Below are 115,343 nucleotides of genomic sequence, written 5' to 3' on the forward strand. Positions count from 1 at the left end.
TGGTGTCTTTGCTGGCAAATATGTCGTCGGAATGCATAAATCCGATCACATCGCCGGTGGCCATGCGGATGCCCTTGTTCAGGGCATCGTATATGCCCTTGTCGGGTTCGCTGACAAATTTTGCAATGCGGTCGCCAAACGACCGGACAATCTCAACGGTATTGTCTTTCGACTTTCCATCCACGATAATGTATTCAATATCAGGATAAGTCTGCGAAAGCACCGAACTGATGGCATCGGCAATGGAATGCCCGCTGTTGTAGCAAATGGTAATAATGGAAACTTTCATGGCTGTTAGTCTTCGATGATTCGTTGTTTGATCTTTTGAGCCGGATTGCCCTGATAGATGGCATATGGTTCAAGATTGCGGTTGGCCACAGAATTCACGGCCAGGACGCTATGGCTTCCGCAGGTGACCCCCGGGCCAACAATGGCAAAAGCGCCCACCCAGCTGCCGTCTTCGAGGGTGATGGGCAAGGTCATCAGCTCGAAGGTTACTTTTTTGAAGTTGTGGTTACCACAAAGCAGCATTGCGCCCTGCGATATGCAGCAGTGGTTGCCGATGCTGACAGGCGCCAGGTTGTCTATCCAAACCCGCTCGCCTATCCAGCTGTGGTTGCCAATCTGAAGCATCCAGGGGTATTTGATATTAACCGCCGGTTTAATCACCACTCCCCTGCCTACCTTGGCACCAAACAGACGCAATATCAGCACTTTAAGACCACTGGAGGGATTAAGTGGATTGATAAAAAACAGCACGTTGACAAAATACCACAGGATACGTTTGAGCCAGTTTCCCGGATAGTATCCACCGGGGGTGTAGCGCGACAGGTCGGTTGTCTTGTTCATGGCATCAGCAATTTAACGTTTTGATCCACAATAGTGTTATCTGAAAGAAAGTGGACAGCCTTTTGGAGTGCTCCTTCCGACCAGGCATCATAGGCAGACTGATCCATTCCTGCCAGGTTTTCGAGCACCCTAACAAATTCATTTTGTTGCTCGAGCGGAAGATCCCAACCGCATTGCATTTGCTGAAGATTGCGCCAGGGGGTGTTCTGGCTGATGAGCACAGGCGTTGCTGCCATAAAGCTTTCGAGTATGGTGTGGCCAAAATTTTCGCCAGTGGTGGGCAAAAACATGGCATGATACTGTTTCAGGGTATCGAGCACTTTGTCGCCCTGCAGGCTACCTTTGTAGTTAATAGTTACATTTTCAGGCGCATGAGTGATAAGTTGGGTGCATTTTTCCCAATACTCCTTGTCGTACACCGGCCCATACAAATCATAGGTGATTTGCCCGGAGCGACATTTATTGAGGCATTCGATGGCATAGGCCGTGTTTTTTTCGGGCGAGATGCGGGCTATGCTACATATCTTCAATTCGCCGGGCTTTTTCGGACGGGGTTCCCAGGCATTGGTATTCACTTTCATAGGAAGCTCTTCGGCAATCACCACCCTGGCATTTTGCCCCATGGCCTGCCGGATGTCGTCGGCTTCGGCCTGATTTGCAGCGTGAAACACCACATTCCGATAATAACCCAAAGCCCTGAAAAGCTTCAGAAAGGTGGTTTTTTTGGCAGATTTCACGGCCAGGGCATGCCTGCCCAGCATGCCATGTGCGCTCAGCACGATTTTTTTTGCGCCTTTGCGCCTTACCAGATGAATGGGAAGGATGGAAAAGTAGGGCGAATACACCCCATGGATGTAGGCCACTTCATAATCCGTCTGGTTCACAAGCTGTTTTAATGTACCATAATTGATTTTGTCGGCCGACAAATAAAACACCTCGGCGTTCGGGGCTACTTTGTTCCATTGGTTGGAGATCACATTGTCGTATGGCTCCTCGTGCTGATAGTCCACATTGCGGGTGATGATGTAAAAGTAGAAATGTCCTTCGAGGTGGCTCACCTGGTTCGAAAAGGCCTTAAGCACACCTCCTGCCCTGTAGCCGGGCCAGTACCAGTCGATAAACGAAATCACCCTGATCATAGGCTATGAGTTTAGCATTTGTTCGTACAATTGGGCGTAACGGGCGGCAATGGCAGCCGGCGTGAAACGCTTCACATTTTCAAGTCCTTTTTCGACCAGTTGCCCGCGCAGAGCCTCATCGCTGATGATGCGGCTTATGGCTTCGCGGATTTGCCCGGTCCGGGTCGGGTCAACAATCAGGGCGCCCTCGCCGGCAACTTCGGGCATGCTGGTGCAATTGCTGGTAACAACCGGCCTGCCGGTGGCCTGTGCTTCGATGATGGGCATGCCGAATCCTTCGTAGAGCGACACAAACGACACCAGATCGCAGGCCTGATAAAGCTCCACCACTTTGTCGTAGCTGAGGTTGAAATAATTGGTGTATTCCACATTGTATTGCTGCAACAGCTGCAGCTGGTGGTCGCGCAGATGGCCGAGTATGGTCAGGTGCACAGGCATGCCGGCAATGGCTTCGATGAGCCGCTCCAGATTCTTATTGTGCGCGGTGCCAATGTGCAAAATATTGGGCCTGACCGTATTGAAAGGTTTAGGCTTGTATTGGATGGCCGGCGAAACGCAGTTGTGAATCACCACCACCTTATCGGGACTGATGCGCACCTCTTTCAGCAGCACCTCTTTGGTAAAGCCCGAAATCACCGTGATGTATCTCACGCGTAGGGCAGGCAGGTAGAACCAGAACAGCCAGACCACAAAACGGCTTACACCTTTCAGGCGGCGGAGCACTTCGAGGTCGTGAATGGTGAGCACGGTGCGGCGCTTGCGCATGAAAAATGCCACAAAATGTATGTCGCCGGTGATATGGTTGATATCGGATTGGTGGGGAATTACTTCAAAACAACTCAGCAACCGGTCTTTCCAGCCTTTGCTGTAGCGTTTGAGGTAGTAATTGCGAAATACGATGTGGCCGGGAAGTGCCGACTGAATAAACCCAAACAACTCTTCGATGCTGAAGTAGTCGGCAAATGGCTTCCTGAAAAAGTAGGTAACATTGATCTTCATACAGCCCTGGTTATTACATTTCGAGTTTGAGCACACGCGTCATCCCCCAGAAAATCCCAAACGCCACCATGGCTGCTTTGGTAAAGTGGTTGAGTACAGTGGCCAGGTCGGTTTCGGCCTTGATCACCTGGAAAAACAGCAGGGGCAGCCACAACAGCAAGGTGGGATATTTTTTTGAGAGTGCAATGATTTGTGTGATGACCAGATTGTAGAACACCCCAATAAAGAACAGAAAGATGATGCCGCCGGTGGTTCCGTAGTTGGCGTAGCCTTCGCCGACCAGCGAAATGTCCATGCTGGTGGTTTCGGGCAGTTCGGTACCGGTAAAGCGTTCGAAGTTGAACCGCCCGCCAGCCATCACCTTGTTGGGTGCCAGAAAACGCGGCAGCAGCGATGCCTCCAGGGCCATGCGAACTGTTTGACCCTTGACGAATGGATAGTTTTCGGGCATGTGATTGAGTATGCGGGCAATAATCCATCCCTGATTGAGCCTCGCCCCCATGTTTTGCAGCATCTCTGTCTCGAACAGCATGGAGGGGTTTTCCAGCCGCGACGAAATCACATCCTTGTAGATCTCAGCATTGCTCTTGGTCTTTTCCGAATACCAGGTGGCCATTCGGTATTCCTGCTTGGTGGATTGCAGCAGCAACACCAGCAACAAACCCACACTGATCACCGAGAGCTTTCCCCACATGGGAATCTTCACCACAAACGAAACGATGATGAGCGAATAAAGCATCCACAGTACAAGCTCGCCAAACATACCCATGAGCACCGCCTGATAAATGACTGAACCCATGACCGCTGCAAAGGCCGGCCACTTGATTTTCGACCTCGTCAGCAGGATGATGTACACCCCGACAAATTGCAGACCAGAGAGCAAAAACAGCATGAACGACAGGCTTTTAGGCAGAAACTTTGAGGCAAATCCCGCCACCAGCCCAATGCCGGCAAGCAAAAAACCGAGATATTTCCGTGGTTCGAGAAACTCGCGCACTTTGTCAATATCTTCTTTATTGATGATGCGCTCATCGCTGAACGGGAAATACAGGCCAATGAGCATGGCGATACAGGCCGGCACCACATAGTGCATATAGGTGGCTTCGTCCACCGCCATATAATACAGCTCGTCGTAGGGCAAAACATTGTAAGCCAGCACAGGGCCGACAATCCACTGAAGCAGCGCCATGAAGGCTATCAGGTCGCGGATTTCGATGCGCTGGCCAAGGTCTTGCACAAACTTTACAATCACGCCGAAAGAGATGGCCAACCCAATGGCCGAGACAAAATACAGGTCGGTAAACAGCTCGAAATAGGCAAAGGTGACAATGCCAAAGGTAACCAGTCCGAGTGTTCTCCGCGTCCAGAGCATATTGTTGATTGTCAGATATTTTTCTCAATACTTTCGGCTATGGCCTCGAAGCTCCAACCGGCTATGATGCGTTTGCTTTCGTGGCCGAATGCAGTTGCAAGTTCAGGCTTGCTGACAAATTGTTGCAAAGCCGAAGCCAGTTGGTGCACATTGCCGGCTTCGAAGGTAAAGCCATTTTTTCCGTTTGTGATCAGATCGGCCGAAGCCCCGCACTTTGTGCTGCCAACGACTGCCCTGCCACAGGCCATAGCTTCGTTGAGCACCAATCCCCAGGTCTCGCCTGGTCCACTGGATGGCAGCACAAGCACCTCGCCCATCCTGTACACCGCCGGCATGGCACTTTGGTTCTGAAAATCCATGAAATGCACCCTGGGCAGTTTTCCGGCCCGCTGCTTAAGTTCGTTTTCGAGCATACCGTTGCCAACAAATAGCAGATGCCATTTTGCCGGATTGACCTGCGTAAACGCATCCAGCAGCAAGAGCGGATCTTTTTTTGGCTCGAGCTTACCCACAAACAAAAACACGCCTTCATCCGGAGCAATACGGATGTTTCCCCTCATATCCAGCGCTTTACGGGAATAACTCCCGTCAGGGTCGTCGAAACGCCGGTTATCGATGGCGTGCGGTGCAAAGAACAGTTCGGACGGCCGGAAACCATGTTTGAGAAAATACGCTTTGTTGTTCTGCCCCACATAAAAAGCGCCGTCGCAATAGCTGTACACCCAGCGCAGAAACAGCCTGCGGGCCATGGTCTTTAGTCCGGGTGCCTCGTCGAGCAAAGTCGAGTCGCCCCTGAAGTACACCGGCACCTTGCCCTTGAAGTAACGCATTGCACCCAGGTGAGCTTTGTAGTTCCAACCGTAAACGAGCAATGCGTCGGGTTTCCACTGGTGGATACGCTCGTTGAGCGCAGGGCAGTCAATTCCTTTGAAACTGCCGGGACCGGGTTGTGCAGCGACATTTTCAACAAACTCGTACTCATAACCATCGAGCAAGGGGATGTCCCATTGAATGGCCCTTCCGAAATCTTTGTCGAACAGCCCTTCCCTGCTCTGGCTCCAGGTGTAAAACACTTTGGGCTGCACCACGCCCCTTGCCGCCAGCAAAGCAAACATGGGGGCATTATACTGGATAGGATGCGAGGATATGATAGCTAACTTTTTCATCTTCATTGGCCCACAATTTGGTTGAAAAACTCCACCTGTCTGCGTGTGGCCTCCCTGGCCGTATAGGGCTCAAAAGCGTCCCAGTCGGTGTCGGGCTGGTAGGGCAACCGGCTGATCATTTCCTTCCATTGTGCGAGCACTTTATCGGCAAGCTGGCCAGTATCTTCCTCGTTGTCGAAAGGCACCACCTCGCCGGCCCTGGTGTTGCGAAGCACTTCCACAACGCTGCTCTGCCGGTTGAAAACTGCCAGCATCGGCTTGTTTGCCAAAATGTAAGGATAGAGCTTTGAAGCGGTATATTGGGTGTCGGTCGAACCGGGCACCACCAGCATCTGGGCTTCCGAAAGTGTTTTGAGCGCCACAAAATAGGGCAGCCTGTCGGTGATTTCCGTCACCTGTCCGGCCACACCCATGGCCTCGGCAACAGGCAGAATTGTCTTTTGGCCCAGTCCCTCAGCCGCATAGGAAGTTCCCACAAAATACATGCGTATGCGTCCAAATAATTCAGGTTGTTGTTCAAGTCCTTTTTTCAGTGCTCCAAAAATTCCTTTCAGGGCAAACGCCATGTCGTGCCCGCCACGTCCGATATAAACACAATGTATGTTTCCGTCGTCCTTGTCGAATAGTCTGTTATGGAGTTCAGCCTGCTTAAGCACCTCAAAATCAATGGGGGCAGCCCCAAACGGAATCACACTGAACATCTCAGGTTTGAGCCGGGCATAGCGCTCCATCAGCATCTTCGGATAGGCGGGCGAGACCGAGATGATGCCATCAACCCGCTTCATGGTGAAAGCCTCAAGGTATTTATCCATGCGGTAAGCAAAGAAAAACTTAGGCGGGCGTTCGTGTTTTGGTTTGTCGAGGTAAAAATCATTGCGCCAGGGGTCCTGAATATCGAGGATAAAAGGCAGTCCGAATTTGCGTTTCCAGATGCGTCCAAGCACCATCACCGGAAACTGTGTGGTGGTGAAGTAAACAAGATCGAACTTCCGTTTGCGGATCAGCCTGCTGCAGAAGCTGTTGTATTGGAGCAAGGAGCGATAGCCGAGGTTGCCCAGGCCAAACTTACGGGTAGTCTGGGGCCTGAATGCGTTGATGTAATACACCTCGGCATCGGCGGGTAAGGTGTTGACCAGCAAAGGATCCTGACCCATTTCCACAAACTCCGGCTTTACGGCCACCACGGTAGCCTTCCAACCAAACTGCTCGAAATAACCCAGACTCTGCCGGATGCGGTGCATATCGGCCGCATTGACAGGAGGAAAATTTGGCGAAATAACCAGAACGTGTTTCATATTTGCAGGCATCGTGTCAATTAATCGAATTCTTTAATGCATTAATAATTGTTCCACCCATCCGAGCAGCCTGGCGCCCTCCACTTCCCAGCAAAACTTTTCCTTTGCAAGGCTGAGGGCAGTTTCACGCCGGGCTTTGAGCTTTTCGGGCTGTTTAAGCCAGTCGAGGAGCACTGCCACAAAACTCCCGTGGTCTTTGCCTTTGAACAGGTCCACGGCGTCTCTGGCCTGAGCCGCAACTTCCTTCTGCCCGGCCGTATCGCTGGCCAGCACAGGTATTCCGGCCAGCAGATACTGCAATATTTTGTTCGTTATCGTCAGGTTGCGGCTTGGCGGATTGTATTCTTCGGTGGCCAGGCCAATATCGTGCTCTGCAATACGCGACAGCAGTTCGCGGTGCGGCACAAGCCCATGAAAATGAATAACATGACCCTTCCCGGGCTTTAGCATACCCAACAGGGTCTGGTCGTACCCGCCGAAGATGTTGCCGCGCAAATGGAGCTGCACCGGAACATCGATCATGTTCAGGCATTCTACAATAAACTCCAGGCCGCGGCCAGGGCCAATGGTCTGCGAATACCAGTGCAGCGAGGGGGTCCGAAAGTCGTTGCGGTCCAGAAATCTGCCGTCCATCCATTCGCGTTCGGCAAGGGGGAACACATTGAGAAGTACCTGTGGTTTAGGGGCTTGCGCAAACTCCGCCATAGCTTCGGCCATGGCGTGGGAGGTGGTGTAGCACAGATGCGCATTGCGCAATGCGAAACGCTCAGCATTTTCGAGGAGCCGGAGCGGACGAGTGCGGTTGGCTTCGGGCAACAGGTCGTGCGAATACCAATCCTCAAAGTCGAAGCCTACCCTCCTGCCCTTGCGCAGCAATACGGTGCCGATGATGGTCGAGGCTTCCTGGTGACACAGGTAAAGATCGGCTTGTGTTTTCAGGGCAGCCCTGAGGTTGCGGCCATAGTCGTAACCCAGGGCATACGGATTTTGCCATCCTAAACGGGCGACAGCCTCACCGGCCAGACGGCGTTGCAGCCTGGCATACAGGCGGTAAGCCTTTTGGGAGGTTTCTGGCATCACGTCCACCACCCCGTTGAGTTTTACCGAGGGGTGGAGCAATTGGCGGTCCTCGGCCAGCAAACCGGCATAGGTAAATGTAGTCAGGATGCTAACGTCAAATCCATTGTCAGCCAGCAGATTGGCTTCTTTTACGACCCTGGGATTGCGGCAGAGATGGCTTTGGGTGAGTATGCAAATTCGCCTGCTCATGTCAACTGCTCCTATTCAAAAGTTTATGCACAGTCATACGAAACCGCTTGGCGGCCTTCCAGCCAAGGGTATTTTTCACAATTTCCACCAGCCTTCCACCCATCACAGGCAGGCTCACCCTGCCTGGATATTGCCGGATGACTTCTTCGCAGCGGGCCACGATATCCGGATTGTTGGGATAGGCATTGATGGCTATTTCGAGATATAGTGTTGCCAGCGCACGCAGGCTGGCCTCGCTTTGGGTGTGCTTTCGCAGATAGGAGGCTTTGAGATCGAGGGCCATCATGGCGCTCAAAAGGTTTTCACGCTTGTTGTATTTGGCCGAGATATTGCCACCGGCCACAAAGCGCCGGTAATAGTTAACGCCACCTGTAACGCGTATGCCTTTGGAAGCCAGCACCGCCCGGGCAAAATATTCCCCATCCTGATCGAGCAGCAACTGCTCATTCCACGGACCGATGGCATCGGTGATGCTGCGTGGCGTAAGCCAGCTGCTGGTTTGCACCATCCAGCGCTCGCCATAGCCACCGTAGAGACGCACAAGGAAATCCACAGGGTCGTCGGTGTCGAAAATCCAACGGCTCTCCTCGCGTGGGGCCATCTTGCGGTAGTCCTCGCCATGCATGAAATGCACGTTGGCCGAAACAGCCAGGTAGCCGGGGTTTTGCTCCAGCACCAGCACCTGCTTTTCGAGCTTGTCGGCACTGATCAGGTCGTCGGCATCCAGAAACTGGATGTATTTACCTCGCGAAAGGCTCAGTCCTTTGTTGCGCGCCACGCATGCTCCGCTGTTTTTCTGAACGATGACCTTCAGACGGTCGCTTTCGTAGGTGCGTGCAATGGCCACCGTGTCGTCGGTCGAGCCGTCATCCACCACAAAAGCCTCCCAATTGGGCCAGGTTTGCGACACCACCGAATCGAGACACTCGCGTATGTAAGGCGCAGCATTGTAGGCCGGCACCACAACGGACACCAGGGGTTTATCGGTAGCTGTTGACATCAGACCTTGAGGTGTTTTTTGCGAAATGCTTCAAATTTTTCTTTGGGGATATAACCGTGGTATTTGTGTTTGTAATCGAGGCGCACCAGCTTGTCGGGATCGAGCTTTTTGATCAGCCTGGCAGGATTGCCGGCAATCACGCAATTGCCTTCCGGAAAACTTTTGGTAACCACCGAACCTGCACCGACTATTGTAAAGTCGCCAAGCGTAACTCCGGGCAGGATCACCGAGTTCATGCCAATCCAGCAATAGCTCCCGATGTGGGTCTCGCTCGCGAACTGTTTCATGTGCTCGTATATTTCATGCCCGCCGCTCAGCACGCCCACATTCTGCCCCAGGAAAGTGTAGTCGCCAAAGGTGAGCTTGCCCGAACCCTGAATATAGCATCCGGGGATATAACCGGGGTTTGTGCCCACACCCACCAGGATATTGTGGGCTCCTTTGATGCGGCTGGTAAAATGCACCGGCCAGTAAGCTTCGCGGTTGTAGCCCAGCACCTTTTGCTTGAACCACATATTGAAGGTGTACCGGTCGTTTTGGTCCTGCGTATGCCTGATAAAGTTGAAATAAGGCAAACGGGTGATCAACCACACAAAAATCTTCAGCGGGTTGTGCACCACATCCATGATCTTTTCGCGGGTGATATTCATGGCTGTCAACTATTTAGGTTTGTTCAACACGCGTTTGAAGATCTCCGGCCAACTCATGCCGCTTTCCTTTTTGAGTTCGCGCATGATTTTTGGGGAATGGTTTTTACCCACGCCCAGGATATACCTTGCCTGGTTCCATTTCACCTTGTCGAGCGCTTTTCTACGGTCCGATTCGTTGAGCGGGCACTCGGGTTTGTTAAGCATTTCCTCAGCGCACATGAGGTACTTGAACGGTATGCTCAGGTTGGTGCGATTGTGCTGCATTTCCTGCTCCTCGTGCACCCTGTACCACACAATACCCTGTTGCATAAGCACCACAGGATAGCGGGCTGCCAGTACATGCCACATCTCGAAGTCGCCCAGGTAGCGCCGGCCGCTGAACCTGCCCACTGCTTCAAAGGCATCTTTGCGGATGATGGCCGAAAGCGGAGCCTTGTGAAAAAGCTGCTTATCGAAATAGTGCCTCCGGTAGGCCTCCTCGGGCGAAAGCACAAAGGGATACAGGCGTGCCGGATCCTGCGGCAACGAACATAAACCGAAACCGGCTTCGGGAAACTGCTCCATATTCCGCACCAGGATTTCCAGACCGTGGGGATAAATCATATCGTCAGCATCCACATACTTCAGGTATTTTCCCTTGGCCAGACTGGCTGCCTTGTTCCGATTGGGATAATCGCCCAGGTTCTTTTCGTTGAGCACCGAAATCACCCGCGGATCTTTGGCAGCATACGATTGTGCAATTTCGAGGCTTCGGTCCTTCGACTGGTCGTCGACCACGATGAGCTCAAAGTTGGGGTAGGTGGAGGCCAACACACTCTCGATGGCCTGTGCCAGGTATTTCTCCCGGTTGTAGGTGGTCATCAGCACACTTACCAATGGTTGGTCAGAGGCACTCATATCTTTCATGATTTTTATTTATGATTTTTTTGCCTGTACACCCTGCGGAGGAAACCCCACATATTTTTTCTGAGAAGCCTCCACGCCGTTTATTCCCCTCAACCGGGCATTGTACCAGAAAATCAGGGCCGCAGCCCATGCCGCCCTGAGCAAGGTGAGATTGTAGCGCATCCAACGCAGCTTTTCGGCCAGGCTCAGCTCGTTCATGCGTGCCAGACGTACAATGATGCGCAATGCCTTGGTGAACGGGTTGGAAGGAAACTTGATGTAGTTGTAGAACTTATAGTTCTGATAAAGAATAATATAGCTGCGCTTGAAATAGAACTTGTAATCCTGATGGTGGTAATGATACACCCTGGCCCTGTAATCATAAACAATCTTGTAGCCGGCCAGCAGGGCATCTTTGGCCCATAGGGTATCTTCGGAAAACATCAGTTTGCGGAACGGAACCTTGAGCTTGGTTTCGCGGCGATACATGGCCACCACATCATCCCAGTTGCAGTATTTGTGTTGTTCGTGGCCGGGCATTCGGGCAAATTCTTCGGGATTGGCAAAATGATAGCTGAAGGGTGTAGCCTCAGAGGCCGGCCTGAACCATTGCAGCGGATTTTTGCCGCGCTCATGGGGCACAATCTGCTGACCACATACCCCTGCAACCAAGGGATCGTCGAAATGCGAAATCATCAGCTCCAGCACCTTGTCATCGGCCGGACTGGCATCCTGCACTGTCATGAACACAAATTCGCCCCGGGCAAGCTGCACGCCCAGATTGCGGGTCTCGCCATGGTTAAAGGTCTTCGGATCAATAGGATGCACTTTTACAGGATACTTAGCCAGCAGCTCCAGCGTGCCATCGGTCGAACCGGAGTCGATGACAATAATTTCCATGCGATCGGCTACCGTCTGACGCAACAAACCGTTGAGGCAACGCTCCAGGGTGTCGATGCCGTTACGGACCGGTATGATTACCGAAACCAGAATTTTTCCTGACTCCATGTTCAGTTCTTTTGTTGGTTTGTGTAGGTATAATGACCGATAGTTGAATAAGTGCGCCAGGCCGAGGTCAATTTTCTTCCGAAACTGTCTATTGCTCCGACACGCGTAAGCCTCAACAGGGTGAGCAATGCCAGCAGCACGGCTGCAATCGTAAACCTCACACCAAAAATGCGCCGGCGCAAGCCAAATGCCAGCGCTTTGCGGGCAATATCCCAATTATGAACTTTGATGGCGCCAAATACCACATTGGCTCCAAGTTGCTGCAGTTTTTTACGCAAACCTGGATTGGCAGCGCCTTGCACTGCGAGGGCGCCCGCATGCGTGCGGAACACATGCAGTCGTGCCCGGAGTTTTGGTGGTGTGCTGATCTCGCTTTGGCTCACGCTGCCACTCACATGCCGACGGTAGTAGGCATCCGGTAGCGACTGTGCATGTTGATAGTTCAGCCCGGCAATCAGCGCCTTCAAATGAAAATCAACGTCCTGCCAGCATGCCAGACCTTCGGTGAAGCCGCCTATGCGTTGCACAGCCTCCCGTTTCCAGATCGGACCTGTTGTCTGCCAAACGGCATCCAGCCGCAGAAAGCGCTCAATATCAGGCTCCTGATCCGAGGGAAGGTTCCAGTAATGCGACGCATTGGCCGGGTCGTCCTGAAATACAAGCATGGGAAACACCATGAAATCCAGCTCAGGATGGGCAAGCATTCCGGCAACCCTCTGTGCAAGGCAATGCGGGGCAAGCAAATCGTCGGAGTCGAGAAAAATCACATAGGCTCCGCCGGCTGCTTCAAGCCCGAGGTTCCTGCAGGTAGGCGCGCCCTGAGGCTCCCTGTTCCGGACAATAAACCTGATGCGGCTGTCCCTGGCCTGATATGCAAGTGCAACTTCGGCACTGTTATCGGTGGACCCATCGTCCACAACCAGGGCTTCCCAATGTGGATAGGTCTGCGCAATCAGACTCTCGAGGGTCTGACCCAAAAATGAGGCCCTGTTGTAGTTTGGGACAACCACCGATACCATGGGTTGTTGCGACATAGGCTATTCACTTTGGGATCGTTCTGATTATTTTCTGAAGATACGTTTAATTTTGACACCGGCCTGCACCAGCCTGTCGCCCAGAAGCGGGAAGAGCAGCAGTTTGTATGTAGCGGGCACTTTCCAGCCATCGCGCAGGATTTCGGCCGCTATACGACGCACCTGGGGATAATCGCCCGCATTGAGCATCAGTCCGTAAATATACCGCAGGTCGTCGCGCAATCGCTTACCGTTTGCCGGGGCCGGCTGCGCAGCCGAAGGATCGGGGGGCGGAGGCGGAGGTTCAACAGGTTCGCCACGCATGATGGGATCGGATCCAATGCTTCGGCGCTGCTGTGAGTATTCAACCAGCAAACGCCTGAAATGGGCAATCTTGTGTGCATGCCGGTGGGTGGCACTCGATGGGTGAATGCGAATCAGGTAGGTACAATTGTTTAAGACAGCTATCTTATATTTTTCCAATAGCCTGATCCACAGATCATTATCTTCCGAAACAATGAATTGCGTGCGGTAAGCACCAAGTTCCATCACCTCTTTTCGACGATAACAGGCTGTGCCATGCACCACCGGACTTGCCTTGTCGAGCGGGAAATCGTCAAAACTCAGATCCACATAAGGCCTTCCGGCAAAAAATTTATTTGGCGGCACCCTGTATTTCCAGGCCACTTTCCCACTTACGGTCATAAAGGCACTCTGGTTGCAAACCATCACATATTCAGGGTGTTGCTCCAGGAAATCTACCTGAATCTGCAAGCTTTCCGGAGTTGAAATGTCGTCGGCATCATGCCGGCGCACATATTTTCCCCTGGCCCTGGCCAAACCGTTGTTGATCGACTTTGCCACCCCCTGATTTTGCTGCGCAATGCACACTATCCGGGGGTCGTCGTAGCTGTCGATGATGGCCTGGGTATTGTCAGTCGAACCATCGTTGACGATGATCAGCTCAAAGTCCTTAAACGTCTGATTGAGCACACTCTCGATGGCCGGCCGCAGGTAATCCTGGCCGTTGTAAACCGGCATCAGCACACTTACCGTAAGTTGATTTTCCATCGTAGCACCGAATTAAAGGGTCTTCCAATTGGAGCGGAGGGCTACCTTGGCGCGCGCATCAAACGGAAAAGGACGCTTGATGAAGTCGTCGCCCTGCTTGATGTTGAAACGCAGACAGTTTTCGATGTAATCGAAAGTACCGTAGCGGTTGCCAAGCCAGAGCGAAATGTAATAGGTCCCGGGCGCAAAATTGACGTTGTGCACCACAACTTCTACCGTACGTTTGTCGCCCTTAGCAAGGTCGCGGATTTCGAACAGATCGTCAGCCCCGGTAACGTGACCGATGAATTCGTTGGCATCGTTGCGTATGTCGAGGGTCATATCGCTGTAATCCACCTGCTCGTTGGCCTGCACTGTGGCCCGGAGCTTGAACCCATGCCCCAGGAAAAATTCGTCGGTACTCCGGCCGTTTTCGTCAAAGAGCGCATAATCCTGAAATTGCACCAGCCGTGTGCCACTGCGTTTCAGGCTGCCGAGGTCAATCGAGGCTTTTTTATAAGCAGAGGTGATGTCGTGAATCGGGCCTTCCATCACCAGCTGCCCGGCCTGCAACAGGATGCCGCGGGTGCACAATTGCTCCACTGCCGTGAGGTTGTGACTAACGAACAAAACGGTGCGACCGGAGCGGGAAACGGACTGCATTTTTCCGATGGCCTTTTTCTGAAACTCCGCATCGCCCACTGCCAACACCTCGTCCACAATCAGAATTTCAGGCTCGAGGTGGGCGGCTACGGCAAAGGCCAGGCGCACATACATTCCTGAGGAATAGCGCTTTACGGGAGTATCTACATATTTTGCCACGCCCGAAAACTCAACAATTTCCTCAAACTTCGAGTCGATCTCCTTTTTGGTCATGCCCAGGATAGAGCCATTGAGGTAGATATTTTCGCGACCGGTGAGCTCCGGATGAAAGCCGGTGCCCACCTCGAGCAGGCTTGCCACCCTGCCCCGCACTTTTATCTCGCCCATAGTCGGCGCCGTTACCCTGGAAAGGAGTTTTAACAAGGTGGACTTTCCTGCCCCGTTTTTCCCTACCACACCGAGCACCTCCCCGTCCATCAGCTCAAAGCTGATGTCCTGCAATGCCCACACATAATCGCCTTCGCGCTTGCTCAGGGTGTTCGAAACACCCACCTTGCGGGTGGGGTCTTCCTTACCCATCATCCTGGCAAACAACCTGTTCAGGTCGTGACTCAGGGTTCCTGTGCCCACCACACCCAGGCGGTATTGCTTATATACGTGTTCGAATTTGATGACTACGTCCGACATAATTTTTGCATTTAAAGGTTTGCTTGTTGCATTTCGTCAAACCGTATCCATAAAGGTGCGCTCAACTTTGTTGAAGATGATGATACCCAGGGCCAGCACTGCCACCATGAACACGAAACTGTAGGCCAGATTCAGGTAATTCACCTCGCCAACGCCAATCAGGGCAGTCTTGAACGTTTCCACCACTGCGGTCATCGGGTTGGCAAGCACATATGGCTTGTATTTTTCGGGTATCTCCGAAAGAGGATATATAATAGGTGTGGCATACATCCACAAGGTTACACCAAAAGTGATAAGGTGCACCAGGTCGCGGTATTTTGTTGTAAGTGAGGTAATGATGATGCCAAAACCAAGTCCGAGACCGGCAATGATGACCACAAGCACGGGAATCAGGAGCACCTCCCATCCCGGACGGATATCGGCTCCGGTTATGCTGAAGTAAATCATGAATCCGATCAGGAACAGAAACTGGATAAAAAAGCTCACCAGATTCGAGATCACGATGCTGAGTGGCATGGCCAGCCTGGGGAAATACACCTTACCAAAGATGCTGGCATTTTTGATAAAGGTCTGGCTGGTATCATTCAGGCAGGTGGCAAAATAGTTCCAACCGACAAGGCCGGCCATATAGAACAAAATTTTTGGTACACCATCGGTGGGTATGCCGGCGATGTTGCCAAAAACCACCACAAACATCAAGGTGGTGAACAGGGGCTGGATGAGAAACCAAAGCGGCCCCAGGATGGTCTGTTTGTACTTGGCCACAAAGTCGCGCCTGACCAGCTGTGCAATCAGGTCGCGATACTGCCAGAGCTCTTTCAGGTTCACTTCGAGCATGCTTCGCTTTGGTCGCAGAATCATGGTCCAGTAGCCTGCGCTGTTCTGGTTGTTGGTGTTGCCGTTCATAAACGTCGTGTTTTTGGTTTATTGTCACGCGTAGTGCGCCAGAAAATCACGGTATGCATCTTTGATGCCCTCTTCGAGACTAATGGCCGGCCTGAAGCCGAGCTCAGTAAGCCTGCTCACATCGAGCAGTTTACGTGGTGTACCGTCGGGCTTGCTGGTATCGTTGACAAGCTTGCCCTCAAAGCCTACAATGGTTTTGATCAGTTCGGCCAGTTCGCCAATGCTGATGTCGGTTCCGGTGCCCACGTTAACATGCAGGTTGCCGGTGTAGTTGTGCATCAGAAACACACAGGCTGCGGCAAGGTCGTCCACATGCATAAACTCGCGCCTCGGTTTGCCGGTGCCCCAGATGACCACTTCGCTGTGGTTGTTCACCTTGGCCTCGTGAAACTTGCGGATCAGCGCCGGCAGCACATGCGAGTTTTGCAAATCGTAATTGTCGGCAGGCCCGTAAAGATTGGTAGGCATGGCCGAAATAAAATTGGTGCCGTATTGCAGGTTGTAGTTTTCGCACATCTTCAGCCCGGCAATCTTGGCCACTGCGTAGGGCTCATTGGTGTATTCGAGCGGCCCCGTAAGCAAATACTCCTCCTTAATGGGCTGTGGCGCCATCTTGGGATAAATGCAGCTGCTGCCGAGAAACAACAGCTTTTTCACCCCGAACTGGTAGGCGTTGTGGATGATGTTGTTCTGTATTTGCAGGTTCTCGTAGAGGAAGTCCGCACGATAGATATTGTTGGATAGGATTCCTCCCACTTTTGCGGCCGCATCGAAAACATAATCCGGCTTTACTTTGTAATAGAACTCCTTAACCTGCTGTTGATCAAGCAGATCTACTTTGTGATATTCCACCCCCTGGGTGTAGCGTGGCAGGCGGTTGCGGAAAGTGCCGACAATGTTGCTGTAGCCTTCACTTTTGAGTTTTCGCACTATGGCACTGCCCACCATGCCGGTCGAACCGGCCACGAATATTTTGTCGGTTTTATTCATAGTAGTTCTTGATTTCAAATCCGCCATCTTTGAGATACCTGTCCTTTTGCATGAGCTTGAGGTCCGACTGCACCATGTCCTTCACCAGTGCCGGTAGGTCATAGGTAGGTTCCCAACCCAATTTTGCTTTGGCTTTCGACGGGTCGCCGATAAGCAGATCCACCTCGGTAGGCCTGAAATAACGGGGATCGACACGCACAACCACGGTGCCGGGTTTCACCTGATGGCGCGGATCGTTGCAGCGCACAACCTTTCCTACTTCGTTCACGCCTTCGCCTTCAAATTCAATCTCAATCCCGGTTTCGGCAAAAGCCATACGCACAAATTCGCGCACTTCGGTGGTCACGCCGGTGGCAATCACATAGTCATCGGGTTCGGGCTGCTGCAGAATCAGGTACATGGCAATGATATAATCCTTGGCATGCCCCCAGTCGCGTTTGGCCGACAAGTTGCCCAGGTAGAGGCAATCCTGCAGGCCCATCGCTATCTTGGCCACCGCACGTGTGATTTTGCGTGTTACAAAAGTCTCGCCACGGACAGGCGACTCGTGGTTGAACAAAATTCCGTTGCAGGCATACATATTGTAGGCCTCACGATAGTTGACCATGATCCAGTAGGCATAGAGCTTGGCTACGGCATAGGGCGAACGGGGATAGAAAGGCGTTTTTTCGGTTTGGGGTACCTCCTGCACAAGTCCGTAAAGCTCGGACGTTGAAGCCTGATAGATACGGGTCTTTTCGGTCATGCCCAACAACCTTACTGCCTCGAGCAAACGCAATGCACCCAGCGCATCGGCATTGCCGGTATATTCAGGTGTGTCGAAACTCACCTTAACATGCGACATGGCGGCCAGATTGTAGATCTCATCCGGCTGGGTTTCCTGCACAATGCGGATCAGATTGGTCGAATCGGTCATGTCGCCATAGTGCAGGATAAAGTTCCGGCCCGGAATTGCAGGGTCCTGATAAAGGTGATCAATGCGGTCGGTATTAAACATAGAGGCCCTGCGCTTAATGCCATGGACGATATAACCCTTTTTCAGCAGATATTCCGACAAATAAGCTCCGTCCTGACCGGTAACGCCTGTAATAAGTGCAACTTTGCTCATAATGGTTGATATTTTATTGGTTAAATTTTTCTAAGGAAATCAATTACGATTCGTCTGACTTTTCTCCAGAGCAGGTAAACACGCGAGAATGGCGCCGAATCTTCGCCATAGGCCGCAAACTCCCGCTCGTTGAGCCGGATATTCGAGTCGTTATAAACTATCATCATTCGCTTCATGCCATTGGCTTGCGCATCGTTGATGGCCTCCACAAATTCTTTCTTGCGGGTATGGTTATGACGCACCACAAACAAGGTGGCATCCGAGTATTTGTTCAACAGAACCGCATCGCCAAACAATCCTATGGCAGGGGTGTCGATGACGATGTATTGATATTGTTTTCGCAGTTGCTTGAACATGCTCAGTGCATGCTCCGATTCAATAATTTCGTCAGGATTGGGTGGAATGGGGCCTGCGAGCAGGACGTCCAGATTTTTGGTCTGAGTGCGTTGGATCAGCTGTTCCAAAGGTATCTGATGCACAAGGTGCATGGTGATTCCGAGCGAAGGATCGAGCTCCATTTCCTCTGCCAGATTCGGCCGGCGGAAATCGAAGGTCACCAGAACGGTTCGCTTGCCCGTATTGGCGCAGGCCGAAGCAAGGTTCAGCGCCACAAAAGTGCGACCATCTTCCAACGCAGCCGAGGTAACCAAAACCACCTGTTCACCCTTGTCGGGATCAAGCCCAAGCTTGATGCGAAGGATTCGGAACTGTTCCGCAATGTAGGATGTAGGCGATTTGAGCACAGGCGCAATTACCTTGTGTGTATTGTGCGAAACCTGTCCGGCTATGGGCACGTCCGTATTGGCCATCACATCCTCCACAGCCATCATGCGGTTGTTCAGAAAGACCAGCAAAAACAGGAAGACCGCCGGCAAAAGCAAAGCCCAGATGAGGGCGTTCATGATGGCCGACTTCGGACTCTTGCTAATGTTCTGGATACCTTTGACACCGGCTGCGTCAACAATTTCGTGATCCGGCACAGTGGCAGCCCTTTGCAACTCAACTTCCGACTTGCGCTTACGAAGGAAATCCACAAGATTGAGCAATATCTTATACCTCCGCTCCAGGGTGAGGTACTCCCGTTCTATGACGGGCAATGCCTGAAACTCTTTGTTGAGCTCGAACAACCGCTCTTCGGTTTCGCGCAAACGCCGCTCTCCGTTTTCAATCAAGGTCCGCAGGCCCTCAAGCAGCGACTTTTTCTTCTCTTCAATTTGCTTGTCCAAATAAGCTATGTAAGGGTTGTCGGGAGTAGAATTCGCTAACAATGCGTCCCTTTCGCGTATCAAGATGGATGTTTCGCCAATCAGGGCATTGTACAGTGGCATATTGTAACCCATGGAGGCAGGCATCAGGATGTCGTCGTAGTTCTGGCGGTTGGCCACATAATCGTACAAATAGCGGTAATAGGCATTGTCGATGCGCTGGTTCTTGGCGTCTTTTGTTTCTGTATCAAGGTTTTTGAGCAGTGTACCAATCTTTTCCTGCACAAACATGAACTGGTATTGCCGGCGATAGGCTTCAATTTCCTGCTCTATCTCCCACATCTCCTGTTCCAACTGATTGAGCTGCTGTTCGATAAAATTGATGGTATTGGTCAATATCTTGTTTTTCCGCTCCACATTGCTGATCAGAAACTCCTCCACAAGTTTGTTGAGGTAATCGCGCACCTTGTCTTTATTGGCACCGGAAGAAGAGATCACCAGCATCGAGGGGCCACGCTCCGACCGCACATTTGTCTTCGACAAAAACTGGCGTGCAAGCCCGTTGAGATCGTGAAGCACGAATCCATAATCCTTGCCGATATGCTCTTTCGGCTCCACACCTGGTTTCCAGCGAACTACAAAAGCGTGCCCCTTGCCTTCGACCAGCTCACCCACTTTGCGATTCGAAGGATTTTTGAAAGGACCATATGCTTCTGACCACAGCTGATATTCGCCCGGCGAGGTAAACCGGATGTAAATCTTCTTATACATCGACGACCAACGCGTGGTATCGTGCTCCACTACAAAAGGACTTTCTTTATAGATCTCAGTGTCCACATACTTTCCTTTGCTGTAGTAGCTCACCAAAAAATCGAGCTTGCTCACAATGCGCCGGATCTGGCCATACGATTTTAATAAAGCGATCTGATTGTCAATAAGTTTTGAATTAAGAAATCCCGGTGCTGCCGAGATGGACCCTCGCTCCTGCAATGCCGAACCGGCACCCTTGTCTTCAACCAGCACCGAAACCTCCATGCTGTAGTTGACTTCGATATAGTTGTTCTGCTCCCTGGCATAAAGTAAGGCAATGACAATAGCCACAGCAAACAGGTACCAGTTTTTCAGGTATTTCTGAAAAACCCTGCCCAGGTCAATTTCGCGCTTTACCGAGTTGACAGTTTTGGCCATCTTAGTTTGCTAAAAGATTGATTTGCTGTATCAGAAGTATGACCGTAATGGTTGTGCTGAGCAGCGTGGAGATGAGTTGAAACGAGAAAGTGGGGCCTAGCCCGAGGATTTTGCTGCGCATGGGTTCCACATAAATGACATCGTTGGGCAACACATAAAACATCCTGTCGCCTATGAGTTTGCCACTGGTCACGTCCACCTGATAGACCACAGGCTTTCCGTCCACTTTTCTATACACCTTAATATTATTGCGCTTGGCATGTTCGGTGAGCCCCCCGGCCAGGGTGAGTGCTTCGTAAATGGTTATCCTGTTTTTAGTCATGTTGTAGATACCTTCCTTGCGCACCTCACCGAGCACATTGATGTAGTTGTTGATGAGCTTCAGCTCGATCCGGATACGCTCTCCGAGTATTTTTTGGGCTGCCTGCCTCACCTGCTCCTGTGCCTGACGAACCGTCATATTGGCCACGTAAATCTTTCCGATGTAAGGAAAAAGAATATACCCCTCATCATCCACATAATAACCAATCAAGGCCTGGTTGAACTGGTTCAGGAAGTTGATTCCCCCCATGGGCTCCATAAACTGCGAGAGCTCCTTCTCTATTGCCATTACCGAAACATAGAGGTAATCGTTGGGCTGAATCAGGTATTCCCTCAATAAATTCGGGTCTTCGGCAAAACGCCGTGCATAGCTGCTATCGTTGATTTCGTCGTATTGCATCAGCAGGAGTTTCTTCTGTGGGATACACGAAACTGCAAACAGCCCAAAGACAATGACGGCTGTTGTGAGCGTTGCAGATGACAACAACTTCCGGAACCCCTCTCTGGTCATGATCGTTTTGTTTTACGCAAATGTAGTTTATCGCAAAGTGTTTTCAAAACTCAATTCCTGCCACTTAGCCAAAATATTTTTCAGCAATTGCAAGCGGTCAACCGGTTTTTGCATGATGCAAGAGAATTCTTCCTCCAGTTTTCGGGGCAATTCATCTGTTTGCATGGCAGTCTGGACAATAAAAATTGTCCGTGCCAGCAGTGGAAATCGCCTGATCATCTCGGTCCGAAGGCGCTGTCCGTCCCATGGGGGTGGTAGGGTAAAATCCATGAGCACCACGTGTATCGGGCTTGTGGCCAGTGTGAACTCAAGGATGTTGAGTGCCTCGTTGCCGGAGTAGGCTACATACACCTCCGATGCTGCTGAAAGATAATCTTCGAGAATCCTAGCATTGATTCTGTCGTCCTCAACTATCAATACACTTAATTTCAACTCCCTGAACTGCTGCTCGATAGTTCGTATGGCAGCTTCGAGGCTATCGCCGCCCAGGGGTTCGAGCTGAAGCCGCCCGATGATTTTTCCGGGCTTTACGAGTTCAAAGTCCCATTGCAACCCGGCCTGTCGGGATAAGCTGAACAAGCGTGCAAAATTTTTGTCGAACATCCCGAGCTCATTCATCAACACCTGGTCGTTGGTTGCGCCGGGTTTCCTGATACGCTCGATCAGGCTGGCCGATAGTTCCAGGCCGATGTTGTCCACATTGATAATTACAGCTTTCTGATCGGGCGATCTGGACACACTTACCAGCACCTGTGCTCCGCGGCAATAGCGCAATGCTTTGCCCAGAAGCCAGTTAAGCGCATCACTCAAGATTGCCTGGTCGGTCAACACATGCACCATTCGCTCACCTTCAAGGGCAATACCAAGGCCTGTCTCGAGCGAGAGCTGGCGCTGGCCTGCAACGGCATTACTCAGCACATCGGCCAGATTCACAGCCTCAATCTTGTACTGAACCGACTGCACGCCTTCAGCACCTTCGCTGCGTATTACCTTGTTTTTCAGCTTCTCAAGCGCCCTGATGGCATCTTCAATGCGTTGCCGGTTCGATGCATCTATGCCCGACCCGGCATCCTCCTTCATGAGCCGCAGCATACCATACAAAGCGCTGAGCTGTGTGCGTATTTCAATGAGCTCATCTTGGCTGTATGCTGGAAGCTCGCTGGGCGAAACAGACCGCAGCGGAAGCGTTGCCTCTGCCTCAAAGGCCTCGACTGACGGTCTGGCTGCTTCTGCTTCGATGGGCCGCTTTTCCTGTTCGGCTTCGATCCCGAAAGTGACAAGAAACTTTTGCCCTTCGATCTCTTTGAAACTCACCTGCACCGGCAATAACCAACCCTGAGCGTTGAGCAACAAAAACCCCTCGTCAAACTCCCGCAGCACCTTACTTTCCAGGGGGTGTTCGCTGCCCTGTTTCCTCAACAAGATGCTGCGCAGCGGATTGCCATGCAGCTCATCCTCGGCAAATTGCGCCAGCGACACAAAAGCCTGATTCACAATAAGTATATCACCATCCATATCAGCCAGCAGGCATGGCTCACGCTTCAGATCGATCAGCGTGCGATAATAGGGCTTGTTGCTGAAGCTCTTCTGCTGACGTTTGTCGCGTCCCCCAAAATACGGCTGCGTTGGCATGGTGTATGATAGCTTCGCTTTATGATTTTGAACCTCGATTCATGGCAAACCTGAAAACTTCGGCCATGCGTTTACCAAAAACTTCCGGACTGAGCTCCTCATCGAAGAACTGCCTGCTACTGAAGGAAAGCGGCAGGTATTCAGTCTCGTAGTTTTTAAATATCCTCGCGGCAAGCGCAGCAAAAGCCACACCAGGACTGTCGAGCGGCAGACAGTATCCATTTCTGCCTTCCTGCACCACAGTGCTCACACCACCGGTTTGGGTGCTCAGCGATGGCAGGCCAAATGCAGAAGCTTCGGCAAAAACCACACCATAGCACTCGGCCCTGGTGGGCAGAATGAGAAAGTGATGGTCATAAAACAACGAGATAAACTGTTGATATTGAACCTCATCATTTTTATCGAGATAAGGAATGACCCTCATTTTGGGATGTTCAAAACCCTCAGGAGGCACACAGCCAACCACAGTCATCTCCGCATCAACACCCATACCGATCATGGCTTTCAACGCATCAAAAGCAATGTAGCCTCCTTTGCGGTACCACTCTACCCCCAGGAAAAGCAACCTGCAAACATTTCTATCCTTGGCCCGGATGGCTTCCATTACCACCTCACTTTCAGGAATCTGATCAAACTCCATGTTCGGACCAAAAGGAACAACGAACACTTTTTCGGGCGAAATGCCGTAATCCTCTATAGCCGATCTGGCGGCCCACTGCGAGGCCATGACCACAGCAGCCGATTTGCGCAAAACCATCCGCTCAATGAGATTACCCTCCCACACAGAAATGTCCATAAAGTCCCTGAACCATTCATAATAACCATAGAGACTTTTAAATGTGGTATCGCTCAGGTAAACTATGGGCAATTTTGATCTGACAAGCGCTATCTCGGTCGAACCACGCGGTGCAAACACGACGTCAGCCTGCAATCTGCTGAGTTTCCGGTTGAAAATCAACATGTATCGGAAGGCCAGATACAGGCTGTGGTCGAGATTGTAAGGCTTCGGGAAAAATCGTGCAATGCGGTTGTAAATCCCCCTCAGAACCTTCCGGCGTTTGACCGGCCCCATCAAAACCACATCCCCCACATATTTTTGAAGAATCATCACCATGTGGTATGTGATCCCCGACAACTTACGCTTGTCCATGGGATCAAACGAAGTCAGCACAGCAATTCTGATCCGGCGTCCGGCTTCCTGTGGTTGGGTCATCAGTCCGATCAAATAGATGTCATGTTTTGAAAGCCTAAAATTATTGCATTATTCAAATCCGTCTCCCGAATATTTCAATCATCAGCATTTGTTACCATTTTGTAAAGCGCAGTGCATTGTTTTACCCGGCAACTTATTTTTTTGTTGCATGTAAAAAAACCAAATTTGCTTCATATTTTTACAAAAATTTCTGTCAATACGCAATGCGTAAGACGTATTGACGTATCTAACAGCGAGTTGTATGATTATGGGCTATTTTACAATCCTTTCCGTTTTCGACCAATTCGTTGATTTCAACGTGTTTTCGGTAACAGTCTCTGTATTGGGGAGCTTTGTGGGCGCCATGCTGATTACCATGGTTGCCATACCTGTAATCATCAAACTCAGTGCACGCTACAACCTGATGGACAAGCCCAACCAGCGGAAAATGCACAAAAATCCCATTCCTACCCTCGGTGGTGCTGGCTTTTTCCTTGGCTTCATCCTGATCAGCCTGTTCTGGATTATTTTCAAAGGCCACACCAGCGACCTGGTGCTTTTTGCCTCCATGCTGGTTTTGTTCGTCATGGGTATTTTCGACGACCTGAAGGATCTGAGCGCAAAATTCAAGTTCATGGTGCAAAGCCTTGTGGCGCTGCTCATTGCATTCTTCGGGTATAAAATTGAGTCGCTCAACGGTATTTTTGGCATCTACCAGATGCATCCGGTGATTCAGTACGCATTCACAGTATTTTTGGTTGTAGGGCTGGTCAATGCCTTTAACCTGATTGACGGGATTGACGGACTGGCCGGTGGCCTGGCATTTATCAACTCAATGGCCATGGGCACCATCCTGCTGTTTCAGGATAATGTGTTGTACAGCCTGATGGCATACACATTCGCCGGAGCTTTGCTCGGGTTTCTGGTCTTCAACTTCAATCCCGCCAAAATCTTCATGGGCGACACAGGTTCGCTCATTGTAGGCTTCCTGATGGCACTGTTCGGCATTGTGGTCATCAAAGGCGGATATACCCTGGCTGCCGAAGCCCCTGCAAAAACTGCCAGCTTTACCGTGGTTATTGTCGGAATCATGCTGTTGCCGGTTTACGATACCCTGCGCGTGTTCACCGAGCGCATCCTCAAAAAGAAATCACCCTTCAGCCCCGACAAAACGCACGTGCACCATCTGCTCATCGAAACCGGAGCCGACCACAAAAAAGCCGCAATCATCCTCTACAGCGCCAACATAGCCATCATCGTGCTGGCCTTTATCTTCCGCTACTACCCTCCTACCTTCTCCATTCCGTTTCTGTTTATTATCGGAGCTATTTTCAGCGAAAGCATCAACATCAAGCGGCTGCTGATCGAGCTTCGCCGCGGCAAACAAGCCGCCAAAGCCATCGAGGACATCACCGATAAAAACCAACTGCTCGACAGGGAGCTATAAACGCTAAATGCCATGGAAATCAAAGAAATCATCTACCTCGTTGAAGACAACAAAGCGTTCGGACTGCTCACCCAGAAAAAACTTGAAAAAGAATTCGGCTGCCAGGTAAAACATTTCGGAACGGGCGAAGAAATGCTCGAATTTCTCGACAACAACCCGGATCAACAACCAGGCATCATCATCCTCGACTATTACCTGAACAGCATGGTCGAAACTGCCAGAAATGGCGAAGAAATCCTCGAAGAGCTCAAGCTGCGCAAAAAAAATAACAAAATACCCCGCAAACTACCCATCATTATGCTCACAGCAGCCAACGAACTCAAAATGGCTGTCAACCTGTTGCAAGCCGGAGCTGTAGATTACATCCTGAAAGATGACGTATTCATCGAAAACCTGAGCAAAACCATACACAACATCCGCAACCTCCGCAACTACGAAGCCGAAATCGAATCGCACAAAGCCAAAGCCAAAGCCTACCGCAAGCGGATCATCATTATGGGTACGGTCATCGTGGTGCTGCTCGTATCGCTGGTTGTATTTATCCTAACGAAATAAGTTAGATCTTCAGGTAACGGTCAACCGAAAACTTTCCCGAACCGGTGACAATCAGCGTGATGTAACTTAGCAGATACATCAGCGCCAGTTCTTTGCGTGCAAACGGATCGCCTGCATGCACCATAAACGCCGCCACCGCCATCGTAATTGCCAGTGGAATGGCTGCCAGACGGGTTCCCAGTCCCAGAAGAATGAGCAGACTGCAAACCACCTCGGCAAACACCGCAAGCAATAGCGAGGGAAGCGTCCCGATACCAAGTGGATCCGGAAAAACAATCTCCTGTCCGGGAAGCAATTTTGCCAGCTTGGGCAAACCATGTGTCAGCATCATCAGGGCAAGCGCCACCCGGAAAAATAAAAGCCACAGGCTCAAAAGCCCGTCATTCATCCTGACCGAAAATAATCCTCTGAGCATAGGTTCCAGGTTGAGTTTGTATTTAAGACCCCAAAATTCTGCTATTTTAGCCGACCACCAGCAAAAAACAATCGCAATGATACCAAAAGTTTCCACCCTTGGCGGCTATATCTTTGAATATCAGAAAAGTGTCACAAACCCAACGGGATTCTGGTCGAATATTGCCGACAGCTTCTACTGGCGCAAAAAATGGAACAACATTCTTGACTGGGACTTCAGGCGGGGCTATGTCAAATGGTTTGAGGGTGCAAAGCTGAACCTGACCGAAAACATTTTCGAACGCCAGCTCTTTTTCCGATCTTCCCAAACCGCCCTCATCTGGGAACCCAACGATCCCAACGAAGACTTCCGCAAAATCACCTACGGCGAGCTGTTCAGCCAGGTGGAACATTTTGCAGCCGTGTTGTCCGGGCTTGGAATCAAAAAAGGCGACCGGGTGGCCATTTACATGCCGATGGTTCCGGAACTGGTTGTAGCTATGCTGGCCTGTGCACGCATTGGCGCAGTGCACTCGGTAGTATTTGCCGGCTTTTCGGCACAATCGCTCTCGGAGCGCCTGATGGATGCAGGTGCCCGCATGCTCATCACCAGCGATGGCGGTTATCGCGGCAATAAAACCATTCCCATCAAAGCTATTGCCGACGAGGCCATGAACGCCTGCCGCTGCGTAACGACAGCCATAGTGCTCAGGCGCACAGGCGAAGATGTGCCCATGGCGGAAGGCCGCGACTTGTGGTGGCACGACCTCATGCAAAAGAACTATCCACCCGTGCCTGCTGCCGAAATGGATGCCGAAGACCCGCTATTTATCCTCTACACCAGTGGTTCAACGGGTAAGCCTAAAGGACTGGTACACACCACTGGCGGATACATGGTTTACACGGGCTATACCTTCCGAAATGTATTTCAATACGGCGATGGCGACATCTATTTCTGCTCAGCCGACATTGGCTGGATTACCGGCCATTCCTATCTCGTGTATGGTCCCCTGCTCAACGGCGCCACAGTGGTGATGTTCGAGGGAATACCTACCTGGCCTGATGCCGGTCGCTACTGGGAAATCATCGATAAACATCAGGTCAACCAATTTTACACGGCCCCCACTGCCATCCGCAGCCTCATGGCCCTTGGCCTGGAGTGGGTCGAAAATAAAAAACTCACAAGCCTCAAGGTGCTCGGCACAGTGGGCGAACCCATCAACGAAGCTGCCTGGCATTGGTATCACGACCATATCGGCAAAAACAAATGCCCTATTGTGGACACCTGGTGGCAAACCGAAACCGGAGGCATTATGATCAGCCCGCTGGCCGGCATCACCCCCACCAAACCCGGCTATGCCACCATGCCTCTGATGGGCGTTCAACCGGTGATCATGGATCAGGAAGGAAGACAGTTGCTGGGCAACAGTGTTGAAGGCAATCTTTGTATTGGTTACCCCTGGCCCGGTATGGCACGCACCATTTGGGGCGACCACGAGCGTTTCGTGCGCACCTATTTCAGCCATTACCCCGGACTCTATTTTACAGGCGATGGGGTGAAACGCGACGAAGATGGCTATTACCGCATCCTCGGCCGTGTGGACGATGTGATCAATGTTTCGGGTCACAGACTCGGAACTGCAGAAATAGAGAACGCCATCAACGAACACCCGCTTGTTGACGAATCGGCCGTAGTAGGTTTTCCACACCCCATCAAAGGACAAGGCATCTATGCCTTTGTGGTGTGCACACACTTCAGCACAGGCGGCGAAGAAGGTATCCGCAATTCGATCCGTATGGCGGTGAGCAATATGATCGGCCCATTTGCGAAACCAGATAAAATTCTCATCGTCAAAGGATTGCCAAAAACACGTTCAGGAAAAATCATGCGCCGCATCCTGCTGAAAATTGCCGAAGGCAAGACCACCGACTTTGGCGACACCACTACCCTGCTCGACCCGGAGATCGTGAATGAAATCGTGCAGCTGGCAGCCCGGAATGATGAATAATCCTGCCCAATCAAGCTACAACAAGTCACATCTCACTGCATATCAAAATGTTAACACATAACCAAGCAAACAGCGCTGATGCCTACTTCGACCTTGGCTGCGGTAGGTGTCCGCTGGGAGGCACCCCGAAATGCAAAGTAAACACCTGGCGCGAGCTGCTGCTATCCATACGCCAGCTGATGCGGCAGACCGGATTGAAGGAAGAACGCAAATGGGGCGTGCCTTGCTATACAGACAATGGCAAAAACATCGTCATCATCGGGGCATTTAAAAACTACTGCAGCATCGCGTTCTTCAAAGGTGCGCTCATGACCGACCCATATGGCTTGCTTCAAAAACCTGGCGAGAACAGCCAGGAAAGCCGCATCATTAAACTCACCAGCCCCGACCAACTGAACGAAAACGCCGGAAATATCCTTGAGCTTATAGCGCAAGCCATTGAAATAAAGCGAAAAGGCCTGAAATTCCCAAAAAACACCACCCTGCCTGCCATACCGGCCGAACTTCAGGAAAGCTTTGACCAGTGGCCCGGGTTCGAAATGGCTTTCCGCAATCTCAGCCCTGGTAAACAGCGCGAATACGTTTATTATTTCAATCAGGCCAGGCAACAATCCACCCGAATATCACGCATCGGGCGCAGCCGCAGCAAAATCATGTCGGGCAAAGGCCTCAACGAAAAATAAAAAAACCCGGACATTAGCCCGGGCCAAGCGTGTTTATGTCAGAAAAGCAAGAAGACGTAAAACAAAAAACCGATTGATCGTTAAAATTTTCGATTTAAGCTGAAATACCAAAGAAACCTGGCATTGGGAAAGGAGCATTCCTGCTCCTTTCAATGCCAGAAATTTGGGTTAGTGAGTTGAGGTTGCTATTTTTTCAATGAACTTTTCGATAATCTGAGTTTGCATCAGAGATAAAAATACAGCACGGCCACACCCTCAAAACAAAACGTTTTGTGGCATGGCATGGCCGTCATATGTCGAACACGGTTTTACCATAATGAACGCAGGCTGATCGACCAAAGCTTGTTGAACTGCCTGGCCAGCCTGTTTTGTGCTCCCAACCTGTTGTTCCAGATGGAAGGCTGGGAGGTATCGGGCTTGCGGAAACTCGACAAAGGCCAGCGCACCAGGTCAACCATTGGCTTGCGACGCTCTTTCCTTTTGAACAATCCGAACATGTCAGTGAGTATTTTTTGAATTTGTAAATGAGTTATTTAAGAGACATTGTCAATGCCTGTAATCCCTTTGTTGCCTGGGTACCCGGCCGGTTTATGCTGCATCAGGTATCGCAAAAACGGGAAAAGGACGTCAAACCATTAACAATATCAATTCCCAGATGCAAACGATTGCGCAAAGGTTGCAGCCCTGCTAAAGATTCACACGAATTCCGCTCTGATAAACAGGCCAGAGTTTTTTCGACGAACGGATGTTGAATGGTTGAGTGTGATTCAAATAAAAGATCTGCAATCCGCCTTCGCCATACAGGCTGATATATCTGTGCAGATTGAGGCCTGCTCCTAAAGATGTTGTGGTGGACAGCTGTATTCCGCTGATGTTTTCGTATAGCCTTTCGCGCCCTATGATATTGTCCTTCTGATATTTGTTAACAGTATTGATGGCAGCAACCCCTTTTTCAACCGTCACATGCTGGGCAGTGTAGAGATTGACCAGCCTGGTTTGCACAAATTCGTATCGCATTCCAACGGGAACGCCTAAATACAGCAGCGTCTGGTTGTATTCGAGATAAACGCCGTCGAGCGGGAAAGTACGGGTGTAGGTATTGAGTTTGGTGTAAACCAGTCCAGTCTCAAATGCCAGTTTTCGCGACAGGGGAAGCGAAACCCTGAAACCAAGAGAGAGCGGTGCTTCCAGGCGGCTTTCGTCAATGTCTTTCAAAAAGCGGGTATCAAAAACCATGCGACCCTGGAATGGGTCCGGGCCATACCGATAGTTCAGGATGTTGTTGAATAAGCCATTCTGACCAACGATGGAAGCCGGCGCAAAATTGTAGTTGAATGCCAGGGCTGTTTTGTTCCGTTCTCCGGAAACATAATCCACAAGCTCTGCAATGTTTTCTTCCTTCAGTTTTTCGAGCATCTCATCCAAAGCCATACGCACTGCCTCATCCGAAAGTGGCACCTGGGTCAGTGCTCCGACAGGGCTGGTATCTTCGGATCTGATGGACTCCGTATTTTCTTGTGGATCAACGACAGCTGCCAGTTCGGTTTTCCCTACTGACTGTAAATCAACGCTATGCTGGATATTTTCAGGGCGTTGCGGCGCTGTTTGTGTGGTATAAAGCTTTCCTGAATCTTTGGCCTGAGACAGCTCAATGGCATTATCGGAGGCAGTTGCTCCGGGCGCTTCAACGGCTGCTCCGGTATCGGAGGCTGAGACTTCAGCGGTTTGCGTTGCGGGTAGCGTGGTGCTTTCTTGCTTCTGGAGCACAAATGGCAGGCTGATGAGCAACAAAAGTGCAGCTGCAATGGCAGTTATCCTGTAGATGACCAATCTGCGACGTCTTTGCTGTGCAGCCTGTATGGCTTCCCAAACGCCTTTGGGAGGCTCGGGAGCCCAGTTGTTTAGTTTTTCGCGGAAAATTTCCGCTATTTTATCTTCCTTACTGTTCATCGCCTCTGTCTTTTTTTCCAAGCCGCTGCATCAGCCATTGTCTGGCCCGGGCATATTGCGACTTGGATGTTCCTTCGCTGATATTCAGCATATCACCAATTTCCTGATGGCTGTAGCCCTCGATGGCAAAAAGATTGAACACCGTCCGGAACCCCGGTGGCAGCGTCTGGATCAACGCCAGTAGCTCGCGCTCCGAATATTGATCCACCGGTGTAGCCTGCTGACTTGACATTCCTCTCAATGCTTCGAGCTCAGCTGTATTTTTTAACACGTCGTTTTTTCTCAACTTCTCCAGTGCGGTGTTTACCACGATCCGGCGAACCCAGCCCTCGAGCGAACCCTCGAACCGGTATTGCCCCAGGTGGTTGAAAACCCTGATAAATGCCTCCTGCAGATAGTCTTTGGCCGTATCTGCATCATTGGCATACCTCAGGCAAACCCCGTACATCCGGGGGGCAAAGGTGTCGTAGAAAAGCTTCTGGGCTTTGGCGTCACCTTTGAGGCAGTCTTTGATCAGTTGTTTTTCGTCCATCACACCGGTCAAAAACGCCCTTTCTCCCCGTCTAAGGCTTGTAGATGAAAAGGCATGGATTAAAGTTGCAGCTTATCTCAAATTTCTGCTTCAAAATTAGATGAAATTGAACCAAAAAACTACTTTATGCACGCTTAGACTTAAAATCGAAAAAGGTTGTCCGAAGCGCTTGCCGGACAACCTCTTTAAAACGCAAACCAAGGATAATTAGGGTCTTGGGCCAGCTTCGACGAGCTTGCGTCCTTCTTCGGTGTCGGTATATTTTTCAAAGTTGTTGATGAAGAGTTTGGCAAGCATATCGGCTTTGCGGTCGAACTCAGCAGGGTCGGCGTAGGTATTTTTTGTAAACAGGATGTTGGGGTCGATGCCTGGCAGTTCGGTGGGCACTGTTAGCCGGAAACGTGGTGTCACGCGGGTGGGTGCCTTTTCGATGCTGCCGTCGAGGATGGCATCGATGATGGCACGTGTCACTTTGATCGGGATACGCTTGCCGGTTCCGTTCCAGCCGGTATTTACGAGATAAGCTTTTGCTCCGGCGGCTTCCATGCGTTTCACCAACTCGATGGCATATTTTGTGGGATGCAAGGCCAGGAAAGCATTGCCAAAACATGCGGAGAAAGTCGGCTGTGGCTCGGTGACGCCACGCTCAGTGCCAGCCAGCTTGGCGGTGAATCCCGACAGGAAGTGATATTTTGTCTGTTCGCTGTTCAGTATGGCTACCGGAGGCAATACCCCGAAAGCATCGGCGGTGAGGAAGATAACCTTGGTGGCATGACCGCCCTTCGATACGGGTTTCACAATCCTTTCGATGTGATAGATGGGATAGGAAACACGCGTGTTCTCGGTTTTTGATGCATCCGAAAAATCGATAGACCCATCGGGGCGTACGACCACATTTTCGAGCAGCGCATCGCGACGTATGGCATGGTAAATATCCGGTTCGTTCTCCTCGCTCAGGTTGATGCACTTGGCATAGCATCCGCCTTCGAAATTGAACACCCCATCGTCATCCCATCCGTGTTCGTCGTCGCCAATGAGCCAGCGCTTGGGGTCGGTTGAAAGAGTGGTTTTGCCTGTGCCCGACAACCCGAAGAAAATGGCTACATCCCCTTTCTCACCCATGTTGGCCGAGCAGTGCATGGAAGCAATACCCTTGAGCGGGAGGTAGTAATTCATCATGGTGAAGATACCTTTCTTCATTTCGCCTCCATACCATGTGCCGCCTATGAGCTGCATGTGTTCGGTCAGGTTGAACACGACAAAATTTTCGCTGTTCATTCCCATTTCCTTCCAGCGGGGGTTGGTAGTTTTGCTGGCCGTAAGCACGACAAAATCAGGCTTATAGGTCTTGAGTTCTTCTTCGGTGGGCCGGATAAACATATTTTTGACAAAATGGGCCTGCCAGGCTACTTCCATCACAAACCTGACGCAAAGCCTGCTGTCGGGGTTGGCGCCGGCAAAGGTGTCCATCACATAGATATCTTTTCCTTCGAACTGGGCTGCCGAGATGGCTTTGAGATATTTCCAGTGTTCGGGATCGAGCGGGCGGTTGTCGTTTTTTCCCTGGGTGGACCACCAGACGGTATCTTTGGAAATATCATCATAGACGATGTATTTGTCTTTGGGCGACCTGCCGGTGAAAATACCTGTATCTACCGCAACAGCGCCGGTGTTGGTCACCACGCCTTTTTCGTAACCCTGAAGGGCCGGGTTGGTTTCGTGTTCGAATAAGGTGTCGTAATCGGGATTGTAATAAATCCTTCCAACGCTTTTAATGCCGTAGCCTGCCAGGTCGGCCCTGAGTTTTGGTTCGTCGAATTGCATAAGTTGCGTGTTTGGTGAGTTATTGATTTTTTCGTGACAGGCTGCAAAATTAAAAAAAGCAGTCCCTTCTAAAACGATTGCGGAAAAAATATACCCACCTGCAGATTGCTCAGCCTGCTTGAGGCTTATGACCCGGAAACATAAAAAACAAACAGCGCCGCCTTTCGGGCAGCGCTGTTTTTCAAATAGTTAAAGATTTATTTTCCGGACTATTTGGATTTTTTCTTATCCTTCTTGTCCTTTTTGGTTTTAGCATCTTTTTTGGCTTTCTGGGCCATTTTTTCGCGCACGGCAGCCTGGGCAGCTGCAAGACGGGCGATTGGCACACGGAAAGGTGAGCAGCTCACATAGTTGAGGCCGGCTTCGTGGCAGAATTCGACCGAGCTGGGTTCGCCACCATGTTCGCCGCAGATGCCCAGTTTGATGTCAGGACGGGTTTTGCGGCCCTTCTTCACAGCCATCTTCACCAGTTTGCCCACACCATCGCGGTCGAGCACTTCGAAGGGATCGTGCTTGAGGATGCCTTTTTTCTTGTAGATGTCGAGGAATTTGCCGGCATCGTCGCGCGAGTAGCCGAAGGTCATCTGGGTGAGGTCGTTGGTGCCAAAGCTGAAGAATTCGGCAGATTGGGCGATCTCATCGGCGGTTACGGCAGCGCGGGGCACCTCGATCATGGTTCCGACGAGGTATTCGATGCTGTCGCTACGCTCGGCAAACACAGCTTCAGCTGTTTTGCGGACGATGTTTTCCTGCATGCGCATTTCGGCCAGGGTGCCGGTGAGGGGGATCATGATCTCGGGCAGGGCTTGGATGCCGCGTGCTTTGAGGTTGAGAGCAGCCTCGATGATGGCACGGGTTTGCATCTCGGTGATTTCGGGATAGGTGTTGCCCAGGCGGCATCCACGGTGGCCGAGCATGGGGTTGAACTCATGGAGTTCTTCCACCTTGTGTTTGATTTGTTCCACGCTAAGGCCCATCACCTCGGCCATTTCTTTCTGGCCTTTTTCGTCGTGGGGCACAAATTCATGCAAGGGCGGGTCGAGCAGGCGCACAGTCACGGGCAGGCCTTCCATGGCTTCGAAGATGCCTTCGAAGTCTTCGCGCTGGATGGGAAGCAGCTTTTCGAGCGCTTTGCGGCGTCCGGCTTCGTCGCTGGCGAGAATCATCTCGCGCATGGCAACAATCTTGTTGCCGCCGAAGAACATATGCTCGGTGCGGCACAAGCCGATACCTTTGGCGCCGAAGTTGCGGGCTACACGTGCATCGTGCGGGGTGTCGGCATTGGTGCGTACGTACATGCGCGATTTTTTGTCGGCCAATTCCATCAGCTTGCCGAAATAACCGCTGAGTTCGGGTTCTTTGGTTTCGATGCGTCCTTCGTAAACTTCACCGGTTGAGCCATTGAGCGAAATGAAATCACCTTCCTTGAAGGTCTTGTCTCCCATGGTCACGGTGCGGTTCTTGTAGTCGATCTTGATGGTGCCGGCGCCCGAAACGCAGCATTTACCCATACCGCGGGCAACTACAGCAGCATGGCTGGTCATACCGCCGCGTGCGGTGAGGATGCCTTCGGCCACGTTCATGCCCTTGAGGTCTTCGGGTGATGTTTCGATGCGTACCAGTACGACTTTTTTGCCCTGTGCAGCCCAGGTTTCAGCCTCATCGGCGTGGAATACAATCTGTCCGGTGGCGGCACCAGGCGAAGCGGGCAGACCTTTGGCAAGCACCTTGGCTTTTGCAAGGGCAGCCTTGTCGAATACGGGGTGAAGCAGTTCGTCGAGACGGTTGGGCTCAACGCGGAGCAGGGCTTCGTTCTTGGTGATCATGCCTTCTTCGAGCATCTCGATAGCAATGCGCACCATGGCAGCGCCTGTGCGTTTACCGTTGCGGGTTTGCAGGATCCACAGCTTGCCTTCCTGAATTGTGAACTCGAGGTCCTGCATATCGCGGTAGTGGTTTTCGAGTTTCTGCTGCAGATCGTCGAGCTCCTTGTAAACTTCGGGCATCACCTCCTCAAGTGAGGGATACTTAGCTTTGCGCTCTTCTTCGCTGATGTTTTGCAAAGCAGCCCAACGACGCGAGCCTTCGAGGGTGATTTCCTGGGGTGTGCGGATACCGGCCACCACGTCTTCGCCCTGTGCATTGATCAGATACTCGCCGTTGAAGATGTTTTCGCCTGTAGACGAATCGCGGGTAAAGGCCACACCTGTACCAGAGTTTTCGCCCATGTTGCCAAACACCATTGCCTGAACGTTAACAGCAGTGCCCCACTCTTCGGGGATGTTGTTCAGCTGGCGGTAAACAATGGCACGTTCGTTCATCCAGCTGTTGAACACAGCTATGATAGCACCCCAGAGCTGTTCCCAGGGATCGGCAGGAAAATCCTTACCGGTAGCTTCTTTCACAGCTGTCTTGAAGCGGTGGACAAGTTCCTTGAGGTCGTCGGTGGTGAGCTCGGTGTCGAGTTTTACCCCTTTTTCTTCTTTGATGTGGTCGATGATTTCTTCAAAGGGATCGTGGTCTTCCTTCGATTTGGGTTTCATTCCCAGCACAACGTCGCCATACATCTGTACGAAACGGCGGTAGGAGTCCCATGCAAAGCGCTCGTTTCCGGTTTTGCGGGCGAGGCCTTCTACAGCCTGGTCGTTCAGACCGAGGTTGAGCACGGTGTCCATCATGCCGGGCATCGAAGCACGCGAACCGGAGCGTACCGACATGAGGCAGGGGTTGTTGGGATCAGCAAAGCTGGTGCCCATTACTTTTTCTACTTTGCGCATGGCCTCTTCCACCTGCTCCTTGATGAGCGAAACCACATAATCGCGGCCCTTCTGGTTGTAGAGGGTGCACACCTCGGTGGTAATGGTGAAGCCGGGAGGCACAGGCATGCCAATGAGGTTCATTTCGGCCAGATTGGCGCCCTTGCCACCCAAGAGGTTGCGCATTGAGGCGTCTCCATCGGCTTTGCGGTCGCCGAAGAAGTAAACATACTTTGTTTTAGCCATTGTAAATCGTTTAGATTATGTTGATAATGTGAAGATTATGCAGCGTTTGCATCTTCTTTTTAAGGAGTTGCAAAGATAAGAAACTGCCGCAAAGCAACAAGCCTGATTCAGACCATTTTACATCTGCCCGATTGCAAACGGTTGAGGCGGGCATCCTGATAATCCCCCGTTCTGCAAAAGGCTATGGTGTTTCATCATGGCCGTCAAGTCCGATAATATGTTGCAAACGGCCGTCGCACGACTATTTAAACGATTTCTAAATAATCCGGCAGCAAAGCGAATTGGCCACTGCCCTCTGGCAGGGTTGAAGAAAAATGAGCAACTTCGTTCCGTCGAAACCTTTTTCTTTATTAACCCTAACATCTATGACCAAAACCATTGGTATCAGGCACGAAGACAAATATCTGATGGAGCGTCGGGCTGCCATCACACCTCAGCATGTGAAAAAACTTGTTGCTCAGGGGATAAAAGTAATTGTGGAACATTCCGACAAACGGGTTTTTGCGGATACCGAATATGCCGAATCCGGGGCAACCGTTGCCAACGACCTCAGGGAGGCGGAGGTGATTGTTGGCGTGAAGGAAATACCGGCGCATCATTTTGAGCCGGGGAAGACTTATTTGTTTTTTTCGCACGTGGTCAAAGGGCAGCCTTACAACATGCCCATGCTGCACACCATGATGCAAAAAGGCTGCAACCTGATTGATTACGAAAAGATTGAGAATGAGGAAGGTAAGCGACTGATCTTTTTCGGACGGTTTGCCGGTCTGGCCGGAGCCATCAACAGCCTTTGGTCGCTTGGTCAGCGCCTGAAGTACAAGGGAATCCACACTCCTTTTGCTGCGCTGAAACAAACCTATCGTTATGCTTCCTTGAACGAAGCCAGGGCTGCGGTTTCGGCCGCCGGACTTGAAATTGCAAGGTACGGCATCCCCGAGGGCCTTGCGCCGCTTGTGATAGGCATCACCGGCGACGGCAACGTGGCCAAAGGCGCGCACGAAATCTTAAACCTTCTGCCCGGAATCGAGCTATCGCCTGAACAACTGCTGGCCACAAAAGCCGAAGACCTGCCGCGCAATGTGGTGGTGAAAGTCATCTTCCGCGAGCACGATCTTTCCCGTCCAAGACAAGCCGGCACAGCATTCGATCTGCAGCATTATTACCGCAACCCTCACCTCTACGAGAACCAGTTTGAGCAATATGTGCCTCACCTGAGCCTGCTCCTCAACTGCATGTACTGGGACAATCGCTACCCGCGCATTGTGACCAAAGATTTTCTTGAAAAACTCTTCAGCGCAGGCGAACCAAAGCTGCAGGTGATCGGCGACATCACCTGCGATCCGGATGGTTCGATCGAATGTACCCACAAAGGCACCCCGATCGACGACCCGGTGTTTGTGTACAATCCATTTACCAGAAAATATAGAATGGGTTTCGAGGGTAAAGGCTTGCTGATTATGGCCGTGGACATTCTGCCAAGCGAGCTGCCACGCGAAGCCTCGATGAGTTTTGGCGATGCGCTCCTGCCTTATCTTCCGGCGATTGCAAATGCAGATTTCGGCCAAGCCTTCGAAAAGCTCGAACTTCCGTCGCCTATCCGAAAAGCCCTGATTCTGCACCGGGGCAAACTGACTTCAGCCTATGCCTACCTTGAAGCTCACGTATCAAAGATTGTTGATAATCAATAATATTCAAACAAAGCAAAACACATTTTATGAAAAAAGTTCTCATTCTCGGTGCAGGCATGGTAGTCAAGCCGATTGTCACCTACCTGCTCGAAAAAGGATTTGAGGTCACCGTGGCCACCCGTACCAAATCAAAAGCTGAGGCCATGATCGGGGGGCACAAAAATGGACATGCCGTGGCCTGGGTGGTGGAAGATGAGCAGGGATTGTCGGATATGGTGGCAACCCACGACCTTACTGTGAGCCTGCTGCCCTGGATTCACCACATTACGGTGGCCAAACAATGCATCGCGCACAAGCGCAATATGGTGACAACCAGTTATGTAAAACCTGAGATGAAGGCGCTCGACGGCCAATGTCACGAAGCAGGCATCATCATCCTCAACGAACTCGGTCTCGACCCGGGTATCGACCACATGTCGGCCATGCGCATCATTGACCATGTGCACGGAAAAGGTGGCAAGATTGACGAGTTTTACTCCATCTGCGGAGCACTGCCGGCCCCTGAAGCCGCTGACAATCCTTTCCGATACAAATTCAGCTGGAGTCCCAAAGGCGTTGTCATGGCCGGAAACAACGACGGCAAATACCTGCGCCACGGCAAACTGGTCGAAATACCCACCAAAGACCTGTTCAAGAACCCATTCAAGGTTGATTTTCCGGGAGTTGGCCCGCTGGAAATCTACCCCAACCGCGACTCCCTGCCCTACATCGAACTTTACGGCATACCTGAAACCCAAACCATGTTTCGCGGCACTTTCCGCCATCCGGGCTGGTGCGAGAGCATCGATGCCATGAAAGCCCTAAAGCTCATCACCTACGACGAATACGATTTCAGCGGAATGACCTATGCCGGCATGGTGGCCATGCTGATGGGCGAATCCGATTCGACCAACATCCGGTCGAAAGCCGCCCACTATCTGGGCATTCCGGAAGACGCCCATGCCCTCGATGCCATTGCCTGGCTGGGACTGTTCGACGAAACACCCATGAACCGGCAAAAGACCAGCCCCTTTGAGATCACTTCCGACCTGATGATCGAAAAAATGGAACTTAAGCCCGAGGAGCGCGACATGGTGGTGATGCAACACATCTTCAAAGCTAGCTATCCCGACGGAAAGGAAGAGATTATCAAATCGTCCATGCTCGATTTCGGCACCCTGGCCACCGATACAGCTGTGGCCCGGACCGTGGCCTTGCCCGCAGCCATTGGCGTAGAAATGATCCTGAACGGAGAAATTACGGAAACAGGCGTGCATATCCCCGTTTTGCCTGGCATTTACAATCCCATCCTGAACCGTCTCGAGGACATGAATATCCGCATGGTGGAACAATACGGCCTTCCCCTGTCGGAGAACATTCAATAAACCGATTTTCAATACCTTTGATAATAACCGGCATACAAGCATATGCCGGTTTTTTTTGCTCCTGCCATCACGCGATCTTCATACCGGCATTCGCACCGGCTGCGTAATGCAGGCATTGGTTACTTTTGCAAAAAACAACATATGCCGTCTTTTTTCTCCATTTTGCTCATTATCCTCGTTGCATACCTGGTGTTCGGACGTTCGCGCCGGCAAATCAGGAGACCTTCGGCAGGATTTCGTTATGGCCGCTGGATTGGCGGCGGCATCGGATGGGCGCTCGGCGGCCCCATAGGCGCTTTGCTTGGATTTGCCATCGGAAGCCTGACCGAGGAAGCAAAACAAACCGACACCGGAGCGCCTGTAACCCGACCAGGCGATTTCAAGCTTAGCCTGATGGTGCTTACTGCTGTCATCATGAAGGCCGACAACAAGGTCAAAAAATCTGAACTCAACTTCGTCAAAGACTTTCTGGTCAGGCAGTTTGGAAAGGAACAAGCTGGAGAAATGCTTTTGCTGCTGCGCGAGCTCCTGAAAAAAGACATTGACGTGCAGGCTGTGGCAAATCAGATTGGCATGATGATGGATCCGGCGGCCAAACAGCAACTGCTTCATTATCTGTTTGGCATCAGTGCAGCCGACGGGGAACTCACCGGGCAAGAAAAGTCGCTGCTGCATCGCATTTCAAGATACATGGGTATTCCGGAACCTGATTTTCAGGCCATGCTTTCGATGTTTGCCGGAAAACTATACAATCCGTACGAGGTATTGGAAATTAGCCCGGATGCGTCTGACGAAGAGGTGAAAAAAGCTTACCGCAAAGCCGCCCTGAAGTATCACCCCGACCGTGTGGCCCACCTGGGTGAGGACATTAAAAAAGATGCCGAGGAAAAATTCAAAAAAATCGCTGAGGCCTACGAGAACATCAGAAAACAACGTGCTATGGCCTGATTCATATGCGATTGCTCAACTCTCAGGAAAGTAACCGAAATAAGGACAAATACACCCCTGTGTCATATCTCAAAATTCTGGCGGCTTGATCTTGTAAAACAGGTAGCGTAATTTCGCATCAGCATAAAACATTCATTATGAACGTCATCATTGCCACCGATTTCAGCGAGTTTTCCGACAACCTGTTGCCTTATGCCACACAACTGCTGCGCAACACAGGCGGGAAAGTCATCTTGTTTCATTCCTTTGGCGATTATGTGCTTCCGGGCGAACCAGGACTTCCGGGCATGATGGAGTCGGAGGCCTACCTGAACCGCGAGCTGATGGCCGAGCTGGAATCGCAGGCACGCTTGCAGATGGCACAGGTGGAAGCGAAGTTCAGCGATATGCTTAAAACTCTCGAAGCCCATAATATTGAAATTGAGACCGTTATAAAGGGTGGCGAACCCGACATGGGCCTGGGCGAACTGATTGCTGAGCGCCATATCGACCTTGTGCTTCTTGGCACCAGGGGCAAAGGAAGAAAAGGGTTTCTCGAAGGCAGCATGGCCAGGCGCATCATGGAAAGCATACCTACCCCACTGCTGATCATACCAGAAGGATACAGCTACCGCGAAAACAACAAAATCCTCTACGCCACCAGCCTGAACAAAAACGACGAAGCAGCCATCCGCCTGCTGCTCGAGCTGCTCGACCCCTACGACCCGGAGCTGCATGTAATTCATCTGCAATGGGATATCACAAAACAGGAACCGGTGCTGCGCATGGAAACGCTGCGGCAGACATTTATCAAAGAAGTTGAACTGGGCAAACTGAAGTTTCAGCTGATTCCGGCCCGAAATGCGCGCGAAGACCTGAAAACCTATTGTGCAGCACACGACATCAGCATGGCCTCGTTCATTGCCAACAAACGCTCGTGGCTGGACTATCTTTTCCGCGGAAAGGTGGGGAAGAACGATTTCTTCGCACTGAATATTCCCATGCTCACCTTTCGCTTCGATCCTGAGCTGCGTCCCTGAAGCCTATGCTTTATCGGGCAATTTCCCTGTACCATTCGTGAAGCAGCCTTCCGACCGCTTCCTTGCTGTTGGTCTCGACCACGCAATTGCGCAATTCAGCCGCATCGAACGAAGCAAGCATGTTGAGCATCCTGTCCATTGCCCAGACGAGCTTTTGTTCATCGCCCGGCGGAACCAGCATGCCATTTGAAGGGTTGATCAGCTCCGAAATCCCGCCGACGTCGGTGGCTACCACAGGCAGCCCGCAGGCCAGGGCTTCCGGAATGACCACCGGAAGGTTTTCGTAGTTGCTGAACAATACCAGAAAGTGACCCTGCGCCAGTTGCTCAGCCAGCTCCTGGCCCTCAATCAGACCTGTAAACCTCACATATTCAAGCATATCAAGCGAAAGTGCCTGCTGTTTGATGGCATCGAAATCCATGCCTTCGCCAATCAACACACACTCAAAATCAGTACGTTGCTGCCGGAGCGATTTGAGGGCGCGCAATAGCCCGGAGATATTTTTTGAGCGGTCTTCGAAACAACTTACATGAACGATTTGCCTGGGAAAGTCGCGTTTGCGCGCTGCGGGCTGAAAGCGTGCGGTGTCAACGACATTTGGCAGGATGCGTACGTCCTGGTTCGTCATTTTATGGGCCTGCATTGCCCGGGCCAGGTTTTGTGTTACGGTGGTCAGCATGGATGCCCTGCGCACAAGAAACCTCGTCAGGCCTTTGCGCACCAGCCCTTTGAATTCGTTGCGCGAGGGGATGTAGCGCGACCAATGCTCGGTGATGAGGTAAGGGATGCCGTAGCGGACTTTGTACCACCAGGCAATCAGCGCCAGGCGGGTAAGTACATGCACGTGAATGAGGTCGGGTACGCCATGTTTCCTGCGAACCAGCCTGATTCCCAAAAAGTTTGCCCTCAGAAACCGCCAGAGATTTAGCAGCCTGGAAAACGATTTTGGAAAATAGATGACAAAAGTTGTCAGTCCGGGTTCGTTGGTTTCGACAACTTCGTATCCCCGTGACCTTTTGTCATCAGCATGCACATAAACCACCGAAACCTGGCAAAAGCTGGATACCGCTTCGGCATGACGACGAATGAACAAGCCGGGCATTGGATCGTATCTATTTGGATACCAACGCGGCAGATAGAGTACATGCAGTTTCTGGCTGTTCATTCTTTTACACCCAACACCTGATTCACCTTACCGATAGCGTTCTGAAGGCGCTGATTTCCAGCCCCGCTGATCACCGCATAGGGCCAGTTGCGTGCTTCGAGCTCCGCCCGATACAAATTAAACAAAGCATCGCGCTTGTCCGGATGTTCGCGCAGCGGATCGGGCTGCCAGGGCAGGTCGATGTCGCAAAGCAGATAAAGATCGAACTCCTGACGGTCGGTAAGCTGCCGGATGCTTTCGGGGCATGTGCCAAAGACAAACTCACTCCAGATTTTGCACACAAGCAACTCAGTATCAGCAAAAAGCAAGGGCGAATCTTTGACCATGGCATTGCGGATGAGCTGGTCCTGACGCATGGCGATGTATTCAATGTCTTCGGGGGTGTACTTCCTGCCAAGGTTTTGCAGATAAGTGCGCGCAAATTCGGGCACCCAGAGGCAGCCGTAATACACTGCCAGCCTAGAGGCCAGCCACGATTTGCCGGTCGATTCCGGACCGGTCACAGCTACTTTAAGCATACACGGCCTCCTTTCGCCAGCGGATGAGTCCGAGCACCGCCAGGATTAAAAACACAAAAAACTGAAAACTTGTGAATACCAACTCTTTATGAAAATATAACGGGACAGAAACCACATCGCCAACAATCCAGTAGATCCAGTTTTCAACCTTTTTGAGCGCCATCAGCCACATGCCGGTGATAAAGATGGCAGTTGTGAAGGCATCCATGTAAGGTACTGTGCTGTCGGTATAGCGACGCAAGACATATTGCATGACAACAAAAGAAAAAGCAGTAGATACCAACGCAATGAGATTCAATTTTCTACTGGCCCAGCTCACCGGCAATTGCGGCCTTCCTTCCGACGGCTGCAACCACTTGTACCAACCATAGACACTCATAACAAAATACACCCAGTTGATGAACATATCGGCATACAGGCCAACCTTGTAAGTGATGTACACATAAATCAGCACGCTGATGATGCCTGTCGGAAACACCAGGATGTTGACCTTCATGCTGTAAAACACGCTCAGCAGGCCAAACACAACGGCAACCAGCTCGAGGGTACTGCTCTGAATAATGTTGTCGGCAAAGAGTTGCCAGAACTCACTCGGCGTCATAGCGAATATTACGGTCGCTGTTGACAATCTTGAGCACAAACACGGAGTGCGGCAACTCGAACGACCTTTTAATTTCGTTTTGCAAAGCTTGCATTACGGCATCGTACTCACCGAAAACCTGAGTGCTTAGTCCGTTTGTAACACACTGTATATCTGAGTATTGATTTAATCTTTCAATAAATTCACGAATCGGCGGGATGTACTCTTCCACCAGGGGGTAGTAGCTTATGTCGACCGAAATTTTCATCTGTATTAAAATTTGTGTAAAATTAGCTTTTCTTCGCGTTCTCCAATCTTTCAACCGCATGAAGCAATACAGGATAATCGTCACCGGCGCGGCTCTTGCCGCCCTGGCCGTGGCAGCCGGAGCTTTTGGCGCCCATGGACTTAAAGGGAAAATTTCACCTGCCGACCTGGCAAATTTCGAAACAGCAGTGAGGTACCAGCTGATCCATGCCCTGGCCATCATACTTCTTGGAGCTATCAGTAATCAATTGCAAAATAAGCTGGCAACCTGGTCATTCAGAGCGTTTTGGTTTGGGGTGATATGTTTCTCCGGCTCACTTTACCTGCTTTCCACCAAAACCCTCAGTTCGCTAGAATTGGCCTGGTTGTGGCCAGTTACGCCCCTGGGTGGTGTGAGCATGATTCTGGGCTGGATATTGTTGGCCTTGGCTGCATACAAATCATCAAATGCCTGATCAGGATCAAGGCCGGGTCTTCTTATTATAACTTATTCATATTTAATTTATTAAATCTTCAGGCGCAGAATACCTGTCGTGAAACCTTTTTTAAATAACCTTAAAAATTAGCTTTGTGGGGCATTTGTCAGCTCAGTTCACAAACAAAAAAATGAAAAGAAAATGAAAAGTAGGATACTCATCGTGCTGGCTGTTTTATCGGGACTGGCCAGCAGACTTGGGGCACAGGAACCTTTTACGCAATTGCCGCAAAATTTTGTACCGGTCTATCTTGGTTCGTCTGTTTGGGCTGACTACGATCGCGACGGGCACATGGACCTGTATGTCACAGGGTGGCGCAGCCAGGGCGGGAGCACTTCGGCGCCATCGTCGTATCTCTACCGCAACAATGGTGATGGCACGTTCAGCGAGGTAAGCACGTCCGTTGTACCCCTTGGTGCAAGTGCGGCTGCCTGGGGTGATTTTGACAACGATGGCTATCCTGACCTCGCCGTAGCCGGGAATACGGGCGCAAGTGCTTATGATGCAAGAATTTACCGCAACAATGGCAATGGAACATTCACAGATATCCAGGCCGGGCTGGCCCCACTCCTTACCCCTGCCCTTGCATGGGGCGACCTCAACAACGACGGCTTGCCCGACCTGATCGCATCCGGCACTGCGCAGGATGGATCCGCCTTTACCGGCATTTATTACAACAATGGCAACAATACCTTCAGCCTGGCAACGGCAAGCCTGCCACAACTTACGCAGTCAGCCGTAGCAATTGCCGATCTTAATCTGGATGGCCTGAACGACATCATCATTTGCGGACGACTTGGCACATCCAACTACATATCAAGGCTATACCTAAATCAGGGCAACGGCAGCTTCATTCAGGCCTTCAGCTTCGAGCCGGCACGCTATCCAGCCATCGACATTGCCGATGTGGACGGCGACGGCCTGCCGGATGTGGTGATCCAGGGTGGCAATAACACCGATGTGCTTCACACAAGTTTGTACAAGAACCAGGGTGGCGGCAACTTTCAGCTGATTCCCAATCCGTTTACCGGCGTTTATCAGGGTTGGGCAGCCTTTGGCGATTACAACAACGACGGCGCTCCCGACCTGGCCATCACAGGCTCCAATGTGCCCACAGGTGCAACACGTATTACAAAACTCTACAGCAACAACGGAAGTGGTATTTTCTCCGAGGTAACCGCTGCCGGGTTCCCCGGCCTGCGCCGCTCGATGGTGCAATGGGGAGACATGAACAACGACGGCAAGCTCGACCTGCTGATCACGGGCTACTTCAATGTAAGCGACTACATGACAAGGGTTTATGTCAATAACGCCCCGCTTGCCAACACCCCTCCGCTTCCACCCGCTGGTTTGACGAGCAACATCAGCGGAAACGAAGTTCAATTGACCTGGCTGGCGGCTTCCGACGCACAGACACCTGTTTCATCGCTCACCTATAACCTCAGGGTGGGCACCTCACCCGGGAGTGGCAATGTGGTTGCAGCCCACGCCTTGCCCAACGGCAAACTGACCATACCCCGAAACGGCAACCAGGGCCACAGGCTCAACAAGCTGCTTCAAAACCTGCCCGATGGCACCTATTACTGGTCGGTGCAGGCCGTTGACGCTGGATTTATGGGCTCTGAATTTGCTCAGGAACAGTCATTTACAATAGGAAGTCCAGCAGCTCACGAAGTCACCTTTGTTGTAACACACAATGGCCAGGCCATCGCGCAGGCCCTCGTCGAGACCCCTGCCGGCAATGCATTCACCAACAGCCTGGGGCATGCCACCCTCACCTTGCCTGCAGGCAACCATGCCTGGTTTGTGAACAAATCGCCATTCCGCCAGGCCTTCGGCTTTGTTCAGGTGAATGCACCAACCCAGATTGAGGTGAGCCTGCAAAACGAAATCCCTGTAAATCTGCCGTTTACCGAACTTTTCAATATTGGTCAACAACCGGCAGGCTGGCACAACCAAGTGGAAAACAACAACTTTGCCCGTTGGCATTTTAATGGCACTGTAGCCATGGCAGGCACAGCCAGTGCGGGGCCGGCCAATCCGGTACATACACACCTCACCAGTCCGGAGGTGCTTACAGAAGGCCTCATCGGCAACCTGAAGCTGAGCTTCAGCCACCGGTTGACCATCACCGGAAGTGGCGCAAAAGCCCGGGTGTATGTTTACCGCCAAACCCAGAGTCTGCCGGTGTGGGAGCAGATTGCTGAATACACGCAAGGCACAGGTGGCTCAGGAGGGTTCGTAAATGTGGATATTCCTATCCCGATAAATGCCGGTGCGAGCTCAGTGCGCCTGCGGTTTGAGCTTGAGGAAACCCAAACCTCCCCAGGTTTGTGGGAAATTGACCAGGTAGAATTGCTTTATCAGCCTGCAGGCACGCATGAGGTTCAGATTGTGGCGGTGCGTCCTGCTGCTAACCTTCAGGCACCCTGGTTCATGACAGGCAGTTTTTCGCCTGCGGCTACAGCCAAAAATATTGGCCTTCAGCCCATTGAAAACCTCAGCCTGGAGGTAAGATACAACGGCGCAATCGTTAGCCAGAGCGCAGCAGTGAATCTCGCACCGGGTCAAACAAACCTCCTTGAAGCAACACCTGCATTCAACCCTCCGGCAGCTCCCGGAACCTATGCACTTGATTACAGGACAGTTGCCCCCGGCCTCGACCTGAACAGCCCAAACAACCAGAGGACTTACCAATTGATCCTCACCGACAGCACCTATGCCCAGGACTACGGCACAACCGCTGCAGTGGTAGGTTTTGACACAGGGCTTGAAGCCGGGCATGTTTTTTCGGTGGAGGGCATTCGCATAGCTTCGCTGGTTGCCAACTCAATAGGTATCCACTGGTCGCCTTCGCAAGCAAGCGGCAGCTTTGGTTTTGCAATCTATGAGCTCGCGCCGGCTTCAAACAGCATCCAACAACTTGTTTATCAGTCGCCTGCAATAAACATATCGGCCTCCGATGCCGGACAGTACAGGATTTATCCCCTGTCCGGCGCCGTAATTCTCGATTTCAACACGAGGTATGCACTGCTGTTGCAATCCAACAGCACCGAACTCCAAGTCATGTCGGACGGCCAGAATGTGCAGGGTTACCATAAAAAGACGGGCAATGAGCTTGTGCAGGTTGCCACTCCGCAGCATGGTGCACCTTTGTTGCGACTGAATGTGCAACTGGTGGGAGGCATTCCATCCGGAAAAAAAGAAACTACGGTGGTTTATCCCAATCCCACCCGAGATGTGGTTAGGCTGCTCAATCCCGGCAACGACACCAGGGCGATGGTTTACACTGCCGACGGAAGGCTTGTAATGCAGACTTTATTGATACAGGACGGGGCTGAGATCAACCTTTCGCAGCTGAAGCCCGGGCTTTACCTGATTCGCCTGTCCGAAAGCGGACGGACGACAATTGTGGAGCGCATCCCCTGAGCGTCACTTGTTATCGTGATCCGGCGTTTTCCCCAAGGCGGCAAGTTCCAGCCGGCGCTTGTACATCTGAATGGTATTTTCGATGCCAAAGTAGAGGGCTTCGCTGATCAGCGCGTGCCCGATGGAAACTTCGAGCAAGCCCGGAATGTTGGCCGCAAAATACTGCACATTGTCCAGGTTGAGGTCGTGGCCGGCATTGAGTCCGATTCCCAGTTTGTTGGCTTCGCGGGCCGCCTCCACAAAAGGAGCAATGGCCTTTGCCGGATCAGCAGTGTAATGCCGGGCATACGACTCGGTGTACAACTCCACCCTGTCGGTGCCGGTTTCCAGGGCATGGCGCACCATTTCCGGATCGGGGTCAACGAAGATCGAAACCCTGATGCCGGCTTCGTGAAAGCGCTGGATGACCTCCTTCAGGAAGCTTTTATGCCGGATGGTATCCCAGCCGTGGTCGCTGGTCAATTGGCCGGGGTCGTCGGGCACGAGGGTTACCTGGTCGGCTTTGTTGTTGATTACCAACTGAATAAATTGCTCGGTAGGATTGCCTTCGATATTGAACTCTGTATGCACGATGGGGCGGAGCAATTCCACATCGCGAAAGGTGATGTGGCGCTGGTCGGGCCGGGGATGGACGGTGATGCCATCGGCGCCAAAACGTTGGCAGTCGATGGCAAACTGCTGCACGTCGGGCACATTACCTCCCCTGGCATTGCGCAGGGTAGCCACCTTATTGATATTTACACTCAGACGGGTCATTTCGGATTTTTGCGCAAAATTACGACTTTTGAAGCCCTGAATTTTTGTTATGAGGGCAGTGATACAACGTGTAGGAAGGGCCTCGGTGAGCATTGAAAACGAAGTGACCGGCCGGATTGCCAAAGGCATGCTCATCTTGCTAGGCATTGAAGAGTCTGATAATGAAGAGGATGTGGACTGGCTTTGTGGCAAACTCAGCCGTTTACGCATTTTTCCCGACGAAAACGGGGTGATGAATCTCGACATCCAGGCTGTGGGAGGAGCGTTTCTGGTGGTTTCGCAGTTCACACTGCACGCCAGCACCAAGAAGGGCAACCGACCAAGTTATATTCGTTCAGCCAGGCCGGAAACAGCCATTCCGCTATATGAGATGTTTGTAGAAAAGCTTGCGGACACATCCGGCTGTGCCGTGCAAACCGGACGCTTCGGGGCAATGATGCAGGTGGAACTGGTCAATGAGGGGCCGGTAACCATTATCATCGACACAAAAAACAAAGAGTGACCCGTCCAGGCCACTCTTAGAAAACTGTTTTTCTTTACGAGGTTTGCTACAAAGCGTGTTCTGGTATCTTGCCCGTTAGCGTTTTGAAAAAGTTAATCAAGGTTTGCACCTCTTCCTGGTTGAGCTGTTTGCCCAGTTGGGTGTAGGCCATGATGCGGATAGCTTCTTCCAGACTTTCCACACTTCCATCGTGGAAATAAGGCGCTGTCATTTCGATATTGCGCAGCGAAGGGGTTTTGAAGACATATTTTTCTGATTCGTTGCCTGTTACTGCTGCCCTTCCCGGATCGGGTTGCGAACCTGTGAATTCGTAATAGGGGCTGTGCACCAGGCCGAAGCGCTGCATCATATTGCCTCCGAGACCTGGTCCCACATGGCAGGCAATGCAGCCGGTTTCGATAAACATGCTCAGGCCTTGTTTTTGTTCATCCGTGAGGGCATCGAATGCTCCTTCGAGGAAAGCATCAAATGCTGCCGGTGTGGCCAGTGTGCCTTCGAATTCAGCAATGGCAATTGCAAAATTATCGAAGGTGATGGGGTCGTCCTTACCTGGAAAAGCTGCAGCAAACATTTCGACATATTCAGGCATGGAACGAAGGATACGGACCACATCTTCAGGGCTTTGCAATCCCATCTCGATGGGATTGAGCACCGGCCCCTTGGCCTGATCGGCCAGGTCGGGCGAACGGCCATCCCAAAACTGGGCTACATGAAACCAGGCATTGAAGGTGGTCGGGCTGTTGCGCGTTCCCAGGCTTCCATCGTGGCCGGGAGAAACCCGCTTGTTGTCCACACCATAGGTGGCAATGGGATGGCAGCTGTTGCAACTAAGCTGTCCGTTGGCTGAGAAAGCCGTTTCGTAATAAAGTTTCTTGCCCAGCTGCGCCAGCGGCGTATTGGGATCGTTGGCAGGTGGCAAAGTAGCAAAATAACGTCTGGCCGTTTCGAGCAACATCTGATCGGCCTCGCTCATTTTTTTGTCTTTCTGACCTCCGCCACAGGCCAAAAACATTGCAGCAGCTGCCAGAAATAACCACAGGTAAGCTTTCATATCATATTGTATTGGTTCGATGAGCGAATTTAGGGAAAACTTTCGGTGAAAACAACGGGCCTTTTGATTCCGAACGGCCATGCAATTGCATTAATTTCGTTCCGAGCTAAACACGCTATATGATTTCGGCCACAAAGATTCTGAACATCGCACAAATCCGTCAAGCCGATGCTTACACGATTGCGCATGAGCCCATCAGCTCGGTCGATCTGATGGAACGGGCAGCCGGAAACCTTTACAACGCACTCAAGCCCAGGCTTGGCCGTGAAAAACAGATACTCATTTTTTGCGGAACCGGAAACAACGGCGGAGACGGCCTTGTGCTTGCCCGAAAGATGCTCGAGGATGGTTTCCATGCCGAAACTTTCGTGCTGCGCATGGGCAACAACGAAAGCAACGATTTCACCATTAACCTGGAGCGTTTGCTTGCGCTTGGCGGCAAGGTGCAGGAGATCAGCAACAAGGCGCAGTTTCCTACGATTTCCAGCCACAGCATTGTGGTGGATGCGCTTTTTGGCTCGGGATTGAGCCGGCCGCTCGACGGGACGGCCGCCGAGCTGGTGCTTCATATCAATGAAAGCGAGGCAATTGTGATCAGCGTGGACATGCCCTCGGGGCTCTTTGCCGACAAGCCCATGCCCAAAGGCTTACAGGCTGTGGTGCAGGCCGATTACACTTTTACTTTCGAGCTGCCCAGGCTGGCCTTTTTGATGCCTGAAAATGAGTTTTTTGTTGGCAACTGGCAGGTTATACCCATCTGCCTGCACCCTGATTATCTGGCTCAGGCCGACACCCATTATTACTACCTTGAGGCCGGTGGGCTGGCCGGATTGCTCAAGGGGCGTCGAAGGCATGCCCACAAGGGCGATTTCGGGCACGCCCTGCTCATTGCCGGCTCGCGCGACAAGGGTGGGGCAGCCCTGCTGGCGGCCGGAGCCTGCCTGCGCAGTGGAACAGGACTGCTGCATGTGCACCTCCCCCAGGCCATTGCACCGGCCCTGCTGGCTAAGCTTCCCGAAGCAATGATCAGCCCCGAAGATGCAGACTGCTTTACGAGGCTGCCCGAGCTGTCGCCCTACCATGCCATAGGCGTGGGGCCGGGACTTGGAACAGCGCCAGAAACAGCCAATGCACTCAAATTGCTCATCCAGCAATCGCGGGTACCGCTGATTCTCGATGCCGACGCCCTGAACCTTCTGGCTGAGCATCCAACCTGGCTGGCTTTTTTGCCCAAAGGCAGCATACTCACACCTCACCCCGGCGAATTCAGGCGGCTTACCGGCAGCTGGACCGACAGTTTTGAGCGGCTCGAAATGCAACGTGCCATGTCGCTGAAGCACGGCCTCATCATCGTGCTCAAAGGAGCATACACCTGTGTGAGCATGCCCGACGGCCGATGTTTTTTCAACAGCAGCGGCAATCCAGGCATGGCAACGGCAGGCAGCGGCGATGTGCTTACCGGCGTGATCACCGGACTGGTTTCGCGAGGCTACTCCCCCCACGAAGCAGCATTGCTGGGCGTTTATCTGCACGGACTGGCAGGCGACCTGGCCGCAGAAACATTGGGTTTCGAAAGTCTTATTGCCAGCGATATCACGGCACACCTGGGCAAGGCTTTTGCAAAGTTGCAGGAAATCAGGTTTAATCAACCCTGACCTTTTCTTCGGTGAGGTCTTCCTCGAGCCTGAGGTTGTTGATGATAAACTGCTGACGGTCAGGGGTGTTTTTGCCCATGTAATAACTCAGGATCTCAGGAATGGAAAGGTCGCGGCGCAGAATCACCGGATCGAGGCGCATATTGGGACCAATGAAGAAACGGAACTCATCAGGCGAGATCTCGCCCAAGCCTTTAAAACGGGTGATCTCAACATTCTGGCCGAGTTTGCGCAGGGCCTGCTGTCGCTCCTCATCGGAATAACAGTAGATGGTTTCCTTTTTGTTGCGCACCCTGAACAAGGGAGTCTGCAGGATGTAGAGGTGTCCGGCACGCACCAGATCGGGGTAAAACTGAAGGAAGAAAGTGAGCAGCAACAGGCGGATGTGCATGCCATCCACATCGGCGTCGGTAGCAATCACAATGTTGTTGTACCGGAGGTTTTCCATCGACTCGTCCACATTGATGGCAGCCTGAAGCAGATTGAACTCTTCGTTTTCGTACACGATTTTTTTGCTCAATCCGTAGCAGTTCAGTGGTTTGCCTTTCAGGCTAAACACTGCCTGGGTTTGCACGTCGCGACTTTTGGTGATGCTGCCCGAAGCCGAATCGCCCTCGGTGATGAACAGGGTGGTTTCGAGGCGTTTTTCGTGATTGGAGTTATAGTGAATGCGGCAGTCGCGGAGTTTTTTGTTGTGCAGGCTCACTTTTTTCACACTCTCCCGGGCCAGTTTTTTGATGTTGGCCATGTCGCGGCGTTCCTTTTCGCTCTGCATGATCTTGCGTTGCAGGGCTTCGGCCGTTTCGGGGTTCATGTGGAGGTAATTGTCGAGGTGCTTGCTGATGATGTCGCCAATGAAGTTGCGGATCGACCGTCCGTTGGGCTCCATATACACCGATCCGAGCTTGGTTTTGGTCTGCGACTCAAACACGGGTTCCTGCACCTTGATGCTTATGGCCGCCACCAGCGAGTTGCGGATGTCGGCAGTGTCGTAATCTTTTTTGAAAAAATCGCGCACGGTTTTCACAAAGGCTTCGCGAAACGCATTCTGATGCGTGCCTCCCTGTGTGGTGTGCTGGCCGTTGACAAAGCTGTAGTATTCCTCGTTATAGGTATTGTTGCTGTGGGTGAAGGCGCATTCGAAATCGTCTTCCTTGATGTGGATAATGGGGTAAATCTTGTTGTCCGGCCCGGGCATATTGCGTTCCAGCAGGTCGAGCAAGCCGTTTTTTGCCAGAAACTTCTGCCCGTTGAAGTGGAGGGTGAGCCCATTGTTCAGAAAGGCATAGTTCCACAACATTTCCTCCACGTATTCAGGCAGATAGCGAAACTTTCCGAAGACTGATTCGTCCGGAATAAAGCTGATGATGGTGCCCGGCCGCTCGTCGCACGGCTCCAGGGGGAAATCGTGCACCAGTTCGCCGCGGTGATACTCCACCACCTTGGTCTGGCCATCGCGTATGCTTTGCGCACGAAACCACGACGACAAGGCGTTCACGGCTTTTGTACCCACGCCGTTGAGCCCCACCGACTTTTTAAAAGCGCCTGAGCCATACTTGGCGCCGGTATTGATGCGGCTCACACAGTCGATCACTTTGCCCAGGGGGATGCCGCGCCCGTAGTCGCGTACCGTAACCTTATTGTCGTTGATGGTAATTTCGATCGACTTGCCATGACCCATCATATACTCGTCAATGCTGTTGTCGATCACTTCCTTGAGCAACACATAAATGCCATCGTCGTGCGAGTTGCCATCGCCCAGTTTTCCGATATACATGCCGGGCCTCAGGCGGATATGTTCCTTCCAGTCAAGGGTTTGGATGCTGTCGTCGGTGTAGTTTTCCGTCATTGAAGCGCAAGGATTTTGTGCAAAGTTAGCATTTAGCTGTCAATGGGGCACGGGCCGGCAGGCGGGGCTCAGGCAAAGATAATTTTCTGGAAACTTGACTTTACAACCAATTTGGCACAACCTTTGTCCTTTAAAACCATCCAAAAGAGAAACACATGAGAACATTTACCCTCCTTTTAGCGGCCTTATTAATGGCCGGCACCGCCCTGGGCCAGCGTAAACCGGCCACAGAAAACAAGCCCCAACATTCGGTGTACCAACAACTCAAAAAAGATTTTGAGAGAAAGGCACCACAGGCAAAAGAGGCACGCACACCCGACATGATGCAGATCATCAGGCAGCGCGATCAATACCGGCTTCTGCAAGTGGTCAACCTGATGCACTGGGAAGGACAATACGACACCATGTCGCGCACTTCGTATTATTATGAAGGCTTCAGCCATCTGCCTGCCTACACCGTGGAAGAACACCACGACGGCAGCACATTTTTTCCGGGCACCAGAATCTATTACTACTTCGATGCACAGGATCGCGATACCATGTGGGTGTGGCAGAATTACGGCGGATTTCGCGACTGGGAAAACGCCATGCGCGAGACCTGGCGATATGACAGCTACGGCAACGAATACCTTTATCTGAACGACTTCTGGGACATCAGCAGCGCCCAATGGTTGTTGCAGTTTGCCAACCGTGCCTCGCACGAATACGACAGCGCCGGCAATGTGCTGAGCATTACCTATGCCGATTATTACAATGACCAATGGTTTCCGTTCAGCCGGACAATCTTCGAATACGACAACGATGGCAGGCATACGGCCACAGTGGAGCAGTCGTGGGAAGAAATCGACGGCAAATGGGTGAATATGTGGCGTGAGGGATACCAACTCAATGCCCAGAACGAATGGGAAGTGGTAAAATACTACAACTGGAACGATTTCGACCAGCAGTGGGAACTCGAGGGCAAAGCCACCGACATCACCTGGCTCGATTTCAGCCAGTTCAAATGGCTCACCGTAACCCTGCAGATATGGGACGGACAAGGCTGGGAAAACGACCAAAGGGGCGCCTGCACCTACAACGCCAACGAGCTGCTGCTCACCTCAACCTTCGAGATTTGGGATGGCCTGGCATGGGAAAACGATTTCAGGGAACGCTATGAATACGACCAATACAGCTTCAACACCCTGGAGGTCATGGAAACCTGGGAAAACGGGGAATGGATGATCTATAATGGCCAAAAAATCAATGTGGACTACGACGCCAATGCCAACCCTGTTGTTATGGTGGCAGAATTTTACGACTGGGGAATCGGCCTCTGGGTCATCAGCGGAAAAATGCTGCTCACCTGGGAGACAGTGACCTCTTTGCCTGAACCCCTCAGCCTTGGGATGAGCCTGTATCCCAATCCTGTAACCACACAAATCCACCTGAAGCTGAACGAAAACCTGGTGGACAAAGCACAATTTGCCATCTATAATACTTCTGCGCAACTCATGCAATCCGGCAGGTTGAACGGACTGGCAATTGATGTGGAGCAACTTCCGGCAGGCATCTATCTGCTTCGCCTGCAGCACGAAGGGCGCACCACGACACAAAAGTTCATCAAACGTTGATCGCATACAGGCCGGGCGCAAGCCCGGCTTTTTTGTTAGGATGCGCGACGAAAATGCGTTGGGCCGAAAATCCTACCTTTGCTGCATGAAGCGGTTCGCTTTGACTTTTACGGCACGAATAAAAAGTCTGATGAAACATGGGCTGGCGTTATGCCTGATCAGCCAGTATTTGTCAGCGGAGGCGCAAATGCCCCTGGTAAAGATTGATTCCACCCGCGCCACCTTTTTCAACCAGAGTTTCGACAGCCTGTTTCTGGGCAGGATTCACCCCATCGACACCAACCTGCTCAATTTCAGCCGGTTCGACTGGACAAGCACAGACGAGTTTGGTATGGCAACGCTGAGCAATACGGCCAATCCTGCCAGGCCGTTGTTTTTCAGTCCCGAACTATACTACGGATACCACCTTTATCCATCGGCATACAGGCTCTACCAACGCAGCGGCAGAGACATCCGTTTCATGCAGCCCCTGGCCCCGCTCACCGAGGTGAGTTACCTGATGGGCAGCAAACGCGAACAGCACCTGAGGGTCAACTTCAGCAGGCTGGTTGCTCCGCGCACTGTGGTCGGGCTTGACTACGGGCTGATCAACTCGCCTGGATACTACAAAAACCATTTTGCCGATCAGAGCAACTTTTACCTCAACGCAAGGCACCAGACCCGCAGCCTGCGCTACGGAGCAGCAGCATGGTACTTTCATAACAAGCTGATAAACAAGGAAAACGGAGGCATAGCCAACGACAGCATTTTCGAAAACCTGCTCGAAACCGACCGCAGGTTGTACAACGTGAATCTGCTGGATGCACAAAACAAGCTCAAGATGTCGGGCTTTGGGTTCGAGCACTATTTTATTCTGCTGCCCGCCCTGCTGCACCGCGATGCGGACAGCCTGCCGCGGAAACGCAGTTTTCAGCTGGGGAGGATCACCCACCGCTTCGAATATATCCGCAACCAGGGGGTGTACACGGAGCGTTCGCCGCTCGAAAAGTTTTACCAGCCCTACGACATCGTACTCGATTCGTCGCGCACCTACGACAGCACTTACCAATCTGCGTTTATCAACAGGCTGCAATGGAGCAGCCTGGGTTATCGCGTACACCAATCCCCTCCCCCCTTGCATGTGTATGCCGGCATCGAGCTGATGAATATCCTGCAAAGCGACTCCTCCTGGACGGCACGCTATTTTCAATTGAATCCGTACGGCGGGGTGCAGATCAACCTCCTCAACTCCCTGTTTATTGATGGCCGCATTAAGGTGGTGAGCGGCAATTACGCCGGAGGCGATCTTTATCTGGAAGGCGCTGTAAAACAATATTTTGGAACAGCAAACCGAAACCTTGGCAACCTGTATGGTCAGATTTTGCTGGCCAACCAATCGCCCTCCTGGTTTGTGCAACGATACCAATCGAACCACTTCCGCTGGGAAAACGATTTTTTAAACACCCGGCTGCTGAAGCTCGAGGGTGGCTATCATTTCAGGGGACTGGCCGCCGGCGCTGTGTATAACCTTCTGGACAGGCCGGTGTATTTTGGTACCGACAGCAGGCCAAAACAATACAGCGGCACAGCTAATGTGCTGCAATTCTACGGCAAATTTCACTTTAATCCCGGCAGGTTCGACCTCATCGGCCGCATGGCATGGCAATATGCCGACAACGACAGCGTGCTACGCATTCCGGCGCTTCTTGGCCGACTGCGCGCGCTCTATACCTTCGAAGCAATAAAAGATGTGGCTACCCTGCAGGTTGGTCTGGATGCCTGGTATCACTCCAGATATTATGCTGATGCATGGATGCCCGCCCTGCGTACCTTTCACCTGCAAAACAGGAAACAGGTAGGCAACTATCCTTATGTGGATGCCCATGTGGCCCTGAAACTTAAAAGAGCGAGAATCTATTTCCAGGCTACCAACCTGTTCAGCCTAACCGGCTACCATTATTACTACACCACCCCGGGCTACCCCATGCGCGACCAACGGTTTGTGTTGGGAGTCAACTGGAGATTCTATTATTAAATACAAAAAACGGGTGACGGGTGACGGGTGACGGGGAGGAGGAATTCAAAGATTCCTGATTCAAGGATTCAAAGATTCGAGGGGCGACGGATAACGAGTGATGGGTTCCGATTATTGGATTCTGATCACGGTTCACTGATTCACTATTCACTAACTCACTGTTCACCAATCACTAACTCACTGTTCACCAATCACTAACTCACTGTTCACTATTCACTATTCACTAACTCACTGTTCACTATTCACTATTCACTAACTCACTGTTCACTAACTCACTGTTCACTATTCACTAACTCACTGTTCACTATTCTCACCATCCCATCCACACACCAAGCCCTCCTACAAGCAAGGCAACTAAAAGGTTGACAATTTTGACGGCGGCAAACCCTTTGGGCGATTCGGCCAGCAATGGCAGGGTGCCATGTCCATCCTGCGCGATGCTGCTGGCAAGCAAGATACTGAAGGGCACTGCCCCCTGGGCAAAGAGCAGCACAAACACATAATGCGGCCCCGATTCGGGAATGATGCCGATGAGCAAAGCGATAAACAGCACCGTCCACACATTCTCCGAGATCCACATCCGGAGATCTACATACAAGTTCAGCACGTAGATGAACGCCAGCACTCCCAGGGTCCAGGCAAAGATTTTGAAGAAATGTTTTTTGATGATATGGTGCCAGAGATGTTCCTGCAGGAAATGTTCCCTTGCCGATAGCACGATAAACAGCAGGATAGTAAATAAACCAATGAGGCTCAGGCGGATCCAGTCGGCCTCCCCGCCATGGTCGTGGTCGTGCGCATGGGCATGGGCATGCGCATGATCATGCACCAGACCGGCATCGCCCATAAGCGTATTCAGGTGATGTGCCCCATCCACAACTCCGGTTGCCAGCATAAAGAGAATCCCAAGAATGCCGGCCAGCAACAATGCCCGGGTAAAAGTGATGTCTCTGAGATTTTGAATTGCATAGCGCGGGTGCACCGGATTGCATTCCTCTGCATGGCTGTGAAGGGGCAGCTCGGCATGGCTTCCCAGTCCGATATGTTTGTTCTTCACCGTGTAGTGAATGACGACGCCCGCCACCAGCGCGACGAAAAACAAGATCACATTCAGCTTGAGCGCAGTAGCAGGTATGACGGAAAACATCAGAAATGCCTCATCGCCCGAGGTGGCGATCATGGTGGCTACTATGGCCGGAAACATGACCACGCGATGCACATAGAGCGAGACCATGGTGTAGGAGCCCAGGCAACCGGGAATGACCCCCATGAGCGAACCCAACACAATCTGCATGAAGGGCTTCTGCTGAATCTTTTCCGACCACAAGCCCCGGGTTTGGATGTTCACATATTCGATCACCATCATCAACCCAAGGACAAACGTAGTGATGATGAGGGTTTGCTGCAACATCAGCTGAAATGCTTCCATATTCTTGCAATAATGTTGCAAATGTAAGTCAAATCTTTCTTGCCCGATCTGCAGGCCGAGAGAGACGCATCAGTTAGTGAATTGGAGCTGGCCGCAAAATTATTGGTCGTTTGGATGGTGTAAGAAAAGCTGATGATTAATTCGCACAAGCTGCATCGATAATCAACTTTGAATCGGCCAACAACCTGCGCCAGAGGTAAATTATTACCAAAAGGAATATGGCACAAGGCTGCAGAGGCTCGGAACTCGGAAGCTCATCATTCTGGTTTCATTATTCTGATCTTGCGCCAGTGCAACTTATATGTTTGTGAGGAGATCGCAAAAAGCGCATGACTCCGTGTGGCTCACTAACTATTTTGCGGTAACTGATCAATCGGCATTTGTTTCATCCGGATCGCGAACTCCACGAATTGCATAATAGATGCCTGCCAATGAGGTGATTGCAGTAATCAGATAAAAAATGAAACTAATGGCTACCGCAAGCTCCACATTCACTCCGAACCACTTTGCACCATAGAGAAAGGTCAGTTCCCTCGCCCCAGCCCCACCAATAGTGATCGGTATGATGGTGACAATGGATGAGACCAGAAACAGAAAAAAATACGGAAGAAGATCATTGGTTTGTGCAAGGCTAAGCAGAATGAAATAGACCGAAACCAGCTGAAACAGTTGTACGCCAAGCGAATAAACGTTCATCAGCAAGAAAACAGGCATGAGCTTGCGGAAAAAAACACGCATCATGATGCAGAATGCCAAAACCAGCAAAGGGATGGCAGCGACTGACCAGACTGCAAGTTCGTTGTGCCTGTTGAGCACGATCAGCAGGAGTAAGGCCAGCAATGCCAGCATAAACACCCCCGATAAACGGTCGAGCAGGATGGCCGTAAGGCTAATACGCGCCGCGGTATGGTAACGCCTGTTCAGGTAGAAAATCTTGTACCCGTCGCCGCCAATGCCCCCGGGCAGGAAAAGATTGTAAAACATCCCAAGCAGGTAGAGCCGGGCATTTTCGAGCTGACCGATCTGCAAGCCGGAATAGCTGAACAACAGCTGCAGACGCACGGCCGACAAGGCTTTCGACAAAACGAACATCAAGGTTGCAGCGAGCAGGGGCCAAATCCGCAGCCTGGCCAGCAGGGCACCAAGGCTCTCCAGATCCAGCTTCCGGAAAACTACATACAACGCCAGCACTGAGACGATGAGCTTGAGCAGGGCAACAAGCTGTTTTTTATACCTTTTCACCAGCCTGATAGATGTTTCTGATCTGGTAATGCGGCTTGTCCTGCGACTCATAATAGGTGCGCATCTGCAGTTCGATGATGATGCCGGTAGTAATGAGTTGAAAACCGGTGATCACCATCATCACGCCCAGAAAAAGCAAAGGTTTTCCCCCAATGTCTTCACCCATTAGCTTGATAGCCAGCAGATAAAGATTGATCAATGCACCAACGAGAAAGATGAGGCCACCCCATTTGCCGAAGAAATGCATGGGCCGCTGCAGGTAGCTGCGTTGAAAAACAAGAAGCAGCAAATCGCTGATTACCTTGAAGGTGCGCGACAACCCATACTTCGAACTGCCGTGAACACGCGGATGATGCCGCACCGGCACCTGGGTGATGCGCGCTCCCTCGAGGGCAGCCAGCACCGAAATAAACCTGTGCATCTCGCCGTAGATGCCAATCCCTTTGATAAGTTCCTTGCGAAATACCTTGAGGGCACAGCCGTTGTCCTTGATTCTGACGCCTGTGGCACGCATAATAATGCGATTGGCTATATAAGAAGGTATCTTACGGATAAAAAAATCATCTTTACGGTTTACCCTGATTCCGGCAACCAGGTCGAAATTACCCTGATCGGCAGCTTCGACCATGGCCGGGATGTCGGCAGGATCGTTCTGCAGGTCGCCGTCCATTGTAACGATAAAATCGCCCGAAGCCAGCCTGATGCCAGCATGAAGGGCTGCACTCTGGCCATAGTTTTTTCGAAATTCCACAAGCCTTACCCTTTGGTCCCTGATGCTCATCAGCTTGTGCAGGGTCTGGTCGGTCGAACCATCGTTCACAAAAATCAGCTCGAAATCCATCCCTCCGAGCGCCTCCACGACCTTGCGATAAAGCGGCAAGACATTGTCCTCTTCGTTGAACACCGTAACTACGACAGATATCTTTTTCATCTCCAGATTTAATCAGCTATAACCATGGCCTGCGGTAAGTTTTAGGGCATTTCTTGCGTACCATGCTGAATACCGCACAAAGGTAGAATCAAAATGCCAAATCATCCCACAAAACTGCGGAGCATGAAGCTGCAAAAGCTGCAAAGAGGTACCTTTGCCCACAGTAAACAAGTCAATCCGAATGCCACATATCCTGCTCACCGGCATGGCGGGTTTTATTGGCTTTCATCTGGCAAAACGTCTTGCAGATGAAGGCTTTGCCATCACCGGTATCGACAACCTCAATGCGTATTACGATCCTCGGCTGAAAGCGGGTCGCCTTGCCGAACTGGGATTTGACCATCAGGTATTTGATGAAGAAACAGCATACACTTCCGGACTTTTCCCGCACATGCGTTTCATCAAAGCCGATCTGAGCAACATAACATTCCTGGACCGGACTTTTGCCGAATCGCAATTCGACCTTGTGATTCATCTGGCCGCACAACCAGGCATCCGGGCCAGCATCAGCAAGCCTTATGCTTACCTGAAAGATAACCTCGAAGTTTTTTTGAACATCCTTGAAGCATGCCGCAACCATCCGGTCAGACATTTGATTTATGCGAGCAGCTCAAGTGTTTACGGATCGAACAGCAAGCTGCCCAATGCCGAAAGCGACAAAGTGGATCACCCTGTGAGCCTGTATGCTGCCACCAAGCGGGCCAACGAACTCATGGCGCACGCCTACAGTCATCTATACGGCATCCCCACATCCGGACTGCGTTTCTTCACGGTTTACGGCCCCTGGGGCAGACCCGACATGGCCTATTACCGATTTGCCAGCGCAATAACTGCAGGCGAGACCATCGAAGTGTACAACAATGGTCAACTTGAACGCGACTTCACCTATGTGGACGACATCACCGAGAGTTTGTGCAGGCTAATCGGCCATCCGCCCGTTCAAAATCCTCCGGCTGCCATCTATAACATCGGCAAAGGCTCGCCTGTGCCGCTGCTGAAGTTCATCGCCCTGCTCGAAAAACACCTTGGTAGAACTGCCCGGAAAGTATTGCTGCCCATGCAGCAAGGCGATGTGTACTCGACACACGCCGATTGCACAAAACTTGAAACAATGGTTGGTATTGTACCCGAAACGCCGCTCGACCAGGGACTTAAAGCATTTGTGGATTGGTTCTGTCAATATTATGCAGTAGTCGAAACCAGATGACAGCCATGATAACTGGAGCTTTGCGTGGTATGCACCCCCGGAAAGCATTGCTTTGGCTTATTGTACTGCTGGCTGTTCCGGCCTTTTTCATGTATCTTGGTTTGCAGCCGTTTATTCCGGACGAGGCTATCCGGGCGCTTGTCGCACAGGAGATGATCCACAGCGGCGATTACCTCACCCCCACCCTGGGCGGCGATATCTATCTGAAAAAGCCTCCGCTCTACAACTGGATCATCGCGCTGGCCTTTCAGCTCACAGGCAAGCAGAACGAGTTTGTGATGCGCCTGCCCATGCTGGTTTTTCTTTTCCTCTTCACATGCTCCATCTACAAACTGCTCGCCGGCGAGCGTGGACACAAACAAGCCCTGCTGGTCGCCCTGCTCTTCATGACCAACGGCAGAATTCTGTTTTATGAATCGCTTCATGGGCTGATCGATATTGCTTTTTCGTGGCTGGTTTACCTGTTTTTTATCCTGAGCTACAAGCTGATGCGCCGCGGTAAGTACCTGGAGATGTATTTGATCAGCTACGCACTCATGGCCATAGCCTACCTGATGAAAGGCCTGCCCAGCCTGGTGTTTGTCGCAATTACGCTGCTTGTGCTCCACGGCCTTTTTGGCAGGTTTAAATTGCTTTTCAGCTGGAAACACCTGTCAGGCGTGGCATTGATGGGTTTGATCCTGGGCAGCTACTACCTGGTTTATTTTTCCCGCAATCCGGTGGAGCCATCGGAGGTGTTCAAGGTCCTTCTGGGCGAAACCACACGCCGCACCGTCCTGCGTTTCGGCTGGCTGGCCACAGTGAAAAACCTGTTCGTCTTCCCCTTCAACATGACCTACCACTTCCTTCCGTGGAGCTTTCTGCTGGTGCTGATGTTTACCAAAGGTTCGCTTCAAACCATAAAAAATGACATCTTCCTGAAATACAACGCATTGATTATCATTTTCAATATCCTACCCTACTGGACTTCACCAGAGGTACATCCAAGATATATCCTGATGCTTGTGCCTCCGATGATGACCCTGCTTGTGGCGCGATATACCGAGCTGAAAGACCGGCATGCCCCTGTGGTACAATGGGTGGAATGGATGCTGGGTGGCGCACTGATCATCATCACGCTCGCCTCATGGACACCCATGCTGGTAGAGCCAACCAAAGATTTTGCACACATCGGCCTGATATCGGCCACCCTCTTTACTGCCCTGGCTGCACTCACCATAGCCTATTTCCGCACACCCGCCTACAGGCTGATGCTGCTTGTTGCGGCCCTACTTGTGCTGCGCATCGGGTTGAACCTTACCGTTTTACCGGCAAGAGCCTTGCTTTCGAAAAGCTTCGAAAGCCGTGAGCTCGCCCGCCAGGTGGGCGAACTCACCAAGGGACATCCGCTGCATGTATGGTGGAATCCCGACAAACCGCTCGATCCTTACTACGGCCGCAAACGTACTGCATACGCTTTCATGTTTTACGCCAACGAGGTGCGCGGCGACCGCATGCTGTTCAGCTCCGAAAAAAAACCTGACGCCTACTACCTGGCTCGAAAATCGGACTTTTCGCCCCGCGAAGCCTTTGTGGTGAAACGCCTCAGTCCTGCCGAAGAAGCCAAAGACTTGTTCCTGATCAAATTCTTTCCCGAAGTGGCAAAGTGATGTAACATACAATTTTACCTCACGGCAAGGATCAATCCCCTCCAAATGCGACCAGCCTGTCCAACCAAAGCATAAACTGCTTCAAAAAAAATCAGGTATTACGATTTTGGCAGAAGGGTAAGTTTTTCAGGCACCAGAAGCGTAATTCAGCCTTTTAACGTGAATGGTCTCACGATGCAAACCCTGTTGAAAATTCCATGCCGGATTGTTGAAAAAATTCGATTTAAAGCATGTAACGTTTTTATCTTATTGTTTATCAGCGTTTTGTAACAACATGACGGCTTGAAGTAAGGATTTGCAGACCTGATAAACCTTCGTGACAAGTCGGTAAAACCTCGTGACAAGTCGGTAAAACCTCGTGACGGGTCGGTAAAACCTCGTGACAGGTCGGTAAAACCTCGTGACGAGTCGGTAAAACCTCGTGACGAGTCGGTAAAACCTCGTGACGAGTCGGTAAAACCTCGTGACGAGTCGGTAAAACCTCGTGACAGGGCGGTAAAACTTCGTGACAGGGCGGTAAAGCTTTATGGAGGCTCTGGTTTTGAGTGGGCAGGCGAGGAGATGTGCATGAGGCACGGCAATTAAGCAGTAGTTATGTTTTATTTTCGTAACCCTTCGGCCATGAGCGTGTTGCTTGTTATTTAGGATTTTTTATCGGGAGTAGTTTGTACAGTTGGTTGGCCGGGTGGTCTGGAAGCACCTCGAGGGTATGGCTGAGCCAGCCAAAAGGTTCTACTTCATTGAGTTTGCATGTGGCTAACAAGGAATAAATCATGGCTGCGCGCTTTGCTCCCTCATGCGAGCCTGCAAACAGATAATTTTTTCGGCCAAAGGCTACAGGACGTATGGTGTTTTCAATCAGGTTGTTGTCCATTTGATATCGTCCGTCATCGAGGTATCTTATCAGTCTTGGCCAAAGGGTCAACATGTAAGTGATGGCCTGGCCAATGGCGCTTTTGGGCAAGACACAGGCATGTTGCTCACTGAGCCACCGATGCAACTGCTCAAGCACAGGTTGGGCCTGTTGTTGTCTGAGGATTTTTATCTCATCATGGTTCAGGTGATTCTCTTTTGCCATGCGCTCAATCTGGTATAGCTTGCCTATGAGCAACAGGGCAGTTTCAGCCCGTTGGCTGTCGTTATCCAATGCCTTTTCAAAATTGCGTCTGGCATGTGCCATGCAGGCAAGTTGCAAGATATGGCCTTTGAAAGCGAGCTTTGACTTTGACCGCTTTGCTTCCACTGCTCAACCAACAAAAACATTTTGGCTTTGCGCTCTTTACGAATCACATCCCAAAAATTTTATACGCAAATATCTGCAAACCAACCCCGTCCTAAAAATATGTTTATGGCCGAAGGGTTACAGTTATTCAGAATAAAGTAAATAATAATAACAATAGCTTTAATATTTTGAAATGTTACTTTTAACAGGTATTCAACGATATTCATACTTGGTTGGATTTTGAGCTATAAATTTAAAAATGTTTTAATCAAAGAGAACATACATTTTTGAGCTTATTAAGTCTCACCAACATTCCCCCACCAGTCCGCTTTATCCCTACCTTTGCAGTGCGAAACATGAAAGTATCCGACAACGAAATTCTGGCAGCTGCCGACATCATCCGCAAGGGCGGGCTGGTAGCTTTTCCGACCGAGACCGTATATGGCCTTGGCGCCAATGCATTGGATGCCAATGCAGTGGCCAGGATATTTGCGATCAAGGAACGGCCATCCTTCGATCCGCTTATTGTCCATATCGCCTCGGTTGACACTGTTGCGCATCTTATGCTGGGTTTTGATGAAAGGGTGAACCTGCTGGCGCGCGCTTTCTGGCCTGGGCCGCTGACCATTGTGGTACCAAAAAACAACAGCATTCCGGATATCGTGACGGCAGGGCTGCCCAATGTTGGTCTCAGGATGCCTGCCAACGATGTCGCGCTCAGGCTCATCGAAGCTGCAGGCTGTCCGGTAGCCGCTCCCAGCGCCAACAAATTTGGTCAGCTCAGCCCTACACAGGCCGGGCATGTCCGCAAGGCTTTTCCCGCTTTGAAGCATGTGCTCGACGGCGGGCCATGCAGGGTGGGGGTCGAATCAACGGTTGTTGCGCTCGATGCCCGGGGGTTCCTCATCCTGCGGCCGGGAGCCATCACCCGAGAGATGTTGCAAAAACATGTGCCTGCCTCACCTGCCACAGGGGTAAGTGTGCTGGAGGCGGCTTCGCCGGGCCATATGCCCTCGCATTACAGCCCGACCAAACCTCTCTTTATCGAAGGCATTCATCAGTTGCCGGCCGACACCTCCGGGGCGGCATATCTTTCGGCCGATGGAAGAATTCCGCAAGGCTATGCCCATGTCGAGATACTGTCGGCTAAAGGGAGCCTGAATGAGGTTGCTGTCAACCTTTTTGGCGCCTTGCACCGCATGGAAGAAGCTGAGGTTGAATTCATTGTAGCCCAGACTGTGGAACCGCGGGGTATCGGTCTGGCCATCATGGACAGGCTTCGGAAGGCGGCACACCGTTTCCACAAGGATTGATCAATAAAGCCCACTTTCACATCCTTTCTAAAACGTTTCTGTTAATGTTATTTTTTTCACATCTACTTCAGTTTTAAAGGTGGTTACCGCCTGATTTTTTGATATTTTTGGCACATAAAGATCAACAAGAGTTAATTTAATAACACCAAAGCCATGACAAAGCACGTAATGATCATTTTGGTTGGCATGCGCAACGATGCTGCCGAGAAAGTGCAGAAGATTCTGACAGGATGGGGATGTTTCATCAAGACCCGTCTCGGGCTGCATGAGGATGTGCTGGAAAATTGCACCCAGACCGGACTGATTTTCCTCGAACTGGTTGGCGAAAAAGAAAAACTTCAGGAGATGGAGCGCAAGCTCAACCTCATTCCATCGGTCGATGCCCAACTGATGACCCTGACCATTTCGGACAAAGATTAAGCCACAAAGTTCTTTGGTTGGGTGGTGCTTCAACCAAACAAACCGACGGTGAACCTTTAACTGGTTTGCGTGCAGCAATCCGCGCCAATCAGCCAGATCAGTGTCACCGTGTCCCGGCCTCAGACGGGATCAGCGTTCCCATGAGAATAGAACACAGATGACACAGATCGAACAGATGATCACAGATTAAAAACAGCGCCAATCAGCCAGATCAGTGTCACCGTGTCCCGGCCTCAGACGGGATCAGCGTTCCCATGAGAATAGAACACAGATGACACAGATCGAACAGATGATCACAGATTAAAAACAGCGCCAATCAGCCAGATAAGTGTCACCGTGTCCCGGCCTTAGACGGGATCAGCGTTCCAAATTTAAGGAAGTCACACTCTCCCAGTCGCCCAGTCGCCCCCTCGCCCCCTCGCCCAGTCGCCCCGTCTCCCCCTCGCCCCGTCTCCCCCTCGCCCCCTCGCCCAGTCGCCCTCTGCGAATCAATCCTTATCTTTGCCAAAAAAAGAATGAAGCAGGCCATAAGCTCCGATTTTAAACTGGGTATTCTTGGCGGAGGCCAGTTGGGCAAGATGCTTTGCCAGGCCACAAGCACCTGGGACATAGCCACATGGGTACTCGATCCCGATCCGGAGGCATCCGCAGCCGAAGTCTGCACACGTTTTATCAATGGCTCTTTCCGCGATTATGACACGGTGCTGAGTTTTGGGCGCCAGGTTGACCTGCTCACGATAGAAATCGAAGGTGTGAACATCGAAGCTGTGGAGCAGCTCGAGCGCGAAGGCATCCCCATGTATCCCGAGCCACGCTGCCTGCGGATCATCCGCGATAAGGGCCTGCAAAAGCTTTTTTACACCGAAAACCACCTGCCTACCGCCCCTTTCCGGTTGTTCGAAACGGCCGATGAGGTGCGCGCTGCAGTTGCTGACGGAAGCCTCAGCCTGCCATTTGTGCAGAAAACCAGGCTTGCGGGTTACGACGGGCAGGGCGTGAAGGTCGTTGCTACGCCATCCGACCTGGAGTCGTTGTTCGATGTTCCTTCGCTGGCTGAAGATTTTATTGAGAATGCGCTCGAGATTGCTGTGATTGTCTCGCGCAACAGAAGCGGTGAGCTGGCTGTTTATCCTGCGGTGGAGATGATTTTCAATCCTGTGGCCAATCTGGTGGAGTATTTGCTTTCGCCTGCCCGCATCGGCGAACAGCTCAGCCGTCAGGCCGCGGAGATTGCCGTCGAAACCGCCAAAGCTTTTGGAATAACCGGTTTGCTGGCTGTGGAAATGTTTGTGGACAGCGCAGGCCGCATTTTCATCAACGAAGTAGCACCCCGTCCGCACAACAGCGGGCACCACACCATCGAGAGTGCAATCACCTCACAATACGAGCAACACCTGCGGGCTATTCTGGGTTTGCATCCGGGTTCCACGCGCCTCACCTCGCCTGCCGTGATGGTCAATATCCTCGGTCAGCCGGGCTATGCAGGACCGGCCATTTACGACGGGCTCAACGAGGTGCTGGCCATCGAAGGCGTCAAACTGCACATCTACGGTAAGAAGACTACCCGTCCCTTCCGCAAAATGGGCCATGCCACCATCCTCGATCCCGATCTTGCTACCGCATTGTCCAAAGCCGGAACCGTGCTCAGGAGGCTGAGAGTAATTAGTTGAAATGCAATACTTTACTCCTCAATGGTGATCGAAAGAATCTTGTCGCCCTGTCGGATGCTGTCGATCACATCCACATTTTCGATCACCTTACCGAATACGGTATGTTTGCGGTCGAGGTGGGCTGTATTGCGCCGGTTGTGGCAGATAAAAAACTGTGAGCCACCGGTGTTTCGGCCGGCATGAGCCATCGAAAGCACCCCACGGTCGTGGTATTGTTTTTTTCCATCCGTTTCACAGGGAATGCGGTAACCCGGACCACCCGTTCCATCACCTCTGGGGCATCCCCCCTGCACTACGAAATCCGGAATCACCCTGTGAAAAGTCAGACCATCGTAAAAACCCGATTTGGCCAGCTTTACAAAGTTTGCCACCGTGCCTGGCGCATCATCCTCAAACAGTTCGATGACCATGGTGCCCTTGTCGGTTACCATTGTTGCTTTCATGCGTATGATATTGTTTTACAATGAATTATTTAACGAAACGAAGCGATTTATGCCACCGGACTTTGCCGCCAAACAGCGGCTTGTTTTTGTCGAGCGAGAGCCACACAAATACGGCTTTACCCACGATATGATCTTCGGGTACAAAGCCCCAGAAACGGGAGTCGGCCGAGTTGTGGCGATTGTCGCCCATCATCCAGTAATAGTTCTGGGCAAATGTGTATTGCGTAGTTTCCACGTCATCCACAAAGATTTTTTCGCCCTCGGTGCGGAGTTTGTGGCCTTCGTACGCCGTGATGATGCGCTCGTAAAGCGGCAGGGTGCTGGCATTGAGCGCCACAGTTTTTCCTTTTGAAGGTATCTCGAGCGGGCCAAAATTGTCCACGTTCCAGGGATAACGGGCATCGTGCGGGAAGATTTCCGGATTCCATTCGCCGGCTTCATCCGTGAGCATCTGCACCTGCTTTACATTCGGCAGCTGCTGCAGCTCTTTTGCCACGGCCGGTGTGGTCCAGAACACATATTCCCCGTTTTGCATGCCCAGCCTGCCCTCGGTGATGTCATATTTATCCAGCACGCGCTGGTTGATGGGACTGCCATCGGTGAGAATGCTGTACCTGAATTGCAATTGACCGGGCGTCGGGTTTGGCTGACCATTCACGAACAGCTCTGCGTTTCGTATTTCGATGACATCGCCTGGCATGCCCACACACCTTTTAATGTAATTCTCCCTTTTGTCAACCGGACGGCTGGTGATTTCGCCGAAGTTGCGTTTGTCGCTCCACACCCGTTCGCGGCCATATTGTCTCACAAGCTGATAATAGCTCACATTGCTCTGAAACTTCAGGCTCAGCGTATCGCCGTCGGGATAGTTGAACACCACGGCATCGTTGCGCTGCACCTGTCCGAGACCCGGGAATCGGTAGTAAGGCCAGCTGACCCATTCCACATACGATTTGGCTGTTTCGCTCCAGGGCAAGGTGTGGTGCACAAACGGAAACGCCAAAGGGGTATTGGGCAGGCGAGGCCCGTAGCTCAACTTGCTCACAAACAGAAAGTCGCCAACCAGCAGCGACTTTTCCATACTCGAGGTGGGAATGGTATAAGCTTCGAACAGGAACATGCGAATGATGCTGGCAGCAACCACGGCAAACACGATGGCATCGAGCCACTCGCGCACAGGCGTCTTTTTCGGACGCTCTGTGACGGCAGGGTCAAGATATGGGAGCTGTTGGGCTGCCACACGCGGCAGATAAACAAACGGCAGGGCTGCGGCTGCCAGATGCTGCAGAAAACCTTCCTTGCCAAAACACCGCACCAGCTCGATGAGCATGAGCCAATACACGAAAATATTCAGAAACGGAACCAGCATCAGGGCAAGCCACCACCAGGGCTTCTTGATGATTTTCAGCAGGATGAAGAGGTTGTAGTAGGGCACAGCCGACATCCAGCCCTTGTATCCGGCCTTTTCGTAAAGCTTCCAGCCAAACACATTAAATACTGTAAGCAGTGCCGGAACCAATAAAATAAAACTAATCATGCGGCGGAAATTTTGAGGGCGAAGTTAACAAAGTATTAAGGGTGTTCGGGCAGGGCGCTGTTAATTATTCATAACCAAAGCTGTAGCCTGATTCAATAGCCAAGCAGGTCTTCCATGGTAAAGATTCCGGTTTTGCCAAGCACAAATTCTGCTGCCAGCACTGCGCCCAACGCAAAGCCCTCCCGGCTGAAGGCCTCGTGCCTCAGCACAATCTGATCCGAAGCCGAGGTGGCTATCACCTCGTGAATACCTTTAACCTCACCTTCGCGTATGGCTTCCACCGGAAGGACGGAGGCTTGTGCATCGTTACCAAGCTGCCAGCTTTCAAGACCTTCTACCCTGGCAATCAGATCGTTGGCAAGCTGTACGGCTGTTCCGCTGGGGGCATCGAGTTTGTGCACATGATGCACTTCCCGAATGCGCAGTTTGTAGTCGGTGCCATTGACCAACCAGGCCAGCTGCCGGTTAAGCCTGAACACGATGTTCATTCCGATGGAAAAATTCGGGGCATGGAACAAGGTGCCGTTGTGCTCCATCACCAGCATTTTAACCTCATCGAGGTGCTGCTGCCAGCCTGTGGTGCCCACCACAACAGGCCATCCCATGGTGATACAGCGTCGTATGTTTTCCAAAGCAGCCTCAGGCGAACTGAAATCAATGCACACATCTGCACTGATGTCCGGAGGGATGTCGTGCCATTGGGAGGCATTGTCGATTACCAGCGCAATCTGATGTCCTCTGGAAAGGCATTGGTGTTCAACCATTTTGCCCATCTTTCCGTAGCCGGAGAGCACAATATTCATAGGCTTAGAATTTTAAACGTACACTGATGCCTGCAGGCAAGGCTGCCATTGGCGAAGCCGGCATTGTTGGGGCGAGCTGCATTCCCGGCCTGATCTGGAGGACAAGGTCTTCGCTGACGTCGTAGTAAAAAAAGTGTGCATCTACCGTGGCATCAATGATATTCAGTGCATACCACACGCCCAGGAGCAGAAAACTTACCTCCATATTGCGCCGGTAGTAGTCGCGTATGGTGATGATGTCGTTGGCCGGATACTTGATATACTTGTTGTCGGTGGGGTAGGTCTCGCCCTGCGAAACATAAGTAAACGCCTCGCGGGCCATGCGGTATTCGTTGCGGTTGAGGATGCCTGCATAGGTAAACGCCCCGATACCTGCATACACTATGGGCACTTTCCAGTATTTGCGGTTGTAAATCTGTCCCAGCCCGGGCAGCACGGCCGAATAGACGCTTGCCTTGTGCGGCGAATGCTGATTAGCCGAAGCAAGCGTGTCGTTTGCAGGCTTTTGCGCCCTGACGGGAACCAAAGCCAGCAAAAGAATAAGCAGCAGCCACGATGGTTTATTCATCCGAACCAAGTGCGTTCAGGAGGCCGAGCAGGTTTTCGAGCTGACCATCATTGTCAAACGCAATGGATAACGCACCTTTTCCTTTGGGATTGCGTTTGATTTCTATTTTGGCGCCTATCTTTCTTGAGAGTTCGGCTGCCTTGTCTTTGTACACAGCGGGAACAGCCTGCACGGGAGCTTTTGCTTTGTTGCCCTGCGGATTGCTCAGGTCGCGCACCATTTTCTCCACCTGGCGCACGTTGAGCTCTTTTTCGATGATTTGCTGAAGGATAAGCAGCTGTTTTACAGGGTCTTCGATATTGATCAATGCGCGGGCATGCCCCATGGTGATATGTCCGTCGCGGAGTGCAATCTGCACTTCGGGCGGCAGCTTGAGCAGCCGGAGGAAATTGGCAATGGTGGTACGGCCTTTACCTACCTTTTCGCTGAGTTGCTCCTGTGTGAGCTGGCATTCTTCCATGAGGCGCTGGTAGCTGATGGCCACCTCTATGGCGTTGAGGTTTTCGCGGTGGATGTTCTCGATGAGGGCCATCTCGAGCATCTGCTCATCGTTGGCAACCCTGATGAATACCGGTATGGTAGTCAGGCCGGCCAGTTTAGATGCACGCAAACGTCGTTCTCCGCTGATCAGCTGATACTTATCAAAACCCAGTTTGCGCACGGTCACCGGCTGGATCACTCCCTGAGCTTTGATGGAGGCGGCCAGTTCGCGCAGGGCCATATCGTCGAAATCGGTGCGCGGCTGAAAGGGATTGGTCTCGATTTTGTCAATATCAATCTCGGCCGTTGCACCTACCACATAGTTACCGGCGATATCTTCGGACGTGATGTCGGTTTCGGGGCTTTGCAGAATAGCCTCAAGTCCGCGGCCCAGCCCCCTTTTTTTTGTCTTGTCAGCGCTCACTTGCTTTCCTCCTCAGTTTTTGCGACCATTTTATTCTTTACGAGAATTTCTCTGGCAAGGTTCAGATAATTGATGGCGCCCGTGCTGGCGGCATCGTGCATGATGATGGTTTCGCCGTGGCTGGGCGCTTCGCTCAGGCGGGTGTTGCGGGCAACGATGGTGTCGAAAACAAGCTGCTGGAAGTGGGTTTTCACCTCCTCCACCACCTGACGCGAAAGCCTCAGGCGCGAGTCGAACATGGTCAGCAGTATGCCCTCGATGTCGAGCTGGGGGTTCAGGCGGGTTTGCACAATCTTGATGGTATTAAGCAGCTTGCCGAGTCCTTCGAGGGCAAAATATTCGCATTGCACGGGGATGATAACCGAGTCGGATGCGGTGAGGGCATTCACCGTGATCAACCCGAGCGAGGGCGAGCAGTCGATGAGCACAAAGTCGTAATCGTTTTTCACTTTGTCGATCACCTGCTTCATCATCTTCTCGCGGTTTGGCAGATTGATCATCTCAATCTCCGCGCCTACCAGGTCGATATGGGCAGGAAGCAGCATCAGGTTGGGCGTGGTTGTTTCGAGCGTTGCCACCGAAGGTTCCACCCCGTCCATGATGCATTCGTACACGCTGTTTTCGATTTCCTTTGGGTCGTAGCCCAATCCCGAAGTAGCGTTGGCCTGCGGGTCGGCATCCACAAGCAAGGTACGAAACTCAAGCACCGCGAAGCTGGCTGCCAGGTTGATGGCAGTGGTTGTTTTGCCTACCCCGCCCTTTTGGTTTGCTATGGCAATGGTTTTACCCATGATGTTGTACTTCAGCTTGTTAAAGTAATTTTGTCGCAAAATTCGTCCGGAGGCAAAGTTAGTGCTTTTGCACAAGCTCTGTCACGCTCCCGGCAAAAAGCCGGTGCGTTTGAAAACTAATCTGAAGTATATTTCGGGATGACAGTGGCGGATAGCCGACTTAAAGATCCTCAAATTCAATGTCGGCCTGGTCGATGCCGTAGTTTTCGGGCAGCTCTCCGGTTTCAATAAAATGTATGCTTTCCTGCAGACCTTTGATAAACTTTTCAAAGTCTTCCCGGTACAGAAAAATCTTGTGTTTCTCGTAAATAAACCGCCCCAGTTCGTTGCTAAACTTGCGCTTGCTTTCAGTGATGGTGATGTATTTGTCGTCGCCCCGCGTAACCTTGACGTCGAAGAAATAGGTTCGTTTTCCGGCTTTCACTGCACGCGAAAAAATTCCATCCCTGTTGTCGTGCCTGTATTCAGCGTCCATTTGCTTACTGTTTTCCTTAGCTCTGTTGCCGAAACAAAAGTAAAAAATCTTCCTTACGTCAGGCCAGCAGGTAAAAAATACCGGCCTTTTGTTTTGTTAAGTCTTTTCTTATTTCCGGTATTCCGGTTAGCTTGGCCATCTTATCTGGATTCATTCTAAAAATGCCTATTTTTGCAGCCTGAAATTGAACAAAAAGCATCATTATTTCCTTTTGATGACAAAAACATTCTTGTATGGCCACATTTGAAATTGTGATGCCCAAGATGGGCGAAAGTGTTATTGAAGCCACCATCACCAAATGGCTCAAACAACCCGGCGATATGGTGTCGGAAGACGACCCGATCGTTGAGATTGCCACCGACAAGGTGGACAGCGAGATCCCCTCGCCCGTCGAAGGCAAGCTGATCAAGCAATTATATAAGGAGGGTGACGTGGTTGCCGTTGGCCTGCCTATTGCGGTCATCTCGCTCGATGGCGAAGATGCTGTTGCAGGTGAAGATGCGCCGGCCGCTCCGCAGCCTGAGGCAATACCCGGCGCCGAACTCATTGCCGGAGGCACTGCAGCAGCCGATGTGCCTGCACCGGTGAGCACCCCCGGAAGATTTTATTCGCCCCTGGTCAAGAGCATTGCCAAAGCCGAAAACATCGGCCAGGAGGAGCTCGACCGCATTCCGGGATCGGGCAAGGACGGACGCGTGACCAAGGAAGACGTACTCAACTATCTCAAAAACAGGTCACAAGCTCCCCAGCCAGTGGCCGCCACACCCGCACCGGCACCTCAAGCTGCTTCCGCACCGGCCCCTGCCCCGGCAAAACCTGCCCAGAAGATCGAAGCTCCGAAGGTGGTCACCGAAGCCGGCGACCAGATTGTGGAAATGGACCGCATGCGCCGCATCATCGCCGACCACATGGTGATGTCGAAGCATGTGTCGCCACACGTTACCAGCTTTATCGATGTGGACGTGACCAATATCGTAAACTGGCGCAACAGGGTGAAGGACAGCTTCTTCAAACGCGAAGGCGAAAAAATCACCTACACCCCGATCTTCTTCGAAGCCGCAGCCAAAGCCCTGAAAGAATTTCCTCAGATCAACGCCTCGGTTGACGGTTACAACATCATCCTGCGCAAGAACATCAACATCGGCATGGCCACAGCCCTGCCCAACGGCAACCTGATTGTGCCGGTAATCAAAAATGTGGACGAAAAAAGCCTGCTCGGCATCACCAAATCGGTGAACGACCTGGCAAATCGCGCAAGGGCCAACAAGCTCCTGCCCGACGAAATTCAGGGCGGCACCTTTACCATCACCAATTTCGGCACCTTCGACAGCATCACGGGCACACCCATCATCAATCAGCCTCAGGTGGCAATCCTGGCTGTAGGTGCCATCCGCAAGCAACCCGCTGTGATCGAAACCGAATTCGGCGATGTGATTGCAATCCGCCACATCATGATCCTGGCGCTGGCTTACGACCACAGGATTGTGGATGGCGCTCTGGGCGGCATGTTCCTCAAAAAGATGAAACAGCTGCTCGAAGGGTTCAATCCCGAACGGGAAATCTAAGTCATTAAAAATCAATATCACAGGGTTAGCCCTTGGCTGACCCTGTTTTTTTTCAAACCGTCTGCATGAAGATCAACCTGAAGCGTCCCCTTGCCTTTTTCGACCTCGAAACCACCGGGCTCAACATCATCACCGACCGCATCATCGAAATCAGCATCCTGAAGGTGCACCCCGATGGCCAGGAGGAAATTAAGACCTGGAGGGTCAATCCCGGCGTGCCCATCCCTCCCTCCTCTACTGCTTTCCATGGCATCACCGACGAAGATGTGAAAGATCTCCCGGGTTTCGCTTCCATTGCTCACGATGTGGCACGTTTTCTCGAAGGTTGCGACCTGGCAGGGTACAATGCCATCAAATTCGATCTGCCCCTGCTGGTCGAAGAGTTTTTGCGCTACGACATCCCCTTCGATGTTTCCAACCGCCATCTTATTGACGTGCAGAACATTTTCATGAAAATGGAACCAAGAAACCTCAGGGGAGCCTACCGGTTTTACTGCCAGAAAGAACTCACCGATGCCCATTCGGCCGAGGCCGACACCCGTGCCACATTTGAAATACTCAAAGCACAACTCGCCCGATATCAGGACGCGGAATATACCGACCCTGCCGGCAAGACTTCCAGACCAGTAGAAAACGACGTGCGCAAACTGCATGAGTTTTCGGCACATCACCGCAATGCCGACCTCAACGGGCAGATTATTTACGACGCCCAAAACCGGGAAGTTTTTAACTTCGGCAAGCACAAAGGTAAACGCGTGGAGGACGTGTTTCGCGATGAGCCTTCGTATTACGACTGGATGATGAAGGGTGAGTTTCCGTTGTTTACAAAAAAACTGATCACAGCCATCCGCCTGCGCATGAAAGGCGGACAGGTGCGAATGACCAACAAAAAACAGGAATGATATGAAAATCATCTGCATCGGACGCAACTATGCCGAACACGCCCGCGAGCTGAACAACCCGCTCCCGGCCAAGCCTGTGTTTTTCATGAAACCCGACACAGCCCTGCTCCCGCCCCACAACCCATTTTTTCTGCCCGACTTCTCGAACGAGATTCACTACGAAACCGAACTCGTCCTGCGCATCTGCAAGCACGGTCGCAGCATCGAAAAGCAGTTCGCGTATAAATACTACGACGCCATCGGGGTTGGAATCGATTTCACTGCGCGCGACCTTCAGGCCGAATGCAAGCAAAAAGGCCTTCCCTGGGAAGTGGCCAAGGCTTTCGACTTTTCGGCTCCCGTGAGCCGCTTCCTGCCAAAGGAACAGTTTGCCGACCTGAGCAATATCCGTTTCGGCCTGAAAATCAATGGCGAATGGCGGCAACAAGGCAACAGCCGCGATATGATCTTCAGTTTCGACCACATCATATCCTACGTTTCGCAGTTTATCACCCTGCGCGAAGGCGACTACATCTTTACCGGCACACCCGAAGGCGTGGGGCAAACCCAGATCAACGACCGCTTTGAATTGTTCATTGAAGATCAGCTCATGCTGACATTCAATGTGAAATAATTCATAAACAGATATTTACGGCGATAGCCCGCTTTTTTTCAGGCTTTGCTGACAGCCAGCCTGAGCCAAACTCAGAGGGTAAAGCGGAAGGTGTTTTTTATTTCCAGGTCGTTAGGCTTCTTGCCGCCCACAGGTTGAGAGCGGTAGAAAAACTCTGCACTCATCACAAACAGCCAACGCTCGTTGAGCGGGGTGCTCATGCTCATGTTGAGCGAATAGCGGTAATTGCTGAAATCGTTCAGGGCCGGCTGGAAGTAGTTCACCATATTGAAACTGAGGTTTTTGCCCGGATCCCACAGCAGCGAGAGGTAGGAAGAGGAGCGCATGAGGCTCGAAGTTTGCCTGGGCCTGGTCGAATAACTCTCGTGTTCGAGAAATACCCCGGTTCCCAGAAACAGGCGCACCTTGGCACGCGACTTCCATGCGCTGTCGGCAAGGTTCACAGGGTTGAACCTGAACCCCCCTCCCAGCAGCGTGCGGCTGCGCAGCAGGATGAACTCGTCGAATTGTTGCTGCAGATAGCCCTCGGCCATCATGACGGCTTTGTCGTCGAGGTCGTGGATGGCGCGAAAATGCACAAAGCCTTTGTGTGCTGAGGTTTTGCCCGACGATGTGCGCAGGTTGTATTCCAGAATGGTAAAATAGTCGGTGCGCGGTCCGTTGTAGTCCATCCTGAACCTGTCGGTCAGTTCCAGATAATTGGTGTTTCCACTGGCAATGTTGAGGCCGAAGGCATTGGTAAACATGAAGCCTTCGCGGGTGTTGTCGCGGTAATACCTTTCAATATTCACCTGGCTCATGGCCGAAAACGACCACAAGACCAGCAAAAGAATGGCAATTCGCTTCATCGCATGTCAACTACATCGATGCCAGGATAATCGGCCGGATTGAAAGTGAAGAAGTTTCGCGGAAGGGTGGCATTGGGCGTCATGCGGCTGAGGTCGTAAATAAACTGGTTGCCGCCATTATCGAAGATCACAAGGCGCGACAGTTGCTCCGCGGCTTCGCGTACACCTACAATCACTTTGGGAAACTTGCTGCCGGCTTGAGCTTTCAATTCAATGGTTTTCAGTCCTTTGGCCTGATTATCTTTATCACTGCCAAAGGAAGCCTTATAATCCTTTGCATAGGTAGTGAGGAGGTTGGTTGGGCTCAATGCCTCGTCGCCCTGACCTGCATTGCTCACCATTACCTCATTGCTTTCGGGGAGGTAGGTCCAGACAGTCTTTCCATCGCTGACGATGGTTTGCCCGTCGATGAGCACTTTATAGGCATCCCCGTTGAGGAAGAGGGTACCGTTCTTTTTTTCGTTGATTCCCGCCCTGGTGTTGATCATCTGGTAGGTGAAATCGATCTTGAGGTTAGGGGTGTTGCGGGTTTTGTCGATCACAGCGTTAAGGAGCTGATCGGCGTTTTTTTGGGCCATTAGCTGCTGAACCTGGAAAATTGCCCCGAAAAGGAGCATGAAAAAGATCAAACGCTTCATTATTTTTCGTTGTTCGTACGACTGTAGTAATCCTTCAAAAACTGTTCCAAAGCCATCGTGCCGTTCACTTTTACTTCGCGAGCCTTCGATCCTTCGAACGGACCTACGATGCCGGCGGCTTCGAGCTGATCGATGATGCGGGCGGCGCGGTTGTAACCAAGCTTGAGTTTGCGCTGAAGCAGCGAGGTCGAACCCTGTTGGGTTTCGACGATGACGCGGGCAGCATCTTCAAAAAGCGGGTCACGTTCGCCCAAATCGAGCACTTCGCCCACTTCGTCCTGTTCATCCGCATATTCTGGCAGATGAAATGCATCGGGATAGCCTCGTTGCGATCCGATGTAATCGGTAAGACGCTCTACCTCAGGTGTATCAATAAAGGCGCATTGCAGGCGGATGAGGTCGCTGCCGGTGCTGAGCAGCATATCGCCCCGGCCTACAAGCTGGTCGGCGCCGCCGGTGTCGAGAATGGTGCGCGAGTCGGTGCGCGAGATCACCCTGAATGCAATCCGTGCAGGGAAGTTGGCCTTGATGGTACCTGTGATGATATTCACCGTAGGACGCTGGGTGGCGATGATAAGGTGGATACCCACCGCACGGGCCAGCTGCGCCAGCCGGGTGATCGGACCTTCAACTTCCTTGCCGGCAGTCATGATGAGGTCGGCAAACTCGTCAATAATCAGCACGATATACGGCAGAAAACGGTGTCCTTCGTTGGGGTTGAGTTTTCTCGACCGGAACTTCTCGTTGTATTCCTTGATGTTGCGCACCTGGGCATCCTTAAGCAGCTCGTAGCGGTTGTCCATCTCGATGGTGAGCGAGTTGAGGGTGCGCACCACCTTGCGGGTATCGGTGATGATGGCCTCTTCCGAATCGGGCAGTTTGGCCAGAAAATGCCGCTCGATACGGCTGTATAGGTTCAGCTCCACCTTTTTCGGGTCAACCATCACAAACTTAAGCTCCGACGGGTGCTTGGTGTAAAGCAGCGAAGTGATGATCGCATTGAGGCCCACCGATTTACCCTGACCGGTGGCCCCTGCCATGAGGATGTGGGGCATGCGGGTAAGGTCGGCCACAAAGCTCTCGTTGGCTATGGTTTTTCCCAGGCCGAACGGAAGCTCGTAATTGCCCGACCTGAAACGCTCTGATGCAATGATGCTGCGCATCGAAACGATTTCGGGTTTCATATTGGGCACCTCGATACCCACCGTGCCTTTGCCGGGGATGGGTGCAATGATGCGGATACCCAGGGCCGACAAGCTCAGCGCAATATCGTCTTCCAAACCCTTGATGCGGCTGATGCGGATGCCGGGCGCAGGAACAATCTCGTACAAGGTGACCGTTGGTCCGATGGTTGCCTTGATTTTTTCGATCCCGATGGAATAGTTTGCCAGGGTTTCGACAATGCGCTTTTTATTTGCTTCGAGTTCCGACCGCTCAACAGTGATGGTGCCGTCGCCGTATTCGAAGAGCAGCTCAATCGGGGGGAATTTATAATCGGGCAGGTCGAGACGGGGGTCGTACAAGGTATCCAGGGTCTGGCGTTCGATGGAACCTTTCTTGCGTTGATTTTCCTCAGGCTTATTGGCATTGGCCACCTCAAGGGGCAATTCGTCCACAGGTGCAGCAGCGGGTTTGTCAGCAACAACAGCTGCAACGGTCGGCTCAAGCTCAAGCTCTATGGGCTTGTTGGTCGGCCTGACAGACACCTCTTCAATTTTTGATTCTTCATCCTCCACGGCATATTCCACCGTGTTGTACAGGTCTCCCTTTTCGTCGGCAACACCGGTGCGGGCAGGTTGATCTTCCGGCTTTGGCTTTTTACCGAAAGTAATAGCAAAAGTCCAGATTATGAATACGATAAGAATGAACAGGATGACCATCATCAAGCCTGGTTTACCCAGAATTGCTGAAAGGTAGTCGCGGACAAAAAGGCCTGTGAGTCCGCCCAAAGTATTCAGAGGATGGTTGGGAAACAAGGTGGCCAGCAGCAGTGGCAGCCAGAGCAGGCTCATCACTGCATATTTCCAGATTCCCCAGCCACCCAGCAAGTTGCGTTTGAATACCAGCCTGTAGCCGATCAGAAAAGACAGAAAAGGCAGGAAAAAGGCACCCAGTCCGAACCCTTCTTTAACAAGGAGCTGACTCAGGAATGCCCCCAGGTTACCCATCCAGTTGTTGATTTGCAATCCCTTTTCGGTGAGCACCAGGCGCACGGGAAGGTCGCTGAAATAATCGTCGGTGAGTTCGCCAAACCAGTTGATGTAGAACGAAACGAAGGCAAGAGCCAGGTAGGCCGAGGCAAACAAAAAGAAGATGCCGGTGGCCTGTGTGGTACGCGGCCCCATGCGGAGGATGGGAAGCTTACGCTTAGGCTTCGGAGGTTTTGGCGTTGCGGCCTTTTTTTTGTTTTCAGGCACAGCAGCACCTGCCGGCGCTGTTGTGCTGCTGTCGGGTGCGGTTTGTTCTAATAGCTTGTTTACTGGCCTGGCCATGCCACGGTATGCTTTAGCGGGCAAAATTAAGCAATTCCGTTTGCCGGCGACTTATACCAGTGCAGGACAATGGGATAGTGCACTTTCAATTGTGATATCTTTGTGCCGATCAACAGCAAAAACCATGACAACACAGCCACATGCCCTGGTGGGAATAATTATGGGATCGGACAGCGACCTGCCTGTAATGCGCGAAGCTGCTATTCAGCTCGATGGGTTTGGTATTCCGTGGGAGATGCGCGTTGTTTCGGCACACCGCACACCCGAATGGATGGTGGAATATGCCAAAACTGCCGCCGGTCGTGGGCTGAAGGTTATCATAGCCGGTGCCGGGGGTGCTGCACACCTGCCGGGCATGGTTGCCAGCCTGACGCCGCTGCCCGTAATCGGCGTGCCGGTAAAATCGTCCAACTCCATCGAAGGCATCGACTCTTTGCTTTCCATTGTGCAGATGCCCAAAGGCATACCCGTGGCCACCGTGGCCATCAACGGCGCTGCCAATGCCGGATTGCTCGCAGCCAGAATACTGGCTTCGGCCGACTCGAGTATCCGACAGAAAATGGAAGAATTTATGAAGCGGCAAACCCAGGCTGTGCTGGAGAAAGCCGCCAACGAACTGAAGATCTGACCTTTAGATGGTTCGTTAAATGAAATCCGATGCCCTGCGCATCACTTCCCTGCCGAACGGGTATAGATGTTTTGCATATTGCGGTAACCCGGCCTGTCGAGGTACCAGTCGGGGTAGAGCTGCCCGCCCGATTGTGCCCAGTCGGCAAAACGCAGGTGGGTAAGCAGGATGTCGGCCTTTTCCACAGGATAATCGAAGGTCACGGGAATCTCAATGGCCCAGGGCAGGCTGCTTCCAGTTTTATAGTATTTTCCCGTGGCGCTGTTGCTGGCATCGTCGGAAGTTCCAAAATAGGCCGGATTGGCAAGTGCGGTAGGCGCATGATCGGGCAGGTGAACCTCCTTGCCCCTGTCGCCCCCAACGATGATAAACGGGTTGAATGGCGCCTGACCGAAAACAGCCTGCGGCTGCGATAAGGTCATGAACATGCTGAGGGTATCGGTAAGCAGATACGGTTGCTCAGGCACCGTGTTGATAAAGGTTTCCGAAGGATAAATGGTGTTGATGGCGTCCATGACAATCCACACCGTCTGGCTGCTGTGGCCGGCTTCGAAGCCTTTGGGATCGGTAGTGATGTAATTTGAGGCAATTGTACCGCCTGTTACAGAAGCCACATGTTCGGGCGCAATATCGAAAGCCACGGCAAAGCCGTTATCAAACCCGGCCCCGGCAGCCATCAGCCGGAACTTTCCTTCCACATCCACCAACTGGTTCTGTGCGTTGGTCACCATCCTGAAATTGGCAATCACAACCACATCGTTGAAGTCGAAATCGCCAAGCGAAGGCCAGAGGTCTTCGAAAGCAAAGGTGGTGAAAGTATTTTCGGCCGGATACCACGAAACGAATGCCCTCAGCGGATCGTTGGGAAAAGCATCCAGGTCGTCGGGCACACCATCGTTGTCGGTGTCGATGATGGCCACAGCGCCCAGTCCTTCGGGATTGCAGGCGGTGATGGGCAGGAAGTTTTGCTCGTTGCCCGGACTAACCACGGTAGCTCCATTGACAAAATGCTGGCTTACAGGCGTTCCCGGCAGGATATTCAACAAAGGTGTCGAAGCTTCGATGGCTCCCCTGACCTGCACGCCCGACATGGTGAACGAGGTGGTTGCCTTGATGGTATTGAGCTGCCCGTTGCCGTTGATGGTCCGGTAAAGCACAAACTGCGGGGTGGAAAGCATGCTGCCGTCGTTGAGATTGAATCCAGCACCTCCGTTTATCTGAATCATTACGGCACTGCTAAGGTAACCCGAGTTGAATGCAGTGGTGCCCGAATTCACCTCGGCCTTGCCTTGCACTACAATCTTGCAATTGTTGAATACCGTGCTCGACGAATTGATGTTGAACCTTCCGGCAACACTGATGCTTCCATTGTTGGTAAATACCCTGCCTGAGTTGATGTTCAGGTCGCCGGATTCGGCACTCAGTGTGGCGATACTCCCGTTGTTGGTGAACGTAGAATTGCCATTGATGCTCAGCCTGTTGGTTTGTATTTCGAACAAACCCTCATTGATGCAGGTGCTGCCGTTGAATTCACAAAAGGTGCCTGCAACGGCCGTTCCAAAGTTCTCGAACCTGGCTACATTGTTGAATTTGAGCCAGGTAGCTGAACTTATTGTGCCGTAGTTGGTGATGGTTGCACCGTTGCAATCAATTTTGGATTGGGTTGTAAAAGCGCCAAGGTTGACAAAAGGTTCCGACAGACTTTGAATTACAGCCTCCTGACTCACCTGGATAGTTCCATGGTTGAGCAATACCCCGGTTGTGGAAATATTGCCGTTGATATTCAGGGTGGCATTGGCATACACTTTCACGCTGTTGCTGTTGCCCCACATGGATATTGAACCCGTAGTAAGGCTGCCGGAGCCGGTAACAACGATATGGCAGTTGGTGCCCAGGGAAATATTCTGATTGATGTTGGCCGTGCCACAAACCTTGAGGGTGCCCCCACCGTTCCAGCTCTGAAAATTGACTGTCCCGTCGAATGTGCCTGTTACACAATATGTTTTGCCGTTACCGATATTTACCTGTCCACTGCCCGAGATCACTTCGTCGCACACATCGCAGCCCGGACCAGGGTCAGGTTCCGGGATTCCAACCGACTTGAGCTGACTGATTTTAGCCGGGGGAAACCTGTACACCAGTTGGTTGCCGCTGAGGGTAAGCTGCTGCATCATCTGCTCGCCGGTGCTGGTATGCAATACCAGAAAGAGCGACTGCAGGTGTGCAGGCACATTGAGCGTCTGCTCAAAATCCTGTTGTGAATTCAGGCTGCCCGAAACAAGCTGTACCCCGCCCGCAAAGGGATTGCCACTGTAAATGCTTATACGCGATTGCAGGGGGTAATATCCCGTTTGGGGAAGCCCGATTTTGACCGTTACCGGTTTGGTATTGGACCAGGTGAAGCCGGCCGGTACTTTCAAATCGCGGGTGGAACCGGTCTTCTTGACAAAATCCGCATCCTTGCGGCATCCCCAACTGAAAATCATCAGCATGGAAAGGAATGCCAGACCTAAGCTATGAGCGCGCATTGGATTAGTTTTTTAATTCGATATTCAAATTTCGTGCAAAACAATATCATATTGATATTCAGCACTATAATCAGAATCTAAGTGGTAAGTGAGTACAAAATTCAGCCTCGGTTTCCAATATTGGGATACGTGCTGAATAGCGGGCAGAAAATCAGCTGTTGGTGACCGGGATGCCCAGGGCTTTCTGCAACTGAGGCACAGCCATTTTTCCGGCTTCGTAGCCAATGTCGAAGATTTCCTGGGCTTTATCGAATTCGAAAGTGGTGTAGTTTCTTGCCTCCGGCGGGTCGATCAGCAGGTGGCAATCGGGAAGCTGATCACGCAAGGTGTTTTGCACAGCAATGAAAAGGCAGCGCTCGCCCACCTGTCGCATGGTTTTGAAACTGCCATTGCTCATCACAGTGTGGTTGGAATTGACACCAACGATCAACCTTCCCTTTTTCTTCAGGCACGAAATTGGAAGGTTCAGGGTGAGTCCGCCGTCCACGTACTGGTATTTTCCGATGCGGACGGGTTCGAAAATGATGGGAATGGACGAGGAGGCCATGACCGCCCGTGCAAGATTGCCCTTACGAATCAGCTCGTTTTGCCCGGTATTGAGGTTGGTCACCGAAACGATGAGCGGAATCAGCAACTTTTCGAAGCTGTTGTGCGGGATGAACTTGTGAAGCTGTTCTTCGAGCACTTTAAGGCTGCCTATCCCACCTTTGAGACCGAGCCATTGCGGAAACGAAAAAAAGTCGGGCAATTTGATGGCTTTGAGCATGTCGTCGGGCGACACTCCGGCACAATACAACGCGCCCACGATGCTGCCCATACTTGCTCCGGCCACTTCCAGCGGAACCAGGCCGGCCTCGTTGAACGCCTTGAGCACCCCGGCATGCACAATGCCACGGGCACCACCCCCACTGAGCGAAATGGCAAATGAACTGAATTGTTCTTCGTTTTGCTGCATAATAAAAAAAGCGACTACCCAAAGATAGCCGCTTTTATGCTTGGGTTGCACTTCGCCAGGTGTTATGCCTTGATCATGGTTAAAATCATTTTGAAGGCCTGCACCGCATGCAAGGCATGCGGCACATTGGCCGGCATGATGACACTTTGACCGGCACTGACTTCCAGGGGATTGCCTCCGATCGTGATCACAGCTTTCCCTTCGATCACCTGAACCAGCGCATCAAAGGGAGCGGTGTGTTCCGAAAGCCCCTGGCCCTGGTCGAAGGCAAACAGGCTGACATTGCCTTTTTCATTTTTCATCACCTGCCGACTTACCACTGCACCACTTTGATATTCAATGGAATCGACAAAGTCGAAAACCTTTGCGGTTTCGAAAAATTTTTGAGCTTGCATGCGAAGGATAGATATTTAGTTTTTGAAGAATACAGGTTTGTAGGTCAGCATAAGCCAGGCCCAGTTGGTAGTGTTTTCGTAGTTGCCGCCCCGAAGTTGCTGCAGCGTGGCCGTGCCGAACATATGCGAATAACCTGCCTGCAGATTGGCCTGATCGTTGATCTTGTAATTGAGGCTAAAGTCGATCTCGGTGCCCAGACCGGCAGGCATGGTTTCGCCTCCCGGACCTGGCTTGACCACATCGGCAGCAGCAGAGAACATATGCGCTGTGAGGGCAAGCACGGTTTTGCCATTTTTTCCTGAAAGACCGAGATAAAGGTCATTCAGGCCAACGCTGTTGAGGTGGTTACCCACATAGAAGAAGTTCATGAAACCATTGAATTTGTGGTTGGTGCCATAGAAGGGGTTGAAGCTCTTATTGGTGTATCCGGTAGGGTCGGCGGCCTTGTCCTTCATGCTTGTACCCGAAAGGTGCTCAAAACCAAGGGTACCGGTCAAGCGGCTGTTGAGCTTGTAGTCGGCTGCTGCCAGGAAGTTCATGGCCGAAAGCTCGCGTTCGGTCACATCTTTTCCGCCGGTGTAGTAAAAATTGCCCTGCAGGGACAGCTTCTTTTCACTATAAGTGAGTCTGGTGCCTGCAGTCTGGCTGAATACGGTTTTGTAGCGCTCTTTGCCGTTCTCGGTGTAGATCTTTTCCATACCGTTGTTCAGGAACAGGATGCTCATGCCGACTTTACCAAGTTTTCGGTTGTACCACATGAACTGCATGCTTTTGTAGCTTCCCGGCAGTGCATAACGGGTGCCGGCGAGCAGGTCGGCTGTTTGGTTAAACGCAAATCCGAGGTGCAGCTTGAAGTCTTTTTCATACTTAAACAATGCGAGGTCGTGTGCCCTGGCCTGCTGTGCCCATTCCACATTACCCAGAATGCGGGCATCGTCGTAGTTAAGCTCCTGTCGTCCGGCCTTGACCGAGAAACCATCGGCAAACATCCATTCGGCCCAGGCCTGATGCACCATCACCCTGTTGCCTGTAATTCCCAGCTGGGGCGTTTCGCCCCAGAAGCGTACTTCCTGCAAGCTCAGGCCGGCTTTAAAATGATCCGACTTGTGTTCCAGATTGAGCCGGCTGCGCTGCGATACCTGAAAAGCAGCCTTGGCCGTGTCGGCCATGAGGGTTTTGAATCCATGGCGGTATTCGGCTCTCGGCCTGAACTCGCCCGAAATGGTGGTTTGCGCCAGCATCCAGGCCGGCAACACAAATAAAACAATGGTAGCAATAACGTTTTGTTTCATGGTGTTTGGGTTTTTAGGTATAACGGTATTGATTTTCCTGTTTTTGAGCAAATATTATTTTCAAGGTGATTTCAACTCTTCAACTTACAGATAATCGGCCAGGGTGTTTCTGTTCAGGTGGTCGCGAAAGTCCTGGGTCATTTTGCGGGTAACGTTGTCCATGATGCAACGGTTGAACGGGCAGATATGCTTGTCGTGCGGACAGCTGGTTACCTCAATTTTACCTTCGATGGACTCATAAATTTCGAGCAGGGTAATGTCTTTGGGGTCGCGTTTCAGGGTAAATCCGCCGCTTGGGCCGCGCAGTGACTCAAGAAAACCGTCTTTCACCAGGCGCTGAAAGATTTTGGCCACATGGTGCTTCGAACTTTTGGTTACTTCAGCTATCTGGAGCACATTGGTCACACCCTCGTTTTTGGCCACGACAATCATCCCATGCAGTGCAATGGAGGCAGCTTCGGTTAGTGTTACAATCTTTGTCATCGCCTTTTTAGTAATTAAATACCAAAATTAGGCACTTTTTATGAAAGTCAAGCAACGGTACCCGTTTTTTTTATCGGATGATGAATTTTGACCTCAGGCCATCGCTCGTTGTGAGCAAAAAGACACCTTTACCGATGCCGGGAAAACTTACCTGGCCGGAAGACAGCTGTTTGGTGGCAATGAGGCGGCCTGTGAGGTCGTACAGGCTGATTCTTCGTGGTTTATCATCCGGCAAGGTAATTTCGACACCTTGCCCGGTTTGACGCAGGCCGACTGGTCTGGGGTTCAGGGCAAGCTGCTGACCGGTTGAGGTGACCAGCCCGTTGATGGTATATTGTTTGAAAAAGCGCCAGATTTCTTCGCTGGCGCTGAAGTCCATATTGGTGATGTTGATGTTGATCGGGGCACCGGGCCAGGAATGGCCGCCTCCGAGCACCTTATAATGAATGATGCTGGTGCCGTTCTGCCCCCCAGCGTAGGTATGCCTTTCGGCGGTGCAGCCATCGTTGGGATTGATGTCGGGCAAAGGATAGATCTCCGGTGTGGAGGATGTGCCATTGAAGCCCACCCAGAAGTTGAGCAGGTTTTGCACCGGGGCAAAGAAAAAGTTTCCGTTGTAGGGCACGGTGGCATCGGCAGTGCCATGAATCTGCATCACGGCAAGCGGGCGTTGGGGCTGACATGCTCCCAGGTTGATATTGGTCATGGTGCCGGTTACTGAGGCGATAGCTGCGATGCGATTGCCAAGTTGGCATGCCAGCTGGAAGCTCATAAATCCCCCATTGCTCATTCCGGTGGCATACACCCTGGCAGGGTCGATATTCAGGCTTGCGGAGAGGGTATCAATGAGTGAAGAGATGAAACCCACATCATCCACGTTGGAGGTGCCAAAGGTATTCCAGTGCAGGGTATTCGAGAAGTCGGGGGTGCCATTGGGATGCACAATCAGGAAACCGGCAGTGTCGGCAATGGGCTTAAAATTTGAGTAGAGCTCCTGCTCGATATTGTTCGAACCGTAACCGTGCAGGTTTATAATTAAAGGAGTCGGCACTGCAGCATTGTATGCAGGCGGAACATACACCCGGTAGGTACGTTGCAATCCGCCATGGACAAAACCTCCTGTAAGTGTTGTTTGCGATGAGGCTTTACCCGGGGTCAGGCAAATAAGCAGAAGAAGCAGCAGGTATGGTTTGAACAAAGGGAGCATGTTTTTTTTGGCAAATGTAATGATCCTTTGGCGCATGAGCTGTGCATCAGGGCCTTGTTTCAAAGAGCCGGGTGATGACCCTTTGACGGTATTTGAAGATGCCCTCCACTTTCTTTCTGACGAGGATTTTGTGTGCCAATGTACCGAGTGGTCCGAATGGCAGGGCATAGCTGACAATATCCGTCATCTCCACTCCCCCATCCACTTCTACAAAATGATGTTCGTGGTGCCACATTTTGTAGGGACCAATGCGCTGTTCGTCCACGAAAAATTTTTGTTCGGACACATGGGTGATTTCGGTAACCCACAACATTGGGAAACCAAACAGGGGTTTCACCCTGTAGGCAATAATTTGTCCGGGATACATTTTTCCTTCTCCCCCGACGAGGATATCGAAACCCATGTGTGATGGGGTAATTTGCTTAAGGTTTTTGGGCGAGCTGAAAAAGTCCCATACTGTCTTGAGGTCAGACTTGATGAATGTTTTTTCGGTAAGCTGGTAGATCATGTTGTTTTTTCTGGGAAACAAAATGATCGGACAAAAGTTGGGCTCCCGGATTTATAAAGCATGTTAAAAAATCAAATCAGGCTGAATGCAACGGTTTTCGGAGGCCGGCATGTAATTGCTGCAAGTTGAAGTGCTGGTGTGACAATGCAATTTCTATCTTTATGGCACAAATCTGTTAACCAACGCTTATGCACGCTAAAAAACCCCGACTCACCTTCTGGCAGATCTGGAACATGAGTTTTGGATTTATGGGTATTCAGATGGGCTTTGCGCTTCAGAATGCCAATGCCAGCCGCATTTTACAAACCTTTGGTGCCGATGTGGAGCATCTTTCCTGGTTTTGGCTGGTGGCTCCGCTCACCGGCATGATCGTACAGCCGATCATTGGTCATTACAGCGACCGCACCTGGAACCGTCTGGGCAGGCGGCGACCCTATTTTCTCACCGGAGCCATACTTGCCTCCATCGGATTGATATTGATGCCCAACTCACCCATGTTTGCAAGCGTGCTTCCGGCGCTTTGGGTTGGTGCAGGCATGCTGATGATCATGGATGCCAGTTTCAACATTGCCATGGAACCTTTCCGGGCGCTGGTGGCCGACAAGCTGCCATCCGAGCAGCGTACCCTGGGATTTTCGGTACAAACCCTGCTGATTGGTATTGGTGCCGTTGTTGGTTCGTGGCTGCCCTATATCATGACAAATTTGTTTGGCTTCAACGAACTGGCTGATGAAGGGCAGGTGCCATTCAGCCTTATTCTGTCATTTATTGTGGGTGCGGTGGTATTGCTTTCCACGATCATCTGGACTGTTAGTACTACCTCGGAATATCCACCGGAGGTGCAGGCTTCGTTTGACGACCATCATGAGGCAGGCCACGAATCTTCGGGGGGCTTTCTGGATATTTTCCGCGACTTTGCCCACATGCCACAGACCATGAGGCAGCTGGGTGTGGTACAATTTTTTTCCTGGTTTGCCCTGTTTTCGATGTGGGTGTTTACCACACCTGCCCTGGCTGAGCACGTCTGGGGACTTCCGGCCGAGGACAGGCACTCGGCAGCCTTCAACGAAGCTGCGGATTACGTGGGGGTTATTTTCGGGGTGTACAACCTGGTTGCTGCCCTGTTTGCCATGATGCTGCCTGTGATTGCAGCAAAGGTGGGACGCAGGATGACCCACAGCATTTGCCTTACCCTGGGAGGACTTGGATTGATATCGACCGTTTTGATCACCTCACCCGAGATGAAATGGTTGCTTAATCTGAGCATGGTGGGTGTTGGTATTGCCTGGGCTTCCATTCTGGCCATGCCCTATGCCATTCTTGCGGGCTCAATTCCCACCAACAAGATGGGGGTTTACATGGGTATCTTCAACTTTTTCATCACTTTCCCCCAGATTGTGAACGGTATTTTCGGCGGACCGATCGTGAAATATTTTTACAACGGACACGCCATTTATGCCCTTGTTACCGCAGGCATCATGATGATCCTCGGAGCAATCTCGGTGATTTTTGTAAAAGATGTGGACGACGTGGTAAAGCGCTGATTTTAAGCTAACAACGACTTATACCAAAGATGCGGGCGGAGTTTATTCGTCCGCATTTTTATTTTCCACCGGGCGAAGGACAAGGGCGGCCCGGTTGACGTTGTAGATCTTCATGCGTGGCTGCCCGTCTTCGCCCAGGTACGATGGGTAATGCAGGGAGGTATCCACGCGTCCGAGGCCACCAAAGGCAGGGTCGTCGGTGCTGATGACAATCTCGTAATCGCCGGTTTCGCGCAGCGCGATTTCGTAATCCGGGACAGCGGCAGTGGGGTGCCAGTTGAAAACGAAGATATGTCGGTTGCGTTCGAATACGATGGTTTTGTTTGCTTCGTCCGTCATGAGCTTCCACGGAGGCAGGGCAAGCATGATGTTTTCGTTTTTCACGAAATTGATCATAGCCCGGTCGAAATCGCCCAGCCAGTGATACTTCAGGTAGTCTTTATCGGCCAGCGACCATTGCCTGCGGGCATATTTATAGCTCCAGCGGTTGCCTTCGCGCGGAAAGTCGATCCACTCTGGATGACCAAACTCGTTCCCCATGAAATTGAGCCAGGCTTCGCCACCAAGGGTAATGGTAAACAGGCGGATCATTTTGTGCAGGGCGATGCCGCGGTCGATGATCAGACTCTGGGTTTCTTTGCTCATGAAGAAGTACATTTCCTTGTCCATGAGCCTGAACGCGATTGTTTTATCGCCCACCAGGGCCTGGTCGTGCGATTCGGCATAAGCCACTGTTTTGGTTGTAAACAGCCGGTTGGTCATGGTGTGAAACATTTCATCCATGTTCCACTGCTCGTCGCTGTAATCCTTGAGGTAACGGATCCAGAAATCAGGCAGTCCCATACCGAGCCGGTAGTCGAATCCAATTCCACCGTCGGCAATCGGGCTGCAAAGGCCGGGCATGCCGCTTACTTCCTCGGCTATGGACACGGCATCGGGATTGATCTGATGGATCAGCGTATTAGCCAGTTGCAGATAGGTAATGGCATCGTATTCCACCCCATCGTAGAAATAATGCTCGGGGCGGTCGAACTGCACCCCGTGTCCGTGATGGAAATAGATCATGGAGGTAACGCCGTCGAAGCGATAGCCGTCGAAGCGGAAATCGGTGAGCCAGTAACGCACATTGCTGAGGAGGAACTGCATCACCTCGTCTTTTCCGTAGTTGAACAGCTTGGAGTCCCACTGCGGATGGTCGCCGCGCGGGCCGGGGTGGGTGTATTGGTAATCGGTACCATCGAAGAGATTCAGCCCTTCGCGGGTGTTTTTCACTGTGTGTGAGTGCACCAGGTCCATGATGACCAGCAATCCGAGCTTATGGGCTTCATCCACAAGTTGTTTCAGCTCTTCGGGTGTGCCGAAACGTGAACTGGGCGCAAAAAAATTGCTGACATGGTAACCAAAGGAACCATAGTATGGGTGCTCGGCTATTGCCATCAGCTGAACGGCATTGTAGCCGGCTTTGACGATGCGGGGCAGAATGAATTTGCGGAATTCTTCGTAAGTGCCCACACCTTCTTTTTCCTGGGCCATACCCACATGGGCCTCGTAGATGAGCAGGGGTTCACCGGGCCGGAGCTTTGGTGCTTTGTGTTTAAACTTGTATGGCCTGGGCGGATTCCAGAGCTGACCACTGAAGTCTTTGGTAAACTCGTCCTGCACTACCCTCTTGATATACACCGGGATGCGCTCATGCTCGCCCAGCTGGCTCTGGACGATGACTTTAAGCAGACTCTCGTGGACGAACCTGCCGGCGTATGTCCGGTCGTCGAGAAAGATCTCCCAGATGCCGCGGCCGTTGTTCACCAGGGGATGACTGTATTTGTTCCATTGGTTGAAGTCGCCCATCAGAAACAAGGCCCGGGCATTGGGCGCCCACTCGCGATACCACCAGCCTTTGCGCACCTTGTCGTAGTTGAAGCCAAAGAGGCTGTCGGCCCGGGCAAAGGCATCGAGGCTGCCGTATATTCTGTTGATGTACTCCAGGCGGTTCTGATAACGTTCGTAGCGATGCGCAACAGCCTCGCTTACCGGCTCGAGCCATGGATCGTCGGCCACTAGTTTCATGGGGATAGGCGCCATAACGGTCAGTAATGTGGATGAAGCTCAAAGATAGCAAAGTTAGCCGGCGGAACGCTTACTTGGCATCCGGTTTCAATAAACGATCTGCCTTCGGTTTCTTCATCGGCTTGGCCTTTGCCCAACACAAGCTTCATCCTGAAACAGGGAAGTTGCGCCGCATCAAAACCCATGGCTTCGAAGGCATCGAAAGGAATATTGAGTTGCATGGTACGCGATTCCGATTTGTTGAAGTTGGCCACGATGACGAGCCTTTGGTGCGTTGAATATCGCAGAAAGGCATAAACGAATCTGGGATCGAAATTGGTGAACCAGGGGTTGGCCCACATCAGGTCGTAGAAGAGGCCTTCGCGCAGGGCTGGTAGCGTGAGGCGGGCTTGGAGGATTTCCTGATATGCCTGACGCAGAAGTTTCTGATCGTACGTGAGGAGCGCGCCGTCGCAGGCGCCCTGGTTGAACCATTGCTGGTGCTGCCGCATGGCACAGTAATCGAAAATAGAGGTACGGCCATCATCGCCTGAGAAGCCGGTGGCTCCGGCAGCTGTTTCGCCGCTTTCCTGACCGTTGTAGATCATAAAAGCACATGGATGCATGAATGCCGCAACAGCCAATGCCGGCAATGCCGACAATGGCCGGATGCCTGCCTGCCATGATGCCAGCCGCAGCTCGTCGTGGTTCTCAAGGAAACGAAGCATGCGGTGATTGAGCCCCTCGGTCTGGCGCCAGCACTGGCTCAGGTCTTTGGCCTCGTGGCCATGACACATGATGTTGATCAGTTTGTCGTAAAGCCCGACCTTGTCATAGAGAAAATCGAATCCCGCTCCGGCATAATCGTGATAACGGCCCGGCTGGTACACTTCGGCAACAAACAACAGACCGGGAAACTTGTCTTTCAGGTTGCTGATGGCCCATTTCCAGAAGGCCACAGGCACCATTTCGGCCATATCGGTTCTGAAACCGTCGATGCCTTTTTCTGCCCAGTATTGCAGGATTCCAAGCATCTTGTGCCAGGTATCGGGCACAGGATCAAAATGTTGCTCCAGAAAATGAAAATAATCCACCCCGTAGTTGAGCTTTACCGTTTCGAACCAATCGGTGATAGATGGCGTGGGGCTGAAACAATCGTTGCCTGTCACGCGGGCCGGTTGCTCCAGATACAGCTCCTCGGAATGATACATAGGATTTTCCCGTTTCGGAGGCACAAAGGTTTGTCCGACAAGGTAGTAGAAGTTATTCTGAGGATCGAAGCCCAGGTTTTTGTTGTCGTTTTCGCCAAGATCTGCGGTATCCGGGGGCCTTTGCAGCGACTTGTACTGACGTGCAACATGGTTGGGGATGAAATCGATCATCACTTTCAGTCCGGCATCATGGATGCGTTGCACCAGGGCTTCAAATTCCTGCATTCGCCGGGGCACATCGTCGGCCAGGTCAGGGTCAACATCGTAATAATCCATGATGGCATAGGGCGAACCTGCCCTTCCCTTCACCAGTGCAGGATGGCTGTCGGGGATGCCATAGCCGGAATAGCTTGTGAGTTTGGCATGGCGAATGATACCTGTGAGCCAGATGTGGGTGATGCCCAGTTCGCGTAGTGCCTCAATAGCCCTGCTGCTGATGTGGCTGAACCTGCCACAGCCATTCTCCCCGATTGTGCCATTGAAGCGTTGCTGGGCCGAGGTGTTGCCGAAAAGGCGCGGGAAAAGCTGGTAGATGTTGATCATCCTGATTGGTTAGGTCACAAAGATACGTGCTTTTAGCTACACTGGGGCAGCTGGCCGAGGGGCAGGCTGCGGTGGCCAAAGGCAAAAAGTCGTAATTTTGTGCGATAACGCAACACGCGCCAAATGCTTGCGCTCTTCAGAAAAGAAATCAGCAGCTTTCTCAGTTCTCTGACCGGATACCTGGTCATCGTTGTCTTTTTGTTGGTCAACGGTCTGTTTTTGTGGGTGTTTCCAACTGAGTTCAACATCCTGGATTTTGGTTATGCCAATCTGGATGGCCTGTTTATCATTGCACCTTTTGTGTTTTTATTTCTGGTGCCGGCCGTCACTATGCGATCGTTTGCCGAGGAGCGCAAATCGGGCACCATCGAAATGTTGCTTACCAAGCCGCTGACCGACCTGCAGATCATCATGGCCAAATATCTGGCTGCCGTGGCCCTGGTACTATTTTCGCTCTTGCCTACACTGGTTTATTATGTCACTGTTTATCAGCTTGGTTTGCCTCCGGGCAACCTCGACAGCGGGGGGATATGGGGTGCATACATCGGATTGTTTTTTCTGGGCGCATCGTTTGCCGCCATCGGGCTGTTCAGCAGCAGCATCACCGACAATCAGATCCTTTCGTTTGTGTTGGCCGTGCTGCTGAGCGGATTTATTCATGCCGGCTTCGAATTCATTTACTCTCTTTCGCTTTTTGGCCCTGTTGACCTGTTTATCAAACAATTGGGCATAGCGGCGCACTACAGCTCGATCAGCCGTGGCGTTATCGACACCCGCGATGTGGTGTATTTTCTCAGCCTGATCGCCTTGTTTCTTTCATTGACAAAACTTGTACTGGCCAGCAGGAAATGGTAAAAAAGCAATCACAGAGGCTTATCAGCAAATCGAGGGACATCAGGCGCGAAAACCTGTTGTCGTTTGGGCTGTTGCTGGTAATCATCATTGTATCGAACATCATCAGTTCCTATTTATTTACCCGCATCGACCTGACCAGCGAGAAACGCTATACCCTGGCGCCTGCCACCAAGGAATTGCTACGTTCGGTGGACGATTATGTGTTTTTCAGGGTTTACCTCGAAGGTGATTTTCCGGCCGGATTCAAAAAACTCAGGCGCGAAACCAAGGAAATGCTCGACGAGTTCAGGGCATATAACAAACTCATCGGTTATGAATTTGTCAACCCTCTGGCCACTGGAAACGCACGCGAAATTGACGAAACCATCAAAACGCTGACCGACAAGGGGTTGCGCCCAACCGAACTGCAGGTTAGAGCCACCGACGGCGCACAGCAGAAGATCATCTTTCCCGGTGCACTGGTGATGTACCGCGACAAGGAATTGCCGCTCGACCTGCTGGACCAGCAACTGAACACCCCTCCGGAAATGGTGATCAACAACTCGGTGCAAAACCTGGAGTTTAAGCTGGCCGATATTATCCGAAAACTATCGCAGCTGCAAAAACCTGCATTGGCATTTATCGAAGGGCATGGCGAGCTCAACGAAGCTGAGGTGCACGACCTCACCCAGTCGCTGCTGCCTAACTACCGGGTTGACCGCATCACCATCGACGGGAGGATTTACGCCCTTACCCGCCGCTCGGAGCCTGATGCTTCGGGCAATGTGCGCATTCTGCCCAATTACGAAGCCATCATAATAGCAAAGCCCACACAAGCTTTCAGCGAAAAAGACAAGTTTATCATCGACCAGTACATCATGTACGGCGGCAAGGTGCTCTGGCTGGTCGATCCGGTGCTGGCCAGCATGGACAGCCTGCAGATGAACGAATCCACCGTGGGTGTTGACCTCGACCTGAAGCTGGATGACATGCTATATAAGTATGGTGTGCGACTGAACCGCAACCTGGTGCTCGACCTCAACTCAGCCTCCATTCCCCTGCGTACCGGACAGGTGGGCGGTCAGGCCCAGATTGAGTTTTTCAGGTGGCCCTATTTCCCCCTGCTCAATCAGGCTTCGAACCACCCCATTGTGCGCAACATCAACAGCATCAAAGCCGACTTTGTGAGCAGTATCGACACCACCATGGACGAAACAATCCGGAAGACACCCCTGCTGAAAACTTCCGACTACTCGCGCATATCGCTCACACCTGTGCTGATCAGCCTTGCCATGCTGCGCGAAAACCCCGATCCCCGCATGTATAACCGTCCGGGTCAGATCGCAGCCTACCTGCTCGAAGGCAGCTTTACTTCGCTCTATGCCAACCGCATCCCGCCCGAAATTGCCGACAGCCGTGAGATAGGTTTTAAAGAAGAAAGCAAACCCACTGCCATGATCGTGGTGGCCGATGGCGATATTGCCCGAAACCAGTTTCATGTGCCCCGTGGCTATCCCCTGCCGCTCGGATTTGACCAATACACCCGCAGAACTTACGGAAATAAAGACTTCATGCTCAACGCCATAAGTTATCTGGCCGACGACACCAAACTCATCAGCATCCGCTCGCGCGAAATCAAGATGAGGCTGCTCGACACCAATAAAGCCAACGCCATGCGGCTTCGGCTGCAGGTGATCAACATCGCCCTGCCGGTGCTGCTTGTGATTACTTTTGGCCTTCTGATGGCATGGAGAAGAAAAAAACGCTACCAGAAACCCTTCGCCTCAAAATAGAATAAGCACACAATGAAAAAAAACCGACTGGCATTGTACTTAACCATCGGACTGGCACTGACTGCACTGGTGCTGGTTTTGACCAGATCAGGCAGTTCTACTGTGGACTACAAGGACGCCGATTTTGCTGTGCTAGATACGGCCAGTGTGACCAGGATTTTTATTGCCGACCTCGATACCAACCAGGTGCTGCTCGAACGCACAGCAAGGGGCTGGACCCTCAATAAAGACTACAAAGCCAGCCAGTGGAAGGTGGACGAACTGCTCAACACCATGCTGAAACTCAGGGTACGCGGACCCGTGTCGCAGTCGAGCCACAACAACGTGATTTCGCGCATGGCCGGCATTGCGCTCAAAGTGGAAGTGTATCAAAAGAAACCCCTGATCAACCTTTTCGACAAAATCAAACTCTTCCCCAGGGAAGTGCGCACCAAAACCTACTACGTGGGCGACAATCCGCGCGACAACATCGGCACGTTTATGCTCAAGGAAGGAGCACGCACCGCCTACATCATGTATATGACTGGTTTTAAGGGCTTTGTGATGTCGAGATATTCGGCCTTCGAAGACGACTGGCGCGATCATACGGTATTCAGCCACAAGCTCAACGATATCCGAAGCGTGGAGCTCATCTTCAACGAAGAACCCTGGCAAAGCTTCAGGATAGAGCGCACCGACGGCCTCAATTTCAAAATTATCAGGCTGGCGGATGATAAGGTGATGCCCGAATACGACACCCTGCGGCTGCTCAACTACCTCACCTCATTCGGCGACCTGCGTTTTGAGGCCGTGTTGAACAACACCATGCCACGCCAGAAAATCGACTCGGTGCTCAACTCTCCGTTTTTACACAGGCTGACGCTGGTGGACATGCAAGGCGATACCACCCGCATGACCACTTTCAACAAAAAGAAATTTGCCGAGCATCTCGATATTGAAGAAAAGCTTGTGCCAATGGACCTTGACAGGGCCTATGCGCTTGTAAACCGGGAGCGCGATTTTGTGCTGATACAGTATTTTGTATTCGACAAGGTGCTTCGGCCTGCGCTCTATTTTGAACCCGGAGCACCGGATTTCAGCAACGTTTACTGAGCCTTTGTTTTCACAACCACACTCGACCTGAGCACATTGCCCAGCCCGGGATTGATGACAGCCAGGTGCAGCATGCCCGTATCGGGCGCCATAACCTGAAGCACCTGACCACCCAGTTCGGGTATGTTGGCCGGGCACATCAGTTGCTCACCGATGCTGCGTTCGCCCACCGTCCACACCTTGAGCTCATCACCCCTGAGTTCTGTTTCGAAACGCAAAAACCTGTGACAACCATCGGGGCCAATCACACCATAGAAACGCACATCGAAAAGCTTTGCTGCCTCCACGGTATCGGGATGCGCAATGCTGTCGACCCGGATCAGAAATTCCTCGGTGGAAAGCGACCTTGTGCCGCAACCAAAACCGGGAAACAACATAAACGCAAATGCTGCAACCAAGCTCAGAAACAAGCCATACCTCATAACATCATTCTTTAGGATGGTTTTCCGCCGTGCCGGCTGAAGCCTGGTTTGTCTTCTTCTTATGGTCGCTGAGCGATCCTCCGAAAACATCAAAACCCACGAAGCGGCATTCCAGCGGGCCGTTGAAAACGGTGTATTTCTTAAAAGGCTTAAGACCTATATGTTTGATTGCCTGAAGGTCGCTGCTGATGACCCAGGCTTTGTAGCCACTGAAGTTTCGTTTCAGGCTGTTGCCGATCATTTTATAGAGTGCGATGAGGTTGCTTTCGGGCAAACGCTCACCGTAAGGAGGATTGATGATCAGCACGCCCGGTCCCGGGGGTGGCAACAGGTTTTCCATGTTTTTACGGAAAAGCTTGATATCCTTGTGCAGACGGGCATGTTCGAGGTTTTTGGCGGCAATGTCGATTGCCCGGTTCGAATTGTCGGAGGCCAGGATGGGGCTTTCAGCCTCGCTGATCTGGCTGTCGGCTTGGTTGCGGATGCTTTTCCACAGAGCCGGGTCGAAGTCGTTCCATCCCATAAAGCCAAAATAACTCCGAAAATATCCGGCAGGGATGTGCATTGCGATCATGGCTGCCTCGATCGGGATGGTACCTGAGCCACACATGGCATCGAGGAAAGGCTCGCGTCCGTTCCATCCGCTTAGTTTGATGAGACCGGCGGCCAGCACCTCGTTCAACGGAGCCTTGTCGGTCATGATGCGGTAGCCCCTTTTGTGCAGCGAGTCGCCCGAAGCATCAAAATAGAGGTTGATTTGGTCTTCGTTCACGTGCACATGCAGCCTCAGATCGGGCTTATCAGTATTTACATCAGGACGTTGCCCTTGCCGGTCGCGGAAGTAATCAGCCACGGCATCCTTTGTTTTGAGCGCCACATATTGCGAATGATTGAAGAACTTTCCGCTGATGACGGCATCCACAGCAAATGTCTTTTCGGGACTGAGGTAGTTGTACCAGGGCAATTGCCGCATCTGGTCGTAAAGTTTGCGGTCGTTGACTGCCGTGAAACCTGCCACCGGATACAATATGCGCAGGGCTGTCCGGAGCGTATAACAAGCCCTGTACATCAATGCTTTATCCCCATCAAAAGCCACTGCCCTGCGCAATGGTTCAATACGCTGTGCGCCCAGCTTCCTGAGTTCTTCTTCCAACACCTGCTCCAATCCGGCATGCGTTTTTGCCACCAGGCGCAGCTTCTGCCCGTTACCAGCCTCCATATCAAATTTTGGGCAAAGGTAATACAATGGGTTGTGGCAGCCGATTCGGAAGTATTTTTGCCAAAACATTGATGCAATGACCCTTCAGGAAGCACAGCAAAAAGTGGACAACTGGATCAAGGAAGTGGGTGTACGCTACTTCAGCGAGCTCACCAATACCGCAGTTTTGATGGAAGAAGTAGGTGAACTTGCCCGAATCATGGCGCGTAAATTTGGCGACCAGTCGGCCAAGCCAACCGACAAAGAAATGAACCTGGCCGACGAAATGGCCGATGTGTTGTTCGTGCTGATCTGTCTGGCCAACCAGACTGGCGTTGACCTGGACAAAGCGCTCCAGGACAACCTGTTGAAAAAGACGAAGCGCGATGCGGAGCGCCATAAAAACAATCCCAAGCTCAATAGCTAAACGATGCCGCACACCAAAAGCCTGATTGTGGCGGTCATATTGCTGCTGGCTTCGATGCATACCGGGGCACAAGGCCTGAGCGGCAAGGTGATTGATGCCCAGAGCGGCAAGCCGGTGGCTTTTGCCCATGTGACCGATAGCCTGGGCCGTTTGGTGGCAGTGTGCGATCTGGACGGAAACTTTTCACTGGAAAGCAAACACAAATCACTTTCATTCAGCAGCATAGGCTACGAGAAACAAACTGTCGGGCTGTCCGGAACAGCAGCTCCCGTGCAGGTTTTGCTCCTGCCTAAGGTGGAAGAGCTGGCCGAGGTGGAGGTGAAGGCCGGCGAAAATCCGGCCTGGCGCATTGTGCGCAATGCAAGGGCCAACCTCAGGCAGAATGCACCTCAGTCGCTGCAGTCCTACCGGCTCAGGCGTTATGACCGGCTGGTCATCGGGGCCGACTCAAACATCCGGCTGCCCGACGAAAGGCTTGAAAACCACCTCAGAACCCATGACTTGCTGGTCATGGAAATCCTGGTGGAAGAAATATTTACGGCTGATGGCGGCAAAAAATCCAGTGTGATTGCAACAAAGGTTTCAGGTTTGCGCGATCCTGTATTCGTTTTTCTGATGGATCAGTTGCATGCAACCGACTTTTACGGCGAGCAGATCATGATTGGCGGACAGTTGTATGCCAGCCCGCTGGCCGCCGGCAGCCTCAGTCAATACAGTTTTTTGCTTGAGGAATCGCTGGCGGTAAGCGAAACCGACAGCCTTTTTTCAATTAGGTTTGAGCCCAGGCCCGGCAGCCGTTTCAGCGGTTTGCGCGGCAGAATCAGCATACTGTCGCCCGACTGGGCCATAAAAAGTGTGGTAGCCAGGCCTGCGGCAGGCAGTGGAAGCATGGATGCCGAAGTGCTGCAGCTTTACGAGAAACAAGACGATCAGGCATGGTTTCCGGTTACGCTCAACACCCGACTCTGGCTCCGCATACCCACTGCCACCGGCATGGCAACGCTTGCGGGCGAAGGCTTGAGCAGGATAAGCGGGATACAAATCAACCAGCCCGCAGAGGCTGGCAAACAACGAGGGGTGCGTCTTGAAGTGGACAAAGATGCATGGGGCAGGTCGGAGGAATGGTTGTATGCCTACCGCCCCGACAGTCTGGACCTGCGCCTGCAGCGCACCTACCGGTATATGGATTCGCTGGGCGCGGTTGTGGGCCTCGACCGTTGGCTTGGCATAGCCGAAGCCCTCAGCAGCGGAAGCCTCCGCCTGGGCGGATTCGACTTTCCTTTCAACAAACTGCTGAAATTCAATGAAACCGAGGGCTACCGGCCAGGATTGGCTTTCCGGACCAATGAACGCTACAGCTCAACTTTTTCGCTCATGATGTATGGCGCTTATGCCACGCGCATCAGGAAGCCGCTCTGGCAAATTGAAGCAAGTGTGCACAGCCGGAAAACCCCCAACGCCTGGCTGGCCGTCTCGTTCCACGACACCCATCGGGCGCGTGAAGCCGGACTCTCCGACGAGCAAACAGGAGTATTCAACCCCTACACCTTCAGGCAGTATTTCTACAGCGCCATCAACAACATACAAGGGTACAAGGCCGGATTCAGCTTTCCGCTTGGGGAAACTACCAGCCTGCAACCCTGGTTTGCCCGAGAGACAATCGAACAGCTAAATCCTGCTTTTCTGAATCCGGGCAATTCCGGGCTCGTAACCACCATAGCACTGGGAATCAGGCTTGCACCAGGCGAACAATGGATGCGCACCGACAGGGGTCTTCGCCGGCTCAATCCGCCCAATCCGCTCCTGATGACCGAATTGCAGCGAATTCATTATCAATATAATGGAAGTGATATTCTGATAGCACATCAATTGCGGATTGCTGCCGAGTATTTGTGGAAACACCCCTTTAGCGGTCAAACCGCGGTAAAGCTGGAATCGGGTTTGAGCGACCGAAAACTGCCTGATTTGCTGATGTTTGAACTGCCGGGTTCATACAACAAATATTTGCTTTATGCCCCTTTAAGTTTTGGCTCCATCACCCCAGGCAGCATTCAATCCGAAGGCTTTGCAGCTTTATACCTCACCCACAATATGCTTCCCTTGCGGGCAAAAAACAAAAAATTCAGGCCACAACCTGCAATAGTGCAACACATCGCGATGCTAATCAAACCCACAAACAGTATCGGGGATAACCAAAATACCAATCTTTTCTCTCAACCAATTGCTGAGTCAGGGCTGATTATCAATAACTTAATCCGTTCGCCTGGAGGTAATTTGGGCACAGGAATATTTTACCATTGGGGAAGCTACGCTGCAAGCCGGGCAGCTAACCGATTATTGATTAAAATTGCATTAACGTTCAACACCATGGGCAGTTAAACTTCGCGGCATATGAAACAACAAACCCAATTGTATCTGCAGCTGTTGCTGATCGCAATCGCTTTGTTTCTTGCCGGTTGGTTTTTCACGGCAATGATGGTGTATGTCGGCATAGCCATCGTGGTCTCGCTGATTGGCCGGCCAATTGTTGACTTTCTTAAGAAGATACACTACAAAGGCTATAAAGTAGGCAATAGTCTGGCAGCAGGCCTGACCCTGTTTTCCCTTATCGGGCTGCTGGCCATTGTGTTGAGTGTGGTTGGCCCGATGGTTTCGTATCAGGCTTCGCTCATCGGCTCAATCGATCTGGGAGCGCTCGGCAGATATTATGCCGAAGAAATTGATCAACTCAACGAGCTGGCAGAAGAATATAAGCTTCTGCCACCGGATGTCGGACTAAACCAATATATCGAGGACAAACTTTCGGGGCTGCTTGATTTCAATCTTTTTTCGGGTGCGCTGACAAGGCTGATTTCGGCCACAGGTTCTCTGTTTATGGGACTGTTCACTGTGTTGTTTCTTGGCTTTTTCTTTCTGAAGGAACCCTGGCTGCTGCACGATGCCATCCTCCTGGTTACCCCCCAAAGTTTTGAATCGCGTATGAAACTTGTCATCGAGGAATCGCGGAGCCTGTTAAGCCGCTATTTCATTGGCCTGGCAATCGAAGTGGCCTCAATGATGTTTATCCTTTCGCTCATCCTGTCGCTTTTTGGCATCAACAATGCCATGCTCATCGGGTTTATGGGCGGACTTTTCAACGTGATTCCCTATCTGGGACCCATCATTGGCGCCACCCTCGGAGCCATCATGTCGGTGGTTTATTTGCTGGCCTATGGGCAATACGACCAGCTAATCTTTAGTGTGATCGTGGTCATAGGCACATTTTCGGTGGCAAACCTGTTTGACAACATTGTGCTTCAGCCGCTGATCTATTCGAAAAGCGTGAAGGCCCACCCGGTAGAAATCTTTCTCGTGATCATCATGGCAGGACAGCTGGCAGGCATTGGCGGAATGATTGCTGCCATTCCGGTTTATACGGTATTGAAGGTGATTATCAAAACAATAGCTTCACGAGAGGCCCTGGCTACTTCATCAACGCACAACAATTGACAAATGTGATAAATCAAATCAGATCAACCCATGAATAAATCATTCACAAACTTTTTGCTGGGCCTGATGGCCGGTGCAGCCCTGGGTGTGGCCCTGTCGGCATGGCTCAACGACCAGCGCATGGATGAGTTGCAGGAAAAGCTGGCCGACAAAACCAAAGACCTGCGCGATGAACTTGCCGATCAGATAGAAGCCCTGAAGCGCAAGATTGAAAATCAGGAACTTTAAGACCCAAGAAAGGCGAATTGAATATGGAAAGCTTTACCAGACCCATAAAGGAAATAACCAACGAAGCACGCGCTTATCTTAATCTGAGGGTAGCACAGCTCAGCCTCTCGTTCAGCAAAGCCTTCGCAAGACTGAATGCCATGATTGTGGTGGCAGTGGTGATGCTTGGGCTGGTGAGTATGGTTGTCATGATGCTCAGCTTTGCATTTGTGTTCTGGTATGGCAGCAAGGTAGGCACCTATTACCACGGATTTTTGATAGCCGCCTTATTTTATGTGTTGGTCGGATTGCTTGTTTATGTGATGCGTCAAAAGCTGTTCATCGATCCGGTGATCCGGGGCATGGTGCGCCGGCTCAACGAGGATCTGGCATCGGATGGCTTGATACCCAAGGTGCAGAACTTACAGGAACTGCAGGTTCAGCTCGAACTCATCTCGCTCAGAATCAAGCAGAGCGAGCACCAAATGGAAACAAAATTTGCCGAACTGGGCGAATCGCTCAATCCGGCAAACCTGGCCAGGCAGCTCTTTGGCAACCTGCTTTCGTCATCGGCCCTGGCTGTCAGCCTGCTCGATCTGATCATCAGGCTCCTCCGTCGCAGAAGAAGCTGACAAAGGCCTCAGATTGTCATGATATCTTTTTCTTTGAGCTCGTAGAGTTTGTCAATCTTAGCGATGAACTGATCTGTCAGTTCCTGGATCTTTTCAACGAGTTTTTTCACCTCATCTTCCGGGATTCCCTCTTTTTCAAGCTTTTTGGCTTCTTCGTTGGCTTGCCTGCGGGCGTTGCGCACGCTCACTTTTGCTTCTTCCACCTCCACTTTGGCACGCTTCACCAGTTCGCGGCGGCGTTCTTCGGTGAGCGGGGGCACGTTGATGCGCAGCAGATCAGCCTCTTTGGTAGGGTTGAAACCCAGGTTGGCAGCCAGGATGGCTTTTTCAATGGCATGTATCGAGCTGCGGTCGAAAGGTTGCACAATAATCTGCCTGGGATCCGGGGTACTGATATTGGCCGTCTGTTCAATGGGCACATGGGCGCCGTAATACTCCACAATCACACCTTTCAGCATCGAAGGGTTGGCTTTGCCCGCCCTCACTTTGGCCAGCTCACGCTCCAGGTGTTCCACTGCATGCACCATGCTTTCTTTGGCCGATTCAAGCACAAACAACGATTCTTCGGTCATGGCTCACTGTTTTTTATTTCACAAAAATAGCGGCTTTTGTTCGATTTTTCTGCTTCCGATGTTTAAAAAAGCATTTCAGATGGGCTTAAACAGCCCGAAAAGCCTTTTGTCGTAGGTCGAAGTCCAGATGTATCGTCCCGAAACTTCAAAGTGTTCTCCTGCGGGATTCCACACATAAGTGCGCAACCGGGCATTTCGGAGCGAAGCAGGTCCGCTGTCGAACCGCCAGGCCGCATTGAGGGTAAAGCCTGCTCCGGGCAATATTTTTCGCCCTGTTTCACCTGCTAACCAAACCACCGGAAGACTATCGGGGTGCACGCGAAACTCAAGCACAAGCCTGGCCTGGCTCAGGGTGTCGCTCGCCTGGCAGCGCAAACTCACGGCCACCACATCATCCTGAGGATCAAACAGGCTATCAGATTCAAAAAGCAAGCCATATTCGCTGCCATCCACAACGAAAGGTGGCTCAAACCTATCGTCACGCAGCAAACGCTCGCCAGGCGCAGGTGCAAAGGGCTGCCTGCTGCGGCGAAGCAGATAGTATTCGGCATTGAAATAAACCTGATGGGTCACAACTTCCCCATACACCGATCGCGCTGCGGCTATCCACTCGTAGGGAACATAATCGGCCCAGGCAAAACCGAGGTATTCGGTCGGCAAAGTATCGAGCCAGGAAGAAAAATTGCCCAGAGGTTCCCGCTTGTTGAATAAACGGTAGCCTGACACCTTATTTTCAGGCATATAAAAGGCAAACATAGCCGGCGTGCTGCTCACAGCCGCAAAAGTGAAATCGCCGCCCAACCTCGAGGCATCTTCAACTGCCCGGGCAGGCGCAAGCGCAAAGGCCTGCTGTTGCATGAGCTGTACATGTTTGCGGCCAAAAAGCAAACTGCCGGTTCCGGCAGCGAGAATGATGATAACCACAATCAGGTGGACTGAAAAAGATAAGCCCCTGCCAAAGGAGAAAATAGCCAGCATCAGAAATGGAAACCCAAATATCAGGGTACTAAACTGAAGCACAGGTACCCGCCAAACCGAATAGGCAAAGCCAAGCAGCAACGGAATGAAAAACAAAAGCGCAAGCACCGATCTGGTTTGCCAGACTTTAGAAACCTCAGCTTCTGCGGCCGAACCGAAAAATCGGGGAAGAAGCAGCACTGCGCCGAAGATGACAGAATAATTGACCACATAGGAAAAGAAACCCGCAAGGAATGCTGGCCCGGGTTTGCCTAACCAGTCGCCAATGCCACCTGCGCGCAACTGGGTCAAAGTAACATTCAAACAAGGCAGATACCAAAGCAATGCCAGCAATCCAGTGAATATCAGGCTCTTGTATTGATGGCGCCCGGAAAGCATAAAACCAGAAACAAAAATCAATCCTGCCTGAAAGGCCGAAAAATGATGCATCCAGGCCGAGAGTGCAAAGGCAAAAGATAGCCAGAGGTGTTTTGGGCCAAACCTGCCGGAATCTGCCTTTATTATATCGATCAGCAGGTTGAAAGCCAGAAGGCTGAGAAACACGCCGGGAATGTATGGCCTTGCCATCTGGCTGTAATACACAAAGAACTGCATACAGGCCATGGCTGCGGCCGCCTGCAAACCGGCTACGGAGCCAAACAGCCGCTGGCCTGCCCTGTAGAGCAGCCAGATGCTTGCCGTGCCGAGGAGTACGAATGGCAGCCGAAGCCAAAAATGATCGAAACCTGCAATCCTGGTCCAGTAGTAAAGAAAAATCTGCACACCCGGCGGGTGGCTGTCGCGCAAGGCCACTCCTTCGCGGATAAGCTCGCCCAGGCTGGGATAGCCAAGCCTGAAAATGGCGCTGAACTCGTCGTGCTGAAAAGGCATCAGGTGCAGGCCCCACAACCGGAAGGATAGACCTGCAAGCAGGACAATTGCCACAGGCAAAACCTCACGCCATTGGAATGCTGCCTGTTTCAAAGCCTCAGCTTAGTTGGTAACGATGGTACCCACCTTTTCGCCACGAAGCACCCTGAGCAGGTTTCCCGGCTGATTCATGTCGAATACAATAATGGGCAGATTGTTTTCGCTGCACAAGGTGAATGCGGTCAGGTCCATTACCTTGAGCTGTTCGCGGTAGGCCTGGTCGAAGGTGAGGCTATCGTATTTGACAGCATCCGGAACCTTCTCAGGATCTGCGTTATAGATGCCATCGACACGGGTTCCTTTCAGAATCAGGTCGGCCTGAATCTCAATGGCCCTGAGGGCAGCAGCAGTATCGGTGGTAAAGAACGGATTGCCGGTTCCGCCACCAATGATCACCACTTTGCCTGCTTCGAGCAGCTGTATTGCACGCGGACCGCTCATCGACTCTGCCACACGATCTACATAAACCCCTGAAAGCAAGGCTGTTTCAACACCCATTGCTTCGAGAGCCGACTGAAGGGCCATGCTGTTGATCAGGGTGGCAAGCATGCCCATATAATCGCCTTTTACCCGGTCGAAACCTTTGCCTGCACCCTGCAAGCCTCTGAAAATATTGCCTCCGCCTATCACAATGGCCACCTGTGCCCCGGCTTCGGCTGCCGATTTTACCTCTGCGGCATACTGGTTCAAAATGTTGGTGTCGATGCCATACTGTTGTTTTCCCATAAGGGCTTCGCCGCTCAGTTTGAGCAGTACTCTTCTGAATTTCATTTTATATTATATTGTTTTTCAATGTTTTACTAAAACCAATAACCTATATTTATAAAGCCGATCGCTCCGCCCCCATTATTGCTGCTCATCAGGCTGAGCTCGAACGGACCGATGACGCTCTCCCAGCCAAGGGTTGCTCCATAGCCGGCAATCAATCTTGGCCCTTGCAAAAACTGGTCAAAAGTTTCGGTGATGAAACCCACATCCAAACGAGGTATGGCATAAAACTTCGGCGCAAAGTTGTTTTGCCACAACATATTCATATTCAAGGTATAAAGACCTGTGTTTTCGATGAACCGCAGGCCTGTAAACGGGATAAACGATCCATAAACACTCTGATGCGACTGCCCGCCGAGAATAAATCGGTGCTGTGGAGGTGGCAAATGCCCCCGAATGGTGAAACCTCCCACGAACCCATAACGGAAGGTATTGTGATCGTTGATGGGCACATTGGTATGGTATCTTGCGCTGAAGATCAGCGCATCAGGGGTTACCAGACTTTTCGGGATGGCTGTCAGCCGCCTGACGTGCCTGGCATTGACCTGAAGCCGGGTGCCGGAGGTAGGAAACTGGTTTTTGTTGTAGGAGTCCTGCGACCAATCGACGTAGTTCACCATGTAATCGTGAAAACCATAAATCCCCAGATCGGTGAAGTTGGTGCGAATCCTGATTTTCTCGAGCATTGTGCCTACGCGCAGCCGGTAGGTATTTGTGTAGGTCCATTGCGCAAAACCCTCGAGGCTCGACTGGTTGATGCGATAGATATCGAAAATATTTTGCTGTTGGTACTGATTGAGCTTGAGGTTGAAGAAATTGGCACGCAGTCCGAACCCTGTTTTTGCCCCGCGATCAACCAGATAAAGAGCTTGCAGCCTTGGATTTTCGCCCAGGTTGAGGTCGATGAAAAGCTTCGAACCTTTGAGCCATACGTTTTTAAAGGTGGCATTGAGGAGCAGGGCAGCTTTGTAATCGTTGTCGTAGTGGATGCCTGCCCCAAGTAAACCAGACTCAGCTTCCTTCACATTGATAACCAAACCATTGCCTTCTTCCGCCGGGAGAAAATGATAGTCGATATGCTCAAAAAAACCGCTTCCGTAGGCCCGTTTCAGGTTGGTTGTGAGCTGATTCAGATGCACCCAGGAACGGGGCACGACTTCGAGCATACCGTCCAGAAACTCTTTCGAGACCCTGTTCAGGCCGTTGTATTGCAAAAAGGTCACGAAGATGCTATCCACAGGTTTTCCGTCGAGTTCAGGAAAAGTCCCTGGCTCGATGGCATTGAGCGAATCGGCCAGCCTGCGCAATTGAGGCAAGATGTTTCGTGCGGCCTCTTCGCCCCTTTGCATGATGAGTTCATAATCGGCAAAACTCATCATATCGAATCCGCTCAGGTCAGGTTTGATGTATATATCTGTCAGTGCGACAGCTCTTTCGTTTGTGCTCTGGCGATAAAAACTGGTTACCTGGTCGAGTATGGTAAACATCGAATTCAGCCTTTCGGCAGGATGCAGGCCGGTTTGTACATCGACACCTATAATGATATCAGCTCCGGCCTGTTTCACTTCTTCTACCGGAAAGTTGTTGACCACGCCCCCATCCACAAGCAGTTGTCCATTCAGCACCACCGGATTGAAGTAGCTTGGAATCGACATGCTCGCACGCACTGCCCGATGCAGGATACCCTCGCTGAGTACAACCGCATTGCCATTCTCCAGGTTTGTGGCTATACACAAAAAAGGTACGGGCAGTTTGCTGAAATGCCTTGTGGCATAGGCCGGGCTGAGATATTTTGCAAGCAGCAGATCTACCATCTGCCCGGCAACAAGGGCCTCCTTCACCTTTACTTTGCGCTCCACTATTGGAAAGGTGATGATGAAACGGTCGGAGTTTTGCTTTTCTTCAATGGGAATAAACGCACGCGGTATGCGGTCGTTCATTGTGGCATCCCAGTCCTGTGCCCTGATGATTGCAGCAATGGTATCGGGGTGATAATTGAGCGCATACAAGCTCCCGATGATGCTTCCCATGGAGGTGCCGCCTATGTAGTCGAAATGCAGACCAGCTTCTGTAAGTACTTTAAGCACACCAACATGGGCAAAACCCTTGGCGCCGCCACCACTTAGCACCAGCCCCAATTTGGGTCGCCTGCCATCCATTTCGGCACTGCTTCGGGCACGAGCTACCGATAACCATGCCGATGCAAGCAGAATGACAACCACCGCTGATGCACGGATTTTTCTCGCATTGGACTGTCCTGCTGGCATGGAGTTTTTTAATTATAACAGTGGCAAAAATACCAAAAGCACTTGCGCAACAAACAGCAAAAACGTTTGGTCCTGACAAACTCCCTGAAGTGTATTGCAGACGAGGGCCTCCTCAGAACTTGTCGGGGAAAGTCTCGTAGATGATATCGGTTTTTTTAAATCCGACAAAAAGGTTGAAAAACTCTGTATAGTAAGCCGAGAATACCACTACTTTATATTTCGTACCAGCCGACAGCCCAATGGTATCGGCGGCCGAAATCACACGGTTGTCCGCCCCGTTGTTGAGGATGAGCTCAAAACGCGGGTTTCCGACTTTTTCAATAAACCACACCGCATTGTCGTTGAGTGTCAGTTCGGCGGAGCGTTCGCCGGCGCTGGTGATGTTGTAGAGGATAAGAAAGTTGTCGGGCGGATTGACGATGGGCTTGCTGTAGGAAAGCACAGGCCTGTCGCTTGGCGAGGGTCTATCAGGAAGGCAACCAACCAGCATGAATAGAGCCAGCAAGGCAGGAAGGCATGTATGCAACCGTTGTTTCAGCACACGCAAGTGTTTGTATATGACAAAGTTAATACAAATGCAGGCTACACCATCACTTTTCCATGGCAGTTTTTGTATTTCTTTCCACTCCCGCAGGGACAGGGGTCGTTGCGTCCCACTTTCTTTTCGGCGATGATAGGCTGGGTGATTTCCTGCTTCTGGGTATTGCTGTGTGCCTGTGAGAGCAGGTCGGAGCGCTGTTCTTTCATCCTGCTGCGGTCGATGCCGCGTGAGCGCTGGGCCTCGCGTACATTGCCAGCATCCTGCATGGGTATGTCGGCCCGCATCAGGAAGGAAATGACCTCACGGTTGATGCGGTTAACCATGTTTTTGAACAGCTGGAAAGACTCGAACTTATAAATCAACAGCGGGTCTTTTTGCTCGTAGGTGGCATTTTGTACCGATTGTTTCAGGTCGTCGAGTTCGCGCAGATGTTCTTTCCACGATTCATCAATCAAAGCCAGGGTAATGCTTTTTTCGATGGCCAGAGTAACCTCGCGGGCGCCATTTTCGACGGCTTTCCGGAGATTGACAATCACCTGCATGCCTTTGCGGCCGTCGGTGATGGGGATGGCGATGTTTTCGTATTGTTTCTGGTGTTCGAATACGTCACGAATCACCGGCATGGTTTTTTCACCAATGCGGCGCGTTTTCTCGCGATAGGCTGCGCTGGCCTTTTCGAAGAGCATCTGGGCAAGCTGCTCGGCTTTGGTTGCGAAGAACTCGTCTTTGCTGAACGGCGGCTCGATACCCAGATGGTTGAGTACACTCATGCGCATGCCTTCGTAATCGCGGGTTTCCTGATGTTCGGTGATGATGTTTTCGCCCAGGTCGTACAGCATATTTGCGATATCGAGCGAAAGGCGTTCGCCGAAGAGGGCGTGGCGGCGTTTTTTGTAGATGACTTCGCGCTGGGCATTCATCACGTCGTCGTATTCGAGCAGGCGTTTACGGATGCCGAAGTTGTTTTCCTCCACTTTTTTCTGCGCACGCTCGATCGACCTGGTGATCATGGAATGCTGGATGACTTCGCCCTCTTTCAGTCCCAGGCGGTCCATCAGGCCGGCAATGCGGTCGGAGCCGAACATGCGCATGAGGTCGTCTTCGAGCGACACAAAGAACTGCGAGCTGCCGGGGTCGCCCTGACGTCCTGATCGGCCTCGCAGCTGGCGGTCAACTCGCCGCGACTCGTGCCTTTCGGTGCCAATGATGGCCAGACCACCGGCCTCTTTTACGCCCGGCCCGAGCTTGATGTCTGTACCACGACCAGCCATGTTGGTGGCTATGGTGACCACACCGGCTTGTCCGGCTTCCTTCACAATCTGCGCTTCGCGCTGGTGCTGCTTGGCATTGAGCACATTGTGCTGAATGCCGCGTCGTTGCAGCATGCGACTGAGCAATTCGGAAGTTTCTACCGAAGTGGTACCCACAAGCACGGGCCTACCGGCTTTTACCAGCGAGTCAATCTCGTCGATGACTGCATTGTATTTTTCGCGTTTTGTCCTGTAAACCAGGTCTTCACGGTCTTGCCTGATGACAGGCTTGTTGGTGGGGATCACCACCACATCCAGCTTGTAGATGTCCCAAAGCTCGCCTGCTTCAGTTTCGGCTGTACCGGTCATACCGGCCAGCTTGCTGTACATCCTGAAATAGTTCTGCAGGGTGATGGTGGCATAGGTTTGCGTTGCCGCCTCCACCTTGACATTTTCCTTGGCTTCGATGGCCTGGTGCAGGCCGTCGGAATAGCGTCTGCCTTCCATGATGCGGCCCGTTTGCTCATCAACAATCTTTACCTTGTTGTCGATGATCACATATTCCACATCCTTTTCGAACAGGGTGTATGCCTTAAGCAACTGATGCACAGTGTGCAGGCGTTCCGACTTGATGCTGAAGTTGCGGATCAGCTCCTGCTTGCGCTCCATCAGCTCCTGTTCGCTCAGGCCGCTTTTTTCGAGCTCGGCAATGCCGGCACCCACATCGGGCAGGATGAAAAACTCCGGATCGTTGTACGACTGGGTGAGCAGATCGATGCCTTTGTCGGTGAGCTCGACCGAGTTGTTCTTTTCGTCAATCACAAAATACAGCTCATCATCAATGATGTGCATGTTTTTCATTTGTTCCTGCATGTAGAAGTTTTCGGTCTTCAGCAGCAGGCTTTTCATGCCTTCCTCGCTCAAAAAGCGGATGAGTGCATGATTTTTGGGCAAACCGCGGTGTGCGCGAAGCAACAATTCGCCACCTTTTTTGAGGGCCTCGTCGGACGGATTGCCCTGCAACAGTTTTTTGGCTTCGGCCAGGATAGAGCTGACCAGGTTTTTCTGTGCGTTGTACAGTTTTACCACATCCGGCTTAAGCACATCAAACTCGTGGCTGTCGCCTTTGGGTGTCGGGCCACTTATAATTAAAGGTGTACGTGCATCATCAATCAAAACCGAGTCCACTTCGTCCACAATGGCATAGTGGTGTTTGCGCTGCACAAGCTCGTCGGGATTGCCTGTCATGTTGTCGCGCAGGTAGTCGAAGCCGAACTCGCTGTTTGTACCGTAGGTGATATCGGCAAGGTAGGCTTTACGGCGGGCCAGAGAGTTGGGTTCGTGCTTATCGATGCAATCTACGGTCAGGCCGAGGAACTGATAGATGGGACCCATCCACTCCGAGTCGCGTTTGGCGAGGTAGTCGTTCACCGTAACAATGTGCACCCCTTTGCCGGCCAGGGCATTGAGGTAAACGGGCAGGGTGGCCACCAGGGTTTTCCCTTCACCGGTAGCCATCTCGGCAATCTTACCTTGATGCAAAACGATACCACCGATGAATTGCACATCGTAGTGCACCATGTCCCAGGTGATCATATTGCCTCCGGCCATCCATTGGTTGCGATAGCGCACCTTGTTGCCTTCGATGACCACATTGTCCATGCGAGCGGCCAGGTCGCGGTCGAGCTCGGTGGCAGTGGCCTCAACCCACTGGTTTTCCTTGAACCGGGCTGCTACCGCTTTGATCACGGCAAAAGCCTCGGGCAAAATATCGTTGAGAACTTCTTCTGTTTTCTCGTACTGCTCCTTCTCGAGCTTATCTATCTGATTGTAAATCTTTTCCTTTTCGCTATTGTCCATATCCGGATTCTCGTCCAGCTGTTGTTTCAGCTGTGCGATGCGCTCTGTTTCGGAAGCAATATGCTGGCGGATACGTTCCTTAAATTCCTGCGTCTTTGCCCTGAGCTGGTCGTTGTCGAGCTGGCTGATCTGGGCGTATGCAGCCAGGGTTTTTTGTAATATGGGTTGTATGGCTTTAAGGTCGCGGGTGGCCTTGTCGCCGAAAAGCTTTTTGATAAAACTCAGCATGATCGTGCTTTTTATGTAGACTGTACAGTGTTGTCAAAAACCAGGCCAAAGCCTGAATGTTTGTGTTTGCAAACTGCGGCGCAAAGATAGGTCAAAAACCCTTGAGGGGTGCGTGTTAGCTTTCAAGGATTAACAAACTGCCGGGCAAGGCGTTGCAGATGACCTTCAAGCCGCTGGTCGGTTGTGGGCGCCGGTATCATTCCCACCTTTGCCCCAGGCAGATAAACCGACAGATGTGGAAAAACCCTGACATCCAATGCATCAAGCAGGCTGTAGTTGTGCCCCAGGTTATAAACTTCCCAGTCGAGCTTGTTGCGGCGATGAAAATTGCGGTAATGCTGAAAGCTTTCGGGCAGGCTGATGGTAATGAATTTATACTGATTACCAAGGCGCTGATGCAGTTCGCGCAACTGCTGAAGTTCAAATTCGCAATATTTACATTCGGGGCCAACCAGAATGAGCAGCATGGCCGGACTGCCCTGATCTGCAACAAGTTCGCGGCCGCCCTCGGTCTGCAGCCTGAATTGGGGTGCATCGGTACCCGTTGCCAGCCATTTTGCCATGAAAACAATGTTCTTCGCTATGCGCGCATGCTGGGGAGTGGAGGTGGCTGAAGCCAGTTCTGAAAGTATTTTTTCGGCCGACCTGCCGGTGTGAAGCGGATTGTTAAAGTTGTTGACAAAATGAACCAGCACCACCAACTCCCTGAACTCCGTCCGTGCGGCAAGCAGCGGATCGCGCCGTATCAGGTCATCGAATGCTTTCCAGCCTTTGGCTGCAGCTTCGACATATTCCTGATTGCTCCACAACCTGTTCTGAATCAGGTGGTTCTTAAATGTTTCGTTCAGGAGTGCCACATATTCGGGCTGAGAAGAAAGCACAGGTTTTTTGGCAAAATAGCGTTCGTACACCTGTGCCGGTCCAATCTTGCGCACCACCTGCTCGACCGAAGCCACTTTATAAAACACATAGTCGTCGAAAAACGGGTTTGCCTGTTTAGGCGACAGCCTCCTCATGACAGTTCTGAGGCTGTCAATCAACCTGCCTTGCTGCAAGCGGTAGAGGGCATTGAAATGCTCCACCACGAAAGCATTGTATGCCACATTGGCAGCTGCAATGGCTTCAGCCAGACCACCATCGTCTGCGCTGAGCAGTTTGACGGACAATGGTTGCGGGTCGTAGAACGAAGCAGCTTCAGCCTTACGAAGTTCGAGTTGTACGCGGTATTTTCCACCTGGCGACACAAACATTTCTGTTTTGTAGTGGGCGGCGGCTATGGTAACCCAGCCCGGTGCGGGCAGGTCGAAATCCAGCATGAAGCTGCCTTTGAAATCGCTGCCTGAAGCTGCGATCTCTTTTTGTCTGCCCGAGATCAGGTCGTCGGGTGCAAGCACCCTGACCGGATAACCCGGCAAGGCCGAGATTCCCTCGACACGCACAATGGCTGCCTGCGACACAAACGCAGTCAGGAGCAAGATGCCGGTAAGAAACCTGAACATGTGTTTTTTTTAGGAATTGAACGAAACGCCAGGCGTTAAATTGTCAG

General features: G+C 51.7%; 100 protein-coding genes and 1 pseudogene (2 of these 101 running past the window's edge). 32 read left to right on the top strand and 69 right to left on the bottom strand.

Features of this window, described 5'->3' with window-relative positions:
- The 22 genes and pseudogenes from IPM52_05895 to IPM52_06000 all read right to left on the bottom strand — a co-directional run.
- Nucleotides 1-289: the 5' end (the start) of a glycosyltransferase gene (locus IPM52_05895; GenBank protein MBK9291138.1), read on the bottom strand. Its footprint begins 458 nt before the window's first position; only the first 289 of its 747 coding nucleotides appear in the window; the start codon lies at nt 287-289; its stop codon lies beyond the left edge, outside the window.
- 5 nt (nt 290-294) lie between these two features.
- The gene (wcaF, locus tag IPM52_05900; protein ID MBK9291139.1) at nt 295-849 is read right to left on the bottom strand and encodes a colanic acid biosynthesis acetyltransferase WcaF; all 555 of its coding nucleotides are present in this window, start codon (nt 847-849) and stop codon (nt 295-297) included.
- Nucleotides 846-1,988: a glycosyltransferase gene (locus IPM52_05905; GenBank protein MBK9291140.1), complete on the bottom strand. Its 1,143-nt coding sequence runs from the start codon at nt 1,986-1,988 to the stop codon at nt 846-848. Before IPM52_05905 ends, wcaF begins: the two co-directional genes overlap by 4 nt.
- Before the next feature lie 3 nt (nt 1,989-1,991).
- Nucleotides 1,992-2,987, bottom strand: coding sequence for a glycosyltransferase family 4 protein (locus tag IPM52_05910; protein ID MBK9291141.1), 996 nt, complete (start codon nt 2,985-2,987; stop codon nt 1,992-1,994).
- A 13-nt stretch (nt 2,988-3,000) separates the two neighbouring features.
- Nucleotides 3,001-4,359: a hypothetical protein gene (locus IPM52_05915; GenBank protein MBK9291142.1), complete on the bottom strand. Its 1,359-nt coding sequence runs from the start codon at nt 4,357-4,359 to the stop codon at nt 3,001-3,003.
- 11 nt (nt 4,360-4,370) lie between these two features.
- Nucleotides 4,371-5,525 carry a glycosyltransferase family 4 protein gene (locus IPM52_05920; protein ID MBK9291143.1) on the bottom strand — a complete coding sequence of 385 codons (1,155 nt, stop codon included), beginning with the start codon at nt 5,523-5,525 and terminating at the stop codon, nt 4,371-4,373.
- A gap of 2 nt (nt 5,526-5,527) precedes the next feature.
- A complete protein-coding gene (locus IPM52_05925; GenBank protein ID MBK9291144.1) occupies nt 5,528-6,820 on the bottom strand; it encodes a glycosyltransferase in 1,293 nt (430 codons plus the stop codon).
- 33 nt (nt 6,821-6,853) lie between these two features.
- The gene (locus IPM52_05930; GenBank protein MBK9291145.1) at nt 6,854-8,089 is read right to left on the bottom strand and encodes a glycosyltransferase; all 1,236 of its coding nucleotides are present in this window, start codon (nt 8,087-8,089) and stop codon (nt 6,854-6,856) included.
- Nucleotide 8,090: 1 nt separating this feature from the next.
- Complete coding sequence (locus tag IPM52_05935; GenBank protein MBK9291146.1) at nt 8,091-9,089, bottom strand: glycosyltransferase family 2 protein; 999 nt, start codon at nt 9,087-9,089, stop codon at nt 8,091-8,093.
- Nucleotides 9,089-9,349: pseudogene (locus tag IPM52_05940) on the bottom strand (hypothetical protein). The gene IPM52_05935 and the pseudogene IPM52_05940 overlap by 1 nt, the downstream one beginning before the upstream one ends.
- A gap of 399 nt (nt 9,350-9,748) precedes the next feature.
- Nucleotides 9,749-10,636: a glycosyltransferase family 2 protein gene (locus IPM52_05945; protein MBK9291147.1), complete on the bottom strand. Its 888-nt coding sequence runs from the start codon at nt 10,634-10,636 to the stop codon at nt 9,749-9,751.
- 18 nt (nt 10,637-10,654) lie between these two features.
- Nucleotides 10,655-11,632 carry a glycosyltransferase gene (locus IPM52_05950; protein ID MBK9291148.1) on the bottom strand — a complete coding sequence of 326 codons (978 nt, stop codon included), beginning with the start codon at nt 11,630-11,632 and terminating at the stop codon, nt 10,655-10,657.
- Nucleotides 11,633-11,634: 2 nt separating this feature from the next.
- The gene (locus tag IPM52_05955; GenBank protein MBK9291149.1) at nt 11,635-12,666 is read right to left on the bottom strand and encodes a glycosyltransferase family 2 protein; all 1,032 of its coding nucleotides are present in this window, start codon (nt 12,664-12,666) and stop codon (nt 11,635-11,637) included.
- Nucleotides 12,667-12,693: 27 nt separating this feature from the next.
- Nucleotides 12,694-13,716, bottom strand: a complete 1,023-nt coding sequence (locus IPM52_05960) for a glycosyltransferase (protein ID MBK9291150.1) — start codon at nt 13,714-13,716, stop codon at nt 12,694-12,696.
- 12 nt (nt 13,717-13,728) lie between these two features.
- Entirely contained in the window at nt 13,729-14,985 is a 1,257-nt protein-coding gene (locus IPM52_05965) for an ABC transporter ATP-binding protein (GenBank protein MBK9291151.1), read from the bottom strand.
- 36 nt (nt 14,986-15,021) lie between these two features.
- The gene (locus tag IPM52_05970; GenBank protein MBK9291152.1) at nt 15,022-15,891 is read right to left on the bottom strand and encodes an ABC transporter permease; all 870 of its coding nucleotides are present in this window, start codon (nt 15,889-15,891) and stop codon (nt 15,022-15,024) included.
- A gap of 24 nt (nt 15,892-15,915) precedes the next feature.
- Nucleotides 15,916-16,881 (bottom strand): GDP-L-fucose synthase, encoded by a 966-nt coding sequence (locus IPM52_05975; GenBank protein MBK9291153.1) that lies wholly within the window; start codon nt 16,879-16,881, stop codon nt 15,916-15,918.
- Nucleotides 16,874-17,989: a GDP-mannose 4,6-dehydratase gene (gmd, locus tag IPM52_05980; GenBank protein ID MBK9291154.1), complete on the bottom strand. Its 1,116-nt coding sequence runs from the start codon at nt 17,987-17,989 to the stop codon at nt 16,874-16,876. Before gmd ends, IPM52_05975 begins: the two co-directional genes overlap by 8 nt.
- Before the next feature lie 20 nt (nt 17,990-18,009).
- Nucleotides 18,010-20,382, bottom strand: a complete 2,373-nt coding sequence (locus IPM52_05985) for a polysaccharide biosynthesis tyrosine autokinase (GenBank protein ID MBK9291155.1) — start codon at nt 20,380-20,382, stop codon at nt 18,010-18,012.
- Nucleotide 20,383: 1 nt separating this feature from the next.
- The gene (locus IPM52_05990; GenBank protein ID MBK9291156.1) at nt 20,384-21,214 is read right to left on the bottom strand and encodes a polysaccharide biosynthesis/export family protein; all 831 of its coding nucleotides are present in this window, start codon (nt 21,212-21,214) and stop codon (nt 20,384-20,386) included.
- 27 nt (nt 21,215-21,241) lie between these two features.
- Nucleotides 21,242-22,846, bottom strand: a complete 1,605-nt coding sequence (locus IPM52_05995; protein MBK9291157.1) for a response regulator — start codon at nt 22,844-22,846, stop codon at nt 21,242-21,244.
- Between the two features lie 19 nt (nt 22,847-22,865).
- The gene (locus IPM52_06000; protein MBK9291158.1) at nt 22,866-24,071 is read right to left on the bottom strand and encodes a glycosyltransferase family 4 protein; all 1,206 of its coding nucleotides are present in this window, start codon (nt 24,069-24,071) and stop codon (nt 22,866-22,868) included.
- 235 nt (nt 24,072-24,306) lie between these two features.
- Between IPM52_06000 and IPM52_06005 the strand changes: the two genes are divergently transcribed.
- Together IPM52_06005 and IPM52_06010 are read left to right on the top strand one after the other, a co-directional pair.
- Nucleotides 24,307-25,485, top strand: a complete 1,179-nt coding sequence (locus IPM52_06005) for an undecaprenyl/decaprenyl-phosphate alpha-N-acetylglucosaminyl 1-phosphate transferase (GenBank protein MBK9291159.1) — start codon at nt 24,307-24,309, stop codon at nt 25,483-25,485.
- A 12-nt stretch (nt 25,486-25,497) separates the two neighbouring features.
- Entirely contained in the window at nt 25,498-26,040 is a 543-nt protein-coding gene (locus IPM52_06010; GenBank protein MBK9291160.1) for a response regulator, read from the top strand.
- 1 nt (nt 26,041) lies between these two features.
- Here IPM52_06010 and IPM52_06015 read toward each other — a convergent pair whose 3' ends face one another.
- Nucleotides 26,042-26,428, bottom strand: coding sequence for a DoxX family protein (locus IPM52_06015; protein MBK9291161.1), 387 nt, complete (start codon nt 26,426-26,428; stop codon nt 26,042-26,044).
- Between the two features lie 103 nt (nt 26,429-26,531).
- Here IPM52_06015 and acs point away from each other — a divergent pair, with 103 nt between their 5' ends.
- Together acs and IPM52_06025 are read left to right on the top strand one after the other, a co-directional pair.
- On the top strand, nt 26,532-28,442 hold the full coding sequence (gene acs / locus IPM52_06020) for an acetate--CoA ligase (protein MBK9291162.1): 1,911 nt from the start codon (nt 26,532-26,534) through the stop codon (nt 28,440-28,442).
- 47 nt (nt 28,443-28,489) lie between these two features.
- Nucleotides 28,490-29,125, top strand: a complete 636-nt coding sequence (locus tag IPM52_06025; protein MBK9291163.1) for a DUF1801 domain-containing protein — start codon at nt 28,490-28,492, stop codon at nt 29,123-29,125.
- A 308-nt stretch (nt 29,126-29,433) separates the two neighbouring features.
- On the opposite strand, the gene IPM52_06030 is transcribed toward IPM52_06025, so the two are convergent.
- From IPM52_06030 to IPM52_06050, 5 genes are all read right to left on the bottom strand, one after another.
- Entirely contained in the window at nt 29,434-29,622 is a 189-nt protein-coding gene (locus IPM52_06030; GenBank protein ID MBK9291164.1) for a hypothetical protein, read from the bottom strand.
- Nucleotides 29,623-29,812: 190 nt separating this feature from the next.
- Complete coding sequence (locus tag IPM52_06035; GenBank protein ID MBK9291165.1) at nt 29,813-31,075, bottom strand: hypothetical protein; 1,263 nt, start codon at nt 31,073-31,075, stop codon at nt 29,813-29,815.
- The gene (locus IPM52_06040) at nt 31,065-31,607 is read right to left on the bottom strand and encodes an RNA polymerase sigma factor (GenBank protein ID MBK9291166.1); all 543 of its coding nucleotides are present in this window, start codon (nt 31,605-31,607) and stop codon (nt 31,065-31,067) included. Before IPM52_06040 ends, IPM52_06035 begins: the two co-directional genes overlap by 11 nt.
- Nucleotides 31,608-31,814: 207 nt before the next feature.
- Complete coding sequence (gene pckA / locus IPM52_06045; protein ID MBK9291167.1) at nt 31,815-33,431, bottom strand: phosphoenolpyruvate carboxykinase (ATP); 1,617 nt, start codon at nt 33,429-33,431, stop codon at nt 31,815-31,817.
- Nucleotides 33,432-33,640: 209 nt separating this feature from the next.
- Nucleotides 33,641-36,433, bottom strand: coding sequence for a pyruvate, phosphate dikinase (locus IPM52_06050; GenBank protein MBK9291168.1), 2,793 nt, complete (start codon nt 36,431-36,433; stop codon nt 33,641-33,643).
- Between the two features lie 365 nt (nt 36,434-36,798).
- Here IPM52_06050 and IPM52_06055 point away from each other — a divergent pair, with 365 nt between their 5' ends.
- From IPM52_06055 to IPM52_06070, 4 genes are all read left to right on the top strand, one after another.
- On the top strand, nt 36,799-38,121 hold the full coding sequence (locus IPM52_06055; protein ID MBK9291169.1) for a hypothetical protein: 1,323 nt from the start codon (nt 36,799-36,801) through the stop codon (nt 38,119-38,121).
- Between the two features lie 26 nt (nt 38,122-38,147).
- On the top strand, nt 38,148-39,485 hold the full coding sequence (locus IPM52_06060) for a saccharopine dehydrogenase NADP-binding domain-containing protein (protein ID MBK9291170.1): 1,338 nt from the start codon (nt 38,148-38,150) through the stop codon (nt 39,483-39,485).
- 141 nt (nt 39,486-39,626) lie between these two features.
- On the top strand, nt 39,627-40,433 hold the full coding sequence (locus IPM52_06065; protein ID MBK9291171.1) for a TerB family tellurite resistance protein: 807 nt from the start codon (nt 39,627-39,629) through the stop codon (nt 40,431-40,433).
- Between the two features lie 137 nt (nt 40,434-40,570).
- On the top strand, nt 40,571-41,452 hold the full coding sequence (locus IPM52_06070; GenBank protein MBK9291172.1) for a universal stress protein: 882 nt from the start codon (nt 40,571-40,573) through the stop codon (nt 41,450-41,452).
- Nucleotides 41,453-41,462: 10 nt separating this feature from the next.
- Here IPM52_06070 and IPM52_06075 read toward each other — a convergent pair whose 3' ends face one another.
- From IPM52_06075 to IPM52_06090, 4 genes are read right to left on the bottom strand one after another with little or no spacing between them, the layout of a single operon-like run.
- Nucleotides 41,463-42,617, bottom strand: coding sequence for a glycosyltransferase (locus IPM52_06075; protein MBK9291173.1), 1,155 nt, complete (start codon nt 42,615-42,617; stop codon nt 41,463-41,465).
- Entirely contained in the window at nt 42,614-43,135 is a 522-nt protein-coding gene (locus tag IPM52_06080) for an ATP-binding protein (GenBank protein MBK9291174.1), read from the bottom strand. Before IPM52_06080 ends, IPM52_06075 begins: the two co-directional genes overlap by 4 nt.
- Nucleotides 43,128-43,736 (bottom strand): nicotinamide mononucleotide transporter, encoded by a 609-nt coding sequence (locus IPM52_06085; GenBank protein MBK9291175.1) that lies wholly within the window; start codon nt 43,734-43,736, stop codon nt 43,128-43,130. Before IPM52_06085 ends, IPM52_06080 begins: the two co-directional genes overlap by 8 nt.
- Nucleotides 43,723-43,983 (bottom strand): hypothetical protein, encoded by a 261-nt coding sequence (locus IPM52_06090; GenBank protein MBK9291176.1) that lies wholly within the window; start codon nt 43,981-43,983, stop codon nt 43,723-43,725. Before IPM52_06090 ends, IPM52_06085 begins: the two co-directional genes overlap by 14 nt.
- Before the next feature lie 58 nt (nt 43,984-44,041).
- On the opposite strand from IPM52_06090, the gene IPM52_06095 reads away from it, so the two are divergent.
- A complete protein-coding gene (locus IPM52_06095; GenBank protein MBK9291177.1) occupies nt 44,042-44,437 on the top strand; it encodes a DUF423 domain-containing protein in 396 nt (131 codons plus the stop codon).
- A 162-nt stretch (nt 44,438-44,599) separates the two neighbouring features.
- Entirely contained in the window at nt 44,600-47,887 is a 3,288-nt protein-coding gene (locus IPM52_06100; protein MBK9291178.1) for a T9SS type A sorting domain-containing protein, read from the top strand.
- Between the two features lie 3 nt (nt 47,888-47,890).
- Here IPM52_06100 and IPM52_06105 read toward each other — a convergent pair whose 3' ends face one another.
- A complete protein-coding gene (locus IPM52_06105) occupies nt 47,891-48,643 on the bottom strand; it encodes a pyridoxine 5'-phosphate synthase (protein ID MBK9291179.1) in 753 nt (250 codons plus the stop codon).
- 49 nt (nt 48,644-48,692) lie between these two features.
- On the opposite strand from IPM52_06105, the gene IPM52_06110 reads away from it, so the two are divergent.
- On the top strand, nt 48,693-49,145 hold the full coding sequence (locus IPM52_06110; protein MBK9291180.1) for a D-tyrosyl-tRNA(Tyr) deacylase: 453 nt from the start codon (nt 48,693-48,695) through the stop codon (nt 49,143-49,145).
- Nucleotides 49,146-49,191: 46 nt separating this feature from the next.
- On the opposite strand, the gene IPM52_06115 is transcribed toward IPM52_06110, so the two are convergent.
- Nucleotides 49,192-50,196: a cytochrome-c peroxidase gene (locus tag IPM52_06115; protein MBK9291181.1), complete on the bottom strand. Its 1,005-nt coding sequence runs from the start codon at nt 50,194-50,196 to the stop codon at nt 49,192-49,194.
- 119 nt (nt 50,197-50,315) lie between these two features.
- Between IPM52_06115 and IPM52_06120 the strand changes: the two genes are divergently transcribed.
- Nucleotides 50,316-51,851, top strand: coding sequence for an NAD(P)H-hydrate dehydratase (locus IPM52_06120; protein MBK9291182.1), 1,536 nt, complete (start codon nt 50,316-50,318; stop codon nt 51,849-51,851).
- Here IPM52_06120 and IPM52_06125 read toward each other — a convergent pair.
- On the bottom strand, nt 51,838-53,700 hold the full coding sequence (locus IPM52_06125; protein MBK9291183.1) for a type IIA DNA topoisomerase subunit B: 1,863 nt from the start codon (nt 53,698-53,700) through the stop codon (nt 51,838-51,840). The two genes, IPM52_06120 and IPM52_06125, sit on opposite strands and share 14 nt — an antisense overlap.
- Nucleotides 53,701-53,855: 155 nt before the next feature.
- Between IPM52_06125 and IPM52_06130 the strand changes: the two genes are divergently transcribed.
- Together IPM52_06130 and IPM52_06135 are read left to right on the top strand one after the other, a co-directional pair.
- A complete protein-coding gene (locus IPM52_06130) occupies nt 53,856-55,313 on the top strand; it encodes a T9SS type A sorting domain-containing protein (GenBank protein ID MBK9291184.1) in 1,458 nt (485 codons plus the stop codon).
- Between the two features lie 85 nt (nt 55,314-55,398).
- Nucleotides 55,399-57,327, top strand: a complete 1,929-nt coding sequence (locus IPM52_06135) for a hypothetical protein (GenBank protein MBK9291185.1) — start codon at nt 55,399-55,401, stop codon at nt 57,325-57,327.
- 310 nt (nt 57,328-57,637) lie between these two features.
- On the opposite strand, the gene IPM52_06140 is transcribed toward IPM52_06135, so the two are convergent.
- The 3 genes from IPM52_06140 to IPM52_06150 all read right to left on the bottom strand — a co-directional run bounded on the left by IPM52_06140 (nt 57,638) and on the right by IPM52_06150 (nt 60,929).
- Entirely contained in the window at nt 57,638-58,756 is a 1,119-nt protein-coding gene (locus IPM52_06140; GenBank protein ID MBK9291186.1) for an arsenic efflux protein, read from the bottom strand.
- A 369-nt stretch (nt 58,757-59,125) separates the two neighbouring features.
- A complete protein-coding gene (locus tag IPM52_06145; protein ID MBK9291187.1) occupies nt 59,126-59,998 on the bottom strand; it encodes a flippase-like domain-containing protein in 873 nt (290 codons plus the stop codon).
- Nucleotides 59,985-60,929, bottom strand: coding sequence for a glycosyltransferase family 2 protein (locus IPM52_06150; GenBank protein ID MBK9291188.1), 945 nt, complete (start codon nt 60,927-60,929; stop codon nt 59,985-59,987). The genes IPM52_06145 and IPM52_06150 overlap by 14 nt, the downstream gene beginning before the upstream one ends.
- Before the next feature lie 181 nt (nt 60,930-61,110).
- Here IPM52_06150 and IPM52_06155 point away from each other — a divergent pair, with 181 nt between their 5' ends.
- Nucleotides 61,111-62,136: an NAD-dependent epimerase/dehydratase family protein gene (locus tag IPM52_06155; protein MBK9291189.1), complete on the top strand. Its 1,026-nt coding sequence runs from the start codon at nt 61,111-61,113 to the stop codon at nt 62,134-62,136.
- A 5-nt stretch (nt 62,137-62,141) separates the two neighbouring features.
- The gene (locus tag IPM52_06160) at nt 62,142-63,785 is read left to right on the top strand and encodes a glycosyltransferase family 39 protein (GenBank protein MBK9291190.1); all 1,644 of its coding nucleotides are present in this window, start codon (nt 62,142-62,144) and stop codon (nt 63,783-63,785) included.
- 637 nt (nt 63,786-64,422) lie between these two features.
- Here the strand turns inward: IPM52_06160 and IPM52_06165 are convergent.
- Nucleotides 64,423-64,965, bottom strand: a complete 543-nt coding sequence (locus tag IPM52_06165) for an IS66 family transposase (protein MBK9291191.1) — start codon at nt 64,963-64,965, stop codon at nt 64,423-64,425.
- Between the two features lie 398 nt (nt 64,966-65,363).
- Between IPM52_06165 and IPM52_06170 the strand changes: the two genes are divergently transcribed.
- The 3 genes from IPM52_06170 (at nt 65,364) to IPM52_06180 (ending at nt 68,410) form a co-directional block, all read left to right on the top strand.
- The gene (locus IPM52_06170) at nt 65,364-66,320 is read left to right on the top strand and encodes a threonylcarbamoyl-AMP synthase (protein MBK9291192.1); all 957 of its coding nucleotides are present in this window, start codon (nt 65,364-65,366) and stop codon (nt 66,318-66,320) included.
- 153 nt (nt 66,321-66,473) lie between these two features.
- On the top strand, nt 66,474-66,740 hold the full coding sequence (locus IPM52_06175) for a hypothetical protein (protein MBK9291193.1): 267 nt from the start codon (nt 66,474-66,476) through the stop codon (nt 66,738-66,740).
- A 515-nt stretch (nt 66,741-67,255) separates the two neighbouring features.
- Nucleotides 67,256-68,410, top strand: coding sequence for a 5-(carboxyamino)imidazole ribonucleotide synthase (locus IPM52_06180; protein MBK9291194.1), 1,155 nt, complete (start codon nt 67,256-67,258; stop codon nt 68,408-68,410).
- Nucleotides 68,411-68,421: 11 nt separating this feature from the next.
- On the opposite strand, the gene IPM52_06185 is transcribed toward IPM52_06180, so the two are convergent.
- The 8 genes from IPM52_06185 to IPM52_06220 all read right to left on the bottom strand — a co-directional run bounded on the left by IPM52_06185 (nt 68,422) and on the right by IPM52_06220 (nt 74,133).
- Nucleotides 68,422-68,853: a peptidylprolyl isomerase gene (locus IPM52_06185; protein MBK9291195.1), complete on the bottom strand. Its 432-nt coding sequence runs from the start codon at nt 68,851-68,853 to the stop codon at nt 68,422-68,424.
- A 25-nt stretch (nt 68,854-68,878) separates the two neighbouring features.
- A complete protein-coding gene (gene lepB, locus IPM52_06190; GenBank protein ID MBK9291196.1) occupies nt 68,879-70,183 on the bottom strand; it encodes a signal peptidase I in 1,305 nt (434 codons plus the stop codon).
- A 299-nt stretch (nt 70,184-70,482) separates the two neighbouring features.
- Complete coding sequence (gene dapB / locus IPM52_06195; GenBank protein MBK9291197.1) at nt 70,483-71,193, bottom strand: 4-hydroxy-tetrahydrodipicolinate reductase; 711 nt, start codon at nt 71,191-71,193, stop codon at nt 70,483-70,485.
- 4 nt (nt 71,194-71,197) lie between these two features.
- Complete coding sequence (locus IPM52_06200; protein ID MBK9291198.1) at nt 71,198-71,761, bottom strand: hypothetical protein; 564 nt, start codon at nt 71,759-71,761, stop codon at nt 71,198-71,200.
- Nucleotides 71,754-72,665 carry a ParB/RepB/Spo0J family partition protein gene (locus tag IPM52_06205; GenBank protein MBK9291199.1) on the bottom strand — a complete coding sequence of 304 codons (912 nt, stop codon included), beginning with the start codon at nt 72,663-72,665 and terminating at the stop codon, nt 71,754-71,756. Before IPM52_06205 ends, IPM52_06200 begins: the two co-directional genes overlap by 8 nt.
- On the bottom strand, nt 72,662-73,456 hold the full coding sequence (locus tag IPM52_06210) for a ParA family protein (protein MBK9291200.1): 795 nt from the start codon (nt 73,454-73,456) through the stop codon (nt 72,662-72,664). Before IPM52_06210 ends, IPM52_06205 begins: the two co-directional genes overlap by 4 nt.
- Nucleotides 73,457-73,616: 160 nt before the next feature.
- The gene (locus tag IPM52_06215) at nt 73,617-73,931 is read right to left on the bottom strand and encodes a DUF3276 family protein (protein ID MBK9291201.1); all 315 of its coding nucleotides are present in this window, start codon (nt 73,929-73,931) and stop codon (nt 73,617-73,619) included.
- A 58-nt stretch (nt 73,932-73,989) separates the two neighbouring features.
- Complete coding sequence (locus IPM52_06220) at nt 73,990-74,133, bottom strand: hypothetical protein (GenBank protein ID MBK9291202.1); 144 nt, start codon at nt 74,131-74,133, stop codon at nt 73,990-73,992.
- A 31-nt stretch (nt 74,134-74,164) separates the two neighbouring features.
- Here IPM52_06220 and IPM52_06225 point away from each other — a divergent pair, with 31 nt between their 5' ends.
- From IPM52_06225 to IPM52_06235, 3 genes are all read left to right on the top strand, one after another.
- Complete coding sequence (locus IPM52_06225; protein MBK9291203.1) at nt 74,165-75,496, top strand: 2-oxo acid dehydrogenase subunit E2; 1,332 nt, start codon at nt 74,165-74,167, stop codon at nt 75,494-75,496.
- Nucleotides 75,497-75,561: 65 nt separating this feature from the next.
- The gene (locus tag IPM52_06230; GenBank protein MBK9291204.1) at nt 75,562-76,398 is read left to right on the top strand and encodes a 3'-5' exonuclease; all 837 of its coding nucleotides are present in this window, start codon (nt 75,562-75,564) and stop codon (nt 76,396-76,398) included.
- A gap of 1 nt (nt 76,399) precedes the next feature.
- Nucleotides 76,400-77,011: a fumarylacetoacetate hydrolase family protein gene (locus IPM52_06235; GenBank protein MBK9291205.1), complete on the top strand. Its 612-nt coding sequence runs from the start codon at nt 76,400-76,402 to the stop codon at nt 77,009-77,011.
- Nucleotides 77,012-77,082: 71 nt separating this feature from the next.
- Here the strand turns inward: IPM52_06235 and IPM52_06240 are convergent, their stop codons facing one another.
- From IPM52_06240 to IPM52_06250, 3 genes are read right to left on the bottom strand one after another with little or no spacing between them, the layout of a single operon-like run.
- Entirely contained in the window at nt 77,083-77,859 is a 777-nt protein-coding gene (locus IPM52_06240; protein ID MBK9291206.1) for a DUF481 domain-containing protein, read from the bottom strand.
- Nucleotides 77,856-78,497: an outer membrane lipoprotein carrier protein LolA gene (locus IPM52_06245; protein MBK9291207.1), complete on the bottom strand. Its 642-nt coding sequence runs from the start codon at nt 78,495-78,497 to the stop codon at nt 77,856-77,858. Before IPM52_06245 ends, IPM52_06240 begins: the two co-directional genes overlap by 4 nt.
- Entirely contained in the window at nt 78,497-80,989 is a 2,493-nt protein-coding gene (locus tag IPM52_06250; protein ID MBK9291208.1) for a DNA translocase FtsK 4TM domain-containing protein, read from the bottom strand. Before IPM52_06250 ends, IPM52_06245 begins: the two co-directional genes overlap by 1 nt.
- A gap of 145 nt (nt 80,990-81,134) precedes the next feature.
- Between IPM52_06250 and purE the strand changes: the two genes are divergently transcribed.
- Nucleotides 81,135-81,617 (top strand): 5-(carboxyamino)imidazole ribonucleotide mutase, encoded by a 483-nt coding sequence (gene purE / locus IPM52_06255; GenBank protein ID MBK9291209.1) that lies wholly within the window; start codon nt 81,135-81,137, stop codon nt 81,615-81,617.
- Between the two features lie 41 nt (nt 81,618-81,658).
- Here the strand turns inward: purE and IPM52_06260 are convergent, their stop codons facing one another.
- From IPM52_06260 to IPM52_06290, 7 genes are all read right to left on the bottom strand, one after another.
- The gene (locus IPM52_06260; protein MBK9291210.1) at nt 81,659-84,145 is read right to left on the bottom strand and encodes an LruC domain-containing protein; all 2,487 of its coding nucleotides are present in this window, start codon (nt 84,143-84,145) and stop codon (nt 81,659-81,661) included.
- A 151-nt stretch (nt 84,146-84,296) separates the two neighbouring features.
- Entirely contained in the window at nt 84,297-85,151 is an 855-nt protein-coding gene (locus IPM52_06265; protein MBK9291211.1) for a patatin-like phospholipase family protein, read from the bottom strand.
- 11 nt (nt 85,152-85,162) lie between these two features.
- Nucleotides 85,163-85,495, bottom strand: coding sequence for a cupin domain-containing protein (locus IPM52_06270; protein ID MBK9291212.1), 333 nt, complete (start codon nt 85,493-85,495; stop codon nt 85,163-85,165).
- A 15-nt stretch (nt 85,496-85,510) separates the two neighbouring features.
- Nucleotides 85,511-86,788: a hypothetical protein gene (locus IPM52_06275; GenBank protein MBK9291213.1), complete on the bottom strand. Its 1,278-nt coding sequence runs from the start codon at nt 86,786-86,788 to the stop codon at nt 85,511-85,513.
- 84 nt (nt 86,789-86,872) lie between these two features.
- A complete protein-coding gene (locus IPM52_06280; GenBank protein ID MBK9291214.1) occupies nt 86,873-87,271 on the bottom strand; it encodes an Rrf2 family transcriptional regulator in 399 nt (132 codons plus the stop codon).
- Between the two features lie 70 nt (nt 87,272-87,341).
- Complete coding sequence (locus tag IPM52_06285; protein MBK9291215.1) at nt 87,342-88,478, bottom strand: hypothetical protein; 1,137 nt, start codon at nt 88,476-88,478, stop codon at nt 87,342-87,344.
- Between the two features lie 46 nt (nt 88,479-88,524).
- A complete protein-coding gene (locus IPM52_06290) occupies nt 88,525-88,986 on the bottom strand; it encodes an SRPBCC family protein (GenBank protein MBK9291216.1) in 462 nt (153 codons plus the stop codon).
- 233 nt (nt 88,987-89,219) lie between these two features.
- Between IPM52_06290 and IPM52_06295 the strand changes: the two genes are divergently transcribed.
- Nucleotides 89,220-90,530 (top strand): MFS transporter, encoded by a 1,311-nt coding sequence (locus tag IPM52_06295; protein ID MBK9291217.1) that lies wholly within the window; start codon nt 89,220-89,222, stop codon nt 90,528-90,530.
- 42 nt (nt 90,531-90,572) lie between these two features.
- Here IPM52_06295 and IPM52_06300 read toward each other — a convergent pair whose 3' ends face one another.
- Nucleotides 90,573-92,612 carry an alpha amylase C-terminal domain-containing protein gene (locus IPM52_06300; GenBank protein ID MBK9291218.1) on the bottom strand — a complete coding sequence of 680 codons (2,040 nt, stop codon included), beginning with the start codon at nt 92,610-92,612 and terminating at the stop codon, nt 90,573-90,575.
- Between the two features lie 5 nt (nt 92,613-92,617).
- Complete coding sequence (locus IPM52_06305) at nt 92,618-94,330, bottom strand: alpha-amylase family protein (protein ID MBK9291219.1); 1,713 nt, start codon at nt 94,328-94,330, stop codon at nt 92,618-92,620.
- A 123-nt stretch (nt 94,331-94,453) separates the two neighbouring features.
- On the opposite strand from IPM52_06305, the gene gldF reads away from it, so the two are divergent.
- Genes gldF through IPM52_06320 form a run of 3 tightly spaced genes read left to right on the top strand, consistent with a single transcriptional unit; the run spans nt 94,454 to nt 98,049 of the window.
- Entirely contained in the window at nt 94,454-95,185 is a 732-nt protein-coding gene (gene gldF, locus IPM52_06310; GenBank protein MBK9291220.1) for a gliding motility-associated ABC transporter permease subunit GldF, read from the top strand.
- On the top strand, nt 95,179-96,957 hold the full coding sequence (gene gldG / locus IPM52_06315) for a gliding motility-associated ABC transporter substrate-binding protein GldG (GenBank protein ID MBK9291221.1): 1,779 nt from the start codon (nt 95,179-95,181) through the stop codon (nt 96,955-96,957). The genes gldF and gldG overlap by 7 nt, the downstream gene beginning before the upstream one ends.
- A gap of 12 nt (nt 96,958-96,969) precedes the next feature.
- Nucleotides 96,970-98,049, top strand: a complete 1,080-nt coding sequence (locus IPM52_06320) for a DUF4340 domain-containing protein (GenBank protein MBK9291222.1) — start codon at nt 96,970-96,972, stop codon at nt 98,047-98,049.
- Here IPM52_06320 and IPM52_06325 read toward each other — a convergent pair.
- Nucleotides 98,043-98,471 carry a hypothetical protein gene (locus IPM52_06325; GenBank protein ID MBK9291223.1) on the bottom strand — a complete coding sequence of 143 codons (429 nt, stop codon included), beginning with the start codon at nt 98,469-98,471 and terminating at the stop codon, nt 98,043-98,045. The two genes, IPM52_06320 and IPM52_06325, sit on opposite strands and share 7 nt — an antisense overlap.
- Before the next feature lie 4 nt (nt 98,472-98,475).
- The gene (locus IPM52_06330; GenBank protein MBK9291224.1) at nt 98,476-99,690 is read right to left on the bottom strand and encodes a class I SAM-dependent RNA methyltransferase; all 1,215 of its coding nucleotides are present in this window, start codon (nt 99,688-99,690) and stop codon (nt 98,476-98,478) included.
- 76 nt (nt 99,691-99,766) lie between these two features.
- Between IPM52_06330 and IPM52_06335 the strand changes: the two genes are divergently transcribed.
- Genes IPM52_06335 through IPM52_06355 form a run of 5 tightly spaced genes read left to right on the top strand, consistent with a single transcriptional unit; the run spans nt 99,767 to nt 104,424 of the window.
- Nucleotides 99,767-100,096 (top strand): nucleotide pyrophosphohydrolase, encoded by a 330-nt coding sequence (locus tag IPM52_06335; protein MBK9291225.1) that lies wholly within the window; start codon nt 99,767-99,769, stop codon nt 100,094-100,096.
- A 3-nt stretch (nt 100,097-100,099) separates the two neighbouring features.
- Nucleotides 100,100-102,475, top strand: a complete 2,376-nt coding sequence (locus IPM52_06340; protein ID MBK9291226.1) for a carboxypeptidase-like regulatory domain-containing protein — start codon at nt 100,100-100,102, stop codon at nt 102,473-102,475.
- Nucleotides 102,476-102,487: 12 nt separating this feature from the next.
- A complete protein-coding gene (locus tag IPM52_06345; protein MBK9291227.1) occupies nt 102,488-103,585 on the top strand; it encodes an AI-2E family transporter in 1,098 nt (365 codons plus the stop codon).
- A gap of 30 nt (nt 103,586-103,615) precedes the next feature.
- Nucleotides 103,616-103,813: a YtxH domain-containing protein gene (locus IPM52_06350; GenBank protein ID MBK9291228.1), complete on the top strand. Its 198-nt coding sequence runs from the start codon at nt 103,616-103,618 to the stop codon at nt 103,811-103,813.
- 23 nt (nt 103,814-103,836) lie between these two features.
- Nucleotides 103,837-104,424: a hypothetical protein gene (locus IPM52_06355; protein ID MBK9291229.1), complete on the top strand. Its 588-nt coding sequence runs from the start codon at nt 103,837-103,839 to the stop codon at nt 104,422-104,424.
- 8 nt (nt 104,425-104,432) lie between these two features.
- Here the strand turns inward: IPM52_06355 and frr are convergent, their stop codons facing one another.
- The 8 genes from frr to coaD form a co-directional block, all read right to left on the bottom strand.
- Nucleotides 104,433-104,996: a ribosome recycling factor gene (gene frr / locus IPM52_06360; protein MBK9291230.1), complete on the bottom strand. Its 564-nt coding sequence runs from the start codon at nt 104,994-104,996 to the stop codon at nt 104,433-104,435.
- 75 nt (nt 104,997-105,071) lie between these two features.
- On the bottom strand, nt 105,072-106,937 hold the full coding sequence (locus IPM52_06365) for a glycosyltransferase family 39 protein (GenBank protein MBK9291231.1): 1,866 nt from the start codon (nt 106,935-106,937) through the stop codon (nt 105,072-105,074).
- 9 nt (nt 106,938-106,946) lie between these two features.
- Complete coding sequence (locus IPM52_06370) at nt 106,947-107,654, bottom strand: UMP kinase (protein MBK9291232.1); 708 nt, start codon at nt 107,652-107,654, stop codon at nt 106,947-106,949.
- A gap of 29 nt (nt 107,655-107,683) precedes the next feature.
- The gene (locus IPM52_06375; protein MBK9291233.1) at nt 107,684-109,918 is read right to left on the bottom strand and encodes a patatin-like phospholipase family protein; all 2,235 of its coding nucleotides are present in this window, start codon (nt 109,916-109,918) and stop codon (nt 107,684-107,686) included.
- A gap of 112 nt (nt 109,919-110,030) precedes the next feature.
- Entirely contained in the window at nt 110,031-110,459 is a 429-nt protein-coding gene (locus IPM52_06380) for a hypothetical protein (protein ID MBK9291234.1), read from the bottom strand.
- A gap of 41 nt (nt 110,460-110,500) precedes the next feature.
- Nucleotides 110,501-113,797 carry a preprotein translocase subunit SecA gene (secA, locus tag IPM52_06385; protein MBK9291235.1) on the bottom strand — a complete coding sequence of 1,099 codons (3,297 nt, stop codon included), beginning with the start codon at nt 113,795-113,797 and terminating at the stop codon, nt 110,501-110,503.
- 122 nt (nt 113,798-113,919) lie between these two features.
- On the bottom strand, nt 113,920-115,296 hold the full coding sequence (locus IPM52_06390) for a redoxin domain-containing protein (protein ID MBK9291236.1): 1,377 nt from the start codon (nt 115,294-115,296) through the stop codon (nt 113,920-113,922).
- Nucleotides 115,297-115,331: 35 nt separating this feature from the next.
- On the bottom strand, nt 115,332-115,343 hold the final stretch of the coding sequence (gene coaD / locus IPM52_06395) for a pantetheine-phosphate adenylyltransferase (protein ID MBK9291237.1). It continues 453 nt past the right edge of the window; only the last 12 of its 465 coding nucleotides appear in the window; its start codon lies off the right edge, out of view; it ends in the stop codon at nt 115,332-115,334.

The sequence above is a fragment of the Bacteroidota bacterium genome (genome assembly GCA_016715945.1).
Classification (GTDB): Bacteria; Bacteroidota; Bacteroidia; order Bacteroidales; family F082; genus JALNZU01.

Coding starts and splice junctions, on each gene's coding strand:
- IPM52_06155 (MBK9291189.1), top strand. CDS start 61,111: ATGCCACATATCCTGCTCACCGGCATGGCGGGTTTTATTGGCTTTCAT.
- IPM52_06370 (MBK9291232.1), bottom strand. CDS start 107,654: ATGAAATTCAGAAGAGTACTGCTCAAACTGAGCGGCGAAGCCCTTATG.
- dapB (MBK9291197.1), bottom strand. CDS start 71,193: ATGAATATTGTGCTCTCCGGCTACGGAAAGATGGGCAAAATGGTTGAA.
- IPM52_06230 (MBK9291204.1), top strand. CDS start 75,562: ATGAAGATCAACCTGAAGCGTCCCCTTGCCTTTTTCGACCTCGAAACC.
- IPM52_06130 (MBK9291184.1), top strand. CDS start 53,856: ATGAGAACATTTACCCTCCTTTTAGCGGCCTTATTAATGGCCGGCACC.
- IPM52_06300 (MBK9291218.1), bottom strand. CDS start 92,612: ATGGCGCCTATCCCCATGAAACTAGTGGCCGACGATCCATGGCTCGAG.
- IPM52_06320 (MBK9291222.1), top strand. CDS start 96,970: ATGAAAAAAAACCGACTGGCATTGTACTTAACCATCGGACTGGCACTG.
- IPM52_06325 (MBK9291223.1), bottom strand. CDS start 98,471: ATGAGGTATGGCTTGTTTCTGAGCTTGGTTGCAGCATTTGCGTTTATG.
- IPM52_05970 (MBK9291152.1), bottom strand. CDS start 15,891: ATGAACGGCAACACCAACAACCAGAACAGCGCAGGCTACTGGACCATG.
- IPM52_06170 (MBK9291192.1), top strand. CDS start 65,364: ATGAAAGTATCCGACAACGAAATTCTGGCAGCTGCCGACATCATCCGC.
- IPM52_06390 (MBK9291236.1), bottom strand. CDS start 115,296: ATGTTCAGGTTTCTTACCGGCATCTTGCTCCTGACTGCGTTTGTGTCG.
- IPM52_05995 (MBK9291157.1), bottom strand. CDS start 22,846: ATGCCAACGCAGCCGTATTTTGGGGGACGCGACAAACGTCAGCAGAAG.
- IPM52_06260 (MBK9291210.1), bottom strand. CDS start 84,145: ATGCGCGCTCATAGCTTAGGTCTGGCATTCCTTTCCATGCTGATGATT.
- IPM52_06180 (MBK9291194.1), top strand. CDS start 67,256: ATGAAGCAGGCCATAAGCTCCGATTTTAAACTGGGTATTCTTGGCGGA.
- IPM52_06330 (MBK9291224.1), bottom strand. CDS start 99,690: ATGGAGGCTGGTAACGGGCAGAAGCTGCGCCTGGTGGCAAAAACGCAT.
- IPM52_05930 (MBK9291145.1), bottom strand. CDS start 8,089: ATGAGCAGGCGAATTTGCATACTCACCCAAAGCCATCTCTGCCGCAAT.
- IPM52_06375 (MBK9291233.1), bottom strand. CDS start 109,918: ATGCCAGCAGGACAGTCCAATGCGAGAAAAATCCGTGCATCAGCGGTG.
- IPM52_06080 (MBK9291174.1), bottom strand. CDS start 43,135: ATGCTTAAAGTAGCTGTGACCGGTCCGGAATCGACCGGCAAATCGTGG.
- IPM52_06200 (MBK9291198.1), bottom strand. CDS start 71,761: ATGAATAAACCATCGTGGCTGCTGCTTATTCTTTTGCTGGCTTTGGTT.
- IPM52_06120 (MBK9291182.1), top strand. CDS start 50,316: ATGATTTCGGCCACAAAGATTCTGAACATCGCACAAATCCGTCAAGCC.
- gmd (MBK9291154.1), bottom strand. CDS start 17,989: ATGAGCAAAGTTGCACTTATTACAGGCGTTACCGGTCAGGACGGAGCT.
- IPM52_06175 (MBK9291193.1), top strand. CDS start 66,474: ATGACAAAGCACGTAATGATCATTTTGGTTGGCATGCGCAACGATGCT.
- IPM52_06250 (MBK9291208.1), bottom strand. CDS start 80,989: ATGGCCAGGCCAGTAAACAAGCTATTAGAACAAACCGCACCCGACAGC.
- IPM52_06215 (MBK9291201.1), bottom strand. CDS start 73,931: ATGGACGCTGAATACAGGCACGACAACAGGGATGGAATTTTTTCGCGT.
- IPM52_06240 (MBK9291206.1), bottom strand. CDS start 77,859: ATGAAGCGAATTGCCATTCTTTTGCTGGTCTTGTGGTCGTTTTCGGCC.
- pckA (MBK9291167.1), bottom strand. CDS start 33,431: ATGCAATTCGACGAACCAAAACTCAGGGCCGACCTGGCAGGCTACGGC.
- IPM52_06185 (MBK9291195.1), bottom strand. CDS start 68,853: ATGAAAGCAACAATGGTAACCGACAAGGGCACCATGGTCATCGAACTG.
- IPM52_06165 (MBK9291191.1), bottom strand. CDS start 64,965: ATGGCACATGCCAGACGCAATTTTGAAAAGGCATTGGATAACGACAGC.
- IPM52_05985 (MBK9291155.1), bottom strand. CDS start 20,382: ATGGCCAAAACTGTCAACTCGGTAAAGCGCGAAATTGACCTGGGCAGG.
- IPM52_06295 (MBK9291217.1), top strand. CDS start 89,220: ATGAGTTTTGGATTTATGGGTATTCAGATGGGCTTTGCGCTTCAGAAT.
- IPM52_06150 (MBK9291188.1), bottom strand. CDS start 60,929: ATGAAAAAGATATCTGTCGTAGTTACGGTGTTCAACGAAGAGGACAAT.
- IPM52_05965 (MBK9291151.1), bottom strand. CDS start 14,985: ATGTCGGACGTAGTCATCAAATTCGAACACGTATATAAGCAATACCGC.
- IPM52_06040 (MBK9291166.1), bottom strand. CDS start 31,607: ATGGACGAAAAACAACTGATCAAAGACTGCCTCAAAGGTGACGCCAAA.
- IPM52_06005 (MBK9291159.1), top strand. CDS start 24,307: ATGGGCTATTTTACAATCCTTTCCGTTTTCGACCAATTCGTTGATTTC.
- IPM52_06050 (MBK9291168.1), bottom strand. CDS start 36,433: ATGGCTAAAACAAAGTATGTTTACTTCTTCGGCGACCGCAAAGCCGAT.
- IPM52_05910 (MBK9291141.1), bottom strand. CDS start 2,987: ATGAAGATCAATGTTACCTACTTTTTCAGGAAGCCATTTGCCGACTAC.
- IPM52_06060 (MBK9291170.1), top strand. CDS start 38,148: ATGAAAAAAGTTCTCATTCTCGGTGCAGGCATGGTAGTCAAGCCGATT.
- IPM52_06135 (MBK9291185.1), top strand. CDS start 55,399: ATGAAGCGGTTCGCTTTGACTTTTACGGCACGAATAAAAAGTCTGATG.
- IPM52_06015 (MBK9291161.1), bottom strand. CDS start 26,428: ATGAATGACGGGCTTTTGAGCCTGTGGCTTTTATTTTTCCGGGTGGCG.
- IPM52_06010 (MBK9291160.1), top strand. CDS start 25,498: ATGGAAATCAAAGAAATCATCTACCTCGTTGAAGACAACAAAGCGTTC.
- IPM52_06065 (MBK9291171.1), top strand. CDS start 39,627: ATGCCGTCTTTTTTCTCCATTTTGCTCATTATCCTCGTTGCATACCTG.
- IPM52_06290 (MBK9291216.1), bottom strand. CDS start 88,986: ATGATCTACCAGCTTACCGAAAAAACATTCATCAAGTCTGACCTCAAG.
- IPM52_06035 (MBK9291165.1), bottom strand. CDS start 31,075: ATGAACAGTAAGGAAGATAAAATAGCGGAAATTTTCCGCGAAAAACTA.
- IPM52_06220 (MBK9291202.1), bottom strand. CDS start 74,133: ATGATGCTTTTTGTTCAATTTCAGGCTGCAAAAATAGGCATTTTTAGA.
- IPM52_05915 (MBK9291142.1), bottom strand. CDS start 4,359: ATGCTCTGGACGCGGAGAACACTCGGACTGGTTACCTTTGGCATTGTC.
- IPM52_06085 (MBK9291175.1), bottom strand. CDS start 43,736: ATGACGCCGAGTGAGTTCTGGCAACTCTTTGCCGACAACATTATTCAG.
- IPM52_05955 (MBK9291149.1), bottom strand. CDS start 12,666: ATGTCGCAACAACCCATGGTATCGGTGGTTGTCCCAAACTACAACAGG.
- lepB (MBK9291196.1), bottom strand. CDS start 70,183: ATGCTCATCGAGCTGGTGCGGTGTTTTGGCAAGGAAGGTTTTCTGCAG.
- gldG (MBK9291221.1), top strand. CDS start 95,179: ATGGTAAAAAAGCAATCACAGAGGCTTATCAGCAAATCGAGGGACATC.
- IPM52_05950 (MBK9291148.1), bottom strand. CDS start 11,632: ATGGAGTCAGGAAAAATTCTGGTTTCGGTAATCATACCGGTCCGTAAC.
- IPM52_06285 (MBK9291215.1), bottom strand. CDS start 88,478: ATGCTCCCTTTGTTCAAACCATACCTGCTGCTTCTTCTGCTTATTTGC.
- IPM52_06110 (MBK9291180.1), top strand. CDS start 48,693: ATGAGGGCAGTGATACAACGTGTAGGAAGGGCCTCGGTGAGCATTGAA.
- IPM52_06025 (MBK9291163.1), top strand. CDS start 28,490: ATGTTAACACATAACCAAGCAAACAGCGCTGATGCCTACTTCGACCTT.
- acs (MBK9291162.1), top strand. CDS start 26,532: ATGATACCAAAAGTTTCCACCCTTGGCGGCTATATCTTTGAATATCAG.
- IPM52_06105 (MBK9291179.1), bottom strand. CDS start 48,643: ATGACCCGTCTGAGTGTAAATATCAATAAGGTGGCTACCCTGCGCAAT.
- IPM52_06055 (MBK9291169.1), top strand. CDS start 36,799: ATGACCAAAACCATTGGTATCAGGCACGAAGACAAATATCTGATGGAG.
- IPM52_05925 (MBK9291144.1), bottom strand. CDS start 6,820: ATGAAACACGTTCTGGTTATTTCGCCAAATTTTCCTCCTGTCAATGCG.
- wcaF (MBK9291139.1), bottom strand. CDS start 849: ATGAACAAGACAACCGACCTGTCGCGCTACACCCCCGGTGGATACTAT.
- IPM52_06355 (MBK9291229.1), top strand. CDS start 103,837: ATGGAAAGCTTTACCAGACCCATAAAGGAAATAACCAACGAAGCACGC.
- IPM52_05990 (MBK9291156.1), bottom strand. CDS start 21,214: ATGACCAGAGAGGGGTTCCGGAAGTTGTTGTCATCTGCAACGCTCACA.
- IPM52_06125 (MBK9291183.1), bottom strand. CDS start 53,700: ATGACGGAAAACTACACCGACGACAGCATCCAAACCCTTGACTGGAAG.
- IPM52_05920 (MBK9291143.1), bottom strand. CDS start 5,525: ATGAAAAAGTTAGCTATCATATCCTCGCATCCTATCCAGTATAATGCC.
- IPM52_06095 (MBK9291177.1), top strand. CDS start 44,042: ATGAAGCAATACAGGATAATCGTCACCGGCGCGGCTCTTGCCGCCCTG.
- IPM52_06075 (MBK9291173.1), bottom strand. CDS start 42,617: ATGAACAGCCAGAAACTGCATGTACTCTATCTGCCGCGTTGGTATCCA.
- IPM52_05935 (MBK9291146.1), bottom strand. CDS start 9,089: ATGTCAACAGCTACCGATAAACCCCTGGTGTCCGTTGTGGTGCCGGCC.
- IPM52_06305 (MBK9291219.1), bottom strand. CDS start 94,330: ATGATCAACATCTACCAGCTTTTCCCGCGCCTTTTCGGCAACACCTCG.
- IPM52_06100 (MBK9291178.1), top strand. CDS start 44,600: ATGAAAAGTAGGATACTCATCGTGCTGGCTGTTTTATCGGGACTGGCC.
- IPM52_06245 (MBK9291207.1), bottom strand. CDS start 78,497: ATGAAGCGTTTGATCTTTTTCATGCTCCTTTTCGGGGCAATTTTCCAG.
- IPM52_05975 (MBK9291153.1), bottom strand. CDS start 16,881: ATGAATAAAACCGACAAAATATTCGTGGCCGGTTCGACCGGCATGGTG.
- IPM52_06270 (MBK9291212.1), bottom strand. CDS start 85,495: ATGCAAGCTCAAAAATTTTTCGAAACCGCAAAGGTTTTCGACTTTGTC.
- IPM52_05960 (MBK9291150.1), bottom strand. CDS start 13,716: ATGGAAAATCAACTTACGGTAAGTGTGCTGATGCCGGTTTACAACGGC.
- secA (MBK9291235.1), bottom strand. CDS start 113,797: ATGCTGAGTTTTATCAAAAAGCTTTTCGGCGACAAGGCCACCCGCGAC.
- frr (MBK9291230.1), bottom strand. CDS start 104,996: ATGACCGAAGAATCGTTGTTTGTGCTTGAATCGGCCAAAGAAAGCATG.
- IPM52_06275 (MBK9291213.1), bottom strand. CDS start 86,788: ATGAAACAAAACGTTATTGCTACCATTGTTTTATTTGTGTTGCCGGCC.
- IPM52_06140 (MBK9291186.1), bottom strand. CDS start 58,756: ATGGAAGCATTTCAGCTGATGTTGCAGCAAACCCTCATCATCACTACG.
- IPM52_06160 (MBK9291190.1), top strand. CDS start 62,142: ATGATAACTGGAGCTTTGCGTGGTATGCACCCCCGGAAAGCATTGCTT.
- IPM52_06115 (MBK9291181.1), bottom strand. CDS start 50,196: ATGAAAGCTTACCTGTGGTTATTTCTGGCAGCTGCTGCAATGTTTTTG.
- IPM52_06335 (MBK9291225.1), top strand. CDS start 99,767: ATGACCCTTCAGGAAGCACAGCAAAAAGTGGACAACTGGATCAAGGAA.
- IPM52_06235 (MBK9291205.1), top strand. CDS start 76,400: ATGAAAATCATCTGCATCGGACGCAACTATGCCGAACACGCCCGCGAG.
- IPM52_06030 (MBK9291164.1), bottom strand. CDS start 29,622: ATGTTCGGATTGTTCAAAAGGAAAGAGCGTCGCAAGCCAATGGTTGAC.
- gldF (MBK9291220.1), top strand. CDS start 94,454: ATGCTTGCGCTCTTCAGAAAAGAAATCAGCAGCTTTCTCAGTTCTCTG.
- IPM52_05945 (MBK9291147.1), bottom strand. CDS start 10,636: ATGAGTGCCTCTGACCAACCATTGGTAAGTGTGCTGATGACCACCTAC.
- IPM52_06090 (MBK9291176.1), bottom strand. CDS start 43,983: ATGAAAATTTCGGTCGACATAAGCTACTACCCCCTGGTGGAAGAGTAC.
- IPM52_06070 (MBK9291172.1), top strand. CDS start 40,571: ATGAACGTCATCATTGCCACCGATTTCAGCGAGTTTTCCGACAACCTG.
- IPM52_06340 (MBK9291226.1), top strand. CDS start 100,100: ATGCCGCACACCAAAAGCCTGATTGTGGCGGTCATATTGCTGCTGGCT.
- IPM52_05905 (MBK9291140.1), bottom strand. CDS start 1,988: ATGATCAGGGTGATTTCGTTTATCGACTGGTACTGGCCCGGCTACAGG.
- IPM52_06345 (MBK9291227.1), top strand. CDS start 102,488: ATGAAACAACAAACCCAATTGTATCTGCAGCTGTTGCTGATCGCAATC.
- IPM52_06210 (MBK9291200.1), bottom strand. CDS start 73,456: ATGGGTAAAACCATTGCCATAGCAAACCAAAAGGGCGGGGTAGGCAAA.
- IPM52_06280 (MBK9291214.1), bottom strand. CDS start 87,271: ATGACAAAGATTGTAACACTAACCGAAGCTGCCTCCATTGCACTGCAT.
- IPM52_06225 (MBK9291203.1), top strand. CDS start 74,165: ATGGCCACATTTGAAATTGTGATGCCCAAGATGGGCGAAAGTGTTATT.
- IPM52_06350 (MBK9291228.1), top strand. CDS start 103,616: ATGAATAAATCATTCACAAACTTTTTGCTGGGCCTGATGGCCGGTGCA.